Source organism: Rhodopseudomonas palustris HaA2, from assembly GCF_000013365.1.
Lineage (GTDB): Bacteria > Pseudomonadota > Alphaproteobacteria > Rhizobiales > Xanthobacteraceae > Rhodopseudomonas > Rhodopseudomonas palustris_J.
Genome location: NC_007778.1, coordinates 112,422 through 227,764, shown reverse-complemented (window position 1 = coordinate 227,764; position 115,343 = coordinate 112,422). Strand labels below are relative to the sequence as shown.

Annotated in this window: 101 protein-coding genes, 1 tRNA gene and 1 riboswitch (2 of these 103 cut by a window edge); of the genes, 59 read left to right on the top strand and 43 right to left on the bottom strand. The window is 66.2% G+C overall.

Annotated elements, in window-relative coordinates:
* On the bottom strand, positions 1-1,554 hold the 5' portion of the coding sequence (gene poxB / locus RPB_RS01015; protein WP_011439104.1) for a ubiquinone-dependent pyruvate dehydrogenase. The gene continues 177 nt to the left of window position 1, outside the view; the window shows 1,554 of its 1,731 coding nt (coding positions 1-1,554); the start codon lies at positions 1,552-1,554; its stop codon lies beyond the left edge, outside the window.
* 362 nt (positions 1,555-1,916) lie between these two features.
* Between poxB and crcB the strand changes: the two genes are divergently transcribed.
* The 6 genes from crcB to RPB_RS00990 all read left to right on the top strand — a co-directional run bounded on the left by crcB (position 1,917) and on the right by RPB_RS00990 (position 6,414).
* Positions 1,917-2,318 (top strand): fluoride efflux transporter CrcB, encoded by a 402-nt coding sequence (gene crcB, locus RPB_RS01010; protein WP_041798490.1) that lies wholly within the window; start codon positions 1,917-1,919, stop codon positions 2,316-2,318.
* Between the two features lie 7 nt (positions 2,319-2,325).
* Positions 2,326-2,769 carry a CrcB family protein gene (locus RPB_RS01005; protein ID WP_041797844.1) on the top strand — a complete coding sequence of 148 codons (444 nt, stop codon included), beginning with the start codon at positions 2,326-2,328 and terminating at the stop codon, positions 2,767-2,769.
* 234 nt (positions 2,770-3,003) lie between these two features.
* Complete coding sequence (locus RPB_RS01000; protein ID WP_011439101.1) at positions 3,004-4,140, top strand: oxalate decarboxylase family bicupin; 1,137 nt, start codon at positions 3,004-3,006, stop codon at positions 4,138-4,140.
* A gap of 153 nt (positions 4,141-4,293) precedes the next feature.
* Positions 4,294-5,019 (top strand): YoaK family protein, encoded by a 726-nt coding sequence (locus RPB_RS00995; protein WP_011439100.1) that lies wholly within the window; start codon positions 4,294-4,296, stop codon positions 5,017-5,019.
* A gap of 62 nt (positions 5,020-5,081) precedes the next feature.
* A complete protein-coding gene (locus tag RPB_RS24445) occupies positions 5,082-5,345 on the top strand; it encodes a hypothetical protein (RefSeq protein WP_157038761.1) in 264 nt (87 codons plus the stop codon).
* Between the two features lie 79 nt (positions 5,346-5,424).
* On the top strand, positions 5,425-6,414 hold the full coding sequence (locus RPB_RS00990) for an RNA polymerase factor sigma-32 (protein WP_011439098.1): 990 nt from the start codon (positions 5,425-5,427) through the stop codon (positions 6,412-6,414).
* Positions 6,415-6,781: 367 nt separating this feature from the next.
* Here RPB_RS00990 and RPB_RS25000 read toward each other — a convergent pair whose 3' ends face one another.
* Positions 6,782-7,291, bottom strand: coding sequence for a DUF3551 domain-containing protein (locus RPB_RS25000; protein WP_245258289.1), 510 nt, complete (start codon positions 7,289-7,291; stop codon positions 6,782-6,784).
* A 73-nt stretch (positions 7,292-7,364) separates the two neighbouring features.
* Between RPB_RS25000 and RPB_RS00980 the strand changes: the two genes are divergently transcribed.
* Together RPB_RS00980 and RPB_RS00975 are read left to right on the top strand one after the other, a co-directional pair.
* On the top strand, positions 7,365-7,886 hold the full coding sequence (locus RPB_RS00980) for a Dps family protein (RefSeq protein ID WP_011439096.1): 522 nt from the start codon (positions 7,365-7,367) through the stop codon (positions 7,884-7,886).
* Between the two features lie 106 nt (positions 7,887-7,992).
* Positions 7,993-8,835: an alpha/beta fold hydrolase gene (locus RPB_RS00975; protein WP_011439095.1), complete on the top strand. Its 843-nt coding sequence runs from the start codon at positions 7,993-7,995 to the stop codon at positions 8,833-8,835.
* A 536-nt stretch (positions 8,836-9,371) separates the two neighbouring features.
* Here RPB_RS00975 and RPB_RS23730 read toward each other — a convergent pair.
* Entirely contained in the window at positions 9,372-10,292 is a 921-nt protein-coding gene (locus RPB_RS23730) for a helix-turn-helix domain-containing protein (RefSeq protein ID WP_245258288.1), read from the bottom strand.
* Between the two features lie 792 nt (positions 10,293-11,084).
* Here RPB_RS23730 and RPB_RS00965 point away from each other — a divergent pair.
* Both RPB_RS00965 and RPB_RS00960 read left to right on the top strand, forming a co-directional pair.
* On the top strand, positions 11,085-13,151 hold the full coding sequence (locus RPB_RS00965; RefSeq protein ID WP_011439093.1) for a methyl-accepting chemotaxis protein: 2,067 nt from the start codon (positions 11,085-11,087) through the stop codon (positions 13,149-13,151).
* Positions 13,152-13,279: 128 nt separating this feature from the next.
* Positions 13,280-15,511, top strand: a complete 2,232-nt coding sequence (locus tag RPB_RS00960) for a putative bifunctional diguanylate cyclase/phosphodiesterase (RefSeq protein WP_011439092.1) — start codon at positions 13,280-13,282, stop codon at positions 15,509-15,511.
* Positions 15,512-15,877: 366 nt separating this feature from the next.
* Here RPB_RS00960 and RPB_RS00955 read toward each other — a convergent pair whose 3' ends face one another.
* Positions 15,878-17,569 (bottom strand): DUF6538 domain-containing protein, encoded by a 1,692-nt coding sequence (locus RPB_RS00955; RefSeq protein WP_157038760.1) that lies wholly within the window; start codon positions 17,567-17,569, stop codon positions 15,878-15,880.
* 569 nt (positions 17,570-18,138) lie between these two features.
* Positions 18,139-19,758, bottom strand: coding sequence for an MFS transporter (locus RPB_RS00950; protein WP_011439090.1), 1,620 nt, complete (start codon positions 19,756-19,758; stop codon positions 18,139-18,141).
* A 316-nt stretch (positions 19,759-20,074) separates the two neighbouring features.
* Here RPB_RS00950 and RPB_RS00945 point away from each other — a divergent pair, with 316 nt between their 5' ends.
* Genes RPB_RS00945 through RPB_RS00935 form a run of 3 tightly spaced genes read left to right on the top strand, consistent with a single transcriptional unit; the run spans position 20,075 to position 22,915 of the window.
* Entirely contained in the window at positions 20,075-20,725 is a 651-nt protein-coding gene (locus RPB_RS00945) for a hydrolase (RefSeq protein WP_011439089.1), read from the top strand.
* A 25-nt stretch (positions 20,726-20,750) separates the two neighbouring features.
* Entirely contained in the window at positions 20,751-21,038 is a 288-nt protein-coding gene (locus RPB_RS00940; protein WP_011439088.1) for a XapX domain-containing protein, read from the top strand.
* Complete coding sequence (locus RPB_RS00935; protein ID WP_011439087.1) at positions 21,038-22,915, top strand: amidohydrolase; 1,878 nt, start codon at positions 21,038-21,040, stop codon at positions 22,913-22,915. The genes RPB_RS00940 and RPB_RS00935 overlap by 1 nt, the downstream gene beginning before the upstream one ends.
* 81 nt (positions 22,916-22,996) lie before the next feature.
* Here RPB_RS00935 and RPB_RS00930 read toward each other — a convergent pair whose 3' ends face one another.
* The 4 genes from RPB_RS00930 to RPB_RS00910 form a co-directional block, all read right to left on the bottom strand.
* Positions 22,997-23,839, bottom strand: coding sequence for an alpha/beta fold hydrolase (locus RPB_RS00930; RefSeq protein WP_011439086.1), 843 nt, complete (start codon positions 23,837-23,839; stop codon positions 22,997-22,999).
* A gap of 462 nt (positions 23,840-24,301) precedes the next feature.
* Complete coding sequence (locus RPB_RS00920) at positions 24,302-29,395, bottom strand: trifunctional serine/threonine-protein kinase/ATP-binding protein/sensor histidine kinase (RefSeq protein WP_011439085.1); 5,094 nt, start codon at positions 29,393-29,395, stop codon at positions 24,302-24,304.
* Between the two features lie 31 nt (positions 29,396-29,426).
* Positions 29,427-29,816, bottom strand: a complete 390-nt coding sequence (locus RPB_RS00915; RefSeq protein WP_011439084.1) for a response regulator transcription factor — start codon at positions 29,814-29,816, stop codon at positions 29,427-29,429.
* An 88-nt stretch (positions 29,817-29,904) separates the two neighbouring features.
* Positions 29,905-30,537, bottom strand: coding sequence for a response regulator transcription factor (locus RPB_RS00910; protein ID WP_011439083.1), 633 nt, complete (start codon positions 30,535-30,537; stop codon positions 29,905-29,907).
* Positions 30,538-30,807: 270 nt separating this feature from the next.
* Between RPB_RS00910 and RPB_RS00905 the strand changes: the two genes are divergently transcribed.
* Both RPB_RS00905 and RPB_RS00900 read left to right on the top strand, forming a co-directional pair.
* Complete coding sequence (locus RPB_RS00905) at positions 30,808-31,479, top strand: helix-turn-helix domain-containing protein (protein ID WP_011439082.1); 672 nt, start codon at positions 30,808-30,810, stop codon at positions 31,477-31,479.
* Positions 31,480-31,813: 334 nt separating this feature from the next.
* On the top strand, positions 31,814-33,853 hold the full coding sequence (locus RPB_RS00900) for a DEAD/DEAH box helicase (protein ID WP_011439081.1): 2,040 nt from the start codon (positions 31,814-31,816) through the stop codon (positions 33,851-33,853).
* Positions 33,854-33,864: 11 nt separating this feature from the next.
* Here RPB_RS00900 and RPB_RS00895 read toward each other — a convergent pair whose 3' ends face one another.
* Positions 33,865-34,737, bottom strand: a complete 873-nt coding sequence (locus tag RPB_RS00895) for a LysR family transcriptional regulator (protein ID WP_011439080.1) — start codon at positions 34,735-34,737, stop codon at positions 33,865-33,867.
* Positions 34,738-34,904: 167 nt separating this feature from the next.
* Here RPB_RS00895 and RPB_RS00890 point away from each other — a divergent pair, with 167 nt between their 5' ends.
* The 9 genes from RPB_RS00890 to RPB_RS00850 all read left to right on the top strand — a co-directional run bounded on the left by RPB_RS00890 (position 34,905) and on the right by RPB_RS00850 (position 46,204).
* Positions 34,905-36,062, top strand: a complete 1,158-nt coding sequence (locus RPB_RS00890; RefSeq protein ID WP_011439079.1) for an ABC transporter ATP-binding protein — start codon at positions 34,905-34,907, stop codon at positions 36,060-36,062.
* The gene (locus RPB_RS00885; protein ID WP_011439078.1) at positions 36,055-36,999 is read left to right on the top strand and encodes a carbohydrate ABC transporter permease; all 945 of its coding nucleotides are present in this window, start codon (positions 36,055-36,057) and stop codon (positions 36,997-36,999) included. Before RPB_RS00890 ends, RPB_RS00885 begins: the two co-directional genes overlap by 8 nt.
* Positions 36,996-37,832, top strand: a complete 837-nt coding sequence (locus RPB_RS00880) for a carbohydrate ABC transporter permease (protein ID WP_011439077.1) — start codon at positions 36,996-36,998, stop codon at positions 37,830-37,832. Before RPB_RS00885 ends, RPB_RS00880 begins: the two co-directional genes overlap by 4 nt.
* Positions 37,833-37,862: 30 nt before the next feature.
* The gene (locus RPB_RS00875; protein ID WP_011439076.1) at positions 37,863-39,143 is read left to right on the top strand and encodes an ABC transporter substrate-binding protein; all 1,281 of its coding nucleotides are present in this window, start codon (positions 37,863-37,865) and stop codon (positions 39,141-39,143) included.
* Between the two features lie 59 nt (positions 39,144-39,202).
* Positions 39,203-40,024 (top strand): phosphodiesterase, encoded by an 822-nt coding sequence (locus tag RPB_RS00870; RefSeq protein ID WP_011439075.1) that lies wholly within the window; start codon positions 39,203-39,205, stop codon positions 40,022-40,024.
* Complete coding sequence (locus RPB_RS00865) at positions 40,021-40,845, top strand: phosphodiesterase (protein WP_011439074.1); 825 nt, start codon at positions 40,021-40,023, stop codon at positions 40,843-40,845. The genes RPB_RS00870 and RPB_RS00865 overlap by 4 nt, the downstream gene beginning before the upstream one ends.
* 399 nt (positions 40,846-41,244) lie before the next feature.
* A complete protein-coding gene (locus RPB_RS00860) occupies positions 41,245-42,315 on the top strand; it encodes an HlyD family secretion protein (protein ID WP_011439073.1) in 1,071 nt (356 codons plus the stop codon).
* Positions 42,312-45,089, top strand: a complete 2,778-nt coding sequence (gene rbbA / locus RPB_RS00855) for a ribosome-associated ATPase/putative transporter RbbA (protein ID WP_011439072.1) — start codon at positions 42,312-42,314, stop codon at positions 45,087-45,089. The genes RPB_RS00860 and rbbA overlap by 4 nt, the downstream gene beginning before the upstream one ends.
* Positions 45,089-46,204: an ABC transporter permease gene (locus RPB_RS00850; protein WP_011439071.1), complete on the top strand. Its 1,116-nt coding sequence runs from the start codon at positions 45,089-45,091 to the stop codon at positions 46,202-46,204. The genes rbbA and RPB_RS00850 overlap by 1 nt, the downstream gene beginning before the upstream one ends.
* Before the next feature lie 36 nt (positions 46,205-46,240).
* Here the strand turns inward: RPB_RS00850 and RPB_RS00845 are convergent, their stop codons facing one another.
* From RPB_RS00845 to hemP, 4 genes are read right to left on the bottom strand one after another with little or no spacing between them, the layout of a single operon-like run.
* Positions 46,241-47,029, bottom strand: a complete 789-nt coding sequence (locus RPB_RS00845) for a heme ABC transporter ATP-binding protein (RefSeq protein ID WP_011439070.1) — start codon at positions 47,027-47,029, stop codon at positions 46,241-46,243.
* Positions 47,026-48,111, bottom strand: coding sequence for a FecCD family ABC transporter permease (locus tag RPB_RS00840; protein WP_011439069.1), 1,086 nt, complete (start codon positions 48,109-48,111; stop codon positions 47,026-47,028). The genes RPB_RS00845 and RPB_RS00840 overlap by 4 nt, the downstream gene beginning before the upstream one ends.
* Positions 48,108-49,079 carry a heme/hemin ABC transporter substrate-binding protein gene (locus tag RPB_RS00835; protein ID WP_011439068.1) on the bottom strand — a complete coding sequence of 324 codons (972 nt, stop codon included), beginning with the start codon at positions 49,077-49,079 and terminating at the stop codon, positions 48,108-48,110. The genes RPB_RS00840 and RPB_RS00835 overlap by 4 nt, the downstream gene beginning before the upstream one ends.
* Complete coding sequence (gene hemP, locus RPB_RS00830) at positions 49,076-49,273, bottom strand: hemin uptake protein HemP (RefSeq protein WP_011439067.1); 198 nt, start codon at positions 49,271-49,273, stop codon at positions 49,076-49,078. Before hemP ends, RPB_RS00835 begins: the two co-directional genes overlap by 4 nt.
* 345 nt (positions 49,274-49,618) lie before the next feature.
* Between hemP and hutW the strand changes: the two genes are divergently transcribed.
* The 7 genes from hutW to RPB_RS00795 all read left to right on the top strand — a co-directional run bounded on the left by hutW (position 49,619) and on the right by RPB_RS00795 (position 56,975).
* Positions 49,619-51,043, top strand: a complete 1,425-nt coding sequence (hutW, locus tag RPB_RS00825; protein WP_011439066.1) for a heme anaerobic degradation radical SAM methyltransferase ChuW/HutW — start codon at positions 49,619-49,621, stop codon at positions 51,041-51,043.
* 60 nt (positions 51,044-51,103) lie between these two features.
* A complete protein-coding gene (locus RPB_RS00820) occupies positions 51,104-51,775 on the top strand; it encodes an NAD(P)H-binding protein (protein ID WP_011439065.1) in 672 nt (223 codons plus the stop codon).
* 190 nt (positions 51,776-51,965) lie between these two features.
* Complete coding sequence (locus RPB_RS00815; protein ID WP_011439064.1) at positions 51,966-54,302, top strand: TonB-dependent hemoglobin/transferrin/lactoferrin family receptor; 2,337 nt, start codon at positions 51,966-51,968, stop codon at positions 54,300-54,302.
* Positions 54,303-54,373: 71 nt separating this feature from the next.
* Complete coding sequence (locus tag RPB_RS00810; RefSeq protein ID WP_011439063.1) at positions 54,374-54,709, top strand: antibiotic biosynthesis monooxygenase family protein; 336 nt, start codon at positions 54,374-54,376, stop codon at positions 54,707-54,709.
* 18 nt (positions 54,710-54,727) lie between these two features.
* Entirely contained in the window at positions 54,728-55,255 is a 528-nt protein-coding gene (hutX, locus tag RPB_RS00805; protein WP_011439062.1) for a heme utilization cystosolic carrier protein HutX, read from the top strand.
* 461 nt (positions 55,256-55,716) lie between these two features.
* Entirely contained in the window at positions 55,717-56,484 is a 768-nt protein-coding gene (locus tag RPB_RS00800; RefSeq protein WP_011439061.1) for a cytochrome c oxidase assembly protein, read from the top strand.
* Positions 56,481-56,975 (top strand): CopD family protein, encoded by a 495-nt coding sequence (locus RPB_RS00795; RefSeq protein ID WP_011439060.1) that lies wholly within the window; start codon positions 56,481-56,483, stop codon positions 56,973-56,975. Before RPB_RS00800 ends, RPB_RS00795 begins: the two co-directional genes overlap by 4 nt.
* On the opposite strand, the gene RPB_RS00790 is transcribed toward RPB_RS00795, so the two are convergent.
* Positions 56,939-57,421 carry a DUF2231 domain-containing protein gene (locus RPB_RS00790; protein WP_011439059.1) on the bottom strand — a complete coding sequence of 161 codons (483 nt, stop codon included), beginning with the start codon at positions 57,419-57,421 and terminating at the stop codon, positions 56,939-56,941. The genes RPB_RS00795 and RPB_RS00790 overlap by 37 nt on opposite strands.
* Positions 57,422-57,442: 21 nt before the next feature.
* On the opposite strand from RPB_RS00790, the gene coxB reads away from it, so the two are divergent.
* Genes coxB through RPB_RS00775 form a run of 3 tightly spaced genes read left to right on the top strand, consistent with a single transcriptional unit; the run spans position 57,443 to position 61,021 of the window.
* Positions 57,443-58,141 carry a cytochrome c oxidase subunit II gene (gene coxB / locus RPB_RS00785; RefSeq protein ID WP_011439058.1) on the top strand — a complete coding sequence of 233 codons (699 nt, stop codon included), beginning with the start codon at positions 57,443-57,445 and terminating at the stop codon, positions 58,139-58,141.
* Complete coding sequence (gene ctaD / locus RPB_RS00780; RefSeq protein ID WP_011439057.1) at positions 58,138-60,663, top strand: cytochrome c oxidase subunit I; 2,526 nt, start codon at positions 58,138-58,140, stop codon at positions 60,661-60,663. The genes coxB and ctaD overlap by 4 nt, the downstream gene beginning before the upstream one ends.
* Before the next feature lie 4 nt (positions 60,664-60,667).
* Positions 60,668-61,021 carry a hypothetical protein gene (locus RPB_RS00775; protein WP_011439056.1) on the top strand — a complete coding sequence of 118 codons (354 nt, stop codon included), beginning with the start codon at positions 60,668-60,670 and terminating at the stop codon, positions 61,019-61,021.
* Between the two features lie 124 nt (positions 61,022-61,145).
* On the opposite strand, the gene RPB_RS00770 is transcribed toward RPB_RS00775, so the two are convergent.
* The 13 genes from RPB_RS00770 to RPB_RS00710 form a co-directional block, all read right to left on the bottom strand.
* A complete protein-coding gene (locus RPB_RS00770) occupies positions 61,146-61,559 on the bottom strand; it encodes a Na+/H+ antiporter subunit G (protein WP_049824723.1) in 414 nt (137 codons plus the stop codon).
* A gap of 7 nt (positions 61,560-61,566) precedes the next feature.
* A complete protein-coding gene (locus tag RPB_RS00765; protein ID WP_011439054.1) occupies positions 61,567-61,836 on the bottom strand; it encodes a K+/H+ antiporter subunit F in 270 nt (89 codons plus the stop codon).
* The gene (locus RPB_RS00760) at positions 61,833-62,321 is read right to left on the bottom strand and encodes a Na+/H+ antiporter subunit E (protein ID WP_011439053.1); all 489 of its coding nucleotides are present in this window, start codon (positions 62,319-62,321) and stop codon (positions 61,833-61,835) included. The genes RPB_RS00765 and RPB_RS00760 overlap by 4 nt, the downstream gene beginning before the upstream one ends.
* The gene (locus RPB_RS00755; protein WP_011439052.1) at positions 62,318-63,853 is read right to left on the bottom strand and encodes a monovalent cation/H+ antiporter subunit D; all 1,536 of its coding nucleotides are present in this window, start codon (positions 63,851-63,853) and stop codon (positions 62,318-62,320) included. The genes RPB_RS00760 and RPB_RS00755 overlap by 4 nt, the downstream gene beginning before the upstream one ends.
* Complete coding sequence (locus RPB_RS00750; protein ID WP_011439051.1) at positions 63,850-64,212, bottom strand: Na(+)/H(+) antiporter subunit C; 363 nt, start codon at positions 64,210-64,212, stop codon at positions 63,850-63,852. The genes RPB_RS00755 and RPB_RS00750 overlap by 4 nt, the downstream gene beginning before the upstream one ends.
* Positions 64,213-67,089, bottom strand: a complete 2,877-nt coding sequence (locus RPB_RS00745) for a monovalent cation/H+ antiporter subunit A (protein WP_041798480.1) — start codon at positions 67,087-67,089, stop codon at positions 64,213-64,215.
* Positions 67,090-67,376: 287 nt separating this feature from the next.
* Positions 67,377-68,195, bottom strand: a complete 819-nt coding sequence (locus RPB_RS00740) for an aspartate dehydrogenase (protein WP_011439049.1) — start codon at positions 68,193-68,195, stop codon at positions 67,377-67,379.
* On the bottom strand, positions 68,195-68,944 hold the full coding sequence (cnbZ, locus tag RPB_RS00735) for a 2-amino-5-chloromuconate deaminase CnbZ (RefSeq protein WP_011439048.1): 750 nt from the start codon (positions 68,942-68,944) through the stop codon (positions 68,195-68,197). Before cnbZ ends, RPB_RS00740 begins: the two co-directional genes overlap by 1 nt.
* A gap of 36 nt (positions 68,945-68,980) precedes the next feature.
* A complete protein-coding gene (locus RPB_RS00730; RefSeq protein ID WP_011439047.1) occupies positions 68,981-69,712 on the bottom strand; it encodes an ABC transporter ATP-binding protein in 732 nt (243 codons plus the stop codon).
* On the bottom strand, positions 69,705-70,454 hold the full coding sequence (locus RPB_RS00725; protein WP_011439046.1) for an ABC transporter ATP-binding protein: 750 nt from the start codon (positions 70,452-70,454) through the stop codon (positions 69,705-69,707). Before RPB_RS00725 ends, RPB_RS00730 begins: the two co-directional genes overlap by 8 nt.
* Entirely contained in the window at positions 70,447-71,382 is a 936-nt protein-coding gene (locus RPB_RS00720) for a branched-chain amino acid ABC transporter permease (RefSeq protein ID WP_011439045.1), read from the bottom strand. The genes RPB_RS00725 and RPB_RS00720 overlap by 8 nt, the downstream gene beginning before the upstream one ends.
* Entirely contained in the window at positions 71,379-72,245 is an 867-nt protein-coding gene (locus tag RPB_RS00715; RefSeq protein ID WP_011439044.1) for a branched-chain amino acid ABC transporter permease, read from the bottom strand. Before RPB_RS00715 ends, RPB_RS00720 begins: the two co-directional genes overlap by 4 nt.
* 235 nt (positions 72,246-72,480) lie before the next feature.
* Entirely contained in the window at positions 72,481-73,701 is a 1,221-nt protein-coding gene (locus RPB_RS00710) for an amino acid ABC transporter substrate-binding protein (RefSeq protein ID WP_011439043.1), read from the bottom strand.
* Positions 73,702-73,861: 160 nt separating this feature from the next.
* On the opposite strand from RPB_RS00710, the gene RPB_RS00705 reads away from it, so the two are divergent.
* Complete coding sequence (locus RPB_RS00705; protein ID WP_011439042.1) at positions 73,862-74,764, top strand: LysR family transcriptional regulator; 903 nt, start codon at positions 73,862-73,864, stop codon at positions 74,762-74,764.
* A 149-nt stretch (positions 74,765-74,913) separates the two neighbouring features.
* Here RPB_RS00705 and RPB_RS00700 read toward each other — a convergent pair whose 3' ends face one another.
* The gene (locus RPB_RS00700) at positions 74,914-76,308 is read right to left on the bottom strand and encodes an NAD(P)/FAD-dependent oxidoreductase (protein ID WP_011439041.1); all 1,395 of its coding nucleotides are present in this window, start codon (positions 76,306-76,308) and stop codon (positions 74,914-74,916) included.
* Positions 76,308-76,742, bottom strand: a complete 435-nt coding sequence (locus tag RPB_RS00695) for a nuclear transport factor 2 family protein (RefSeq protein WP_011439040.1) — start codon at positions 76,740-76,742, stop codon at positions 76,308-76,310. Before RPB_RS00695 ends, RPB_RS00700 begins: the two co-directional genes overlap by 1 nt.
* A 226-nt stretch (positions 76,743-76,968) precedes the next feature.
* Here RPB_RS00695 and RPB_RS00690 point away from each other — a divergent pair, with 226 nt between their 5' ends.
* Together RPB_RS00690 and RPB_RS00685 are read left to right on the top strand one after the other, a co-directional pair.
* The gene (locus RPB_RS00690; protein ID WP_011439039.1) at positions 76,969-78,480 is read left to right on the top strand and encodes an aldehyde dehydrogenase family protein; all 1,512 of its coding nucleotides are present in this window, start codon (positions 76,969-76,971) and stop codon (positions 78,478-78,480) included.
* Entirely contained in the window at positions 78,477-79,277 is an 801-nt protein-coding gene (locus tag RPB_RS00685) for a sulfite exporter TauE/SafE family protein (RefSeq protein ID WP_245258286.1), read from the top strand. The genes RPB_RS00690 and RPB_RS00685 overlap by 4 nt, the downstream gene beginning before the upstream one ends.
* A gap of 20 nt (positions 79,278-79,297) precedes the next feature.
* Here RPB_RS00685 and RPB_RS00680 read toward each other — a convergent pair whose 3' ends face one another.
* On the bottom strand, positions 79,298-80,881 hold the full coding sequence (locus RPB_RS00680) for a PLP-dependent aminotransferase family protein (RefSeq protein WP_011439037.1): 1,584 nt from the start codon (positions 80,879-80,881) through the stop codon (positions 79,298-79,300).
* Positions 80,882-81,101: 220 nt separating this feature from the next.
* Here RPB_RS00680 and RPB_RS00675 point away from each other — a divergent pair, with 220 nt between their 5' ends.
* The 7 genes from RPB_RS00675 to RPB_RS00645 all read left to right on the top strand — a co-directional run bounded on the left by RPB_RS00675 (position 81,102) and on the right by RPB_RS00645 (position 89,343).
* Positions 81,102-82,745 carry an amidohydrolase gene (locus RPB_RS00675; RefSeq protein ID WP_011439036.1) on the top strand — a complete coding sequence of 548 codons (1,644 nt, stop codon included), beginning with the start codon at positions 81,102-81,104 and terminating at the stop codon, positions 82,743-82,745.
* Positions 82,742-83,698, top strand: coding sequence for a CobW family GTP-binding protein (locus tag RPB_RS00670; RefSeq protein ID WP_011439035.1), 957 nt, complete (start codon positions 82,742-82,744; stop codon positions 83,696-83,698). Before RPB_RS00675 ends, RPB_RS00670 begins: the two co-directional genes overlap by 4 nt.
* An 84-nt stretch (positions 83,699-83,782) precedes the next feature.
* Positions 83,783-85,381 (top strand): ABC transporter substrate-binding protein, encoded by a 1,599-nt coding sequence (locus tag RPB_RS00665; protein ID WP_011439034.1) that lies wholly within the window; start codon positions 83,783-83,785, stop codon positions 85,379-85,381.
* A gap of 26 nt (positions 85,382-85,407) precedes the next feature.
* Entirely contained in the window at positions 85,408-86,388 is a 981-nt protein-coding gene (locus RPB_RS00660) for an ABC transporter permease (RefSeq protein WP_011439033.1), read from the top strand.
* Complete coding sequence (locus RPB_RS00655; protein ID WP_011439032.1) at positions 86,385-87,305, top strand: ABC transporter permease; 921 nt, start codon at positions 86,385-86,387, stop codon at positions 87,303-87,305. The genes RPB_RS00660 and RPB_RS00655 overlap by 4 nt, the downstream gene beginning before the upstream one ends.
* A 2-nt stretch (positions 87,306-87,307) precedes the next feature.
* On the top strand, positions 87,308-88,306 hold the full coding sequence (locus RPB_RS00650) for an ABC transporter ATP-binding protein (RefSeq protein WP_041797837.1): 999 nt from the start codon (positions 87,308-87,310) through the stop codon (positions 88,304-88,306).
* Positions 88,303-89,343, top strand: coding sequence for an ABC transporter ATP-binding protein (locus RPB_RS00645; RefSeq protein WP_011439030.1), 1,041 nt, complete (start codon positions 88,303-88,305; stop codon positions 89,341-89,343). Before RPB_RS00650 ends, RPB_RS00645 begins: the two co-directional genes overlap by 4 nt.
* Before the next feature lie 36 nt (positions 89,344-89,379).
* Here the strand turns inward: RPB_RS00645 and RPB_RS00640 are convergent, their stop codons facing one another.
* A complete protein-coding gene (locus RPB_RS00640; protein WP_041797836.1) occupies positions 89,380-90,432 on the bottom strand; it encodes an aromatic ring-hydroxylating dioxygenase subunit alpha in 1,053 nt (350 codons plus the stop codon).
* Between the two features lie 50 nt (positions 90,433-90,482).
* Positions 90,483-91,691: an ABC transporter substrate-binding protein gene (locus RPB_RS00635; RefSeq protein WP_011439028.1), complete on the bottom strand. Its 1,209-nt coding sequence runs from the start codon at positions 91,689-91,691 to the stop codon at positions 90,483-90,485.
* A 162-nt stretch (positions 91,692-91,853) separates the two neighbouring features.
* Between RPB_RS00635 and RPB_RS00630 the strand changes: the two genes are divergently transcribed.
* Positions 91,854-92,570: a TetR/AcrR family transcriptional regulator gene (locus tag RPB_RS00630; RefSeq protein WP_011439027.1), complete on the top strand. Its 717-nt coding sequence runs from the start codon at positions 91,854-91,856 to the stop codon at positions 92,568-92,570.
* A 62-nt stretch (positions 92,571-92,632) separates the two neighbouring features.
* Here RPB_RS00630 and RPB_RS00625 read toward each other — a convergent pair whose 3' ends face one another.
* Both RPB_RS00625 and RPB_RS00620 read right to left on the bottom strand, forming a co-directional pair.
* The gene (locus RPB_RS00625; protein ID WP_011439026.1) at positions 92,633-93,043 is read right to left on the bottom strand and encodes a flagellar basal body rod protein FlgC; all 411 of its coding nucleotides are present in this window, start codon (positions 93,041-93,043) and stop codon (positions 92,633-92,635) included.
* 124 nt (positions 93,044-93,167) lie between these two features.
* Entirely contained in the window at positions 93,168-94,091 is a 924-nt protein-coding gene (locus tag RPB_RS00620) for a PepSY-associated TM helix domain-containing protein (protein WP_041797834.1), read from the bottom strand.
* Positions 94,092-94,781: 690 nt separating this feature from the next.
* Between RPB_RS00620 and RPB_RS00615 the strand changes: the two genes are divergently transcribed.
* A complete protein-coding gene (locus RPB_RS00615; protein WP_041797833.1) occupies positions 94,782-95,126 on the top strand; it encodes a hypothetical protein in 345 nt (114 codons plus the stop codon).
* 80 nt (positions 95,127-95,206) lie between these two features.
* Positions 95,207-95,611 carry a hypothetical protein gene (locus tag RPB_RS00610; protein WP_011439023.1) on the top strand — a complete coding sequence of 135 codons (405 nt, stop codon included), beginning with the start codon at positions 95,207-95,209 and terminating at the stop codon, positions 95,609-95,611.
* 42 nt (positions 95,612-95,653) lie between these two features.
* Here the strand turns inward: RPB_RS00610 and RPB_RS24440 are convergent, their stop codons facing one another.
* Complete coding sequence (locus tag RPB_RS24440; RefSeq protein WP_157038758.1) at positions 95,654-95,830, bottom strand: hypothetical protein; 177 nt, start codon at positions 95,828-95,830, stop codon at positions 95,654-95,656.
* 98 nt (positions 95,831-95,928) lie between these two features.
* On the opposite strand from RPB_RS24440, the gene RPB_RS00605 reads away from it, so the two are divergent.
* Both RPB_RS00605 and RPB_RS00600 read left to right on the top strand, forming a co-directional pair.
* Complete coding sequence (locus RPB_RS00605) at positions 95,929-96,270, top strand: phasin family protein (RefSeq protein WP_011439022.1); 342 nt, start codon at positions 95,929-95,931, stop codon at positions 96,268-96,270.
* Between the two features lie 131 nt (positions 96,271-96,401).
* Positions 96,402-96,620: a hypothetical protein gene (locus tag RPB_RS00600; protein ID WP_041798475.1), complete on the top strand. Its 219-nt coding sequence runs from the start codon at positions 96,402-96,404 to the stop codon at positions 96,618-96,620.
* 51 nt (positions 96,621-96,671) lie between these two features.
* On the opposite strand, the gene RPB_RS00595 is transcribed toward RPB_RS00600, so the two are convergent.
* Complete coding sequence (locus tag RPB_RS00595) at positions 96,672-98,360, bottom strand: MFS transporter (RefSeq protein WP_011439020.1); 1,689 nt, start codon at positions 98,358-98,360, stop codon at positions 96,672-96,674.
* Positions 98,361-98,518: 158 nt separating this feature from the next.
* Between RPB_RS00595 and RPB_RS00590 the strand changes: the two genes are divergently transcribed.
* The 7 genes from RPB_RS00590 (at position 98,519) to RPB_RS00560 (ending at position 106,353) form a co-directional block, all read left to right on the top strand.
* Positions 98,519-99,892 carry a hypothetical protein gene (locus RPB_RS00590; protein WP_011439019.1) on the top strand — a complete coding sequence of 458 codons (1,374 nt, stop codon included), beginning with the start codon at positions 98,519-98,521 and terminating at the stop codon, positions 99,890-99,892.
* Between the two features lie 69 nt (positions 99,893-99,961).
* Positions 99,962-101,350: a cytochrome P450 gene (locus RPB_RS00585; RefSeq protein WP_011439018.1), complete on the top strand. Its 1,389-nt coding sequence runs from the start codon at positions 99,962-99,964 to the stop codon at positions 101,348-101,350.
* Between the two features lie 47 nt (positions 101,351-101,397).
* A complete protein-coding gene (locus RPB_RS00580; protein ID WP_041798473.1) occupies positions 101,398-102,807 on the top strand; it encodes an adenylate/guanylate cyclase domain-containing protein in 1,410 nt (469 codons plus the stop codon).
* Between the two features lie 122 nt (positions 102,808-102,929).
* Positions 102,930-103,409, top strand: a complete 480-nt coding sequence (locus RPB_RS00575; protein WP_011439016.1) for a TerB family tellurite resistance protein — start codon at positions 102,930-102,932, stop codon at positions 103,407-103,409.
* A gap of 262 nt (positions 103,410-103,671) precedes the next feature.
* On the top strand, positions 103,672-104,451 hold the full coding sequence (locus RPB_RS00570; RefSeq protein WP_011439015.1) for an SDR family NAD(P)-dependent oxidoreductase: 780 nt from the start codon (positions 103,672-103,674) through the stop codon (positions 104,449-104,451).
* Positions 104,452-104,583: 132 nt separating this feature from the next.
* On the top strand, positions 104,584-105,387 hold the full coding sequence (locus RPB_RS00565) for a glutamine amidotransferase (protein WP_011439014.1): 804 nt from the start codon (positions 104,584-104,586) through the stop codon (positions 105,385-105,387).
* A gap of 153 nt (positions 105,388-105,540) precedes the next feature.
* The gene (locus RPB_RS00560) at positions 105,541-106,353 is read left to right on the top strand and encodes an enoyl-CoA hydratase (RefSeq protein ID WP_041798472.1); all 813 of its coding nucleotides are present in this window, start codon (positions 105,541-105,543) and stop codon (positions 106,351-106,353) included.
* Between the two features lie 285 nt (positions 106,354-106,638).
* Here RPB_RS00560 and RPB_RS00555 read toward each other — a convergent pair.
* Positions 106,639-106,714: transfer RNA gene (locus RPB_RS00555), tRNA-Ala, on the bottom strand.
* Positions 106,715-106,909: 195 nt separating this feature from the next.
* Between RPB_RS00555 and RPB_RS00550 the strand changes: the two genes are divergently transcribed.
* From RPB_RS00550 to folD, 3 genes are all read left to right on the top strand, one after another.
* Entirely contained in the window at positions 106,910-107,200 is a 291-nt protein-coding gene (locus RPB_RS00550; RefSeq protein ID WP_041797830.1) for a YggT family protein, read from the top strand.
* Between the two features lie 28 nt (positions 107,201-107,228).
* Positions 107,229-107,555: a DUF167 domain-containing protein gene (locus tag RPB_RS00545; protein WP_011439011.1), complete on the top strand. Its 327-nt coding sequence runs from the start codon at positions 107,229-107,231 to the stop codon at positions 107,553-107,555.
* Between the two features lie 98 nt (positions 107,556-107,653).
* Entirely contained in the window at positions 107,654-108,541 is an 888-nt protein-coding gene (folD, locus tag RPB_RS00540) for a bifunctional methylenetetrahydrofolate dehydrogenase/methenyltetrahydrofolate cyclohydrolase FolD (protein ID WP_011439010.1), read from the top strand.
* Between the two features lie 174 nt (positions 108,542-108,715).
* On the opposite strand, the gene RPB_RS00535 is transcribed toward folD, so the two are convergent.
* The 5 genes from RPB_RS00535 to typA all read right to left on the bottom strand — a co-directional run bounded on the left by RPB_RS00535 (position 108,716) and on the right by typA (position 114,750).
* Positions 108,716-110,197, bottom strand: coding sequence for a M20 family peptidase (locus RPB_RS00535; protein WP_011439009.1), 1,482 nt, complete (start codon positions 110,195-110,197; stop codon positions 108,716-108,718).
* A 35-nt stretch (positions 110,198-110,232) separates the two neighbouring features.
* Entirely contained in the window at positions 110,233-110,769 is a 537-nt protein-coding gene (ppa, locus tag RPB_RS00530) for an inorganic diphosphatase (protein ID WP_011439008.1), read from the bottom strand.
* Between the two features lie 75 nt (positions 110,770-110,844).
* Entirely contained in the window at positions 110,845-111,354 is a 510-nt protein-coding gene (locus RPB_RS00525; protein ID WP_041797827.1) for a GNAT family N-acetyltransferase, read from the bottom strand.
* Positions 111,355-111,528: 174 nt separating this feature from the next.
* Complete coding sequence (locus RPB_RS00520) at positions 111,529-112,797, bottom strand: flavin monoamine oxidase family protein (RefSeq protein WP_011439006.1); 1,269 nt, start codon at positions 112,795-112,797, stop codon at positions 111,529-111,531.
* A 129-nt stretch (positions 112,798-112,926) separates the two neighbouring features.
* Positions 112,927-114,750 (bottom strand): translational GTPase TypA, encoded by a 1,824-nt coding sequence (gene typA / locus RPB_RS00515; RefSeq protein WP_011439005.1) that lies wholly within the window; start codon positions 114,748-114,750, stop codon positions 112,927-112,929.
* A 533-nt stretch (positions 114,751-115,283) separates the two neighbouring features.
* Positions 115,284-115,343, top strand: a riboswitch (cobalamin riboswitch) (it continues 138 nt past the right edge of the window).

The following is a 115,343-nucleotide window of genomic DNA, read 5'->3' as shown; positions in this document are numbered from 1 at the left end:
CAGCACGTCGGCCACCGCCGCCGGCAGATCGCCGGGATCCTCAACCCGCACGCCATGGATGCCCATCGCACGCGCCATGGCGGCGAAATCGGGATTCTGTAGATCGGTGCCCAACTCGACAAATCCCGCCGCCTTCATCTCGAGCGCCACGAAGCCGAGTACGCCATTGTTGAAAATGACGACCTTGACCGGCAATTTCATCTGCGTGAGCGTGATGAGGTCTCCCATCAGCATGGTGAAGCCACCATCCCCCGACAGCGAGATCACCTGCCGGCTCGGCTGGGCGGCCTGCACGCCGATGGCATGCGGCAGCGCGTTGGCCATCGAACCGTGCACCAGAGAGCCGACCAGACGCCGGCTTCCGTTCATTTTCAGATAGCGGGCGGCCCAGATCGTCGGTGTTCCGACGTCGAAGCTGAACACCGCATCGTCGGCGGCGCCGTCGCTGATCAGCTTGGCGAGATACTGCGGATGGATCGGCTTGCGGCCGGGCGTGCCCTTCGCCAGATCGTCGAGGCCCTGCCGGGATGCGACGTAGCGTGCCACGCTGTGATCGAGGTGCCCGCGGTCGGTCTTGGTCGTCAATTTCGGCAGCAAGGCCTCGATGGTTTCGTGGACACCGCCGACCAGGCCAAGCGCGAGCTTGCAACGGCGACCGAGATTCTCGGCGCGAATGTCGACCTGCGCGATTCGCGCGCCGGTCGGCAGGAACTGCTTGTAGGGAAAGTCGGTGCCGAGCATCAACAGCACATCGCAGGCATGCATCGCCTCGTAGCCCGACGCGTAGCCGATGAAGCCGGTCATCCCGACGTCGTAGGGATTGTCGTATTCGACGTGTTCCTTGCCGCCCAGCGCGTGGACGATCGGGCTCTTCAGAGCTTCGGCCAGCGCCATCAACGGCGCGTGGGCACCTGCACAGCCGCGGCCGCAGAACAGCGTGACCCGCCCGGCGCCGTTCAGCAGCGCCGCCAGCGCGTCGAGCTGCGGCTCGGCCGGCGTCACGATCGGCGTCGGCGGCAGCAGGCCGGCAACGGGCGTCACCCCACGTGTCGAAGCCTCGCGCAGCGCCACATCGCCAGGAATCACGACGACGGCGACACCCCGCTGACCGACCGCGGCCCGGATCGCGTTTTCGAGGACGTAGTCGAACTGATGCGGATCGGACACCAGCTCGCAATAGACGCTGCATTCGCGAAACAGATTCTGCGGGTGCGTTTCCTGGAAGTAGCCGCCGCCGATCTCCGCCGATGGAATCTGCGCCGCGATGGCCAGCACCGGAGTCCGGGTCCGCTGTGCATCATACAGGCCATTGATCAGATGCAGGTTTCCCGGACCGCAGGATCCGGCGCAAACCGCGAGCTTGCCGGTGATCTGCGATTCCCCGGCGGCCGCGAAAGCAGCGACTTCTTCGTGGCGAACGTGCACCCATTCGATGCTGCCGTGCTGGCGCAACGCTTCCGTCAGTCCGTTGAGGCTGTCTCCGACCACGCCGAAGATCCGCTCGACGCCGGCTTGATGCAGGGTTTCGACAATTCGATCAGCAACATTGGACATCCGCTCTGCTCCTTGTTGGCCGGCCAAGACGTGACGGCGATTCGACACGATCGACGCCTGCAGACCGACGGCATCGATATGTCGCGCAGATCGGACCGTTGCGATAGCGCTGCTTGCTGAACCGCACGCCGATCGAACATCGGGGAGGTGGAGAGCGCGCGTCGATTTCCCAAGTGGATTTTTTCGCGGCGCCCGCATTCAGCTCGACCCGCCCCGGCCGGACCGGCCAAGCCCCGCAGCCTCAGCCGCTCGCGTCCGGACGTGCGATTTCGCAAGACCGGCGCGGATCGGCGGTCCAATTGCGTCATCGACCCCCGATGAGACCGCGATTCCGCAATGACAGATATTTGGAGATACGGACCGTGATGCTCGATACCTGCCTTCTTGTCGGTCTGGGCGGAGCCGTCGGCGGCGCCTCTCGCTTCGTGGTCTCGGATATCGTGGGGCAGAGGTGGGGGACGACGTTCCCGTGGGGCACGCTCGTCGTCAATGTCACCGGCGCCCTGCTCATCGGCATCGTGGTCGGCCTGGCTCGCATCGACGCCGGCGCATTCAACAGCCCGAGACTGCACGATCTGATCATCACGGGATTGCTGGGCGGATACACTACGGTCTCTTCGTTCAGTCTTCAGACCGTCAATCTTGTTCTGGATCGGCGAGCCGGGCTTGCGACGCTGAATGTCGTCGCATCGACCACATTGTGTCTGACCGCGGTCGCGTTCGGCTATTTCGGCACCATCTGGGCCGCTCGCCATGGCGCTTGAGCAACCCATGCCGACGTCACGGATCGTCCTCTGCACCGCCGTGGCACTCGGAAGCGCGGTCGGCGCTCTGTCTCGCTTCGGCTCGGCGTCTATCATCGCGGATCTGTGGGGCGCTGGCGATCTGGTCGCAACCGCGTTCGTCAACATCGTCGGGTCATTCGTCATTGCATTGTATGCGACGCTCACGGCGACGCGCGGGGCTTTTCCGATGAGCGAGAGCTCTCGTCAGTTCGTGATGGCGGGCTTTTGCGGCGGGTACACGACGCGGTCACTGATGGGGTTGGATACATTCATGATCATTCTCGACCATCATGCATTCTACGGCGTCGCCTATGTGACCGGCGTCGTCGCCATGTCGCTGCTCGCCGCCGCCTCCGGATATGGACTCGGTCGAATGTTCGATCCGCGCAGCGACTCCAGAACCATGGAAGAATGCCGCGCGCTGTCATAGCGCTCGCTGGTGAAATGCGTGCTCGGCGACCGTCGTTTTCGCAAAGGACGCCGCCTCGACGCCGATCCGGTTCCGCCGATCGTTCGAAAGCAGAACGCGTTCGGATTCGGCGTGCGAACCGAGAAGCGCAGCCCCGTGCATCGATATCACTTGGACCACACGAAGGTTCAGACGACGGCAGCTCGAACGGGCGCGATGGCACCCTGGACCGATCAACTGCAACGGAGAGATACAATGCCGATCACCACCGATTTCCAGCCGGTTCGCGGCGCGTACGGCGCGAGCGATCCCGGGCCGCGCAATCTGGCGCTCGATCTGCAGAACCCCGACATTTTCATTCCGCCGCCCACCGACAATGGGTCGCTTCCCAACCTGAAATTCTCGTTCGGCATGGCGCATAACCGGCTCGAGGCCGGAGGCTGGGCGCGCGAGGTGACGGTCCGAGAACTGCCGGCCGCAAAGGGCATGGCCGGAGTCGACATGCGCCTTGGTCCCGGCGTGGTCCGCGAGTTGCACTGGCACAAGGAAGCCGAATGGGGCTACGTGCTCGACGGTCGCTGCCGCGTCACCGTCGTCGACCCCGACCGCGGGGTCTATGTCGACGACCTTCAGGCCGGCGATATCTGGCTGTTCCCCTCCGGCATACCGCATTCGATCCAGGCCCTGGAAGAGGGTTGCGAATTCCTGCTGGTGTTCGACGACGGCAATTTCTCCGAGAACGAGACCCTGCTGGTGACGGAGTTGATGGCGCATATGCCGATCGACGTGGTCGCCAAGAATTTCGGCATTCCGCAGCAGCATTTCGCCAATCTCCCGCCGAAGGAGAAGTACATCTTCCCGCTTCCCGTCCCGCCGCCGCTCGACGAGGTTCTCGCCAAACTGCCGCCGAAGCGGCCCGCGATGCCGTTCACGGTCCATCGTGGTGACTTCACGCCGACGCAATGGGATGGCGGCAAGACCACGATAATCGATGTCCGGAACTTTCCGGTAACCAACATGGCGGCGCTGATCATCGATCTGGAGCCGGGCGCATTGCGCGAAATCCACTGGCATCCCGACGCGGACGAATGGCAATACTACATTCAGGGCGAAGCGCGGATGACCGTGTTCGACGCCACCTCGAAGGCGCGGACGTTCAACTATCGCGCCGGCGACGTCGGCTACGTGCCGAAGACTCTCGCGCACTACATCGAGAATATCGGCACGACCCCGGTCCGGGTGCTGAACGTCTTCAACAAGCCGCTGTTCAAGGACGTCCCGCTGAATCAGTGGCTGGCTTTGACTCCGCCCGACCTGGTCCGGGGCCATCTCGGTCTCGATGACGTGGCCATGGCGGCGCTCGATCGGAATCCACGCTCAGTCGTGCGTTGATCGAGCCGGTGTCTTGCGCGCGGCAACGAATCGCGCGCAAGCCCCCTTTGCCGGCTTGTTGTCCGTCCATTCGAGAACCGCGAATGCACTGGGCAGCGAAAACCGCCTCGCTTCTTGACTTGCGTGACAGACGGAACGGAGCAAGTGATCGCCATGCGGGTCGACGACACCGACGGTCATGTCCCCGCGCTCGGGATCCGATCACAGTCGCGGTCGGAGCTGCACCTCGCCCTCGCGCTTCTGATGACCTCCGTGGCTGGATTCCTCGACGCCGTCGGGTTCACGCACCTGGCAGGTCTGTACGTTTCGTTCATGAGTGGAAATAGTACGCGTCTTGGAATTGCCATCGCTCAGGGCGATCGGCAGATCTTTCTCCCTGTCGCCCTGGTCATCTTCAGCTTTGTATTTGGCGCCTTCCTCGGCACCCTCATCAGCGAGATCGTCGAGCGGTTCAAATGCGCCGCGATCCTCGCTATCGAGATCGGACTGTTGGTATCGGCGATCGTGCTGACCCGCTATGTCGAGGGCTATCTCGGCCTTCTGCCGGTCTGTGCTGCGATGGGCATGCAGAACGCAGCCCACGAGACCGTCGCTGGCGTGGAGATCGGCAAGAGCTTCGTCACCGGGTTTCTGTTCGGTCTCGGAAAAGCGCTGGCGCAGCTCGTTCATGGCGGTGGGAGCCGGCCCCAAGCACTCGTCTATGGGGCCAGTTGGGTCAGCTTTCTGGGCGGTGTCACCTTGGGATGCCTGGCGCTCGCGCAGTTCGGGCTTTCGATCGCACTGTGCACCGCCTGCACAGTGCTGGCTGGGCTCGCGATTGGAGCTGTCCTCGATCAGCGACGACCACTTGAGCCAGCCCCCCGTTCGTTGCCCGGATAGACGGCGACTGCCGCTCACCGTTGCTCCGCAAACAGGACCGCGCAACGCGCGGGATCATCTCGGTGACATCGACCACAACCGACGCGTCGATATCCCGACGATCACCAGCCGTACTTCGGCTCCCCGAAACAGCCGCCCTGCTGCCCGCCGGGCTGCCGCGTTCGGTCATCGTGGTGTCGACCATAGTGCCCGTCTTGTCTGCTTCGTCGTTGATTTGGACGTTCGCCGCATGGCGTCCTGATCAGGTCACGTCGTCCGCCGCGATCGCCGACAAACGCTACGAGGTGGCCGCCTGCTACGGCATTTGTTCTCTGCCCTCGTCATAACACCTAGATTTAATGTTCAGCCGAAATTCATCTCTCTACATTTGTTCGCAGAGTTCAGCATCGGCATTGGAGCCCACCCATGACCTCGGCATTTTCTTCGTCGTCCCTCGCCCCGGCACACTCCGACGCTGCGGTTTTCGATGAGAAGAGCTACATGAGGGCGATCGGCCGCTATCCGGTCCTGGAGCCGGATGAAGAAGCTCGGTTGTGGCAGCGATGGCTGCAGCATCGCGACAAAGCGGCGGCTGACGCGCTGATCACCAGCCACCTCCGGCTCGCCGCGAAACTGGCTCGCGACTTCCGACGCTATGGCTTTCCGCTGGGGGATCTGATCGCCGAAGCGAATCTCGGACTGATGATGGCGCTCGACCGGTTCGACCCCGAACGCGGCGCGCGGTTCTCGACCTGCGCGGTGTGGTGGATCCGGTCAGCGATCTACGATCACATCATCCGATCGTGGTCGCTGGTGCGGATCGGCCGGACGCCTGCGCAGAAGAAGTTGTTCTTCCGGCTTCGCGGCGAGATCCGCCGGCTCCAGCCCGATCACCACGGCACGCTCACCAAGGAATTGGCCGAACAGATTTCAGCGACGCTCGACGTTCCGCTTCGCGAAGTCATCGAGATGGAGCAGCGCCTGTCCGGCGACCGGTCCTTGAACACGCCGTTGTCTGATCTCGACGAGAGCGGCGAGTGGCAGGATCTGATTGCCGACGACGCGCCGAACGCCGAGGCGGTCCTCGCCGGCCACGACGAACTCGACCATCAACGCCGCGCGTTGCAGGACGCGCTGGTTCAGCTCGATGCCCGCGAACGCTACATCTTTTCGGCCAGACATTTGGGCGAGCGTCCCGCCAGCTTCGAGACGATCGGTCAGTCGCTCTCGATCTCGGCGGAACGGGTGCGGCAGATCGAGGCCCGCGCATTCGCCAAGGTCGCGAACTCTGCCCGCCGAACGTGCGGGACGGCGCGGCCGGCCGCACGTGTCACCAGCAACCGAAAGACGACCGCTCTGACCGCTCCGCCCAACTGGATCGGCCACAACGCAGCCGCGGTCCACGCCTCGGTCTGAGCGTCCAGGCCGGTGCGACCCGGCCGGGCGATGCAGGCGCCGCCGCACACGCTTCCCTCTATTTTGATGTTCGTAACCTTCAGTATTCATCGCGGATGGTGCCACCCTGCGCTCCTGATCGCGCGATGGTCGCGACCGGGGAGCCTGACCCAGATTGCTGTCAAGGCCATTGGATGCTGCTGTTAGCAACCGCCATGCCGGCCTTGTGACCGGCATCCCCGGCTTGCAGCAACCCGCGCTTTCAGCCGGACTCTGTGGTCATGCGACCGCCACCGTCCGACGCGGCGCCGGAATTCACCGCACCAGCACGACACCGCCGGAGGCGGTCAATCGCCTCCGGCGGTGTCGTTGACGCCGAACGATTGGCTTACTGCGCCGCAGCCTTGTTGGCCTTGGCCTTGCCGAATTTCAGCTTGGGATTGATGGTGCACTCACCGCCGGTGCCCGACACGCTCGCCCGGCATTCCCGCAGCGTCGTGAATTCGCATTGCAGGGAATCGCTGATGCCGTCGTCGATGCACCATTTGTACGGCTTCGCCGATGCGGCACTCGCCGCCAACGTGCTGACGGCAAGGACCGTGACCAACCAGATTCTGTTCTTCATCTCTTCCTCACAGTGTTTGGCAACCATTTGCCGCGCAGCAGAGATTTGGGCCTGATCCGGCCTCACGCTTTTCCGAAATCCACTGCGGCATTCGAAATAGAACGACCGCGGCGGCCGGCGCGCGCTGCCGCTCGGGAGCGCGCGCCGTTCAGGGTCGACAGATTCAAGAACAGTGCAAATTCGGAAACCGTGTGCGGTCGCCCGTCCCAGTTTCACGGCTGTCAGGGCAACGCAACCGCCGTCTGACGACAGATCGACGACGATGTCTTCCACCAGCGCCGCTCCCAAACGCGGACGTCGCGCGGCAACCCGGCCCGACCTGACCGCAACACGAAGGATCCCCACAATGTCACTTCCTCTCGTCCGCCCCGAACTGGAGGGCCCGACTGATCTATCCAGCGACGCCACCCGAGATATCGCCCCGGCACTCCGCGCCATGCTGGCAGACGTGTTCGCGGTGTATCTGAAGACCAAGAATTTCCACTGGCACATGTCCGGCCCGCACTTCCGGGACTACCATCTGCTGCTGGACGAGCAGTCCGATCAGATCTTCGCGATGACCGATCAGATCGCCGAGCGCGCCCGCAAGATTGGCGGCACCAGCCTGCGCTCGATCGGGCACATCGCCCGCACCCAGCGGATTCTCGACAACGACGCCGACTACGTCGATCCGCAGGACATGCTGTCCGAACTGTGCAGCGACAACCAGCAGCTGACCAGGGAACTGCGACGTCTGCACGACCTCTGCGACGAATATGGTGACGTCGCCACCGCCAGCCTGATCGAGAACTGGATCGACGAGTCCGAGCGGCGCATCTGGTTTCTCTACGAAGCCGTGCGACGCGGGCACAATTCGCAAGGACGTTGAGACGCAGCGCCGGCGATCCGGGCGACCCGCCGGCATTGCCAGAGGCGCAGTCCTCCCGGTCGCGCAACCGACCCACCTCCCCCGAACATCACAAGGAGACTACCCAATGAGCAGCGGATTCGTCACGATCAAGGACGGCGTCGAGATCTTCTACAAGGACTGGGGCCCCCGGGAGGCCCAGCCGATCGTGTTTCACCACGGCTGGCCACTGTCGTCCGACGACTGGGATGCGCAGATGCTGTTCTTTCTGTCGCAAGGTTACCGCGTCGTCGCCCATGACCGGCGTGGCCACGGACGCTCGTCGCAGGTCGATGTCGGCCACGACATGGATCACTATGCGGCCGACGCTTTCGTTGTCATGGAACATCTCGATCTCAAGAACGCCGTCCATATCGGCCATTCGACCGGCGGCGGCGAAGTGGCGCGGTATGTCGCCAAATTCGGCCAGCCCAGCGGCCGGGTCGCGAAAGCCGTCCTCGTCAGCGCCGTGCCGCCGCTGATGCTGAAGACCGAGAACAACCCGGGCGGCCTGCCGATCGAAGTCTTCGACGGCTTCCGCAAGGCGCTCGCCGACAACCGCGCGCAATTTTATCTCGATGTCGCCGGCGGCCCGTTCTACGGCTACAATCGGGCGGGCGCTCAGTCGTCGCCCGGCGTGGTCAATAATTGGTGGCGTCAGGGCATGGTGGGCAGCGCGAAGGCGCACTACGACGGCATCAAAGCTTTCTCCGAGACCGACCAGACCGACGACCTCAAGGCGATCACGGTCCCGACCCTGGTGCTCCACGGCGAGGACGATCAGATCGTCCCGATCGACGACGCGGGGCGGCTTTCGGTCAAGCTGCTCAAGAACGGCAAGCTGAAAACCTATCCGGGCTATCCGCACGGCATGCTGACCACGCACCCCGACGTGCTCAATGCCGACCTGCTCGCTTTCATTAAATCGTAACGCAGGCAAGTTTCGAAGTGGCGGAGCCCTCGCCCCGCCACTTCTCTTGAATGAGGCATACGCGACGCTCGTGATCCTGCAATTGTTGCTTCGGTCAAGGCGCGCGCACGCACCCCGCCGCCGCGCCCCTGACGTCCGCTTCTGACCCATTGCGGACCTACTATGCGAGGTCCGCTCTATCGTAGCTACGAGGCACTCCTGTCTGAGAGTGACGACTCGGACGCGACCGCCAGCGGCACAACTGACTAGACCAGCGGCGTGCAGCGGGCGCTAACAAATAGTCGCGCATTGCGGTCGCGGCCGGTCCAACGGTCGTGAGGCCATCATGTTGGGGACGACGATATTCTTGCTGTCGGCGCCGACCTCCCCAATGGCCTTGGCCACGAAACGCTAGAAGTGGTCTCACCGTGGAAGCGAAATTCCGACTTCATCGCGATAGCCGCAATCGCAGTCACCAAAGTGACGGAATAGGCCCACTCCTCGAAGGAGTATCAAGAGGAGTGTATCCGAGCCATGAAACCGCAATGCGAGCGGGATCAGCTTCGAAACCGGCGATAAGCCAGTGGCGTGCAACCCGTCGTCTTCCGAAACGCTGAAACGAAATGACTCGGTTCACTGAAACCCAGCATGTTCGATATCTTGCCAACCGGGCACGCTGTCGTTGATAGCAGCGTCTTCGCCCACTCGATCCTCATCCCGCGATGATACCGAATTGGAGGCAAACCGTATTTCTTCTTGAAGGCGCGGACAAAGGAGAATGCCGACATGTCGACGGACGCCGCAAGCATCCCGAGATCGATGGAATCACCGATGTGATCCCGCATCAGCTGCAGCGCTCTGTCCAGATTGGGATCCAGACCGGGAGATCGAACCGCGATGCTGGTGCAGTAGCGTGCTGTCGAATAGTGGGAAACGACCCTTCCAGCCATCAAGATGGCCGCTTCTTCGGCGAAGGCGCGGTTGGTCGGCCTGGGATCATTCATGTTTTCGACGACTTCTCTGCCGAGCGCGACCAGGAGCGGGTCGTTCGTGCCCAGCATCGGATCTTCCAGTTCGATATCGATCGAATGAGAATGGATCGCCGAGCCGATCGCGCGCGCCGTCTCCTCCGCGAAGAATACTTTCAGGAATTTGACGGGACCACTCGCCGAAACGCTGGCCGATAGTGCGGCGTTGGCGGGCGCGACGCGAAATCGTCCGCTCTGAAGCGGGCCGGTTCTTATGGTTGTTTCACCGCGGAGTAGGGTCATGTCGTCCACAGGCGTCAACACCATCGATAGTTCGCAGAAGGCCCTGGTGGAGAGAGACATCTCCCTCTGAATGACGCCCGGCCAATCGATCGACCAGTATCCCGCCTCGATCTTCCTTTGACCCCATGACCTGATCGCGGAGCGGGGGGGCCTCCCGACCTCTTCGCTTGCACGGTCCACCGCAGACACCCTCTTCGGTTCGGCCAATGCAGTTCTCCAGCTTCGACACGAATCGGCGACTCGGACATTATTAGCTCCCGACGTCGTCATGGTGATTGCCCCTGATCAATCCGGATCAGGCCCGATTTCCCAGCGCGAACCGGGAACCGCCTCGCTTCTTCGGGCGCCGGACGACCTAATGTGCGAACTATAATCGTTCGCACCCCGACGGGATCCAAATTGTTCTCGCGGCGGCTGATGTACGGTGGTGATCGACACGCTTGCTGCAGAACTGCCAACCCGACATCGACGACATCATCCCAAGCGATGACTATCCTGGTGTTCCGGTCGGAACGAATAACTGCCGGATCAAGCCGCGGCTGGCGGCATGGAGATGGTAGCAAGTGCCGCGACCCCTGCCTTGCAATAGCGGCGTACCGCCACCGGGTTCAATCGTCGTCAGATCGAAAATGCTGAAAATATCGCAATAGATGCACCTGACGACGCAAATCGACCTGTGCCAGCAATGCACGGCAATTAGAATTAGGAAGAATACAAATAATACGCGCCAATCTCCCGATCGAACAGTTTGATTCGAAATGATTCTCTCACGATGGCGCTTGGCAGCCTGAGCAGGGCCCGATCGATAGTTCGACTACTCGGATGGACGACGAGCCCGATTCTCGATCTCCCCCAGTGCGAACTTCCCTTCGTCCCCATGCACGAGGTCCTCGGGCCATACTGCTCGATGAGGTGTTCCGCTTGTCGTCGTCGCGACGACCGGGATGGCGATCACCTCTGAATGAATAGACACCAAACGCTATCAACCGGAACCCTGAGATGACCAGCAGAACCACGCGCAACGGCGAGCCGCGATCGCCTGGATTGTTCGACGTCTTTACCAACAGGAGAATCGGCACCAAGGTCGCGATCGGATTTGTTCTGGTCCAGGTCCTGATGGTTGTTCTCGCCGTCCTGAATTACTCCTCCTTCGAACATGTCAGGCAGGCCTTCGTGGCGCTCGACCAGCGGGTTCAGGTCGTGGGCATTGTCCGCGACGTCGATCGCGGCTTCACCGCCTTTCGTCGGTTCGTGCGCGAATACAGCCTCACCGGTGACGAGGCGCTGATCAGCGAAGCAGAGAGCCGCCAGAACGCTCTGCGGCAGAGCATCGCGCAGGGCCTGAAGGAGATCCACGATCCGTCTCGCCTGGCCAAGATGAGGGAGATCAGTCAGGCGTTCGACGCCTACACCACGTCCTTCGCCGACGTGTTCCGAATGCGTCGCGACCAGAGCAAGCTGATCCGTGAGGTGCTGGATCCCACCGGTCAGCAGGCACGACTTAAGCTTGAGCAACTTCAAGCAGCGATTACTGCCAACGATGGCGGGGAGACCACTTCGCTCCTCGTCGCTGAGGCGGTGAAGCAACTGCTGCTGCTGAGGCTCGATGTGAATAAGGTGCTCGGTCGTCACGACCAAGCCGCCGCGGACGCCGCGGAGAAGGCCTTAGCCGACCTCAAGACAGCGATGTCGGCGCTAAAGACTGCGATCGGTTCATCGGCCGGCCGCAAGCAAATCGGCGAGATCGAGGTCGACATCAAGAACTACGCGAATGCTTATCAGAAGGCGTCGCGCGTTGCCCACGAGATCGAAGTGCTGGTCAATGGCACGATGCCGAAAGCCGCGACGGCGATCGCAGGCGATGCGGCGAACATCAAGCAGTCCGGAATTGCCGACCAGCAGAAGATCGCCAAGGACACCGAAGCATTGCTCGGCGACACCAAGAGTCAGATCCTGATCATCACGGCCGGCGTGCTGGTCGTGGGCATGTTGCTCGCATGGCTGATCGGCCGTGCGATCTCGCGGCCCATCGTTCAGATGTCGGGCGCGATGAAGGAACTGGCCGGCGGCAATCTGAATGTCGAGGTGGTCGGCTCCGGGCGGCTGGACGAGATCGGTCTTATGGCGTGCACCGTCGAGGTCTTCAAGAACAATGCACTCGAAGTGATCCGGCTGAGGGAAGAGCAAGAGGAAGCCGAGCGCCGTTCCGCGGCTCAACACAAGGCCGAGATGCAGCAGCTTGCCGACGAATTCGAAGGCGCCGTCGGTGAGATCATCCAGACCGTGACTTCGGCCTCTACGGAGCTCGAGGCTTCGGCCGGCACACTCACGACGACCGCCGATCGCTCCCAGGAGCTGGCCACGTCGGTGGCGGCGGCGTCGGAGCAGGCCTCGGCCAACGTGCAGTCGGTGGCGTCCGCGACCGAGGAGATGGCGTCGTCGATCTCCGAGATCAGCCGCCAGGTGCAGACTTCGGCGCGGATCGCGGGTGAGGCTGTCGATCAAGCCCGCAAAACCAACGACCGCATCGGTCATCTTGCCGACGCAGCGAACCGAATTGGCGACGTTGTCGAGTTGATCAATACGATCGCTGGCCAGACCAATCTGCTGGCGCTCAACGCCACGATCGAGGCGGCCCGCGCCGGCGACGCCGGTCGCGGCTTCGCGGTCGTGGCACAGGAGGTCAAGGCGCTCGCCGAGCAGACAGCCAAGGCAACCGGCGAAATCAGCCAGCAGATTTCCGGAATGCAGGCCGCGACCCAGGATTCGGTCGGGGCCATCCGTGAAATCGGCGGCACCATCGAACGGATGTCGGAGATCGCCTCGACGATTGCCTCCGCCGTGGAAGAACAAGGTGCGGCCACGCAGGAGATCTCCCGCAACGTGCAGCAGGCCGCGCAAGGTACCCAGCAAGTTTCGTCGAACATCTGCGATGTTCAGCGGGGCGCCACTGAGACCGGTTCGGCGTCGAGCCAAGTGCTGGCGGCGGCGCAATCGCTGTCGCGGGACAGCAACCGGCTCAAGGACGAGGTCACCCGTTTCGTGGAGACGGTGCGGGCGGCGTGAGGAGATTTCGGAGCGGCGTCGATGCGTTTGTCGACCGTCGTCGGATATTTGATAAGCCGAGGTGTCGAGATGTCGCTAGATAGCCGCTCAAACTGCCGCACTCTCATCGCGTGTACTGGAACGCGGCCATGATCTCAGCCCCGCTTCCGGACAACGAGCAGGCGCGGCTCACCGCGCTGCGCCGATATGATATTCTTGATACCCCGTCGGAGGATTGTTTCGACATATTCCCTCGGCTGGTCGTCCGGGCGATCGGCGTCCCCTCGGCCGTGATCAGCTTTGTCGACAGCGAGCGTCAATGGTTCAAGGCCCGGATCAACGTCACCGACCAACAGACACCGCGCGATATAGCGTTCTGCGCGCACGCGATCCTTCGTGATCGCCCGCTCGTGGTTGCGGATGCGACGATCGATCCGCGATTCCACGACAACCCGCTGGTAACCGCATCAGGCGGCGTGCGGTTCTACGCAGGTGCCCCGATACGAACCGCGGAGGGCTTTGCCATCGGCGTGCTCTGTGCGATCGACAAGGTCCCCCGCCTCCTTGGAAAAGCGCAACTGGAAACGCTCCGAGAGCTGGCATCGTTGGTCGCCGACCAACTCGATTTGCGACTGGCGAATCGACGTCTCGCCCGCGAAGTCGCCGAACGCGAACGCACCGAGAACCATCTGCGGTCGATGAGCCGAACGCTGGAGCTGTCGAACCTGCGCCTGGATGCGGCGCTCAACAACTTCCTCCATGGGCTGTGCATGTTCGATGGCGACCGCAAGGTGGTGGTGTCGAATGCACGCTTCGCCGGAATCTACTCTCTCAGACCCGACGAAATCCGGTGCGGCGTTTCTTTGAGCGCGATCCAGTCGGCGTGCCGAGAACGCGGGACGTTCGTGGAAAGCTGGTCGGAACGCAGGCTTGGTCGATGTTCGGACGACATCTCCGAAGTGAGTTCGCTGCAAGACGGGCGGACGATCCTGGTGCGCTGTCAACCGGTCGCAGGTGGCGGCTGGATGACCGTGCACGAGGACATCACAGAGCGCTATCGCAGCGAACAGCAAATCGCCCATATGGCCCGCCACGATCTGCTGACCGGCCTGCTCAATCGCGGAGCCTTCCACGAAAGGATGGATGAGGCCTGTGCACGCCTGCGCCGCTGGGGTGAGACCTTCTCGGTCATCATGCTGGACCTGGACCGCTTCAAGCTCGTCAACGATTCGCTCGGACATCCGGCGGGGGATGCCCTGCTACGCGCGGTGGTCTCGCGGCTGAAGGCGTGCATTCGCGAAACGGATGTTCTGGCGCGGCTCGGTGGGGACGAATTCGCCGTGCTGCAGACAAGGACGAAAGACTCGTACAACGAGGCGGTGGCCTTCGCGGACCGGATCGTCAATTGCCTGATCGATCCGATCGAGATCGACGGGCATCAGCTCGTCATCAGCACCAGCGCGGGAATCGCGCTGGCCCCCCAACACGGCACGGATTCCGACGAGTTGATCAAAAATGCCGACCTCGCGCTCTATCGAGCCAAGGCGGCTGGCCGCAACGGATACGTCACCTTCGAAACCGCGATGAAGGACCGTGCCAATGCGCGCCAGCAACTGGAAGGAGAATTGCGACAAGCCATTCTGAATCGAGAGTTCGATTTGTACTATCAGCCACAGGTCGAAGCCAGGTCCGGGAGAGTGATCGGCGCGGAGGCGCTGCTACGCTGGCGCCACCCGAGGCGAGGCTTCGTGCCGCCGTCCGAGTTCATTCCGGTCGCGGAGGAAACCGGCCTGATCGAAAAGCTCGGCGAATGGGTCCTAAAGGAGGCTGCCGCCGAGGCCATTCGCTGGCCGGCCCCCATCAAGCTCGCGATCAATCTCTCTCCGGTCCAGTTGAGTCGCGGCAACTTGACCGACACTGTGACGCAAGCTCTGCGACTTTCGGGGCTGCCTCCAGAGCGCTTGGAGGTGGAGATCACGGAAAACGTGTTTCTAGAGGACGAAGTCAACAACCTCGCCGTCATTAGACAGCTGCGGTCCCTCGGGGTATCCGTGGCCCTGGACGACTTTGGGACAGGATATTCGTCGCTCAGCTATTTAACGAGATTTCCGTTCGATCAAATCAAAATCGACAAATTTTTCAGCATGAATCTGATCGAGCGAAGCGACTGCGCCACAATCGTCTCCTCGGTGATAACTCTGGCGCGAGGCTTGGGGATCTCCACCGTCGCCGAAGGCGTCGAAACAGTGCGTCAGTTCGAACTGCTGCGGGAGGCGGGCGTCGACTACTTCCAGGGATATCTGTTCGGTCACCCAGTTCCGGCTTCGGCGCTCAATTTCGGTGCCGCTCACGACATCACGCGCATCACGGAGGTCGCCTGACAATGATTCGATGTTTGCCGTTGCATGGACTGAAGCGCCGAGTTGAGGACGATTATACGCCCATTGCGGCTCCCCCGGAAACCGCCGATGACTGCCATTGACTGATAGGGAACGAATTCTCGTCAACAAACTGTCTTCTAACCGGTGCTCTGGATCTGATCAGGAAGGAGGCGGACTTCGAAGCGCGGGTCACCGTTGTCGGGCGGAATGATATTGTATGCGATCGGGGCGGACGCTGCGTCGACCATCCCAATCGAGATCCAGTGTGGCGACTTCAAAATGGCTGTTCTCGACCGACGGTAACTTCTCGGAATGTAATGACATGAATAATCGAAGTAGGTCTCGATAAGGTGCGGCCGCATCGCATCACTCCGGGTCTCGATGACTTGCATGCCCCGTCGCTGTCGATGCTTGCCTTGTCCCGGGTGCCCCGATCTGGCGGGTACGCCGCGGTCGGCGATGCGGCTCCGGCCTCCTCTTTAGGCCTTCAATTTCGTAGCGGGGGTAGAGCTCGATCGTCTTCTTGAGCGTTTTCACCCAAGCGTCGCCGTACCGCATGCTCACGCGTTGGATGACGCCCGGATCGTCGGAGCCCCCATGGCCCGTAATGAAATTCTCGACTTCGGGATGCATATTCGCGTGACGGGCTACGCTTTTGAAGCGGTGGCGCCAACCGTGATTGGGCTTGACCCCCGTAACGCCAAGACTGTTGACGACCCACTCCGCGAGCCGCTGGGCGATCTTCTGCCATTGCGGATGAGCCACCGTATCGCCCTCTGCCCTTCGCGGATCATAAAACAGGGGTAGCGACAAGCCCTCGCGCTCTCCGACGTAATTCAGCAGTCCCTGTTCGATCAGATGAGAGTGGACCGGTATCACCCGCATGTAGTCCCCCTTGGTCATCTCGGGGCGTAGATAGAAGCACCAGATCGCCGTCTCTGGATCTTGTCTTACGTCGGAGGGGAGGAGCGAAGTGATCTCGTTGACGCGGGCGCTCGTGTAGGCGCAGATCCATGGCACCCACCGCCGCGCCGCGCGGGTCTCGGCGATGGTCAGATGCGAGGGGTTTGCGAGCGTGGCCGTTAGGATTAAGACAGCCTGGGAATCGGTAAATCCCTTTTGATTGGATTCCTTCGTTCCCGTATCGGCGCGTCGGACGCGAATGCCCAGAAACGGATTGCTGGCGAGTTTCCGGCGTTCAACTATGAAGCTTGCGACTGCCTTCAGGGAGGCGAGCCAAACGTCCCGCACGGATTTTCGGGCGATACCCTTGGCGTCGACCAGGTGATCGACCCAACGATAGCCGTCGTCCGCCGTCATGCGTGCCAGGTCGGCGTGATTGACGAACTCGCAGAACTCTATGATTTTCGATCGCCACCGTCTGGCGGTAGGACCCGTCGCCCCGCCCTTGATCCCGGCGGATGTACAATAGAATTCGAAAGCTTCGAGGAAGTCGACCGAAGGTAACGGAGTTGGCGCGTACTTTGCGAGCAGGGGAGAGTCCGAATAGTCCAAGCGGGTCGCCCGATGCAGATCCCGGTAGGCTTCCCGACGCGCCTGTAGGAATAGGGGCAGAAAACGCCGCTGGTCCGCCTCGCTCACCTCGAAGCCGTTCCGGGCGAGGAAAGAGGCCATCTTGGCCTCGTCGTATTCCAGTTCTTCGAGATGCTCGTCGTCGGTCCGATCTCCCGTGTCGAGCCCCCAGGCGTGCCGGGGCGGCGGATTGGCAAGCTGCGCGTCCCGCGTCTGTTCGTGGACGAGTCGCTGCAATCCGCTCAGTTCGCGGGAGGTGAGGGCGCGAGGCGAGGAGACCCGACCGGCGTCCTGCGCGGCGTGGAGGCGTGCGGCCCAGTCTCGCTCCAGTTCGGCGCTTAGCTTGACGCAGGCGACATTCGCGGCCTTGAGGTCGGTCGTCCCCAAAGACCGCCAGACCTCACCCCGGCCGACGATCGCCCGGTATCGGGCCGGCACCTTCTTGCGCAGCCACCATACGTCGGACTTGTCGGACCCGTCTGCGCTCCTTTTCCGGACCGGTGACGGCATTTTCGGATTTCCCATGGTGGAGCCCCTTGGTGTAGCCCCAAGTCATGGAAGAACGCCTTATTTCACGGATAAAATTCGAACCATCAGTGGCTTAGGCGAAGGGGGTGGGGAGAATCCCTCCCTCTCCGCCACGACTTGCTCAGCGGCTGACCGGGAGGCGTGATGTCACGCTGCCGGCGGGACTTCGCCCAGCCGCGTCAGAATCAGTGGCTGGTCGGGCCTCGCGCGCGGTTGCCGGCACGCGAAGCGAGACAACGAACATCGACCGGGCCGCCCACGACGGCCCCGGCCTGCTCGAGGCCGCTCCTCAATCCGTCTGCAAGGAAATACTCGTCCTCCACGACAAGCACCCGGCGCTTCCGAAGCGCATGATCAGACATTCGCCGCCTCCTCCATGGTCGCGTTCGCCGAGACCGAAGGTGAAATGGTGCAATGGACGCCCGCGGCAAAAGTTCAAAGATTGTCCCGGGTCCGAAGCCGTCCCCGCCCGGCCTCCACAAGCCGCTCGGGCTCGAGACGCGCCTCGATCGGCCGGCCGAGGTCGGGTTTGAGCGGCGGTCACGGCGCGCGCAGCTTGCCCGGAGTCATGCCGGGAACTTCGCAGCGAGCAAGTGCGTCACGCGAGGCTCTGCGCTCGCGTGGAAATGGCGGATCGCATTCTGATCGATCCGATCCGCATTGGTGACGCGATCATGTTGCCGAAGATGCTCGAGCCATGACGCAACTTTGAACACCTCGACGAATCGTCCGCGCTCCGAGGTATCTTCGAACACGTCCCACGCATATGCGCCGTCACGCCGTCGCTGTCGGCTCAATTTTCGCATAGCCAGCAGGAAGGCGTCGCGCCTGTCCGCTGCGACATGGTACTCGACCGTAATCAGCACCGGGCCTTGATCGGCATCGGCATCGATGGCCAGCACCGGCGCGGGCCAATGCATCGAGGGTGCGAGATCGTGCTCGGCGCTGCCGCGCAGTTTCCAGCGCCACGTCACGGCGATGCCGACGACGGCGCCGACGGCCGCGGCGAAATGCGCTGCCGGCAATCCGAACGACGACGCCAACTGACCCCAGAGCGCGCTGCCGGCCGTCATCGCGCCGAAGAACACCGTGACGAACATCGCCAGGCCGCGGCCGCGCACCCAGTCCGGTAGCGCGACCTGAACGGAAACGTTGAGGTTGGCGAGAACCGCGATCCACGAAACGCCCGCGATGAAACAGGCCGCGGTCGCGAGTTCGACGCGTTGGACGCTGCCGAGCAGAACGAGGCTGACCGCTGTCCCGAGCGTGCCGGCCGCGACCAAGCGATCCGGCCCCAGCGCCGATTTCAACCCCTGCAACAGGAACGCGCCGACAATCGCGCCGAGGCCGATTGCGCCGAGCAAAATGCCGTACAGTTCCGGTCCCCCGGCGATGCGCGAGCGGGCGACAAGCGGCAGCAGCGCCCAATACGCGCTGGCGAAAAAGAAGAACGCGACCGCGCGCACCAGTGTGGCGCGCAGATCGAGATTGTATCGCGCGTGGCGAAAGCCGATCACGATCGCGCTGAACAACCGTTCCGGAGGCAGCGTCGCCGCGCGCTTGGCGGCGGGGCGCCACCACAGCAGCGCGCCGATCACCGCGAAATTGCTCAGCGCGTTGATCCAGAACGGCGCCGCGATGCCCGCGACGCCGATCACCACGCCGCCCAGCGCCGGGCCGATCGCCCGGCTGACATTGATGCCGACGCCATTGCTCGCCACCGCCGATGCGAGGTGCTCCTTGGGCACGAGATCCGGCACGATCGATTGCCAGGCCGGCGCCGCGAACGCCGCACCCGCGCCGAGCAGAAACGTGAACAGCAACAGCTGGAACGGGTTCATCAGCCCGAGCCAGACCAGCACCGCGCTCGCGGCCGCAAACACGGTGAGCACGATCTCGATCAGGATCAGGAAGCGCCGCTTGTCGACGATGTCCGCCAGCGCGCCGGCCGGGATCGCGAACAGGAACATCGGAAGGCTGGACGCGACTTGAACGAGCGAAACGGTCAGTGGATCGGCTTCCAGGCTCGTCATCAGCCAGCCGGATGCCGCGTTGTACATCCAGGTGCCGACGTTGGCGACGACGGTTGCGGTCCAGACCACCGTAAAGGCGGTGTGGCGGAACGCGATCCAGGGGGACGCCCGTGTTTCGGCCGTCATCGGGGGATCGCGTTCGACATTCGTCATCTGGTCCTCGATCGGTTGGATGAGCGAGACGGGGTATCCGGCGCGACGGAGACGGATCCGAGACAGACTATCCGGGCGGGGGCGGCGGGGATTGCAGGGTTCGGCTGCCGTTTGGACGATTGTGTTCAGTGGTCCGCTCGCCGAGCCACCCGAGCGTTCGGGTCGCGCCCGGGCGTTCCCTGGTCGGCGTGACGCCCTCAAGGCAAAGCGCGTTCGTGCAATCGGCGATGGGTCCGTCCAAGCGCGGTTCGGCACGAGGGGGCATGATCGCGACCAGACGCTTTGCGGCGCTCGTTCACGAACTCGGAGAGACACGATGTCGAAACTGGATATGTTGACCCCGGACAACAGTGCGATCGCGCTGATCGACTATCAGCCGGCGATGTATCAGGGCGTGCAGTCCCACGACCGGCTCGTCGTGTTCAACAACATCCAGATTCTCGCCAAGGCGGCGAAGCTGTTCAAGATCCCGACCGTGCTGACCACGGTGGCCAAGGATTCGTTCTCCGGCCCGTTCATGCCCGAAGTCACCGATCTGTTTCCGAGCCACGACATCATCGACCGCACCTCGATGAATTCCTGGCTCGACCCGAATTTTCGCAAGGCGGTGGCAGCGACCGGTCGCAAGAAGTTCGTGATCGCGGGACTGTGGACCGAAGCCTGCGTGATGTTTCCGACCCTCGATATGCTGAAGGAAGGCTTCGAGATCTACATCCCGGCCGACGCCTGCGGCGACCTGTCGGTGGAAGCGCACAACCGCTCGATGGAGCGGGCGATCCAGGCCGGCGCGGTGCCGATCACCTCGTGCCAGTATGCGTTCGAGCTGCAGCAGGATTGGGCGCGCAGCGAAACCTACGAGGGCATGATGGACATTCTGCGCGCGCACTCGCCCTACGGCATCCAGATCCGCTTCTCGAAATGGGCGCTCGGCGAGCACGCCTCCGAGGGCGGCACCAAGGCCGCGTAGCAGCCGTGCGGCGCGGAAACGCGCGATGAAGCTCTATCTGCTGTCGCTCGGCGCCGGCCTTCTGGTCGGCGTCATCTACAGCCTGCTCGACGTCCGCTCGCCGGCGCCGCCACTGGTGGCGCTGGTCGGGCTGCTCGGCATCCTGGCCGGCGAACAGATCGTCCCGGTGGCGCGGCAGATCATCGCCGGCCACGGCCTGGCCGCCGCCTGGCATCAGGCGAAATGCGCGCCGCACATGTTCGGATCGCTGCCGGGGCGAAGCGACCAGGCGCCGATGCAGACGGCGCGCCGCAATCCACCGGAGAAGACCTGATGACCGACGCGCCGGACCTCATCCTGCATCGCGGGCTGTTCACCACGCTGGATCGCGCCAACCCCACGGCGAGCGCGGTGGCGATCAAGGGCGGCCGCTTCGCCGCGGTCGGTCACGACCGCGACATCCTGCCGACGGCCGGGCCGTCGACGCGGGTGATCGACCTGAAGGGCCGGCGCGTACTGCCCGGGCTGATCGACAACCATCTTCACATCATTCGCGGCGGGCTGAATTTCAACATGGAGCTGCGCTGGGACGGCGTGCGCTCGCTGGCCGACGCGATGAACATGCTCGAGCGCCAGGTCGCAATCACGCCGCCGCCGCAATGGGTGCGCGTCGTCGGCGGCTTCACCGAACATCAGTTCGTCGAGAAGCGGCTGCCGACCATCGAGGAGCTCAACGCGGTGGCGCCGGACACGCCGGTGTTCCTGCTGCATCTGTACGATCGTGCGCTACTCAACGGCGCGGCGCTGCGCGCCGTCGGCTACACCCGGGACACGCCGGAGCCGCCGGGCGGCGAGATCACCCGCGACGCCAACGGCAATCCGACTGGGCTGCTGCTGGCGAAGCCGAACGCCAACATCCTGTACGCCACGCTGGCCAAGGGCCCGAAGCTGCCGTTCGACTACCAGGTCAATTCGACCCGGCATTTCATGCGGGAGCTCAACCGGCTCGGCGTCACCGGCGCGATCGACGCCGGCGGCGGCTTCCAGAACTATCCCGACGATTACGCGGTGATCCAGAAGCTCGACGACGAGGGGCTGCTGACGATCCGGCTCGCCTACAACCTGTTCACGCAGAAGCCGAAGGGCGAGAAGGACGATTTCCTGAACTGGACCAGGACCTCCAAATACAAGCAGGGCAACGACTACTTCCGTCACAACGGCGCCGGCGAGATGCTGGTGTTCTCCGCAGCGGACTTCGAGGATTTTCGCGTGCCGCGACCGGACATGCCGGCGGAGATGGAAGGCGAGCTTGAGGAGGTCGTCCGCGTCCTGGTGCAGAACAAATGGCCGTGGCGGCTGCACGCGACCTATGACGAGACGATCTCGCGCGCGCTCGACGTGTTCGAAAAGGTGAATCAGGATACGCCGCTGGAGGGGCTGCACTGGTTCTTCGACCACGCCGAGACGATCTCTGACCGCTCGATCGACCGCATCGCGGCGCTCGGCGGTGGCATCGCCGTTCAGCATCGCATGGCCTATCAGGGCGAGTATTTCGTCGAGCGCTACGGCATCGGCGCGGCGGAGGCGACGCCGCCGGTGAAGAAGATCCTCGACAAGGGCGTCAAGGTCTCGGCCGGCACCGACGCGACGCGGGTGGCGTCGTACAATCCGTGGGTGTCGCTGTCGTGGCTGGTCACCGGTCGCACCGTCGGCGGAATGCGCCTCACGCCGCAGCGCAATTGCCTCGATCGCGAGACCGCGCTGCGGATGTGGACCGAGAACGTCACCTGGTTCTCCAACGAAGAAGGCAACAAGGGCCGGATCGCAGTCGGCCAGCTTGCCGATGTCGTGGTGCCGGACCGCGACTACTTCGCCTGCAGCGAAGCCGAGATCGCCGACACGACATCGTTGCTGACGATGGTCGGTGGCAAGGTGGTGTACGGCGCCGGCGACTTCGCCAAGCTCGATGACACCGCGCCGCCGCCGGCGATGCCGGACTGGTCGCCGGTGCGGCGGTTCGGCGGCTATGCGGCCTGGGCGGACGACGAGTCCGGCGCAAAGGTCGCTGCGACGGCGATGCGGATGTGCGGCTGCGCCAATTCCTGCAACGTCCACGGCCACGACCACGCCACGGCGTGGTCGAGCAAGCTGCCGATCGCCGATCTCAAGAGCTTCTGGGGAGCGCTCGGCTGCGCCTGCTGGGCGGTGTGACAGCCGGGGGGACGCGGCTCGCAGACGATGCAGACGAGAAGAAGCGGAGCCGGGCTCCGCTTCTTCGGCGTGGTGTCGGTGTTATTCCTTCACGAAAGCGAGCAGATCCGCGTTCAGAACGTCGGCATGGGTGGTGAGCATGCCGTGCGGAAAGCCCGGATAGGTCTTCAGCTTGCCGTTCTTCAGCAGCTTGACCGAGAGCTTCGCCGAATCGTCGATCGGCACGATCTGGTCGTCTTCGCCATGCAGGACGAGGGTCGGTACGGTGATCGCCTTGAGGTCGTCGGTCTGGTCGGTCTCGGAGAACGCCTTGATGCCGTCGTAATGCGCCAGCGCGCTGCCCATCATGCCCTGGCGCCACCAATTGTTGACGACGCCCGTCAGCGTCTTCGCGTCCGGGCGGTTGAATCCGTAGAACGGGCCGGCGGGAACGTCGAGGAAGAACTGGGCGCGATTGTCGGCGAGCGCCTTGCGGAAGCCGTCGAACACTTCGATCGGCAGGCCGCCGGGGTTGGTCTCGGTCTTGAGCATCAGCGGCGGCACGGCGCTGACCAGCACCGCCTTGGCGACGCGGCCGTGCGGCTCGCCGAACTTGGCGACATAGCGCGCGACTTCGCCGCCGCCGGTCGAATGGCCGATATGCACGGCGTTCTTGAGGTCGAGATGCTCGGCGACGGCGAAGGCGTCGGCGGCGTAGTGATCCATATCGTGGCCGAGTTCGACCTGCGACGAGCGGCCGTGACCGCGGCGATCATGCGCGACGACGCGGTAGCCTTGCGCGACGAAGAACAGCATCTGCGCGTCCCAATCGTCGGACGACAGCGGCCAGCCGTGATGGAACACGATCGGCTGAGCCTGCTTGGGGCCCCAATCCTTGTAGTAGATATCGACGCCGTCCTTTGTCTTGACGTATCCGCTGCTCATCGAGTGGTCTCCTTTGCGGGTGGGATGTGGATGTTGCGCCGGGGCGCTGCTGGACGACAACGCGACAGCGGTGGCTCCGATCATGATGTCTCTGCGGGAGAGGGCATGGAGGAGGCCTGCGTGATCACCGCGCCCCTCCAGCCGTGGCCGACCCGCACGACCGGTTCCTGAATCGCGACCGGTGCGATCCGTGTCGCCGCGAGGAGCGACGTCGTCGGATTCTGCGCGGCGACAACCGTAGTGCCCTTCTTCAGCAACAACGGAATGACGAGCCGGCAGCTCGGCCCCTCGGCCCGGGCGCCGCGGACGACGAGGGCAGGGACAGGGAGTCGATCATGGTTCAGGCTCCGCGTTGAGCGCTCTCGGAGAAAGGCTTACGTCATCGCCTCGAACCGGCTCTTGTCGGTTCATACCACGATTTGGACGATAGCGCCGTGACGCGTTGAATCGAAGGCCCCGCGGTCAATGCGAGCGGGGCAGCGAGAACTGGAAGCGGGCGCCGTGCGGCTTGATCGAGCTTGCCCACAGCCGGCCGCCATGCGCTTCCACGATCGACTTGCTGATCGACAGCCCCATGCCCATGCCTTGCGGCTTTGTGGTCACCAGCGCCTCGAACATCTGATCGATCCAGTTCTCGTCGAAGCCGAGCCCGTTGTCGGTGACGCTCACCACGACCTCGTCCGCGTCGCCGATCGCGCTGGCGACCGTCAAGGTGCGCCGTCCCTCGATCGCCGTCATCGACTCGATCGCGTTCATGCTCAGATTGAGCAACACCTGCTGGAGTTGCACCTTGCTGCCGACGACGACGGCGTCGCTCTCGGTCAGCCGCGTCTCGAGGTGGATGTTGTTCTGGCGCAATTCGCTCTGCAGGATCGTCAGGATCTCGCGCGCGACCGCGTTGATGTCGACCGGCGACATCGGCGGCGTCGATTTCACCGCGAGCCCCCGAATGGTCTGCACCACCTCGGCGGCCCGCCGTCCGTTCTCGATGACCCGGCGGGCGGCGCTCTGGGCCTCGGCGATCGACGGCTGTTCGTTGCCGAGCCAGCGCAGGCAGACGTCCGCATTGGTGATGATCGCCGTCAGTGGCTGATTGATCTCGTGCGCGATCGAGATCACCAGTTCGCCGATCGCCGTCAGCCGCGACATCCGCATCAGGTCCGACTGTGATTTCTGCAGCGCCTCGACCAGCGCGTCCTTCTCTTCCAGGAAGGCGTTCTTCAGCGAGATCGCGGCCTGCGACGACAGCAGCTTCAGCACCGACAGTTTCGCCGGGGTGAAAACGCCGGGGGCGAGATCGTTCTCGAGGAAGATGACGGCGATCAGCTTGTTGCGCTTCATCAGCGGGAGGCAGAGCACGGAGCGCGATGCCGCTTTGACGACGTAGGCGTCGTCGCTGAACGGGCTGTACTGCGCGTCGTCGATGGTGATCGGCTCGCCGGTGCGTGCGGCGAGATTCACCATCGAGGTCGGCAGTTCGTCCGCCGAGGCGATGTCGTCGCGCAGCAGGACCTGGATGCCCTGGTCGCCGGTGCGCGCTTCGGCGCGGATCGCCAAGGCGTCTCCCTGCGGAAGGATCAGCAGGCCGCGCTGGGCGCCGGCATGCTCCAGCACCAGGGTCATCAGCGTTTCCATCAGGCGGTGAACGCCGGGTTCACTGGAAACCGCCTCGGAGGTCTTCACCACCGCGGCCAGATCGAAGCTCTCGGCGATGCTGAGCGGCATCTGCGCGGTCGCCGGCAGCGTCGCGGCCAAGTCGGGATGGGCCCGATCGAGCTGCTCCACCTTGGCGGAGGCGCCCCATTGACGATAGCAGTCGCGGGCCCTGACGAGATGAGCTTGCGCGGCGGTGTCGAAGCCCTGCTGGTGGCAGAACCTCGCCGCAAGTTCGTGAGCGATGGCCTCGACCTGCGACACCCGGACCCGGCGCGACGACGCGACCGCCTGCTGATAGAGTTGCATCGCCTCGTAAGGTCGATTCTGCAGCCGTGCGATTTCGGCGGCGAGCAGCGCCGTCGCGCTCTTGTAGTTGCCCGGATTGTGCACTTCCCAGGCGGCCATCCGTCGATGCGCTTCCGCAAGCCGCTGCTCGAGTTCCGCGCGCGGTTCGGGCGGGCTCGGCGATTCGGCAAGGGCGGCGCTGATCACGCCCACATAGAAGTGGAAGATCGAATATTCGTGATGGCCGACCGTGGTCCACAGCAAGGGTTCGGCTTTGAGCAGCGCAACGAACGCCACAGAATAGTCTCCGGCGAAGTAGCAGGCCTGCATCTTGCGGATCCAGAACCAGCACAGAGCGATGTCGAGACTGCGGTTGGCGGCGAGTTGCCGCTCGAACGCCTCCTCGTCGAATCCCTCGCTGTTCAGCGAGCCGATGGCGACGGTCTCGTTGCGCAGCGATTTGACGAACTGCAGCTGCGTCGTGATGATGTGGACGATCAGGCCGAATTTCGCCCGATGCATCAGCGCTAGCCGGGCGCCGGCCTCGACCTCGACTTCATCGAGGGGATCGCCGGCCGATAGCCGATTGGTGATCAGCGTGCACGACGAGAAACCCGCATAGGTCAGATCGCCGGTCTCGATCGCTTCCTCGAAGGCGAGGCGCAGATAGGGCTGCGCCTCGTGCAGCGGCCGCGCCCAGGGCAGCACGTGCGCGCCGTAGGTCAGGTGGACGCGGGCCTTGTAGTGCCCGAGGCCGCGCGTCTCGACCAGCCGCAACCCGAGATCGCCGAAGCGGAACGCCGCGTCGTAGTCGCCGAAGCAGGGGCCGACCACCATTCCGAGATAGGCATAGGCCAGGGCCGAGGCGTCGCAATTGCCGTGCTGGACGCTGATATTGGCCATCCGGCACAGCAGCAGGCAGACCAGATTGAGATCGGTGAAGAACGCCGGCGCCAGCGCCGCGCTCATCACCGCCAGCGGCGCGGCGCGCGACTGGTCGGTGATGGTCGGCAGGTCGATCAGCGAATCGATGGGGCGGCTGCCGAGCCGCTGCACCAGCAGCTGATATTCGGCGCCCGCTTCCGCACGATCGGGGTGCCGCGGCCAGACGATGCCGGAATCGCGCAGATTGGCGAGGCAGGTCTCGATGGCGCGGTCGCTGCGGTCGGTCGCGGTGTAGAGCGTGATCTGCAGCGCGACCACGAACGCCTTGGTGTGGGCGTCCGGCGCCCGGCCGACCAGGTCGTGCAGCCGGGCCTCGGCCTCGACCATCGCGCCGGTCAGGAATTCGCATTCGGCGCGCTGGTACTCGACCTCGAAGACGAGGTCGGCGTGCCGCGTCCACCGCTGTTCGCCGAGCATCGCCAGCGCGGTGGTGAAATAGACATGCGCCGAGCTGTAGGCGATCGCCTTCATGGCGGCGCGACCCGCTTCGCGGTTGAGCCGCGCCACCGCGAGCCGCTCGGACTCCGTCTCGATCAGCGCGGCGCCGAGATTGTAGTGATTGACGATGCGAAACAGCGCGTCCGGCCAGGCCGGGATGCTGGTGGCGAAATGGCGGGCGATCTCCAGATGCGCCGCGGGCAGGTCGGCCGGGTCGATCAGTCGGTAGGCGGCTTCCCTGACCCGGTCGTGAACGAAGCGATAGTCGTCGTCGGCGCGCAGCACCAGTTCGTGCGCGACCAGCTCCTGCAGTCCGTCGTGAACCTCGTCGCTCGCCATGTCGCTGAGCCGCGCCAGCAGCGCGGCGTCCGCGCTCATGCCGAGGCAGGAGAAGATCCGCACGATCGCACGCGTCCGCGCCGGCAGCCGATCCAGCTTGCGGCTCATCAGGTCGAGCACGTTGTCGGTGAAGCCCTTGCCTTCGATCAGATCGACGTTCCAGGTCCAGCGTTGCCGGGACGCGTCGAAACCAACGAGCTGTTCATTTAGCAGCGAGGAGAAGAACTGGATGGCGAAGAACGGGTTGCCGCCGGTCTTGCGGTGGATCAGCGCCGCCAGCGGCGCGACCTCGTCGGGTTCGCAGCGCAGCGCGTCGGCCACCAGGGCCCGGATGTGGACCTGGTCGAGCGGCGCCAGATGGATCTCCTCGATGTGCGACTGGCTCGAGCGGATGCTCTCGAGTACCTTGCTCAGCGTATGTTCGGGATCGATCTCGTTGTCGCGATAGGCGCCGACCACCAGCAGATGATTGGCCTGGGGATCGTTGGCAAGCCGGATCAGGAATTCCGATGTCGCCTTGTCCATCCATTGCAGATCGTCGAGGAACAGCAGCAGCGGATGTTCGGGGCGGGCGATCGCGGCCACGAAGCGGCCGAGCACGGCCTGGAACAGGCTGCGTCTCTCCTGCTGCGGCATTTCGCGGAGCGCCGGCTGATCGCCGATCACCAGCGACAGATCCGGCACCAGATTGACCATCAGCTCGCCGTGGTCGCCGAGCGCCGCCTGCAGCGAGGTCCGCCACCGCGCCAGCGCCTCACTGTCCTGGCCGAGGATCTGGCGTACCAGCGAGTGGAACGCCTGCGCCAGCGTGGCGAACGGAATGTCGCGCTTGTACTGATCGAACTTGCCCGAGATGAAGCAGCCGTTGCTCGGCGTCAGGCTCTTGCGAAGTTCCTTGACGGTCGAGGATTTTCCGGCGCCGGAGTAGCCGGAAATCAGCACCCATTCGGTCACGCCGGTCGAGGCGGCGCGATGATAGGCGGCGAGGATCGCGTTGATCTCGGCATCCCGGCCGTACAGCTTCTCCGGCATGCGGACAACGCCAGAGGCGTCGTGCGTGGTCAGCCGGACGCCCGCGGTGTGGCCTCGGCTTTCCCAGGCCGCGAGGCAGGCGCGCAGATCCCGCTCGACACCGGCCGCGGTCTGGTAGCGGTCGTCGGCCGATTTCTCCAGCAGCAGAAAGATCAGGCGTTCGATCGCGGCGGTCGCCGCGCCGGCGGCCGGCAGCGGATTGGGGCGGCGCGCGATGTGATGGTGAATCCACTGGCCGGGATTGGACGCATGAAACGGCAGGCTGCCCGAGGCCAGCATCTGATACAGGATGATGCCGAGAACATAGAGGTCGCTGCGGCTGTCGACGGAGCGATTGACCCGTCCGGTCTGTTCCGGCGAAATGTAGATCGGTGAACCGGGTGGCGCGTCGTGGGGCGCGAGTTCGCGGCGCTCCCGGCGCGAACGCGATGCACCGCCGAGACCTGTGAGCCAGACGCGATCCGCTGCGTCGATCCAGATCGTATCGGGGCGCAGATTGCGATGCACCAGGCCGTGATCGTGGATGTGGCCCAGCGCCTGCGTCACTCCGATCGCGCGGCGCAGCAGACTCGGCACCGATGCCGGATGTCCGAACGATTCCGCCAGCGGCCGTGCGCCGTGATCGTCGACCACCAGCGCCGGGCGGCCCTGCGCCGACACCATCTCGTGCGGACGAACGACGAGGCCAGGATCGAGGCTGCGGGTCAGCTCGAACTCCCGCTCCAGTCGCTGCAGCGCGCACGGTTCGGAGGCCTCGGCGATCAGCAGCAGACGCGGCTGCGCCGCGCCGTTCCTGATCCGGTAGACGCCAAAATCCGCATTGCGCGTCACGAAGTCGAGCGGAGCGGTAATGGTCTTCACGACACTGCTCCGCGCGTGAGGAAGGGTCCGGTCATCGATGGGACGGGCCGGCGCCCGCTGACAATGCCTGCTGGATGCAATGTACCAGCGTCTGCGCATCGAACGGCTTGCTCAGGAATCCCAGCGCCCCGAGCGCGCGGGCGCGCGCCTCGATCCGCTCGTCGGGGAATGCGGTGATGAAGACCACCGGCGGCGCCCTGCAATCGGCGACCAGCTTGGCATAGAGGTCGAGGCCGTTGAGACCCGGCATCTGGACGTCGGTGATCAGACAGCCGGCGGACGCATCGACATCCGACTCGAGAAATTGTTGTGCGGACGCGAAGCCGCGGGCTCGATGCCCGAGCGAGCGAACCAGTCCCTCGATGGCGATCCGAACGTTCTCGTCGTCGTCGATCACCGCTACGATCTTGCCGATGGTCATTTCGGCCATCCTCAAGGGTGATGCAGCGCGATCCGACGTCACGGAACAGTGCGGCAGAGTCCGGGGCCTTATAAGTCATACGATGGTGTTACGTCGGATCTCGCGAGGGCGCGGCGATCAATTCGGCCATCCGCACCAGGTCGGCGAACGAGCGGGCGCCCATCTTCTTCATCACGCGCCCGCGATGAATCTTGACGGTGATCTCGCTCAAACCGAGATCGGCGGCGACGTTCTTGTTGAGCGACCCGGCGGACACCATGTCGAACACCTGCTTTTCGCGCGGCGTCAGCGCCGCGTAGCGCTTCAGGACGTCTTCGCGGCGGCCGTCACTCTCGCGCCGCCGTTGGTCCAGCGCGATCGCCGCCGACACGGCGTCCAGCATTTCCTGGTCGCGAAACGGCTTGGTCAGAAAGTCGACGGCGCCGGCCTTCATACCACGGACAGTCATGGGCACATCGCCGTAGCCGGTCATGAAAATCACCGGAATACGGATGTCGAGCTTGGTGAGCATGGCTTGCAGGTCGAGCCCGCTGGTGCCCGGCAATCGCACGTCGAGGATCATGCAATTGGCGTCGTTCGGAACGCCGGCCGTGAGCAGATGCTGTGCCGATTCGAACGAGATGACGTGGTTTCCGATAGACCTGAACAAGCCGTCCAGTGCGTCCCTGATGCCGGCGTCGTCATCGACGACGACGATCAATGGGCTGGATGATGCTGTCATGCGGGCCTTGTAGACGATCCTTGCGTCATTTCAGAACCTTATTCCAGCCGGCGTCTGATGCCAATCGGCCCCGCGGGCGGCTCGCACAAGGCCAGACAAGGTGCCGCATGCCGGCTCGACGATAAACCTTGGTTTGCTACGGCCGAAACCAATGCAGGCCGCGACGGCACGTTGGTCGGACTATCGGACGGCGACCGAGGCATAGTCTGGTGTCGCTCCATGGCAATGGTCCGCGTGTATACGATATTCGGGGATGAGGAGTTCAGGCCGATGCAGCGCCTCACGACGAGCGGAGATCGGCCGAGCACGGCGAGGGCGTTTGTGTACCTGACGCAAATCCTTCAGAAGGCCGCCGAAACGGTCGAGCGCGACCCGGCCCTCGCGCGGTGTTGCATCGAACGTGCCGTGGCGTTGCTTCGGGACGTGCAGGCGCGACACGAACTGATCGACGAAGTGCCTCCCGAGACGCTCGACCATCCCGGCCTGGCGCGCTGGCAATTGAACCGGGTGGTCGCGCATGTCGAGCAGAACATCGACCGCAGCCTGCGGATCAGGGATCTGGCCCAGCTCATCGATCTCAGTGCCAGCCACTTTGCGCGGGTATTCCGTCGGAGTGTCGGCGTTGCGCCTCGCAACTTCGTGCTGGAGCGCCGGGTCGCGCGGGCCAAGTTATTGATGCAGACCTCCGAATTGCCGCTGTCGGAAGTCGCGCTGGCCTGCGGGCTGAGCGACCAGGCTCATCTCTCCCGAATATTCCGGCGCTTCACCGGCATGCCGCCGAACGCCTGGCGGCGCCAGCGGCGAGATCGCGAGTCTCAAGACGATGGAGAGCTGGCTTCGAAGCCGATCAGCAGGGCGGTGGCCGACTCACAGCCGTCGCGGACGACCCGGTTCAACCGAAGTACCGGAGCCGAGCGCGCGGCCACCTCGAAACTCGCTTAAACGAGGTTAAGACTTGATGAATGCGAGCCGGTCGGTGTCGAGCACGTCGGTGTTGACCTTATCGGCGTGCGTGGCCGCTGCCTATCGCCCCCTCACGACCGGGTGTGTGGTCGACGGTGGGATCACGGCGTTCCGTCGCTAGCCCTGTGGCCGCACCAATGCCGCCGGCAGAGCACGATCGAATGATTGGCGCTTTGGCCGATATTGGCTTAAAGGAAGCCAACCTCCCGTCATCGCCGGCCGCTTGCGGCTGTGCATCGCCGCGGCATGCCGCGTGGATCCGCTGGGTCCCGGGACTTCCCATTCGGCGTCATCGCCCAGAAGGTCTCTATCCGTGCCATTCTCGACCACTCTCCCGCCGCTCGCCCGAGCCCTGGCGGAGCGCCATTATTCCGAAGCCACGCCGGTGCAAAGCGCGGTGCTGGCGCCCGATGCCGCGGGCCGCGATCTGCTGGTGTCGGCGCAGACCGGCTCCGGCAAGACCGTCGCCTATGGCCTGGCCATCGCGCCCGATCTGCTCGGCGAGGCCGAGCGCTTCGAGCCGGCCGCCGCGCCGCTGGCGCTGATCGTGGCGCCGACCCGCGAACTCGCGCTGCAGGTGCATCGCGAACTCGGCTGGTTGTACGGCGCCACCGGCGCACGGGTGGTGTCCTGCGTCGGCGGCATGGACCCGCGCCGCGAGCAGCGCGAACTGGCCGAGGGCGCGCATATCGTGGTCGGCACGCCGGGGCGGCTGTGCGACCATCTGCGCCGCAACCGGCTCGACGTCTCGCAATTGAAGGCCGTGGTGCTCGACGAGGCCGACGAGATGCTCGATCTCGGCTTTCGCGAGGACATGGAGTTCATCCTCAAGACCACGCCCGACAGCCGCCGCACGCTGCTGTTTTCGGCGACGCTGCCGCGCGGCATCATCGCGCTGGCCAAGACCTATCAGCACAACGCGTTCCGCGTCGAAGTCGCCGGCCGCGAAGGCGGCCACGCCGATATCGAATATCGCGCCATCCGGATCGCGCCGAACGATGTCGAACACGCGGTGGTCAACACCCTGCGCTACGTCGAATCGCCGACCGCGATCGTGTTCTGTGCCACCCGCAGCGGCGTGACCCATCTGCAGACCGCGCTGCTGGAGCGCGGCTTCTCGGTGGTGGCGCTATCGGGCGAGCTCACCCAGAACGAGCGCACCAACGCGCTCAACGCGCTGCGCGACGGCCGCGCCAGGGTCTGCGTCGCCACCGATGTCGCCGCCCGCGGCATCGATCTGCCCAATCTCGGCCTGGTCATCCACGCCGATCTGCCCAACGATCCGGAAGTGATGCAGCATCGCTCGGGCCGCACCGGGCGCGCCGGCAAGAAGGGCATCAGCGTTCTGTTGGTGCCGCCGGCGCGGCGGCGACGCGCCGAATCGCTGCTCGGCCTCGCCGGCATCGAAGCGATCTGGGGCACCGCGCCGCAGGCCGACGAGATCCGCGTGCTCGATCAGCAGCGCATGATGCAGGATGCGCTGTTCACCGAGGAGACCACGCCCGACGATCAGGCGTTGGCGCAAGCGCTGCTCGCCGAGCGCTCTGCCGAGGAGATCGCGGTCGCGTTGGCGCGGCTGTATCGCGCCCGGCTGCCGGCCCCGGAGGACATTCTCGATCCGGGCGAACGCCCGGCCCGCGGCCGCGACGATCGCGCCCCCGCCAAGGGTGCGCGGGCGCCACGCGAGGAGCGCGACTATGGTCCGCGCGACCCCGGTTCGCGGGCGCGCCCGGGCAAGGCCGGGCAGAAACATGCGATCACCGACGGGGTCTGGTTTCGCGCCGCGATCGGCAAGCGCAAGAACGCCGAGGCGCGCTGGCTGCTGCCGATGATCTGCCGCCGCGGCGGCATCGATCGTCAGGCGATCGGCGCCATCCGGATCCTCGACACCACCACCGAATTCGAGATCGCGGCCGCGGCCGCGGTGGACTTCGCCGCGCAGATCAAGCGTCCGGACAAGGACGACAACATCCGGATCGAGCCCTTGATCGGCGCCAAGCCGATCGAAGCGGGCGCCGAGCGAGCCTTGTCCAAGCCGCATGGCGGTCAATTGTCCGAACGCGAGACGCGCCGCAGCAAGCGGCCCGATTCGTGGTCGCCGCAGATCGAACCGCTGGCCGACCCGCGCCCGCCACGCGCCGGCAAGGATGCGGGGTTCAAGGACGCCGGATTCAAGAAGAAGCAAGTCTTCAAGAAGGATGGCTTCAAGCCGGAAGGTTTCAAGCAGGACGGCTTGAAGACGAAAAAGTCGCGTGACGACAAGCCGGCCTATGTCAGCAAGGCACGCCGTGCCGATCCGTCGGCGCCCAACCCGGGCTTCAAGAAAAAGCCCAAGAAGAAGTTTCGCGACTGACAGGACGCCAACTACGCGACGCCATGCGTGCCGCGGGCGAGGAAGAACAGTTCGACCAGCCGGCCCTTCTTGCCGGCGAGGGCGAAGATGCATTCCGGCACTTCGGCGTCGAGTTCCGGCACCGAGATCCGCGCGATGCCGTCGGTCCGGCTCGAGCCCTGCTCCCACATGAAACCGATGCCGAGCTGATTGGCGACGGCTTCGAGAATCCCTTCGCGGGTGTTGACGATCAGTGACGGCGCCGGGCGCAAGCCCTTGTCGCGGAAGGCGCGGTCGACCGTGCGTTGCGTCGAGGAGTCGCGCGACCGGAACACCAGGGGATATTGCGTCAGTTCGGCGATCCCGACCTGCTCGCGCCCCTGCAGCGGATGGTCCGGGTGGCACAGCGCGACGACGCGCTGCGCGAGACAGATTTCGCGGCGAAAGCGCTTGTCCGCCGGCACCTCGGGCAGCACGCCGATATCGACGCGCTGTTCGACCACGGCCGCGACGATCGCCGACCAGCTCCCGATCTCGATCGCCACCTGCACTTTCGGATACAGCCGCTTGAACGCGGCGATCAGCGCCATGCCGGGCATCGAATTGCCGAGGCCGACGCGCAGTTCGCCGCCGGCCAGTTCGCCGCGCTGCTGCAGGATCGACAGCGCGTCGGCTTCCACCGCCTGCATCTTGCTGGTCGCGCCGTAGAGCTGGCGGCACAGCGAGGTCGGGATCAGGCTCGAACCGTGGCGCTCGAACAGCGCCACGTCGAATTCGGCCTCCAGCTCGCGCACCGATTGGGCGACGGCCGATTGCGACACGCCGATGTGCCGCGCGGCCGCGGCAAAGCTGCCGGTCTCGAATACGGCGTTGATTGCGCGCATTCGCGCCGATGTCAGGGCCATGCCGGCAAGGTGCTCCCCGGCCGTGGCGGCCATCGTCTTCGTGACAAGGTCGCGCGCCTCGAAAGGAAATGTCGCGGAGAGCATAAGCAAAGCTGTTGACTGTTATGTGACTGTCAGGGGGCGCCCTTACCCACGTGCTTATCGATCGCAATCGAGGAGCAGGCGGTATGGCGAGAATCGAACTCAGTGCGATCCGCAAATCCTTCGACGCCACCGACGTGCTGAAGGGCGTCGATCTGACGATCGAGGACGGCGAATTCGTCTCGCTGGTCGGGCCGTCCGGCTGCGGCAAGTCGACCCTGTTGCGGATCATCGCCGGGCTCGAACCGCAGACCTCCGGTGCCGTGACGATCGGCGGACAGCCGGTCGATGGCGTGCGGCCGAGCCAGCGCAATCTCGCCATGGTGTTCCAGTCCTACGCGCTGTATCCGCATCTCAGCGTCTACGACAACATCGCGGTGCCGCTGCGGATGAAGCGGCTGTCGACGCTGGAGCGGCTGCCGGCGCTCGGCCGGCTGCTGCCGAACCGCCACCGCATCGAGCGCGAGATCCGCGGCGAGGTCGAGCGCGTCGCCGCCCAGCTCGAACTCTCGGCCTATCTCAAGCGCAAGCCCGGCCAGCTCTCCGGCGGCCAGCGCCAGCGCGTTGCGGTCGGCCGCGCCATCGTGCGGCAGCCGGTGGCGTTCCTGTTCGACGAGCCGCTGTCCAATCTCGACGCCAAGCTGCGCGTCCACATGCGCGCCGAAATCGCCCAGCTGCATCGCCGGCTCGGCACCACCTTCGTCTACGTCACCCACGACCAGGCCGAGGCGATGACGATGTCCGGCCGGATCGCGGTGATGATCGGCGGCGAACTGGTGCAGGTCGGCCGCCCCGCCGAGGTCTACGACAACCCGCGCGACATCCGCGTCGCCGAATTCGTCGGCAGTCCCAAGATCAACGTGTTTCCCGGTCACATCCGCACCGACGGCGCTGTCGAAATGCTCGGGCATTCGCTCGGCGTCGCAGTCCCGGGGATGGCGCGGCCCTGCCGGATCGGCATCCGCCCCGAACGGATCGAGCTCGGCGCCACGGGCGCGTTCGCCGGCGCCGTGGTGCATGTCGAAAACATGGGCGCCGAAGCCTTCGTGCATCTCGGTGTCGACGGCATGCCGACCCCGGTGCTGGCGCGGATCGGTGACGTTCGCGCGTTGCCGCCGCTCGGCAGCAGCACGCGGTTCGGCGTCCCGCCCGACGCCATTCGGCTGTTCGATGCCGCCGGCAAACGGATCGAGACCAAGCCGCCGGCAGCGACGCATCGCGCGCGGGAGGTGGCCAGTGTCTGACGCCGCCTCCACCCTCGGCACGCTTCCGCTGGCGCGGCCGGCTTCCGCCGTCGCCGCCCGACGCTCACCGCGGCTCGGCCATGCCGCCGCCTATGGGCTGGTCGGGCCCGCCTTCGTGCTGATGCTGCTGATGCTGCTCGGGCCGCTCCTCGGCGTCATCGCGCTGTCGTTCACCGACTACCAGCTCGGCGCGCCGTCGCTCGGCTGGATCGGGCTCGCCAATTATCAGGAGATGTTCGCCGACAAGGTGTTCTGGATCTCGCTGGCCAATACGCTGACCTATGTGGTGATCGTGGTGCCGGGCGCAGTCGCGCTCGGGCTCGGCGTGGCGCTGCTGATCCAGAGCGGCGCCGGGCTGCGCGGCTTCTATCGCATGGTGTATTTCCTGCCGGTGATGGCGACGCTGATCGCGATGGCGATCGTCTGGGAATTCATGCTGCATCCGCAATTCGGGCTGGTGAACGGGCTGCTGCGCAGCGTCGGGCTGCCCGCGCATGGCTGGCTGCAGGACCGCAACACGGCGCTGTTCTCGCTGTGTGTGATCGGCATCTGGCAGGCGCTCGGCTTCAACATGGTGCTGTTCCTCGCCGGCCTGGTCTCGATCCCGAAATCGCTCTACGACGCCGCCGAGATCGATGGCGCCGGCAGCGCCTGGTCGCGGTTCAGGCTGGTGACCTGGCCGCTGCTCGGGCCGGTCACGGTGTTCGTCGTGGTAATCACCGGCATTCGCTCCTTCCAGGTGTTCGACACCGTGCACGTCCTCACCAAAGGCGGGCCGTCCAAATCCACCGAAGTGCTGATCCACACCATGTACATGGAAGGCTTCGAGTTCTTCCGCTCCGGCTATGCCGCGGCGCTGACCGTGGTGTTCCTGGTGTTCGTGCTGGCGCTGACCCTGGTCAAGGCCCGCCTCGCCGCCCGACAGGTGCACACATGATCGACGCGCTGAAGCCGAACCCCTGGGCGGTGCTGCGCCATGTCGTGCTGCTGTGCGGGGCGCTGGTGGTGCTGACGCCGTTCATCTGGATGATCTCGACTGCGTCGAAGCCGCCGGCCGAGATCTACACCAGCGACGTGCATCTGATCCCGCATCACTTCGCCCTGTGGGACAATCTGCAGGAGGCCTTTGCCAAGTCCAATCTCGGGCGCTTCCTGCTCAACGGCCTGATCGTCACGGTGTCGATCTTCGCGCTGCAGGTGCTGGTCGCCTTGCCGGCGGCCTATGCGCTGGCGAAGCTGCGCTTCGTCGGGCGCAAGACGTTGTTCGCACTGGTGCTGTTCGGCATTCTGATTCCGCCGCAGGCGACCGCGATCCCGGTGTTCCTGCTGCTGCACCAGATCGGCGCGCTCGACAGCTACGCGGCGCTGGTGCTGCCCTTCACCATCTCGGTGTTCGGCATCTTCCTGATGCGGCAGTTCTTCATGACCGTGCCCGACGATCTGATCGACGCTGCGCGGATGGACGGCATCTCCGAATTCGGCATCGTCTGGCGGGTGATGCTGCCGACCGCGATCCCGGCGGTCACCGCCTTCGGCATCTTCTCGGTGGTCGCCCACTGGAACGACTACTTCTGGCCGCTGATCGTGCTCAACAGCGAGCAATTGCGGACGCCGCCGCTCGCGGTCGCGCATTTCCGCAACGCCGAGGCCGGCACCAATTACGGCCCGCTGATGGCCGCGGCGCTGGTGATCATCACGCCGCTGGTCGTGGCCTTCCTGCTCGCCCAGCGCCGGTTCATCGAAGGCATCACGATGACCGGCCTGAAATAACGACGTCCCTCACACACAAGGAGATCGATCATGTTGCGAACCTGGATGGCAGCGGCGGCTTTCACGCTCGCCGCCGGCTGCGCTCACGCGCAGACGCAGACCGAAGTCGTGCTGCAATATCCCTATCCGGAGCTGTTCACCGAGACCCACAAGCAGATCGCGGCCGAATTCGCCAAGGTGCATCCGGAAATCAAGGTGACGTTCCGCGCGCCTTACGAATCCTATGAAGAAGGCACCCAGAAGGTGCTGCGCGAGGCGGTCACCAATCAGGTCCCCGACGTCACCTTCCAGGGCCTGAACCGCGTCCGCGTGCTGGTCGACAAGAACATTCCGGCCGAACTCGACGGCTACATCGCCGCCGAAAAGGATTTCGACAAGCAGGGCTTCCACCAGGCGATGTACGACATCGGCACCGCCAGCGGAAAGGTCTACGCGCTGCCGTTCGCGATCTCGCTGCCGATCGTCTACGTCAATGTCGATCTGGTGAAACAGGTCGGCGGCGATCCGAACAATCTGCCGACCAGCTGGGACGGCCTGATCGACCTCGCCAAGAAGGTCAAGGCGCTCGGCCCGGACTATAACGGCATCACCTATGCGTGGGACATCACCGGCAACTGGCTGTGGCAGGCGCCGGTGTTCGCCCGCGGCGGCACCATGCTGAACGCGGACGAAACCAAGGTGGCGTTCGATGGTCCCGAAGGCCAGTTCGCCATGAAGCAGATCGCCCGCCTCGTCACCGAGGGCGGCATGCCGAATCTCGACCAGCCGTCGATGCGCGCCGCCTTCGCGGCGGGCAAGACCGGCATCCACATCACCTCGACCTCCGATCTCAACAAGACCACGCAGATGATCGGCGGCAAGTTCACGCTGAAGACCCACATCTTCCCGGACGTGGTCAAGCCGAACGGCCGTCTGCCGGCCGGCGGCAACGTGGTGCTGATCACCGCCAAGGACAAGGCCAAGCGTGACGCGGCCTGGGAAGTGGTGAAGTTCTGGACCGGCCCGAAGGGCGCCGCGATCATGGCGGAGACCACCGGCTACATGCCGCCCAACAAGGTCGCCAACGACGTCTATCTGAAGGACTTCTACGAGAAGAACCCGAACAACTACACCGCGGTGAGCCAGCTCGCGCTGCTGACCAAATGGTACGCGTTCCCGGGCGACAACGGCCTCAAGATCACCGACGTGATCAAGGATCATCTCAACTCGATCGTGACCGGAACCCGGGCCAAGGAGCCGGACGCGGTGCTCGCCGACATGACCAAGGACGTGCAGAAGCTGCTGCCGAAATCGGTCGGCGCGGCGCGCTGATACGCAACAACCTGCGCGGAGCGGGCTCGCCCGCTCCGCTTTCGTTCCGGGAGGACGTCATGAAACTGATCCAGCTCAGCGATATCCATCTGACGGCGCCAGGGGCGACGATCGGCGGCCGCGATCCGCGGCGCAATTTCGAACGCGCGCTGGCGCACGTGCTGCGCGATCACCACGATGCCGAGCTGATGGTGATCACCGGCGATCTGTCGGACTGGGGCGATCGTGACGACTATCTCTGGCTCAGGACGACGCTCGACGCGTTTCCGATTCCGACGCGGCTGTGCATCGGCAACCACGACCGCCGCGACGTCTTCCTCGGCGTGTTTCCCGAATATGACGACGGCGGCTTCGTCCAGGGCATGCACGACGTCTCGGCGGGGCGCTGCCTGTTCCTCGACACGGTCGAGCCGAACACCCATGCGGGCCGCTATTGCGACGCGCGGCAAGTCTGGCTGCAACGGCAATTGACCGGACACCCCGGCCCGTTCCTGCTGTTCATGCATCATCACCCGATGCCGACTCATCTCGGCCCGATGGACCGAATCGGGCTCAGCGACGGCGCAGCGTTCCGCAGCATCGTCGGGGCGCATCGGAACCGGATCCGCCACGTCTTCTTCGGCCACTGCCACCTGCCGCTCGCCGGTTCGATCGGCGGCGTGCCGACCTCGTCGCTGCGCGGCACCAATCACGCATCGTTTCCGCTGTTCTCCGAAACGGCGATGCTGAGCGCCTCCGACCTGCCGCAATCCTACGGCGTCTGCTTCGTCGGTGCGGACTACGTCACGGTCCACATGGTCGAGTTCGGCTACGACGGCCCGATCCGGGTGGAAGGCTCGCCCGAATACACGGCCTGGGACCGGGAGACCATGGTGCGATGAAATTCGTCGTTCTGACCGACACTCATTTCGTCGCCCGCGGCCGCCGCATCTACGGGCTCGATCCCGCCGAGCGGCTGCGGGCCGCAATCGGCTGCATCAATCGCGACCACCCGGAGATCGCCTTCGTGATCGTCACCGGCGATCTCGCGCATTGGGGCGAGGACGCCGCTTATGAAGCGTTGGCCGAAGTCCTCGGCGAACTGCGTGCGCTGACGATTCTGCTGATGGGCAATCACGACAAGCGCGACGGCTTCGCGCGCTATTTCCCGGGCGTGCCGCGCGACGCCGACGGCTTCGTCCAGACCATGCAGGTGTTCGACGCCGCCACTGTTGTGACGCTCGACACGCTGAACGAAGCCGCACCCAATCACGAGGGGCTGTTGTGCGACGCCCGGCTGGCGTTTCTCGAACACGCGCTGACTTCGGCGCCGACCGACCGGCCGTTGCTGCTGTTCCAGCATCACCCGCCGTTCGACACCGGGCTGCGCTACATGGATACGATCCGGCTTGCCAATCCCGAAGCCGAATGGGAGGTGATCGCGCGGACGCGGCGGCCCGATTATCTGTTCATGGGCCATCTGCACCGGCCGATCGCGGGTGTCTGGCGCGGCATTCCGTTCCACATCCAGCGCGCGCTGGCGCATCAGGTCGCGTTCGATCTCGTGACCGAAGGCCACATCCCCGGCTCGCATGAGGCGCCGGACTACGCGCATGTCAGCGTCGAGGGCGACCGCATCGTGATCCATCAGCGCTCGTTCCTGTACGACGGACCGCTGTTCTCGCTGCACGACAAGGCTGCGCTCGAACGCGCCGAGTTCTGAGCGCGCTCGTCGAGCCTCGGCGACGGCCCCTTCGGCGATCGGCATTACGGTGCGATCGTGACACGGGAGGCGACCATAGGGTCGGCCGCCTTGATTCCGCCTTCGATCGCGGCAGTGATATCGGTCACCAGCTTCTTCATTCGGATAGTCCTGTGAACCGCAGGACCGCGACCGCAGCATCGGGTGTAGGCCGATCGCGTCGACGAGAGCGCGTGGCGTACCACCGTCGAGGTGGCGATTGATGCACGAGGGACACAGTTGCCTCAATGTTTAGTCAACCGTAGTTGATCACTGTCAAGGTTCTCAAAGTCGGTCACTGCCAAGAGACTGTTAGTCGAGTCGTGAAGGCACTATTGGAGTGGTGTCGCCGCGCAGCGGCGTCAACCGGAGAAGTGGCCGATGGCAAGTAGCTGGATGCGTTGGGTCGTGATCGTCGCCGTGGTGGCGGTTGCGGGTGGAGGTTACTTCGCGTGGCGAACGTTCGGCGCCAAGGGGTTGCCGCCCGGCATCGCCAGCGGCAACGGCCGGATCGAGGCGACCGAGATCGACGTTTCCACGAAGTCGGCCGGCCGCATCCGCGACATTCTCGTGCGCGAGGGCGATTTCGTCACCGCGGGTCAGGTGCTGGCGCGGATGGATACGGATCAGCTCGAGGCGCAGCGCCGCCAGGCGGAGGCGCAGTTGCGGCGGGCCAGCATCGGCATCGAGACCGCGACCAGCCTGGTCACGCAGCGCGAAGCCGAGCGTGAGGCGGCTGTCGCGGTGATCGCGCAGCGCGACGCCCAGCTCGACGCGCTGGAGCGCAAGCTGGCGCGCGCCGAAGCGCTGATCAAGACCAGCGCGGTGTCGCAGCAGGTGCTGGACGACGACCGCGCCAACGAGCAGGGCGCGAAGGCCGCGGTCGCCGCCGCCAAGGCGCAGCTCGCGGCCAGCGAGGCGGCGATCAGCTCGGCGAAAGCGCAAGTGATCGACGCCGGCGCGGCGGTCGACGCCGCCAAGGCCGCGATCGACAGCATCACTGTCGAGATCAACGACAGCACGTTGAAATCGCCGCGCGACGGCCGCGTGCAATATCGCGTCGCCCAGCCCGGCGAAGTGATCGCCGCCGGCGGGCGCGTGCTGAATCTGGTCGATCTCAGCGACGTCTACATGACCTTCTTCCTGCCGACCGCGCAGGCCGGGCAGATCGCGATCGGCGCCGATGTGCGTCTGGTGCTCGACGCGCTGCCGCAGGTGGTGATTCCGGCGAAGGCGACCTTCGTCGCCGACACCGCGCAGTTCACGCCGAAGACGGTGGAGACCGAAGAGGAACGGCAGAAGCTGATGTTCCGGGTCAAGGCGCACATCCCCCAGGAGCTGCTGCGCAAGTACATCCAGCGCGTCAAGACCGGACTGCCGGGCGTGGCCTATATTCGGCTCGATCCGAAGGCCGAATGGCCGGCCAATCTCAGCGGCACGCTGGCGCAATGAGTGATCCCGCGGTCGGGACGGACGCGCGCGCGCCGGTGGTCCGGCTCGCCGCGGTGTCGCTGCGCTACGGCAAGACGCTGGCGCTCGACGACGTCACGCTCGATTTGCCGTCGGGCTGCATGATCGGCCTGATCGGTCCCGATGGCGTCGGCAAATCGAGCCTGCTGTCGCTGGTCTCGGGGGCGCGCGCGGTGCAGCAGGGTCGCGTCGAGGTGTTCGGCGGCGACATCGCCGATGCCGCACATCGCCGCGATACGTGTCCGCGGATCGCCTATATGCCGCAGGGGCTCGGCAAGAATCTGTATCCGACGCTGTCGGTGTTCGAGAATGTCGACTTCTTCGGCCGGCTGTTCGGCCAAGGCCGTCGCGAGCGCGCCGCGCGGATCGCCGAACTACTTGAAAGTACCGGGCTTTCGCCGTTCGCCGAGCGGCCTGCCGGAAAGCTGTCCGGCGGTATGAAGCAGAAGCTCGGGCTGTGCTGCGCGCTGATCCACGATCCGGATCTGCTGATCCTAGACGAGCCGACCACCGGCGTCGATCCGCTGTCGCGCGGGCAGTTCTGGGAATTGATCAACGACATCAGGGCGCAACGCCCCGGTATGAGCGTGATCGTGGCGACCGCCTACATGGAGGAGGCGGAGCGCTTCGACCATCTGGTGGCGATGAATGCCGGGCAGGTGCTGGCGACCGGAACGCCTGCGGATCTGTTGCGGCAAACTGGTGGCAAATCGTTGGATGCCGCCTTCATCGCGCTGTTGCCCGAAGACGAGCGCCGCGGCCATGCCGAGGTGGTGATTCCGCCGCGCACGACCGGCACGACCGGCATCGCGATCGAGGCTGAACATCTCACCATGCGGTTCGGCGACTTCACCGCGGTCGACGACGTCTCGTTCCGGATCGAGCAGGGCGAGATCTTCGGCTTCCTCGGCTCCAACGGCTGCGGCAAGACCACGACGATGAAGATGCTGACCGGTCTGCTCGCGGCCAGCGAGGGCACCGCGAAGCTGTTCGGCAACGAGGTCGATCCGAACGACATGGCGGTGCGCCGGCGCGTCGGTTACATGTCGCAGGCGTTCTCGCTCTACACCGAACTCACCGTGCGGCAGAATCTCGAACTGCACGCGCGGCTGTTCCAGATGGAGCCCGCCAAGATCGCGCCGCGGATCGCCGAGATGGAGCGCCGCTTCGATCTCGCCGAGGTGATCGACAAGCTGCCGGATGAGTTGCCGCTCGGCATCCGTCAGCGGCTGTCGCTGGCGGTGGCGATGATCCACTCGCCCGACATTCTGATCCTCGACGAGCCGACCTCCGGCGTCGATCCGATCGCGCGCGACGGCTTCTGGCAGATGTTGTCCGACCTGTCGCGCAACGACAACGTCACCATCTTCGTTTCCACCCACTTCATGAACGAGGCGGAGCGCTGCGACCGCATTTCGCTGATGCATGCCGGCCGCGTGCTGATCAGCGACACGCCGGGCGCGATCGTCGCGAGCCGATCGGCGGCGAGCCTGGAGGACGCCTTCATCGCCTATCTGGAGGAGGCGATCGGAACCGCGGCGACGCCATCGGCGCCGCAGACCACTGCCGCGCAAGTCACATCCGCAGCAGATGAGGACGCCCCGCATCCGCCCCGGGCATCGTCGTCCTGGTTCGATCTGCGGCGGATGCTGGCTTATACGCGGCGCGAGGCGCTCGAACTGCAGCGCGATCCGATCCGCGCCACGCTGGCGCTGATCGGCAGCGTGGTGCTGATGTTCGTGCTCGGTTACGGCATCAATCTCGACGTCGAAAAACTGACCTTCGCCGCGCTCGATCGCGACGACACTGCGATCAGCCGCGACTACATCCTCGACATCGCGGGCTCGCGCTATTTCGCCGAGCAGCGCCCGATCACCGATTACGCCGATCTCGACCGCAGGATGCGCAGCGGCGAGCTGACGATGGCGATCGAGATCCCGCCGGGATTCGGCCGCGACGTCTCGCGCGGCCGTTCGGTCGAGGTCGGCGCCTGGATCGACGGCGCGATGCCGTCGCGGGCGGAAACCGCGCGCGGCTACGCGCAGGCGATGCATCTCGGCTGGCTCAAGCGGAAGGCAAGCGAGCTCTACGGCGATGCCGCGACCGCCGGCAGCTTCCAGATCGCGATGCGCTATCGCTACAATCCGGACATCCGGAGCGTGGTGGCGATGGCGCCCGCGGTGATTCCGCTGCTGTTGCTGATGATTCCGGCGATGCTCGCAGCGCTCAGCGTGGTGCGCGAGAAGGAGCTCGGCTCGATCATCAATTTCTACGCGACGCCGACCACGCGGCTGGAATTCCTGATCGGCAAGCAACTGCCCTATGTGGTGCTGGCGATGCTGAATTTCGTGATGCTGACGGCGTTCGCGATTGTGGTGTTCCGGGTGCCGTTCACCGGCAGCTTCTTGGCCTTCGGCACGGGCGCGCTGCTCTACGTCGTGTTCGCCACCGCGCTCGGCCTGCTGCTGTCCACCTTCATGAACAGCCAGATCGCGGCGATCTTCGGCACCACGCTGCTGACGCTGATCCCGGCGATCCAGTTCTCCGGCCTGATCGATCCGGTTTCGTCGCTGCAGGGCGCCGGTGCGTTCATCGGCAAGATCTATCCGACCACCTATTTCGTCGACATCACGCGCGGCGCGTTCTCGAAGGGGCTGGGCTTCGAACAGATGTGGGGGTCCTTCGTCCCGCTGCTGATCGCGGTGCCGCTGCTGTTCGGCCTCGGCGCCGCGCTGCTCCAGAAACAGGCCAAGTGATGCGGATCGCCAACATCGTCGAACTCGGCGTCAAGGAATTGCGCGGCCTGCTGCGCGATCCGATGATGCTGGCGCTGATCGTCTATTCGTTCACCTTCTCGATCTACAGCGGCTCCACCGCGCTGCCGGAGACGCTCAATCACGCCGCGATCTCGATCGTCGACGAGGATCAGTCGCCGGTCTCGCAGCGCATCGTCACGGCGTTCAACCCGCCCTATTTCTCGATCCCGAAGCTGATCGACCAACGCGAGATGGATGCCCGGATGGACGCCGGGCTCGACACTTTCGCGCTCGACATTCCGCCGGAATTCCAGCGCGATCTGCTGGCGGGCAAGTCGCCCACCATCCAGCTCAACGTCGACGCGACGCGGATGACCCAGGCCTTTTCGGGTGGCGGCTACGTGCAGTCGATCGTCACCGGCGAGGTCGACGAATTCCTCGCCAAGCATCGCGCCGCCACCACCGTCCCGGTCGAACAGGCGCTCCGTGTGCGGTTCAACGCCGAGCTCAACAAAGGCTGGTTCGGCGCGATCAATCAGCTGGTTTCGTCGATCACCATGCTGTCGATCATCCTCACCGGCGCGGCGCTGATCCGCGAGCGCGAGCACGGCACCATCGAGCATCTGCTGGTGATGCCGGTCACCCCGTTCGAGATCATGGTGAGCAAGATCTGGTCGATGGGCGCGGTGGTGCTGCTGGCCTCGAGCTTCGCGCTGTTCGTGGTCGTGCAGGGAATCCTGGCGGTCCCGGTGTACGGCTCGGTGGCGCTGTTCCTGGTCGGCACCGCGCTGCAACTGTTCGCCACCACCTGCATGGGGATCTTTCTCGCGACCGCGGCCGGCACCATGCCGCAGTTCGGCCTGCTGCTGATGCTGATCCTGCTGCCGCTGCAGGCGCTCTCGGGCGGAATGACGCCGCGCGAAAGCATGCCGCAGATCATTCAGGACATCATGCTGATCGCGCCGAACACGCATTTCGTCTCGCTGGCGCAAGCGGTGCTGTTTCGCGGCGCCGGCCTCGACGTGGTCTGGCCGCAGCTCGCGGCGCTGTTCGCGATCGGCGCGGTGCTGTTCGCTCTGGCGCTGCGCCAGTTCCGGCGATTTCTGGCGGCGTGAGGCGGGGGTCGGGTCGGCAAGGAGGCGAGCCGCGTGCTACGCCCGCGTCAGCTCCGGCAGCACGAACGGGCTGCCTGACGCATCCATCTGCACCGTCAGTTCGACGTCGAACACGGCGCCGATCAGCTCCGGGCGCATCACCGTGGACGGTGGGCCGTCGGCGGCGACGGCGCCGCGATGCATCACGACGATGCGCTCCGCGAAGCGGGTCGCCAGGTTGAGATCGTGCAGAATCGCGATCACGGTGGCGCCGTTGCGGGCGCAGCGCCGCGCGGTGTGCGCGAGGTCGAGCTGATGGCGGATGTCGAGGCTCGAGGTCGGCTCGTCGAGCAGCAGGATGCCGGGGCCGCGCACGGCTTCGCTGCTCCAGAGCTGGACCAGCACGCGGGCAAAATGCGCGCGCTGCTGCTCGCCGCCGGACAGCGTGGTGATGTCGCGCGAGCGAAACTCGCCGAGCCCGACCTCGTGCAGCGCGGCGTCGATCAGCGCGCCGGCCTTGCGATGGCCGACATCGCCGGTGCCCATCCGCACGATCTCCTCGACCGTGAACGGGAAGCTGACATTGATATGCTGGGCCAGCACCGCGCGCCGGTCCGCCAGTTCGCGCGGCGAATAGGACGACAGCTCGCGGTCGCCGAGCCGGACCGAGCCCGAGGTCGGACGCAGATCGCCCGACAGCATCCGCAGCAAAGTGGATTTGCCGGCGCCGTTCGGCCCGACGATAGCGATCAGCTCGCCCTGTGCGACGGCGAGATCGACATTGTGGACCAGCGTCGCGCCGCCTGTCGCAAAGCCGGCCTTGCGGGCCTCGAGCGCGGTGCTCACAGCCCGACCAGCTTGCGCTGCCGCAGCAGGATGACGAGGAAGAACGGCGCGCCGATCGCCGCGGTGAGAATGCCGATCGGCATCTCGGCCGGCGCCACGATGGTGCGGGCCACGGTGTCGGCGGCGACCAGCATCACCGCGCCGAGGCAGGCAGAGGCGGGCAGCAGCAGCCGGTGCGACGGGCCGATCAACAGCCGCAGCAGATGCGGCACCACAATGCCGACGAAGCCGATCACGCCGCAGACCGAGACCGCGACGCCGGTCATCAGCGACACCAGCACGATCGACAGGCGCTTCAGCCGTTCGACGTCGACGCCGGTGTGAAACGCCTCCGACTCGCCGAGTACGAGCAGATCGAGATGGCGCGCGACCTTGACGAACACCGCAAGCGCGATCAGCAGCACCAGCGCGGTCGACGACGCCTTGGCCCAGTTGGCGCCGCTGAGCGATCCCATCATCCAGAAGGTGATGTCGCGCAACTGCCGGTCGTCGGCGAGATACACCAGAACGCCGATCCCCGCATTGGCGATGGCCGCGATGGCGAGGCCGGCGAGCAGGAACAGCGCGATCGAGGTGCGGCCGGCGCGGCTGGCGATCCGGTACAGCGCGATGGTGGTGACCAGCGAGCCGGCGAAAGCGGCGACAGGCAGCAGATGATCCTGCAGGAAGCGCAGATTGTCGCCGAGCGCATGATCGAGCAGCACGATCGACGACGCGGCCGCGAACGCGCCGCCGCTGGAGACGCCGACCAGCGCCGGATCGGCCAGCGGATTGCGGAACAGCCCCTGCATCAGCGCGCCCGATGCCGCCAGCAGGCTGCCGACGATCGCGGCGGTGAGGATGCGCGGCAGCCGGATCGACCACAACACCATTTGATCGCGCGCCGCCATCGGCCCGGCATCGGCGGCGGGCAGCAGCCCGAGCGCGGCGGGCAGGCGCGACAGCGGAATGCCGGCGGCGCCGACGGTCAGCGCCAGCGCCAGGCAGATCAGCAGCAACACGAGCAACACCGCCAGGGTGACGCCGGAGCGCGGCCGGAACGACCTCGCCACCCGCCGGCGTCCGATCTCCATCACCGTCATGGGCGGCAAACGGCCGACGCCGCCTTCGGCTTGAAGTCGCCGGCCTGGCTCGCGAGCTGCGGATACAGCGTCGCGGCGACGTCGCGCGCGGCGGCCGGAGTGCGCGGGCCGAAGCCGAGCAGATACAGCCCGTCCATCGCCACGAAGACGCGGTTCTTCGCGGCCGGCGTCAGCGCGAAGCCGGGATGGGCGTAGAACGCGTCGGCCTCGAAGGTGTCGCGGCTGCGCCTGATCGTCAGCACCGCGTCGGGCTTCGCCGCGACGATTGCCTCGTCGTTGATCGACTTGTAGCCGTCATAGCCGTCGATGGCATTGACGCCGCCGGACAGTTCGATGATCTCGTTGGCCGCGGTGTTGCGGCCGGCCGCCATCGCCTGGCCATTGACCAGCGACATCACGAACATCACCCGCAGCGGCCGGTCGATCTTCGCCCTGAGCTGGCGGAGCTGATCGAAATCCTCGGCGACCGCGGTCGCGAGACAGTTCGCGGACGCATCGGCGTTCATGGCATGGCCGATCAGCCGGATCTTGTCGAGCAGTCCCTGCTCGGTGAGTTTCTCCGGAATCAGCACCAGCGGAATCTTCGCCGATTCGATCGCCTGCATGGTCTGCTTCGGGCCGGCGCTGTCCATCGCCAGAATCAGCGTCGGGTTCAGCCCGATCACGCCTTCGGCGGACAGTTGCCGCAGATAGCCGACATTCGGTTTGTCCTTCACCGCCGTCGGCGGATAGGTGCTGGTCGAATCGATCCCGGTGATGCGCTGTTCGAGTCCGAGGGCGACGAGAACTTCGGTGATGGCGCCACCGATCGACAGCGTGCGCGAGGTGTCGGCGATCACGACCTCACGGCCGAGCGCGTCGCGCACCGCGATGTCGCCGGCGAGGCCGGGGCTCGCTGTGACGACGGTCGACGCCAGCAGCGAGACGATCGCGTAGCGCGCGGGCTTTGAAAGGATTGCGGCGATCATTTCGTCAGGATCAGCTTGTTCTGGGAGGTCAGGCGAAGCCGGTATCTGTCGCCGCCGTGAGCGATGACGATCTCGCGCCCCAGCGAAAACAGCTCGCGGCTCTCGAGCTGATTGCCGACGATGCTGACGGCGCGTTCGGCGGCCGGGTCAGCCGCGCTGGCGGTGGGATTCTTGTTATCAGTCTGTGCGGTCATGGAAGCCGTCTCGGTCGTCGAGCCTGGGTCCGATCCAATATAGGCGCTGCCGCCGGATTGTGTCTTACAATCACTTTAAACCGGCTCGGGTCCGCTTGACGCGCGACGGCGCCGCCGTCAAGTTTGGTTGACGACAATCCGCTCGGCGTGATTGTCGCGAGTTTGTTTGGCCAGCCAGCCCCCTGCAGTCGCAGCGCCCGCCAGCCCATCACCGATGATCTGATTGGAATTCAGGATGGTCGTGCTGGCCAGTTACCTGCGTGCGCATCTGCGCGCGCTCGTGCGCGGACCCGCATCGTGGCCGATCGCGATCGATGCGGTCGCTTCCGGTGCGAGGCGACGCCGATGACGATGGCGCGTGCGACGACGAGCGGCGGTGCGCCGCATGGCGGACACGGGCATCATCCGGCGGCGGCCGCGGCGTTGCAGATCAGCGATTACTTCGTGCGGATCGGCTGCGATGCCTTGACCGAGGCGTTCGCGAAGCGCTCATTCTCGCCGCCATGGCGCGGCAGCCGGCCGGTCGACGGCGACGATGTCGAGGCGGTGCTCGCGCGGATCTTCGCGACGCTCCGCAACGAGACCGCGGTCGCCTATGTGCACGTGCCGTTCTGCCAGACGCATTGCCTGTTCTGCGGCTTCTTCCAGAACGTCTGGCGCGCCGAGGCCGGTCCCGCTTATGTTGACGACGTGCTCGCCGAACTCGCGGCGCGGTCCTCCACCCCGCTGATCGCGTCGGCGCCGATCGACGCGGTGTATCTCGGCGGCGGCACGCCGTCGGCGCTCGCGGCCGACGATCTCGCGCGCCTGGTCGAGGGCCTGCGCCGCTATCTGCCGCTGACGAGCGACTGCGAGATCACGCTCGAAGGTCGCGGCTTCGGCTTCGATCTGGCGAAGGCCGAGAAGGTGGCGGACGCCGGCGTGACCCGGCTGTCGATTGGGGTGCAGACGTTCTCGACGCAGGTGCGGCGCCGGCTCGGCCGCAAGCTCGCGGGTCCCGAGGTGCAGTCGTTTCTCGCCGATCTGGTGGCGCTCGGCCGCACCGCGGTGGTGTGCGATCTGATCTACGGCCTGCCGGGACAGACCGACGACATTTGGGCGAACGATATCGAGATCGTCGATCGGCTCGGGCTCGACGGCGTCACGCTCTATGCGCTCAATATGTTTCCCGGCGGGCCGATGGCGCGCGCGATCGAGAACGGCAAGCTGGCGCCGCCGGCGGCGCCCGGCGTGCAGGCGCGCGTTTATGCGGAAGCGGTCGAGCGGCTGGCGGGGCGGGGCTGGCTGCAGGTGTCGCAGTCGCACCTCGTGCGCTCGGCGCGCGAGTTCAACCGCTACAATGCGGCGATCAAGCGCGGCGTCGCCTGCCTGCCGTTCGGGGCGGGTGCGGGCGGCCAGGCTCATGGCTATCGCTGGCGCAACGTCATCGACATCGCGCAACGCCGCGACATGATCGCGCAGCAGCGTGCGCCGGTCGAAGGGCTGGCGCAGGTGCCGGCCGATCACGCCGCCCACGCGATGATCGCGGCCGGCCTCGAAGCCGGACGTCTCGACCTCGCCGCGATCGAGGCGCTGCGGCCGGGTTTCCGCGCAGCGGTGGCGCCGCTGCTGGCGAATTGGGCGGCGGGCGGCCTCGGCGAACTCAGCCACGACGGTTTTAGGCCCAATCGCGCCGGTTCGTTCTGGATCAGCAATCTGACCAGCGGACTGTCCGCCGGACTGCAATCGGCGACGCAGGCTGCGACATCGGGCTGCTGCGCATCTGCGTGACGTCGGCTATGCTGCGAACACGCAAGCGGGTCGACCGCGTCTCTGACTGATCGGGTTGGTATGAAAGTTCTGATCTTCGGCGCGACCGGCAGGACCGGTCGGCAACTGGTGTCGCAGGCCGCCGCGATCGGCTGGAGCGTGCACGCCGCCGGCCGCAACGCCGATCGTTTGCAGGACCTCGGCGACGCCGCGGCGATCTCCGTGGTCGATCTCGCCGAGGCCGAAGAAGTCGCCGAAGTGGTGAAGCGCGTCGCGCCCGATGCGATCATCGCCACCGTCGGCGGTGCGCTGCCGGACGGGCGGCTGGTCGACGAGTTCGGCAACAACGCGATTTCCGATGCGGCCGTGAGCGGCGGCGTGCGCCGGCTGGTGCAGATCTCCTCGCTGGCCTGCGGCGACAGCCGGCCATTCGCGTCCGACCGGATCATCGCCGCGATCGGGCCGGTGCTCGAGGCCAAGACCCGCGCCGAGGATCATCTGCGCCGGCTCGATCTCGACTGGACGATCATCCGCCCCGGCGGGCTGACCGACGGCGCGCCGACCGGCAGCGGCGCGCTGTACGACGATCCCCGCGTGCATGGAATGATCGCCCGCGCCGATCTCGCCGCGGTCGTGCTGCCGATCGTCGCGGTGGCCGCGACGCACGGTCTGACGCTGTCGACGGTGGATCGGACGACGCTGGCGGCCGAACCGGCCGGTCTGCGCGAGTTCGTCGTTCCGGCGCCCGTGTAGTTCGTCACTACGCGGCGCGCATCGGCGCGTTCTTACAATCGTTTTAATCGGTTGTGCAGCGACGTTGACCGTCCGTCACGGCTCCGTTACCAAATTCAAAGCCGTCGGCATCTGCTGGCGGTTTCTCTGCCAGCCAGCCGCCTTCGGGCGAGCCCGCCAGCCGCAACCAACACACACGATCGGGGCTGTCATGGTGGGGCTGAACTCGCGCATCCGTGCGCTGTTGCTATCTGGATCCGTCGTCGCACTGGCGGTGGCGCCCGCTGCGGCGCAAACCGCGACGACCTCGTCGCCACCGAACCAGCAGAAGCAAGCCAAACGGCAGCAGGCGGCGAAGCCAGCGGCGCAACAGCAGGTGCAAACGCCTGCGCGCGATCCGCGCGACGCGCTGGCGCAGGCCGGGCAAGGCGTCCAGGCGCTCGACACCATCACCGTGTCGGCGACGAAGACTGAGGAGCGCGCGATCGACGCGCTGGCGCCGGCGAGCGCGATCACCCAGGGGCAGATCGAGCGGCTGCAGCCGAACCGGCTGCAGGACATTTTCGTCGCCACCCCGGGCGTGGCGTTCCAGGACCGCGGCGACGATCCGTCCACCGCCATCAACATCCGCGGCCTGCAGGATTTCGGCCGGGTCGCCGTGGTGGTCGACGGCGCGCGGCAGAACTACCAGCGCTCCGGCCACAATGCGCAGGGCTCGTTCTTTCTCGATCCCGAATTGATCGGCGGCGTCGACGTGGTGCGCGGCCCCAGCGCCAACGTCTACGGTTCGGGCGCGATCGGCGGCGTGGTGTCGTTCCGCACCAAGGACATCGACGACGTGCTGCGTGCCGGCGAGCGCTGGGGCGTCGACATGACGGGGTCCTACGGCAGCAACAATGCGCGCGGGCTCGGCTCGATATTCGGCGGCGTCCGGGTCGATCCCACCGTCGACGTGTTCGGCGGTGCGCTGTATCGCACGCAAGGCAACTACAAGGACGGCGCCGGCACCGAGATCGGCAACACCGGCAACGACATCGCCGGCGGGCTGCTGAAGCTGACGGTGCGGCCGGCCGACGGCCACGAGATCAAGTTCGGCGGCATCTTCCAGGACTACAATTACGATATCGGCCAGTTCAATCGCGGCCCGGTGCTGACCGCGGCGCAGCGCGCGCTGTATCAGGGTTCGTCGGTCTACGAATCCAACGTGAAGAACTACACCGGAACGATGAGCTGGAAGTATTCGCGGCCGGACGACATGCTGTTCGACTGGAACATCAGCCTGTACGGCAACCGCACCGACAACGATCAGACCAAGACCTATCACAACTCCACCAGCGGCGCGGCCTATTGCGGCACCGGCAATGTCGGCAACAACATCTCGGGTTGCGTCGGCGACCAGCGCGGCTACCGGCTGGATACGATCGGCATCGACGCCAACAACACCACGCGGTTCGATTACGGCGACTGGCGCACCGCCGTCACCTACGGCTTCGATGTCTTCAACGACAAGGTCACGACCTGGGATTCGCGCGGCAATTCCAACATCACCACCCCGAGCGGCGAGCGCACCGTGTCCGGCGGCTTCATCCAGCTCAAGAACAACTACGCGAGCTGGCTCGAGGTGATCGGCGCGGCGCGGTACGACCATTACGAGCTCAGTTCGGAGACCAGCTCGGCGAGCGGCAGCCGGCTGTCGCCTAAGATCACCGTCGGCGTCACACCGCTGGCGGGGCTGACGCCCTATGTCAGCTACGCCGAAGGCTATCGCGCGCCGTCGATCACCGAGACGCTGATCTCGGGCGCGCACGCCACCGGCGGCGGCCCCGCGCTGTTCACCTGCGCGGACGGCACCAGCGGCCTGTTCTGTCTGATCCCGAACACCGGGCTGCGGCCCGAAGTCGGCAAGAACAAGGAAGTCGGCATCAATCTGAAATACAACGACGTGTTCGTGTCGGGCGACAGCTTCCGCGGCAAGATCAACGCCTTCCGCAACGACGTCGACGACTATATCGAGCTCGTCGCCTCGACGCCGCAGGCGACGATCTACGGCATGTACAGCAAGTATTATCAGTATCAGAACATCCCGCACGCCCGCATCGAAGGCGTCGAGCTCGAGACCTCCTACGACGCCGGGCTGTGGTTCGTCGGCCTGTCGGCCTCGACGCTGCGCGGCGTCAACACCGACACCGGCCTCGGCCTCGCCTCGGTGCCGTCGCGCAAGGTCGTCACGTCGGGCGGCGTGCGCCTGCTCGACCGCAAGCTGACGATCGCTGCGCAATGGGCGTCGTACGCCGCCAACACCAATCTGCCCGCCGGCTATCTGCCGGCGACCTCCTACGATCTGGTCAATCTCAACGTCGCCTATCGGCCGACGGCGGACGTGACCTTGCACTTCTCGGTCGATAATATCCTCAACAACTACTATCGTCCGTATGCGATCCCCGGATCGTCGACCGATGGCACGTCGCAGAACGATGTTCTGTTCAGCAGTCCGGGAGCCGGCATCGTGTACAAGGGCGGGATCAAGGTGCACTTCGGAGGTGCATAGGAATTCGCTGCAGCCCGCGCGTCGGGCCGAACGCAGCGGGTGTGTGGCGAAGTCAACGGCAGGGAGATGACATGTTCATTGCGATGAATCGGTTCCAGGTGAAACGTGGCGCCGAGCAGGCGTTCGAGGCGGTCTGGAGCGCGCGCGAATCCTATCTCGGCGAGATGCAGGGGTTCATCGAGTTTCATCTCCTCAAGGGGCCGGTCAGCGACGACCACACGCTGTATTCGACCCACACCACCTGGGCCGACAAGGCCGCGTTCGAGGCCTGGACGACGTCCGAGCAGTTCCGCCGCTCGCATGCGCGGGCCGGCAACGAGACCGGGGAGAGCCTGTATCTCGGCCATCCCCGGTTCGAGGGATTCGAAGTGCTGCGCACCGAACGCAAATCGGCCGCGGCCGCCTGAACGGAAACGGAGAACACCATGGTCGCGTCCGTCGTGACGTCGGAGCCCGCCGATCTTCGGGCCTATATGGCCGACAATCCGGCCGCCGTGATCGAGGACGTGGCGCGGCAATGGAAGGTGTCGCCGCGCGACGTGATCGAGGCGCTGCCGCCCGGCATGGCGCGGCTCGGTCCGGGCGACGGCTTCGTCCCGGCGATGGCCGACATCGCCGGCTGGGGCGAGGTGACGCTGATCGTGCACACTGAGGATGCGATCTTCGAATTCACCGGCGAGGTGCCGGCCGGTGAAATCGGCCGCGGCTACTTCAACCTGATGCAGCCGAAAGGGCTGCACGGCCATTTGAAACACGACAATTGCGGCGGCGTCGCTTTCGTCGAGCGGCCGTTCATGGGCAAGTCCAGCGCCTTCGTGGCATTTCTCAACCAGGGCGGCGGCATCATGTTCAAGGTGTTCGTCGGCCGCGATTCCAGCCGCGAATTGCGCGCCGACCAGTTGGTGCGGTTCAGGGCGCTTGCCGACCGCTGCGGCGCCGGGCAGGGCGGCTAGTCCGCTTTATCGAGGGATTGAAGCGATAGGCCCCCACGACGCGGTGACTTCTGATCCCGCCAGTCGGACTCATGATGCGAGCTGCAAAGAGCGCATTCTGTAAACCGCTCAATCGCAACCAATTCCCGTCGTGGCCGGGCTTGGCCCGGCCATCCACGCCTTTCTCCCGCGGCTCCCGCTGCAAGACGTGGATGCCCGGCACAAGGCCGGGCATGACGAGTTGAATCGAAAACCCGCGCAGCGCTGCCGATCCGGACGGAGTGTCGTCCCGGTCCTGTGACCTTTTGCCACCATGTTGCGCTGCATCCCGGCGTGCGCTCGGGCGTTGGCCGTCCGGCGCTTCTCAGCTCTGCGTAGCGCCGCTCGTTCGCGCGGTAGCGCCAGGTGGTGGCGAGGCCGCGCCGTCGCCGCCGTCGTTCGCTTCGATACTCCATCGGGATCGTCGTTTTCGGAACAGTACCATGATCAATCCCTATTGCGGCGCAGCGCCGCTTCCCGCTGAACTTTTGAGCCGATGGAATGTCGATCCGGTGCTGCTGGTGGCGCTCGGCGGCGGTTGTGTGCTGCATCTCGGCCTGCTGTGGCGCGAGCGCGAAGGCGATCGGCGCAGCCGCATGGCGTCGGCGGCGACCGCCTGGGCGCTGTTGTTCGCGCTGTTCGTGTCGCCGCTGTGTGCGCTGACCTCGGCGCTGTTTTCCGCGCGGGTCGCGCATCATGCCGTGATGGTCGCAATTGCGGCGCCGTTGCTGGCGTGGTCGCTGCCGCGCCGGCTTGTGCCACAAAGACTCGGAGCCGCGTCCGGCAGCGCGGCGTTCGTGGTGCATCTGGTGCTGCTGTGGCTGTGGCACGCGCCGGCGCCCTACGTCGCGGCGCTGGCCGATCCGGCGATGTTCTGGGTGATGGAGCTGAGCCTGCTGGGCAGCGCGATGTGGCTGTGGAGCGCGGTGCTGTCGCCGGCGACGCGGCTCGGCACCACGCTGGCGCTCTTGCTCGGCTCGGTGGTGCAGATGGGGTTGCTCGGCGCCGTCATCACTTTCGCGCGGACGCCGCTGTACGAGGCGCATCTCGGCGTCACCGCGCCCTGGGGGCTGACCGCGCTGCAGGATCAGCAGCTCGCCGGGCTGATCATGTGGGTGCCGGCATCGATTCCCTATTTGGCGGCGGCGTTGGCGCTGCTGGCGAGCCGTCTCGACCAGCCTGTCGCGACAATCGATGAAGCGGTGCGATGATCGCGTGGCTGAAGGCCATCCACATTCTGGCGCTGATCGTGTGGTGCGCCGGGCTGCTGGTGCTGCCGGGCCTGTTTGCCCAGCGCAGCCGGCTCGGCCGCGGCCCTGCGGTCGAGCTGAACCGCTTCACCCGGACGCTGTTCATCGCCGTCACCTCGCCGGCGGCGTTCGTGGCGGTGGTGGCGGGGACGACGCTGCTGTTCATGCGCGAGGTCTTCACCACCTGGATGATGCTGAAGCTCCTCGCCGTCGGGCTGCTGGTGATCATCCACATGCGGGCCGGCTATTTGATCCTGAGCGTGTTCGAACCGGAGGGCTACTACGCGCCGTGGCGGCGCTGGGTGATGACCGTCGTGACGGTCGCGGTGATCGGCGTCATCCTGGTGCTGATCCTCGACAAGCCTGCGATCGAAACCGCGGCCTTTCCGCCATGGATGCGGCAGCCCGGGGGACTTCAGTCCTTCGTCGAGACCATCAGGCCGATGCCGTGATCGAACACCAGCTTGCCGCCGTGCCAGCCGGCGATGCCGACGAACACCGAGCCCAGCGCCGACACCATCAGGCCGACCGGCAGCACGTTCTCGTGGTCGACCAGCCGCAGACCCCAATTGGCGCCGGCGATCGACACCAGCATCACCCCGGCGATGGCGTGCATCCAGCTCGCCGCGCGCTTGCGTATGCCCTCGACCAGCAGCAGTTCCGCGGTGCCGGCGAGACTGGCGGCGACGCCGAGCCAGAACGCGAAGCCGCTGGCCCACAGCCCGGCGCGCGCCCAGAACGGATCGCCGCCCCACCAGTAGAAGATGTCGCAGCCGAGCGTCGCGATCACCAGCGCGATCGGAAACGAGACCATCATGGCGTGGATCGGATGGCCGGCGAGGGCCACGATCGAATTGGTGTCGTAAGCGCGGACTTCTTCGAGAATCGTCTTCGGCATCTTGCACCTCGCCCCGACCTAATGCGCCGATGCCGCGCTTGGTTCACCGCCGGCATCGTCGCGGCGTCGGGATTGCCGCTGGCCGGCTGCGGGGGGCCGCTGTCGACGCTCGATCCGGCCGGTCCCGCGGCCTCGGCGATCGCTGAGCTGTGGTGGGTGATGCTGATCGGCGCAACCGCGCTGTTCATGCTGGTGATGGGGTTGCTGTGGTGGGCCTTCGTGCGGCGCGGCGACGGCACGACCTCGCCGAAGCTCTGGCTCGTCGGCGGCGGGCTGTTGCTGCCGGCGCTGGTGCTGACGCCGCTGCTCGGCTACGGGCTGCTGACCGGCGAGCGGCTGCTCGCGCATCCCGCGGCCGACGCGCTGCGGGTCGATGTCGAGGCGAAGCAGTGGCAGTGGACGTTCCGCTATCCCGGGCAGGGCGGCGGGCGGTTCTCGGTCAATGAATTGCACATCCCGGCCGGCCGGCCGGTCGACCTGCGCGTCAGCAGCGCCGATGTGATCCACAGCTTCTGGATCCCGCGGCTCGGCGGCAAGATCGATGCGATTCCGGGCCACGTCAATCTGATCCGGCTCTCCGCCGCGCAGCCGGGGATGTATCGCGGCGTCTGCGCCGAATTCTGCGGCACCGGCCACACCATCATGGATTTCAGCGTCGAGGCGCTCGAGGCGGATGCCTTCGCCGATCGGCTGCGCGCGCTGCCACAGGACAAGCGATGACGAACCAGCGTCCGGACGCATCCGCAGCGGCGGCGAGCCCGATCCGCCTGCACAAGCAGCTCGAGGCGGTGTGGGGCACGCCGGGCGGCTGGGGCCGGCTCGCAGCGGTGAACCACACCATCGTCGGCCGCCGCTTCATCGCCACCGCCTTCGTGTTCTTCGGCATCGGCGGCATCCTGGCGATGCTGATCCGGGCGCAACTCGCGACGCCGCGCAGCGCGTTTCTCCAGCCCGAGATCTACAATCAGGTCTTCACCATGCACGGCACGGTGATGATGTTCCTGTTCGCGATCCCGATGTTCGAGGGCTTCGCGATCTATCTGCTGCCCAAGATCCTCGGCGCGCGCGACATGGCGTTTCCGCGGCTCGGCGCCTACGGCTATTGGTGCTATCTGTTCGGCGGCTCGATGCTGCTGATCGCGATGGCGGTCGGGCTGGCGCCGAACGGCGGCTGGTTCATGTACACGCCGCTGAGCTCGCGGGTCTATACGCCCGGCATCAATTCCGACATCTGGCTGATCGGCATCACCTTCGTGGAGATCTCGGCGCTGTCGGCCGCGGTCGAAATCATCGCGACGATCCTGAAGATGCGCGCGCCCGGGATGTCGCTCGACAAGATGCCGCTGTTGGCGTGGTACCTGCTGGTCACCGCCTTCATGATGCTGTTCGGCTTTCCGCCGCTGATCCTCGGCTCGATCCTGCTCGAGGTCGAGCGCGCGTTCGATCTGCCGTTCTTCGATCCGACCCGCGGCGGCGACGCGCTGCTTTGGCAGCATCTGTTCTGGCTGTTCGGCCATCCCGAGGTCTACATCATCTTCCTGCCGGCCGCCGGCATGGTCTCGACCATCCTGCCGGTGCTCGCGCGGCGCGAGATCCTCGGCTACAGCGCGATCGTGATCAGCATCGTGGCGCTGGCGTTCCTCAGCTTCGGGCTGTGGGTCCACCACATGTTCACGGTCGGCATTCCGCATCTCGCTTTGGCGTTCTTCTCCTCGGCGAGCACCGCGGTGGCGGTGCCGACCGCGGTGCAGATCTTCGCCTGGATCGGCACGCTGGCGGCGGGGCGGCCGCAGCTCAAGCTGCCGATGCTGTATCTGCTCGGCTTCTTCTCGGTGTTCGTGGTCGGCGGCCTCACCGGCGTGATGTTGGCGATCGTGCCGTTCAACTGGCAGGTCCACGACACCCATTTCGTCGTCGCGCATCTGCACTACGTGTTGGTCGGCGGCTTCGTGTTTCCGATGTTGGCGGCGGCGTATTACTGGTTGCCGCATATCACCGGGCGGGTGCCGCGCCACAGCCTCGGCGTGCCGGCGTTCTGGCTGATCATCATCGGTTTCAATGTGACGTTCCTGGTGATGCATCTGACCGGCCTGCTCGGCATGCCGCGGCGGATTCACGGCTACGGCGCCGAGACCGGATGGGAGTGGCCGAATCTGATTTCATCGGCCGGCAGCTTCGTGATGGCGATCGGGTTTGCGCTGTTCACCGTCGATGTGCTGATGCACTGGCTGCACGGCCAACGCAGTACGCGCAATCCATGGGGCGCCGGGACGCTGGAATGGTCCATCGCCGTGCCGCCGACGAACTACGCCTTCGCCTCATTGCCCGATGTCGCGACGCGCACGCCGCTGCAGCAGCGGCCGGATCTCGGCAACCATCTGGCACGCGGCGGCGGCTATCTCGGCTTCGTCCGCCACGGCTGGCTGGAGACGCTCGGCGTCGATGTGATGTCGGGGCGGGTCGAGCAGATCGTGCGGCTGCCGAACCGCACGCTGCTGCCGCTGTTCACCGCGCTGGTGACGGGCGTGTTCTTCGTCGCGGTGCTGTTCAAGCTGTACGTCGTGGCGCTGCTGGCGCTGCCGGCGATCGTCGCGATGCTGCTGGCCTGGACGCCGGTGTCCGGCGAGCGGCGCGATCGCGGCGCGCTGCCGATCGGCCACGGCGCCGCGGCGGTGCTGCACAGCGAGGCGTCGTCGCCGCCGTCATTGTGGGCGCTGGGGTTGACGCTCGCGGCTGACGCCACCGCCTTCGCGTCGCTCGCCTTCGGCATTCTGTTTCTGTGGGTGGTGGCGCCGAACTGGCCGCCGCCTGCGATGATCGCCTTCGCGCCCTGGGGAATCTCGTTGAGCACGGCCGGCCTCCTGCTCGGCTTCATCGCCGGCCGGCTCGCGACCGCCCGCAGGGTGATCGGCAGCGGGCGTCGGCGCGAGGCGGCGCTGGCGGTCGCGGTGCTCGGGCAGATCGTGGCGCTGTTCGGCATTGCCGACGTCATCCTCGCGGTGCCGCCGCCGACCCAGCACGCTTACGCCGCGGCGACCACGATCATCCTGATCTATGCCGGTCTGCACGCCGCGCTCGCCGCGGTGTTCGCCGGCTTCGGCATCTGGCGCAGCCGGACCGGCTACGTCTCGCAAACGCGGACCGTCGATCTGCGGATCGGCGCGCTGTGGAGCGACGCTACCGCCGCGATCGGGATCGCGACGCTGCTGATCGTCTACGGCCTGCCGCGCGTGATGGGGTGACGGCATGACGCGTTCGCCCGCCCGTTCCGCCTCGCTGCTGCTGATCGCCTCCGGCTTCGTGGTCTGGGCCTCGGCTTTTTCGTTGCTGTATGGCGGGCTGTCGTTCGGTTGTGCGTTCGGCTGGCAACAGACGATGATCGCCGGGATCAGCCTGCAGCGCTTCGTCCTGTTGCTGATCCTGGGCGTGCATCTGGTCGCCCTGATGGGCCTCTTGATCTATTGCCTGCGTTTGCCCCGGCGCACAGACGACGGCACCGCCGCCTTCACGCGCCGGGTCGCGATCGGGTCGAATGCCGCGGCGCTGGTCGCGACGGTGTGGACCGGGCTGGTGATTCCGGCTGTGTCGGCGTGCCTGTAGAGACATCGACCAACGCTTCGTCATGCCCGCGCTTGTCGCGGGCATCCACGTCTGAGGATCGTGCAAGAGGCAAGACGTGGATGGCCGGGACGAGCCCGGCCATGACGGGCTGAAACGGGTGTTTTCAATCTTTGGCGTTTGTCGACCGTGTCGGTTCCGGATCGAGGCGCGTCTCGTTCGCCCCATGCGGGTCGAGCGTCGCCCAGCCTTCGTCGCCGGGCGGCTGCGGCAATTCCTGCTGCAGCGCGCGGTTGCGCAGGATGTGGGCCTTGGAGATCATGTGCGCGGTGATCGGCGCGGTGAGGAACAGGAACACCGAGATGATCAGTTCGTGCAGCGACGGATCGTCCCGCAGCAGCGCTAAATACAGCATCGAGGCGATCAGCAGCGAGCCGATGCCGAGCGTGGTGGATTTGGTCGGCGCATGCAGCCGGCGCATCACGTCCGGCAGCTTCACCAGACCGAACGATCCGACGAACAGGAAGAACGCGCCGATCAGGATCAGCGCCGACACCAGCAATTCGCTCAGTCCGGCCATCGTCATGCTATTCGATCACGTTGCCGCGCAGCAGATATTTGCAGAACGCGACCGTCGACAGGAACCCGACCGACGCGAACAAAAGCGCGATTTCGAAATACAGGCTGGTGCCGAACCAGATTCCGATCACCACGACGAGGCCGATGGCGTTGATCGTCAGCGTATCGAGCGACAGGATCCGGTCGAGCACGTCGGGCCCGGTGGCGAGCCGGAAGAGGTTCATCAGCGCCGAGACGCTGATCACCCCGACGGCGATGAGGCACGCTGTTGCGATCATCCGAAGATCTCCTTCAGTCGTCGTTCGTAGCGAGTCTTGATCTGCTCGACCGTGTCGACGGGATCGGTGGTGTGCAGGCAATGCACCAGAATGGCGCTGCCGTCGGCGGCGAGATCGGCGCTGACCGTCCCCGGCGTCATCGTGATCGTCCCCGCCAGCAGCGCGATCGCCTCGGGTGAGGTCAGCTCCAGCGGCACCACGACGAATTGCGATTGCAGGCTCGCGCTGCGCCGGAACAGCACCCAGTAGGCGACCTGGACGTTGGACACGACGATGTCCCAGCCGACGATCGCCAGATAGGCGGCGAGCTTCAACGGGCTGCGGACCGTCGGCCGATTCGGCCAATACGGGCTGGTGAACCACGGGATCGCGATGCCGAGCAGCAGGCCCAGCACCACGCTCCCGAGCGACAGCGTGTTGATCAGGCCGACGAACACGCCGGCGATCACCAGGCTGAGGATCGGATGCGGAAACATCCTGGTCATTGCGGCGCCCCCCGCGACAGTGCCAGGTCGGCGGGGTTCACCGCGCGGACATAGGCCTTGATGTCGAGCGTCTGTTGCGCCGTCGCCGCCAGTTCGCGGCTGATCGGGCCGGCGAACACCGACAGCAGCGCGGTGGCGCCGAGCAGACCGGCGATCACCGTGACCGGCAGCGCGATCGACCGCGCCGGTTCGGCCGGCTCGGCCGGCCGGTCGGCGATCTTCCAGAACAGCGTGCTGCCGGCGCGGGCGAAGCCGACGATCACCAGAAGGCTGCTTCCGAGCAGGATCACCCAGCTCGTCACCGCGAGCGGGCTGCGCCAGGTCGCGTCGAGGATCAACAGCTTGCCGAGAAAACCCGACAGCGGCGGCATCCCGGTCATGGCGATCGCCGCGACGAAGAACAGCCCGGCGAGCAGATCGGCATGGGGCAGCCGCGGCGCCGGCACCAGCCGGTCGGCGAGGCGACCGCGCTGCGCGGCGACCAGATCGGCCAGCAGGAACAGCGCGGCGCCGCTCAGCGTTGAGTGCAGCAGATAATACAGCCCGGCGGACAGGCCGACCGGGTCGAACAGGCCGAGCGCCAGCAGCAGCGAGCCCATCGACCAGACGATCGAGAAGCAGACCATCCCCAGCAAGGTCGGGCTCGCCAGCACGCCGACCGCGCCGAGCGCCAGCGTCGCCAGCGCCGCGGGCACCACCCAGGGCGCGGCGATGTCCGCCAACGCGCCGGCGTCGGCGCCGAACACTACAGTGTAGACCCGCACGATCGAATAGGCACCGACCTTGGTCATCATCATGAACAGCGCCGCCACCGGCCCCGGCGCCGCCGCATAGGCCGAGGGCAGCCACCATTGCAGCGGCACCAACGCGGCCTTGAGCGCGAACACCAGCAGCAGCAGCAGCGCCCCGACGCGCAGGATGGCTTCGTCGCCGGGCGCGATCTGCGCCACCCGGGCGGCGAGGTCCGCCATGTTGAGCGTGCCGGTCACCGCGTAGATCAGGCCGACGGCGAACAGGAACAGCGTCGAGCCGACCAGATTGATCGCGATATAGTGGAAGCCCGTGCGCAGCCGCCGCGCGCCGCCGCCATGCAGCATCAGGCCGTAGGAGGCGATCAGCATGACCTCGAAGAACACGAACAAATTGAACACGTCGCCGGTCAGGAAAGCGCCGTTGAGGCCCATCAGCTGAAACTGGAACAGCGGATGGAAATGCTGGCCGCGATGGTCCCAGCCGGCGATCGCATAGATCAGCACCGCGACGGCCAGCAGCGCCGTCAGCAGCAGCATCGTCGCCGCGAGGCGGTCGAGCACCAGCACGATGCCGAACGGCGCGCGCCATTCGCCGAGCAGATAGGGCGTCGGCGCGCCCTCCGCCGCCGACACATAGAGCCAGATCGTGATCGCGAGCAGCACGAGCGTCGACGCCATCGAGACGATGCGCTGGCTGGTCAGATCGTGCCGCAGCACCAGCACCAGGAAGGCGGCGACGACGGCGGGCAGGATGATCGGGGCGACGATCAGGTGACTCATGGCTGCGCCGCCTTGCGCTTGCGCGCGTCGCGCTGCGGTTCGCCCTTCTCGACCCGCTCGGTGCCGGTCTCGAGGAAGCCGCGCAGCGCCAGCACCACCACCAGCGCGGTCATTCCGAACGAGATCACGATGGCGGTCAGCACCAGCGCCTGCGGCAGCGGATCGGCGTAGTCGGTAACGCCCTTGGTAATGATCGGCGCCTTGTCGATCTCGAGCCGCCCCATCACGAACAGGAACAGGTTCACCGCATAGGACAGGAACGTGGTGCCGATGATCACCGGAAAGGCGTGCCGGCTCAGCACCAGATACAGGCCGACCATCGTCAGCACGCCGATTCCGCTCGCGACCAGAATTTCCATTCAGCCCTCCTCGGCCGAGGGCGCTGCGGACCGCGGCCGCATCCGGGCGCGGGGCAGAATCGGGATGTCGGACGGGCCGGGCGGCACCGGGGACCGCTTGGCGCGGCGCTCGACGCGCGCGATCTGCGACAGCGACAGCACCACCGTGCCGACCACGGTGAGGAACACGCCGATGTCGAACAGGATCGCGGTCGCCAGTTCGACGTCGCCGATCAGCGGCACCGGCACATAGACGAAGGCGCTGGTGAGGAACGGCCGCCCGAACAGCAACGCGCCGATGCCGGTGGCGGCCGCGGCGAGCACTCCGGCGCCCAGCAGGCGATGGCCGTCGATCCGGCGCTGCTCGGCCGACCAAGTGTAGCCGCTCGCCATGAACTGCATGATGACCGCGGTGGCGACGACCAGCCCGGCGATGAAGCCGCCGCCCGGCTGATTGTGGCCGCGCAAGAAGATGTAGGCGCCGACCGTGATCGCCAGCGGCAACAGCGCGCGCGCCGCGACCACCAGCAGCAGCGGATGGGCGTCGGCGGAGTCGACGTGTTGCCGCATCGAATCCAGCCGCCGCGCCGCGGCCCCTTCGAGCGCATTGCTGAGCAGCGCGTAGATCACCAGCGCGGCGATGCACAGCACGATGATCTCGCCGAAGGTGTCGTAGCCGCGGAAGTCGACCAGGATGACGTTGACCACATTGGTGCCGCCGCCGCCGGGCTTGGATTCGGCGAGGTGGTACGCCGAGATCGAGCTGACGTCGCGGGTCATCACCGCATAGGCCAGCGCGCCGGCGGCGAGCCCGCCGCAGCCGGCGATCAGGCTGTTGCGCAGCTTGCGGCCGAACTGCGGATCCGGCGGCGTCAGCTTCGGCAGCAGGTTGAGCGCCAGCAGCAGCAGGATCACCGTCACGACTTCAACGGAGATCTGCGTCAGCGCCAGATCCGGCGCCGAGAACTGCATGAAGGTGAGCGACACGACCAGGCCGACCACGCTGCTCAGGATCAGGGTCAGCAGGCGGTGGATGTGGAACATCATCACCCCGAGACTGGCGGCGACGAGCAGGATCCACGCCGCCGCCGCCGGCAGGCTGGCCGGCAGCGTCGCGCGGAGGCCGGCGTCGTGCCGACCGCCGAAGAAGCCGACCGCGCCGACCGCGAGGATCGTCAGCGTGATCACCATGAGATAGCGCGGCAGCGAGCCGGTGTGCAGCCGGCGGATGGTCCAGCGCGCGCTGCGCACCGCCGCCGCCACGACCGCGTCGAACATCGTCTTGGCGTCGGGCCGCGGCAGCCAGCCGCGCAGCGTCTCGATCGGGGCGTGGACGATCAGCAGCAGCAGGCCGCCCGCCAGCGCGATCGCGCTCATCGCCAGCGGCCATGTCAGGCCGTGCCAGATCGCCAGCGGATGAAAGTCGAGCTCTGCTGCGCCGACGACGGCCTGCGCGGTGCGCTCGACCACCGCGCCGGCGAGGAGTTGCGGCGCCAGCCCGATCGCCACCACCGGGATCACCAGGGCGGCGACCGGCGCCCACATCCCGAACGGCGGATCGTGCGGCGTGACGTCGAGCACGGCGCGGGGCCGCCCGAGATAGGTCGAGACCGCGAACCGCACCGAATAGGCCACCGACAGCAGCGCGCCGAGCGTCGCCGCCGCCGGCACCAGCCAGACGCTGCCGAACACCTGGGTGTCGGCCGCGGCCTCCAGCATCATTTCCTTGGACAGGAAGCCGTTGAACAGCGGTACGCCGGCCATCGACGCCGCGGCGATCAACGCCAGCACGGCGCTGATCGGCATCCGTCGCGCCAGCCCGCCGAGCCGGCGCAGGCTGCGGGTGCCGGTCTCGTGGTCGACGATGCCGGCGCTCATGAACAGAGCCGCCTTGAAGGTCGCGTGGTTGAGGACGTGAAATATGCAGGCGATCACGGCGAAGCGGGTGCCGAAGCCGAGCAGCATCGTCATCAGGCCGAGATGGCTGACCGTCGAATGCGCCAGAATGCCCTTGAGATCGTCCTTGAACAGCGCGATCCAGGCGCCGATCAGCATCGTCACCAGACCGGTGGTGGCGACGATCCAGAACCACCATTCGGTGCCGGACAGCACCGGCCACAGCCGCGCCAGCAAGAAGATGCCGGCCTTCACCATGGTGGCGGAGTGCAGATAGGCCGACACCGGCGTCGGCGCCGCCATCGCGTGCGGCAGCCAGAAGTGGAACGGAAACTGCGCCGATTTGGTGAATGCCGCGCCCAGCACCAGCAGAAGGATCGGGACGTACAGAGGCGACGCCTTGATCGCGTCGCCGCGCTGCAGGATCTCGGTCAGCTCATAGGAGCCGGCGGCCTGGCCGAGCAGCAGCATCCCGGCCATCAGCAGCAGCCCGCCGCCGCCGGTGACGACCAGCGCCATCCGCGCGCCCTGCCGGCCTTCGGGCAGATGACTCCAATAGCCGATCAGCAGGAACGAGCTGAGGCTGGTCAGTTCCCAGAACACCACCAGCAGCAGCATATTGTCGCTGGTGACGATGCCCAGCATCGCGCCCTGGAACAGCAGCAGAAACGCGAAGAACCGGCCCATCGGATCGTTGCGCCCGAGATAGAACCGGGAATAGACGATGACCAGCAGGCCGATGACCAGGATCATCGCGGCGAAGAACAGGCCGAGGCCGTCGAGAAAGAACCGGAACGACAGCCCGAGCGCCGGCACCCATTCGGTGCCCGAGCGAATCGTCTCGCCGTCGAACACCGCAGGCGCATGCGCGAGCAGGACCACCAGCGCGACCAGGCTGATCGAGGCGGTCACGATGGTACAGGCGTTGCGTCCGGACCGGATCGCGACCAGGGGCAGGACGGCGCCGAACAGTGGTATCAAAGCAATCAGTGCGAGCGGCATCGACCCCATCCGTGCACGCCGTTCTCCGCGACGCCGGTTTGCGCATCCCCGACCGCCGAAATCTCAGCCCGCGGAGATGTTTGACAGGGTTTGCAGGATTGGCGGACGGATGCAAGGGCGGCAGATGGCGGCGCCAGGCCGGGACAGGCCGCGAAGCAGCGGGATGAAATCAATCGGGGCAACCATTTTTGTGCGGTTGCGGTATTTTCGCTTCCCGCAATTCGCAGGGGAAGGCGGCATTTCGGCGCGCCCGAACGCCCGTCGCCCCCCGGGAGGTCGTCGCCGCCTCAGGTCCCGACCCGCAGCGCGGCGGATTGCTTGCGCAGCAGCGCGATCACCGACAGCGGCGTGATCAGGCCGGTGCGGGGATTGTCGGACGGCACGTTCTCGATCGTCATCGCGAACCGCGCCGAATCCGCATCGACCTCGATGCGGTGGGTGTTGCGGGTGACGCCCGGATCGGCCCAGATCTCCACCATGGTGCGATCCGGCCCGATGCCGGCCAGCGACAGCGCCACCGCGACGTTGAGATTGGCCGGAAAGCCCTTGCCGGCTTCGCGCGCGGTGCCTTCGAACAGTTTCAGCGGTTCGCGCAATCCGTCGAGGTCGATGCCGTTGTCGACGATGAACGGCGCGCCGCGCAGGCCATCGACCGGCTTGCGGGTGATCATCCGCACCGAATGAATCGTGCCGACGGCGGCGGCAGTGACGGCGTCGAGCCCGATCAGCGCGCCGGTCGGCACGATGATCTGGCCGCCGTTCAGATTGGCCAGATCGATCAGGTCCTCGTTCTGCAGCAGCGCCGCGGCGCTGAGCACGATCGCGGTCCTGCCGCGGCTGACGAACGGCTCGACGATCGCGCGCAGCAGCCTGCTCGGCGCCGCCTCGATCACGAGGTCTGCGTGGGCGTGCAACTGATCCAGCGGGACCACCGGCGGCGTCGTCCGCAGGCCGTCGAGGAAGGCGCGATGCTTCTCCGGGTCGCCGCTGGCGACGGCGCCGAGCGTCAGCCCGTCGAGCCCGCGATCGAGTTCACGCGCGATCGCCTTGCCGATGGCGCCGAGCCCGGCAATGGCGACGCGCTGCGGGGCCCGGCCGCTGCGCATCAGACCACGCGCTCGCGATGCACGCAGCGGCAGTCCATCTCGTAGTCGAGCCCTTCCACCGGCGGGCGGTTGAAGTGCCAGGTCAGGCCGTGGCGGAACACGCCGCGGTTGCCGAGCTCGCTCTCCAGGAACGGATGGATGTCGTGCACGGTGTAGAGCTGCGCCCCGGTGATGTCGCGCCAGCTGCCGCCGAACGCGCTCATGCGGCGCTCCATCTCGCCGAGCACGAACTGCGCCTTCTTCTGCAGACCGGCCGGGCTGGTGTCGCCGAGCGCGACGGTGTGATCGCGATAATTGCCCTTGCCCTCGGGCGCCTCGCCGCTGCCGGCGATGACGAAGGATTTCGGCGCATTGTCGGCGGGCACCGTGTAGGAGAAGGCGTAGAAGCTCGGCTCGGCCGGCGGATCGATCTGCGGGCAGACATTGCTGCGGGCGATCGGGTTGATGCCGTCCTTCATGATGCCCCAGTCGACCAGCGTCTGGATGTAGATCTCGTTGAACGCCTTGAAGCCGTCCTCGGTGAACGGCGCGGGCGAGCGCAGTTCGCAGGCCCCGAAAGCGGTCAACGGCCGGCCGGCGGCTTTGAGGATTTCGGCGATCTTCGCGAAGCCCTGCTTCAGCGGCACCGGCTCGGCGAAGCGCACGCGCTCGATGGCGAAGCCAGGCAGCGCGGCGATGCCGCAGGAATATTGGAAGACGCCCGGCATGTAGCGATAGCCGCTGTTCGGGGCTTCGACGGTCTCGATCATGATTCCTCTTTCGATCAGGCAGTGAAACTTGGTGTGTCAGTCCTGCAGCACGCCCAGATAGGCGTCGCGCACGATCGGGTCGGCGAGCAGATCCTCGCCCGAGCCCTCGCGCACGATCCGGCCCATATCCATGACAAAGGCGCGGTGGCAGAGGTCGAGCGCGATGGTGACGTCCTGCTCGACCAGCAGGATCGAGGTGCCGCCGGCGTTCAGCACCCGCAGCGCATCGACCAGCTGCTCGACCAGCAGCGGCGACAGCCCGAGCGACAATTCGTCGATCATCAGCAGTTTCGGCGCGCTCATCAGGCCGCGGCCGATCGCGCACATCTGCTGCTCGCCGCCGGACAGCGTCGCGGCCTGCTGGTTGCCGCGCTCGCGCAGTTTCGGGAAGGTGGCGTAGACGCGGTCGAGGTCGCGTTTGATCTCGGCGCGGCTCGCTTTACGCAAATACGCGCCCATCATCAGATTTTCCTCGACGCTCATCGCGCCGAACAGCCGCCGGCCTTCCGGGACGTGGACGATGCCGTGGGTCAGGATCTGCGCGGCCGTGCTCCCGGTGATGTCCTCTGCTTCGGAGAGATATCGGCCGGCGCGGACCGGGATCAGCCCGGACAGTGCGCGCATCAGCGTGGTCTTGCCGGCGCCGTTGGAGCCGATCAGCGCGGTGATCTCGCCGCGGCGCACCGCGAGGTCGATGCCCCACAGCACCTGGATTTCGCCGTAGCCGGCGTCGAGGCCTTTGGCTTCGAGGATCAGTTCGCTAGCCATTGCGGGCGGTCCGTTTGGCGTATTGCTGGCCGAGATAGGCCTCGACCACGGCGGGATTGCTGATCACCTCGCGCGGCGCGCCGTCGGCGATGAGTTGGCCGTTGTGCAGCACGACGATGCGGGTGCAGACGTTCAGCACCACTTTCATCAGATGCTCGATCATCACGATGGTGATGCCGTTCGCCGCGAGCTGATGGATCAGGCTGGTGGCGCGTTCGACCTCGGCGCTGTTGAGCCCGGCATTGACCTCGTCGAGAAACAGCAGCTTCGGCTTCATCGCCAGCGCCTTGGCCAGCTCGAGCCGCTTGCGCATCGCCAGCGTCAGGGTGGCGGCGGATTGATCGGCCTGTGGTTCCAGCCCGACGAAAGCCAGATGCTCGCGCGCCGCCTCGCGGGCCGATCTCAGGCTGGCGCCCGGCTGCGAGAACAGCGCCGCGGCGGCGACGTTGTCGAGCGCGGAGAATTCGGCGAAGGGCTGCACGATCTGGAAGGTGCGTGCCAGCCCGAGCCGGGCGGCCTGATAGGTCTTGATCTTCGTGATGTCCCTGCCGTCGAAGCTGACGGTGCCGGAATTCGCCGGGGTGACGCCGCAGATGGTGTTGACCAGCGTGGTCTTGCCGGCGCCGTTCGGCCCGATAAGGCCGAGCACCTCGCCGCCCGACACCGACAGCGAGACGTCGCGCAGCGCCTGCAGGCCGGAGAAGTGCCGGGAGACGCCGGTGAGTTGCAGCAGCTCAGACATGCTTCGTCCTCCGCCGCAGCCGGTCGAACCGCAGCGAGCTCAGGCCGTGCGGCAGGAACAGCAGCAGCATCACGATCAGCACGCCGAGCACGCCGGTGTGGATGTGGGTGTAGTTGCGCCACACCACTTCCTCGAGGCCGAGATACATGAAGGCGCCACAGGCGACGCCGAGCGGCGAGCCGAGTCCGCCCATCAGCGCCATCACGATAGGCTTGACCGAATACAGGATGTCGAACACATCGGACGGATCGATGTAGTGCACCCAGGCGGCGTAGATGCCGCCGGCGACGCTGACGAAGCAGGCCGACAGGCCGAAGGCGATGCTCTTGGCCAGCGTGGTGTTGAGGCCGACCATGCTGGAGGCGGTCTCGTTCTGGCGGATGCAGTTCAGCGCGAAGCCGAGCTTGGAATTCGCCACCACGATCACCATCAGCGCGGTGATCAGCATCACGCCCCACATCGCGTAGAAGAAGAACGTCGCCTCCGCCATCACGCCGGCGCCGGAGGCGAGCGGGATGTTCAGCCCCATGCCGCCGCCGGTGAGGTCGGTGGCGTTGTTGACGACCTCGCGCAGCACCTCGGCGAGCGACAGGCTGGCGATCGCGAAATAATGCCCGCGCAGCCGCAGCAGCACCGCGCCGAGCGCCACCGCGGAGACCAGCGCCAGCAATCCGGCGACCGCCGCCGCCGCCCACAGCGGGAAGCCCTTGCCCATCAGCACGCCGCCGCAATAGGCGCCGAAGCCGAAGAACGCCGCGGTGGCGAAGGACGGATAGCCGGCGAAGCCGCCGACCACGTTCCACGACAGCGCCAGCACCGCATACATGCAGGCGATGGTGCCGAGCCGCAGCGCATAGGCGCCGCCGAACAGCGGCAGAGCCGCGACGCAGGCGATCAGGACCAGAAGGGCGATATTGCTGCGGCTCATTCGAAGCCCTTTCGGCCGACCAGGCCCTGCGGGCGCAGGATCAGGAAGATGATCAACAGCAGGAACGACAGCGTGGTGGCGTGCGCCGGGCCGAAGAACGCCGAGCCGACGCTTTCGACCAGCGCCAGCAACATTCCGCCGGCCAGCGCGCCGGACACGCTGCCGAGCCCGCCGAGCACGCAGACCACGAAGGCCTTGCCCAGATAGGCCGACGAGGTCAGCGGCGAGATCGGGAAGATCAGCGCCATCAGCACGCCGGCGCAGCCGGCCAGCGCCGCGCCGAGGCCGAACGCAACCGCGTAGATCGAGGGTACATGGACGCCCATCAGCACCGCGGCGTCACGATCGAGCCGCACCGCGACGATGGCGCGGCCGACTCTGGAGCGGCGCAGCAGCAGATACAGCAGGCCGGTCAGCGCCAGCGCGGTCGCGGTCGCGATCAGCCGGTCGACCGGAACCACCACGCCCTCGAACGACACCGAGCCGAGCGGCGGAATCAGCGTCAGGCGGCGATAATCGGCGGTGAAGACATAGATCATCGCATTGTTCAGGATCAGATCGAGCCCGAAGGTCAGCGTCAGCGTCACCAGCACCGGCGCGGTGATGACCCGGTTGAGGATCAGCCGCTGCACGATGTAGCCGAACACGAAGAACACGGGCGCCGCGACCACGATCGCGTACCACGGCGACAGATGCAGCGACTGGTACAGGCCGAAGGCGAGGTAGGCGCCGAGCACGATGAACGAGCCGTGGATCAGGTTGATGACGTTGAGCACGCCCCACACCAGCGAAAACCCGATCGCGATGCAGGCGTAGAGACTGCCCAGCACCAGCGCGTTGATCAGGATCTGGACGGCTTGCATGAGAGCGGCTTCGCTTGGTTGGAGGAGGCGAGGAATGTCGAGAGCCGGGATGAAGCGGCGCCGGGGCAGCGATTCAGATCGTGCAGCGAAGCCTTCGTCCCGTCATTGCGAGCGTTGCGAAGCAATCCAGAAAGGCTCCATGCGTGGCATGGATTGCTTCGTCGCTTCGCTCCTCGCAATGACGGACGTCGGAGTTTCGTTTGTTGCCCTGAACCGAACTGGATCCGAGCGATGCTTACTCGAGGCCGATCTTGAGGTCGCCTTGCTTGATCGCCTGCGGGAACAGCACCACCGGCTTGCCGCCCTGGATCTGGAAGACCGGCGGGTCGAGCGAGTTGATCTGGCCGTTGGCGCCGAACTTGACCGGGCCGAAGAAGGTGACGACGTCCATCTTGGCGAGTTCGTCGCGCACCTTGTCGCGATCGATCGAACCGGCCTTCTCGATCGCGATCTGGAACAGCGCGCCGCACAGCGCCGCCGAAGCATGCGCGTAGTCCGGTTCGGCGTTGTACTTGTCCTTGAACAGCTTCACGAAATTGGCGGTGGAGCCAAAGATGTCCTTGCCGTCATAGCGCGCGGCCGGATGCCACCAGGCGGCGCTCGAGACGTTCTCGGCCCCCTTGCCGAGCGCGTCGATGAACTCCTGATAGGCCGGGCCGGCGATCATCGAGACCACCGGGGCCTTCATCTGCTGGTCGATCATCTGCTTGCGCACCAGCAGCAGGTCGTTGGTGTAGCCGGTGACGAAGATCCACTGCGGCGACTGCGCCTTGATCGACGACAGCGTGGCGGAATGGTCGAGCGTGCCGATCGCGTATTTCTCGAAATACACCACCTCGAGGCCGTTGGCCTTGGCCGACTTCTCCATCTCCTGCGCGATCGCCAGCGGGAACAGATCGTTGCGGGCGAGGATCGCGACCTTCTTGACCTCGGGCACCTTGGCCTTGATCATTTCGGTCAGCGGCGTGGTCAGGGTGTCGTTCGGGGTGAAGGTGCCGAACAGATATTTGTAGCCCTGGTCGTAGACCTGGGACGACGAGGCGGTCGCCGCCAGCGTCGGCACCTTGTGCTTTTCCGACACCGTGCTGGCCGCCTTCGCCGCACCGGAGCCGAACGGCGAGAACACGAAGTTGACGTTGTTCTGGGTGATCAGCTGCTCGGTCGCCTGCACCGCGCGCGGCGTGTTCGACTGGTAGTCGGTGTAGACGATCTCGACCTTGTACTTCTTGCCGCCGACCGAAATGCCGCCGGCCTTGTTGGCCTGTTCGGCCCACAGATTGTAGCCCTGCTGCTGCTTGATGGCTTCCGGCGCCAGCGGCCCGGTGATCGGCAGCGGCGCGCCGATCTTGATGACGTCGTCGGCCGACGCTGCGGATATCTGGATTCCGGATGCCAGCGCGGCAATGCCGAGCGGGATCGAGAGGCGAACGCAGCGAGCAACCCACGCGTGAAGCATCTGTAGTTCTCCTTGGCGGCCTTTGGTTGAGTCGACTCTGCCAAACCGGCCATTCGAATTAAAGCATTGAAATTAGAGGTCTCAGATCGAATAATTAGACCATTAGCCAGCTGCTGCCGGAATCTTCGGCAGCCGGAACAACCCGAAGGACACGGCTGCGATGATCGAATCGGCGGCGATCCGCTATTTCCGCGAGGTGACGGAATCCGGATCGATCAAGCAGGCCGCCGCGACGCTGCGGATCGCGCCGTCGGCGATCAGCCGGCAGATTCAGGCGATCGAGGAGGAAATGTCGGTCAAGCTGTTCGAGCGCAATGCCCGCGGCATGGCGCTGACCGACGCCGGCCGGCTGCTGTATCGCTACGCGGTCGAGAACCGCAGCCAGCTCGACGGCATCCGCGCCAAGGTGCAGGAATTCGAAACCATGCGCCGCGGCCAGATCCGGTTCGCCACCGTGGAAGGCATGCTGGCGAATTTCCTGTCCAACTTCCTGGTCGAGCTGTCGGTGGATTATCCCGGCATTTTCGTCTCCACGACGGTGGTGGGGTCCCGCGCGGTCGCCGAACTGGTCGGACGCAACGAGGTCGATCTCGGGCTGGTGTTCGGGCGGGCGCCGCGGCGCGACCTGATCGAGCTGGCGCGGATGCGGCAGTCGCTGTGCCTGATCGTCGCGCCCGATCATCCGATGGCCGATCGCGAAGCCTGCGCGGTCAAGGATCTCGCGGGGCTGCGGGTGATCGTCCCCGATCCGTCGTTCGGCATCCGTCAGGAAGTCGATCGCGCCTGCGCCAACGCCAAGGTACGGCTGGAGATCTGCAGCGAGACCAATTCGCTGGCGTTCGCGCAGATGCTGGCGTCGCGCACCGATCTCGCCACCTTCCTGCCGCGCGACACCGCGATGCCGGCGATCGCGGCGGGGCGGCTGGTGGCTGTTCCGCTGCGCGACAAGCGGTTGGAGGCGACGCAGGTGACGCTGGTGCAACTCGCCACCCGCAATATCTCGCCGTCGTGCCGGATGGTGGCGGACCTGCTGATCGCGCGGATGAAGCGCGCGCGGGAGTAATGCTCCCCCAACCGTCATGGTCGGGCTCGTCCCGGCCATCCACGTCCTGCTTGCGGCGTGAGCCCAGTTCGTGGATGGCCGGCACAAGGCCGGCCAAGACGGGTTGTTAGGACGGCGCGAAACTCGACTTTCAGCGAGGAAGCGAACGGCTACGCCGCCTCGTCGCGCATGTGGTACCAGCGATACAGCATGCGCTGGCCGAGCCGACGGAACGGCTCGAAAGTGTGGGTCGGCAGCGGCGAGGTGAAGATCGGCAGGTCCTGGCCCTTGAAGTGCTGGCCGGCGATCATCTGCGCCATGCGGCGGCCGGCCTGGGCCGAATAGGACACGCCGTTGCCGCCATAGCCGAGCGCGTAGAACATCTTGGTCTGCTGATCGGGCTGGAAGATGCGCGGCATCATGTCGTGGCTGACGTCGACCCAGCCCCACCACGAATAGTCGATCTCGATGCCCTGCAGCGCCGGAAATTTGCGATGCAGCCCGTCGATCAGGAGCTGGAGATGCTTCGGATGATCGGCGTCGGCGCCGGTGATCGAGGAGCGGCTGCCGATCTGGATGCGGTTGTCGGGCAGCAGGCGGTAGTAGTAGCGCAGCGTCCTTGTGTCGGTCAGCACCAGCTTGGTCCTGAAGCCGGTGGCGTCGAGTTCGGCCGCGGTCAGCGGCCGGGTCACGATCGAGTTCGACAGGATCGGCATGCAGCGGCCGCGCAGCGCCGGGGTCAGGCCGGGCGCCGTGTAGGCGCCGGTGGCGATGCCGACCGCGCGCGCCCGCACCGTGCCGCCCGGCGTGCGCAGATACAGCGCGCCGTCGCGGGACTGGATTTCGGCGACGGGGCTCGCCGGATGAATCCTGACGCCGAGATCGCGGGCCATCTGCTGATAGCCGAAAGCGAGCTTGGCGGGGTGCACGCCGGTGCCGAGCGGCTCCAGCACGGCGCCGACCGCTTCGGCTTCATTGAGATAGTCGCTCCGCAGTTGCTCGGCGCTCACCACGCTGGTCTTTTCGCCGAACACGTCGCGCAGCACCTTAGCTTCGGCGGCGATCTTGTCGAGGTTGCGCTGGCGGTGCGCAATGTAGAGATGCCCGCCGCGCTGCGGCTCGCAATCGATCGGGCTTTGCCGGATCAACTCCTCGAAGGTGTCGAAGCCGTCGCGGATTTCGGCGTGAAGCTGCTTTGCGACGTCGATGCCCCAGCGCGCGATCCATTGCGACCGTGTCAGTCGGCCGGCGGCGTTCTGGCCCTGGCCGCCATTGCGGGTGCTGCAGCCCCAGGCGACGCGATTGGCCTCCAGCACGATGGGCTTGATACCATGTTCGCGAGCCAGATAGATCGCGCAGGCGAGTCCGGTGTAGCCGGACCCGACGATCGCGACGTCGGCGTCGATGTCGGATGTCACCGGGCCGTCGTCGGCGGGCAGCGGACCGGCGGTGGCGTGCCAGTAGGTTGGCGCGTAGTCGCGATTGTGGCCCGGGCCGTCGCTGACCAGCGGATCGTAATGCGGATCGTAGGCCGCGACCGGCGGCGTCTTCAGCGGCCGGTTCATCACGCGGCTCCCTGGGCGGGCAGCGCCGGCCGGTCCTTGCGGAATGCGCTCTTGCTGCAGATCAGCTCGCCGCGGAATCCGAACAGGTCGACGCCCTCGGCCTCGATCCGCGATCCATCCTTTGCGGTCGCGCGAAAAACCCATTCGGAGATGCCGCGGTCGCCGAACACGGCGTGGCGGGTGCATTCCCAGCTCACATCGGGGAAGGTCGCGAAGGTGCCTTCGAAGGCGGCGCGGACAGCGGCGGTGCCGACGATGCGGCGGCCGCAGGCCTCGGGACCGGCGGCGGCATCGAACACGACGTCGTCGGTCATCGCCGACATCACCCCGGCGCCGTCGTGGCGATTGAAGGCCTCGAACACGAGTTCCAGCTTGCGCAGTCGCAGGGCATCGAGATCGGACACAGCAGGATCAGACACAGCAGGATCAGACATGGAGCTTCCATCATGGTGGGCGCGCGAGCGTCTCCGTGATGATGGCGCGGATCGGCCGGCAGCTTCGATCGGACGGTGCCATGACGGCCGAGGGCGGTTTAGAACCAGATGGCCGTGACGTCTGCGGCCAGAATCGCCGCGCCGCCGAACCGGTCCGGCCAACTGGCCCAATGGCTTGGCTGCGGCTGGACCTTCGCGCGCGAACCGCAATCGCCAAGGTGGCGGCATGATCAACATCGCCACCCGCATCGATCCCGCCATCGCCTCCGCTGTTTCCGAGACGATCACTCAACTGCACGGCCGTCACCTGATCGGCAATGCGCTGGTTCCGGCCGTGGCCGGCGCGACGCTCGAGGTTCTCGACCCCGCGACCGGTGCGGTGCTGGGCGAAGCGCCGGCCGCGACCACGGACGACGTCGCGCGGGCCGTCGACGCCGCGTCGGCGGCGTTTCCGGGCTGGGCGGCGACGCCGTCGCGGCAGCGCGGCAAGCTGCTCGCTGAAGCCGCGCGCGCCATCGCGGCGAAGTCGGGCGCGCTGGCCGCGGTGCTGGCGCTGGAAACCGGCAAGGCAATCCGCACCGAATGCCGCGGCGAGATTGCCACCGCGATCGATATCGTCACGATGTATGCGGGCCTCGCCTCGGAACTGAAGGGCGAGACGCTGCCGTTCGATCCGCAGATCCTGACTTACACCAGCCGCGAGCCGCTCGGCGTCGTCGCCGCGATCCTGCCGTGGAACGTGCCGCTGGTGCTGATGATGCTGAAGATCGCGCCGGCGCTGGTGGCCGGCAACACGGTGGTGGTCAAGGCGTCGGAAGAAGCCCCGTTCGCCACCATCGAGATGGCGCGGCTGATGGCCGAACTGCTGCCGGCCGGCGTGCTCAACGTGATCTGCGGCACCGGCCGCGATTGCGGCTCGGCGCTGGTCGAGCATCCGGCGGTCGCCAAGGTGACCTTCACCGGCTCGCAGGCGGTCGGCGAACTGATCTACCAGACCGCGGCGCGCAAAATCATTCCGGTCAGCCTCGAGCTCGGCGGCAAGAGCCCGATGATCGTCTATCCGGACGCCGACATGGCGCGGGTCGTCGCCGGCGCGATCGCCGGGATGCGCTTCACCCGGCAGGGCCAGAGCTGCACCGCGGCGAGCCGCATCTACGTGCACAACACCCTGATCGACGCCTTCGTCGCGGCGCTGCGCGATGCGGTGGCGAAGCTCGTGATCGGCGATCCGCTCGACGAGGCGACCGACATCGGCACCGTGATCTCGCAGCGGCAGAAGGCGAAGATCGAATCCTATCTGGCGCTCGGCGAACGCACCGCCGGCGCTCAGGTCGCGCGTTGCGGCGAGCTTCCGCGCGCCGGTCATCTGAAAGACGGCCTGTTCCTGCAGCCGACCATCGTCACCGGCCTGCCGGAAGACAGCCCGCTGATGCGCGAGGAAATCTTCGGCCCGGTGGTCTGCGTGCAGCCGTGGGACGACGAGGACGACGTCATCGCGCGCGCCAATGACAGCGATTTCGGCCTCGCCGCCACGGTCTGGACCCACGACCTGCGCACCGCGTTGCGCGCGGTGCAGCGGCTCGACGCCGGCTACGTGCAGGTCAATCAGAACCTGACGATCCAGCCGAATCTGTCCTACGGTGGTTTCCGCAAATCCGGTCTCGGCAAGGAGGCGTCGCTGGAGGCGATGCTCGAACACTTCACCAAGAAGAAGACCGTCGTGATCGACATGCGGTGAACGCCACCATGCAGAACCTGATCGCCGCGGCGCAGGCAAGCTTTCTCGGCGCGCTGCCGACGCCGGGCGCGATCGCGGCGACGCTCGCGGCGGTGATGGCGGCCGCGCTGTTGCGCGGCTTCACCGGCTTCGGCTTCGCGCTCGCCGCGGTGCCGCTGATGGGGCTGGTCATGGCCCCGGCCAAGGCGGTGCCGATCGCTGTGCTGCTGCAATTGCTCGGCGGCCTGGCCGATCTGCGCCGCAATCGCCGCGACTGCCACTGGCCGTCGCTGCGATGGCTGATCGTCGGCGCGGTGATCGGCTCGCCGCTCGGGGTGCTGGCGCTCAGCGTCGCGCCGGCGCCGGTGGCGCGGATCGTGATCTCGGTGATCATCGCGCTGGCGGTGCTGATGCTCGGACGCGGTTTCGCGCTCGCGGCGGTGCCGTCGCGCTTCGCCACCGTGCTGGTGGGCGCGACCTCGGGTCTGTTCAACGGGTTGGCGGCGATGCCGAGTCCGCCGGCGATCGTCTACTACATGTCGGGTCCGTTCCGCGCCGCCACGGCGCGAGCCTCGCTGCTGGTGTTCTTCCTCGCCACCTCGATCGCGGCCTTCACCAGCATCGTGGCGGTCGGCTTGGCCTCCTCGGCGGTGGTGTGGCTGGCGGTGCTGGCGCTGCCGGTGATGCTGCTCGGCACCTGGATCGGCGAACTCGGCTTCCGCCGCGGCACCGAGCGATTGCACCGCCACGTGTCGATCGTCAGCCTCGGCGTGATCGCGCTGATCAGCGCCGCCAAGGGCTTCAGCGAACTGATGTGACGCGCTGCCTCTCGCAGCAACTACTTCTTCAAATACTCCGCAATCACTTCGCCGAGGCGCTGGATGCCTGTTTCGATCCGGTCGGTGCGGATCGAGGAGAAGCCGAGCCGGAAGCAATGCCGGCTGGCGGTCTCGTCCATCGAGAACACCGCGCCCGGCTCGATTACCACGCCCTGCGCCAGCGCTTCCCGCGCCAGTGCCGTGGTGTCGGTACCGGGCGGGCAGGCGATCCAGTAGTTGGTGCTGCCCGGTCCGCGCGAGAAGCTGCAGTCCGGCAGATGTTTCGGCAGCAGGCGGTCGAGCATCTTGGCGCGCTCCAGCAGCACGCGGCCGACCTGGGCCAGATGCGAGCGATAGTGCCCGAGCCCGATGAACAATGCGGCGACGCGCTGGTTGTTGAGCGGGGGGTGGCGCAGCATCAGCCGCCGCAGCGCCCGCAGCTCGCGGATCACCGGCGCGGGCGCCACCACGTAGCCGAGCCGCAGCCCGGGTGCCAGCGCCTTCGACAGGCTGCCGACATAGAGCACGTTGCTGGCGTGATCGAGGCTCTTCAGCGGCGGCAGCGTCGCCGCCTCCGGCATCAGTTCGCCCTCGTAGTCGTCCTCCACCAGCACGACGTCGCCGGTCTCGGCGGCCTTGAGCAACTCCAGTCGCCGCTGCAGTGGCATCACCGTCGCGGTCGGGCATTGATGGCTGGCGGTGACATAGGCCAGCGCGCAACTCTGCAAGCGCTCGTCCGGCAACAGGCCCTGCGCGTCGGAGGCGAGCGGGACGACGTCGGGCGTCAGCATCCGGAAGATGTTTCGCGCGTCGGGATAGCCGGGCTCCTCGATGCCGACGCGGGTGCGGTCGTTGATGAACAGCGTCGCGATCAGATACAGCGCGTGCTGCGCGCCGATCGTCATCATGATTTCGTCGGAGCGCGCATGAATGCCGCGGCGCGGCAGCACCTGAAGCTGCAACTGCTCGATCAGCGCCGGGTCGTCGCCGTCGATCAGGTCACGCGCCCAGTTGTTGATCTCGGGGACGCTCAGCGCGGCCCGCGCGGATTCGCGCCAGTCGTTGGTCGGAAACAGGCTGGGGTCGAACTGCCCGAAGATGAAAGGGTAGGGCTGCGCCTGCCAGTCGGCGGGCTTGACGATGTTGCGATGCGCCGACGGCTGCACCGCGTAGCGCGCGGCCCAATGCGCATCGTCGCGGCTCGCCGCCTCGGCAGGCTTGCCGGCGCCGGAGGCGACCTTCTTCGACAGGCCGGCGACAAAGTAGCCGCTGCGCTGCCGCGACACCAGGAAGTTCTGGTCGACCAGCTGCTCGTAGGCGATCACAACGGTGTTGCGCGACACCTTGAGCACCGCGGCGAGATCGCGGCTCGACGGCATCCGCATCCCGAGCGGCAGCCGGCCGTCTTCGATCGCGGTGACGATGATCTGGCGGATCTGCAGTTGCAGAAACGACCCGCCGCGATCCATTCCGCGGAATAAGGCGCCCCAGAACAGCGCATCGCTGTTGCCTAACGATGCGGCATTCGCGGAGGCATTTGCCGAACGATCGAGCGAACCGTTGCGACCGGCTTCCTGATAAGCGAGCTGTGCGAGCTTTCCCAAGACGCTATAACTTTCCTTGACGATCTACCATGCCGGCACAGCGGACCCGGTGGAGTGCTGTATCCGAGTATGTCTGTTTGCAACTGAGAAGCAAGAAGTCTGCCATCGAGCCCGGCGCTGGGCGGATGGCACTGGCTCCATTCGTGCGGGGCATCTGGCGCTAGTGCGGTCCGGTGGATCGCTTCACGTTCGCAACTGAAATCCGGAGAGGCTCAGCAGCGTGAACCACGACACCGTCGTCTACTCGGCCCGCAACATCATCACGATGAACCCGTCGCGTCCCGCTGCTACGCATGTTGCGGTGCGAGACGGGCGGATCGTCGCAACCGGCACGGCGGGCGAGTTGTGCGTCGGCGGCGCGCGGCTCGACAATCGTTTCGCCGACAAGGTGTTGATGCCGGGCTTCGTCGAGGGCCACAGCCACATCATGGAAGGCCTGATGTGGAAGCTTCCCTATATCGGCGCGTTCGACCGCCGCTCGCCGGAAGGCCGCATTGTCGCCGGTGTCCCCGACATCGATGCGATCGTCGCGCGGCTGCAGCAGGCCGAAGCGCTGCTGCAGGAGCCCAACACGCCGCTGTTCGCCTGGGGCTTCGATCCGCTGCATATCGGCGGCAAGATGCTGACGCGCCAGGACCTCGACCGGGTGTCGACGACGCGCCCGGTGGTCGTCGTCCACGCCTCGTTCCACATCAACAACGTCAACACCACGACGCTGGAGCGCGCCGAGCTGTTGCACGCCACCAATATCTCCGGCGTCGTCGCCGGCGCCGACGGCCTCGCCAGCGGCGAACTGCAGGGCATCCCGGCGCGGATGCGGCTGTTTCGGTCGCTCGGCAACAATCCGCAGACCGGCAACATCACCGCCGCCGATGTCGCGCGCTATGCCGCTTCGTGCTGCGTCCAGGGCGTCACCACGGTCACCGATCTGCACAACGACATGTCCGACCAGACCGTCGAGGTGTATCGCGCCGCGACCGAGGCCGCCGATTTCGGCGTGCGATTAGTTCCGGCGCTGGCCGCGGTGTCGCACACGCCGGAGCAGGGCGTCGCCAAGATCGAGGCGCTGCGCCAAGGCGGCAACGACCGGCTGCATTACGGCATCGTCAAGCTGGTGGTCGACGGTTCGATCCAGGGTTTCACCGCGCGGCTGCGCTGGCCCGGTTATCACAACGGCGTCGCCAACGGGCTGTGGTACATCGCGCCGGAGGAACTGCCGCGGCTGGTCGGCGCGTATCACCGCGCCGGCATCCAGCTCCACATCCACACCAATGGCGACGAAGCCACCGAACTCGCGCTCGATGCCATCGAGGCGGCGCAGATCGATACCCCTCGGCCTGATCACCGTCATACGCTGCAGCACTGCCAGATGGCCGACGCCGCGCAATTCCGGCGGATGAAGGCGCTCGGCGTCTGCGCCAATTTGTTCGCCAATCACGTCTACTACTGGGGCGACTCGCACTACGAACTGACGATGGGCCCGGAGCGCGCCGCAAGGCTCGACGCCACCGGCACGGCGCAGCGCATCGGCGTGCCGTTCGCGATCCATTCGGACGCGCCGGTAACGCCGCTGGCGCCGCTGTTCACGGCGTGGTGCGCCGTCAACCGGGTCACTTCGGGCGGTCGGGTGCTCGGCCGCGACACCGAGGCTCTGACAGTGCCGCAGGCGCTCGCGGCGATCACCATCGGGGCGGCCTATACGCTGAAGATGGATCATCTGGTCGGCAGCATCGAGACCGGCAAATTCGCCGATTTCGTCGTGCTGGAGGATGATCCGCTCACGGTGGCGCCGGAGCGGCTGAAGGACATCGCGATCTGGGGCACCGTGGTCGGCGGCGTCGTCCGGGAGGCGCCCCGGGCATGACGGGATCGTCCGCGACCATTCCCGTCACGGTGATCGGCGGCTTTCTCGGCGCCGGCAAAACCACTTTCGTCAATCATCTGCTCGCCACCGGCAGCCCGCGCACCGCGGTGCTGGTCAATGATTTCGGCGAGATCAATGTCGATGCGACGCTGATCGCCAGCCACGATGGCAGCACGATGACGCTGACCAACGGCTGCATCTGCTGCAGCATCGGCACCGGCTTCATCGACACGATGTGCAAGGTGCTCGACGCCGAGGTGCCGTTCGAGCGCATCGTCATCGAAGCCTCGGGCGTCGGCGATCCGTGGAAGATCGCCGAGATCGCGCTGATCGAGCCGAGCTTGCGGCTCGAGCGCGTCGTCGTCTTGGCCGATGCCAGCCGGATCGTACAACTGATCGACGACGCTCGCGTCGGCGACACCGTGTGCGGGCAGTTCGCGCAGTGCGACGTCGTACTGCTGAACAAGAGTGATCTGGTCGATGTGGCCGGGCTCGCTGCCGCACGCGCCGCGTTGCTGGCGCTGCGCCCCGGTCTGCGTATCATCGAGACGTCGCGAGCGGCGCTGCCGACATTGGCGTCGCTCGACGTGGGCGCTGCAATGTCGGCTTTTCGCGCCGACTCGCCCGACGCTGTGCCGCGCGATCACGGCGCCGCGTTCCGGAGCTGGGCCTATCGCCGCGACGGCGCGTTCGATCGCGCCCGGATCGCCGGCGCATTGGCGGCGCTGCCGCCGGAGCTGCTGCGGCTGAAGGGGTCGTGCCGGCTCGCCGGCGAGGCCGGCGCCCACGTTTTCCAGTTGGTCGACCGGGCATGGTCGCTGACGCCGCCGGCGCCTGATCAGCCTGTGTCCCCGGGCATCGTGCTGGTCGGCGTCGGCACCTGCGATTTGCCGCCGCCGGCGGTGCTCGACGCGATCCTCGATCGCGCGCTGGCGGCCGGAGCCTCGTCATGAGCGCCGGTCTCGTCGTTTTGCCGATACGCACGCCGTGCGCATCGATCATCCTCGCCCTCGAACCTTCACAGCGGAGTTGAATCCATGAAGTTGACGAAGCGGTCCTTTGTTATCGGCTCCCTCGGAGGCCTGGCGATGCTCGGCCTGCCGGCCGATCTGCGCGCGCAGCAGGCCGGCGGCGGCACGTTGGTGATCGGCTCGACGCAGGTGCCGCGGCACTTCAACGGCGCGGTGCAGTCGGGCATCGCCACCGCGCTGCCGAGCACGCAGATTTTCGCCAGCCCGCTGCGCTTCGACGAGAACTGGAATCCGCAGCCGTATCTCGCCAAATCCTGGGAGGTCGCGCCCGACGGTCTGTCGATTACCCTGAAGCTGGTCGACGACGCGGTGTTTCACGACGGCAAGCCGGTGACCTCCGAGGACGTCGCGTTCTCGATCATGACGATCAAGGCCAACCACCCGTTCAAGACCATGCTGGCCGCGGTCGACAAGGTGGAGACGCCCGATCCGAAGACCGCGGTGATCAAGCTGGCGCATCCGCATCCGGCGCTGCTGCTGGCGATGTCGCCGGCGCTGATGCCGATCCTGCCGAAGCACGTCTACGGCGACGGCCAGGACGTCAAGGCGCATCCGGCCAACCTCAAGCCGATCGGTTCCGGCCCGTACAAGCTCGCCGAATACAAGCAGGGCGAGTACTACACGCTGGAGAAGTTCGACAAATTCTTCATCCCGGGCCGTCCGAAGCTCGACAAGATCGTGGTGCGGCTGATCTCGGATCCGAACGCGCTGATGGTCTCGGCCGAGCGCGGCGAGGTCCACGCCGTGCCGTTCGTCACCGGCGTGCGCGACATCGACCGGCTGGAGAAGTCGAAGAACCTCAAGGTCGTCGACAAGGGCTTCGCCGGTCTCGGCGCGCTGAACTGGCTCGCCTTCAACACCAAGAAGAAGCCGCTCGACGACGTCCGCGTCCGCCAGGCGATCGCCTACGCGGCCAATCGCGACTTCATCGTCAACAAGCTGATGGGCGGCAAGGCGATGCCGTCGACTGGGCCGATCGCGCCGGGCTCGCCGTTCGAGGAGAAGAACGTCCAGCTCTACAAGTTCGACGTCGCCAAGGCCAAAAAGCTGCTCGACGAGGCCGGCCTCAAGCCGGACGGCAACGGCGTCCGCGCCACGCTGACGATCGACTACCTCCCGGGCAGCGACGAGCAGCAGCGCAACGTCGCCGAATACATGCGCTCGGCGCTGAAGCGTGTCGGCCTGAACCTCGAAGTCCGCGCCGCGCCCGACTTCCCGACCTGGGCGCAGCGGGTCTCGAACTTCGACTTCGATCTGACCATGGACTCGGTCTACAATTGGGCCGATCCGGTGATCGGCGTCGACCGGACCTATCTGACCTCGAATATCCGCAAGGGCATCATCTGGTCGAACACGCAGCAATATTCCAACCCGAAGGTCGACGAGATCCTCGGCAAGGCCGCTGTGGAGACCTCGGCGGAGAAGCGCAAGGCGCTTTATTCGGAGTTCCAGAAGATCGTCGTCGACGAGGTGCCGGTGTTCTTCATCAACGCCGTGCCGTTCCACAACGCCTTCGCCAACGGCCTCGGCGGGCTGCCGACCACGATCTGGGGCGTCGTCTCGCCGCTCGACGAAGTGCACTGGGTCACGCCGCCGAAGACCTGAACCCAACCGGGTAGACAGACAGCACCATGACGCTCCTCACCCATCTGTTCGGAAAACTCGCCAACGCCGCGGCGCTGCTGCTCGCGGTGCTGGTGCTGAATTTCTGCTTGATCCATCTTGCACCGGGCGATCCGGTGCAAGTGATCGCCGGAGAGATGGGTGGGGCGTCGGCGGAAGTGATCGCCGAGTTGCGCGCCAAATACGGCCTCGATCAGAGTCTGCTGCAGCAGCTCTTCACCTATCTCGGAAACGTCGTTCAGGGCGATTTCGGCTATTCTTACTACTTCAACCAGCCGGTGCTGAACCTGATCGCGCAGCGGCTGCCGGCGTCGCTGTATCTGGCGCTGTCGTCGCTGTTCACCGCGGTGGTGATCGGCACGCTGCTCGGCGTGGTCAGCGCGCGCCGCCCGAACGGGGCGCTCAGCCACGTCGTCACGGTGCTGTCGCTGACCGGCTATGCGGCGCCGATCTTCTGGACCGGACTGATGTTGCTGTTGCTGTTCGGCTCGGTGTGGCCGGTGCTGCCGGTCAGCGGCATGGCCGACGTCGTCAACCCCAAGGCCGGCTTCGCCTATGCGCTCGACGTCGCGACCCATCTGGTGCTGCCGTCGCTGACGCTGGCGCTGGTGTTCATCGCGCAATATTCGCGGCTGGCGCGCGTCAACATGATCGACGTGCTGTCGGCGGATTACGTCCGAACCGCCCGCGCCAAGGGCCTGCCGGAACGCGTGGTGATCTTCAAGCACGCGCTGCGCAACGCCCTGATCCCGATCGTCACGGTCGTCGGGCATCAGTTCGGCAATCTGTTCGCCGGCGCGGTGCTGGTCGAGACGGTGTTCAGCTGGCCGGGCATGGGGCGGCTGGTGTTCGATTCGATCCTGCGCCGCGACTATCCGACGCTGATGGCGGTGCTGTTCTTCTCCGCGGTGATGGTGATCGCCGCCAATATCATCACCGACCTGGTGTATCGCCTGGTCGATCCACGTATCCGCGCGGGGGCCCGATGAGCACGCTCGACCAGACGCTGATCGTGGCGCAGACCGCGCCGCCGCCCGCGGCGCCGGGCGCACTGCCGGCCGCCAAGGCGGTGTCGCCGGCCAGCGCCGCGTTTCGTCAATTTCTGAAGAGCCCGTCCGGCGTCGCCGGCGCGGTGCTGCTGATCGTGCTGGTGTCGGGGACGTTGTTCGGGCCGTGGATCTATTCGCTCGACCCGCTGGAAATCGTCGGCCTGCCGTTCACGCCGCCGTCCGCCGATGCCTGGCTCGGCACCGACTATCTCGGCCGCGACGTGCTCGCGGGGCTGGTGCATGGCGGCCGCGCGACGCTCACGGTCGGCGCCGTCGCGGCGCTGCTCACCATCGCCATCGGCGTGACGGTCGGCTCGCTGGCGGGTTTCTTCGGCGGATGGATCGACAGCCTGCTGGTGAAGATCGCCGAATTCTTCCAGGTGCTGCCGCCGCTGTTGTTCGCGATGGTGCTGGTGACGCTGTTCGGGCCGAAACTCATGACCATCACGCTGGCGATCGGCGCGGTGAGCTGGACTTCGGCGGCGCGGCTGACGCGCGCGGAATTCATGCGGCTGCGCGATCTCGATTTCATCAAGGCCTCGCGCGCCGCCGGCGCCGGCAATCTGCATCTGATCCTGCGGGTGGTGCTGCCCAATGCGCTGCCGCCGATCATCGTGTCGGCGACGCTGGCGATCGGCGTCGCCATCCTGTTCGAGGGCGGGCTGAGCTTCCTCGGCCTCGGCGATCCCAACACCATGAGCTGGGGCCTGATGATCGGCCAGAACCGCAACTACGTGCTCGACGCCTGGTGGGCGGTGACCTTCCCCGGCGCCGCGATCTTCCTGTCGGTGCTGGCGATCAGCCTGGTCGGCGACGGCATCAACGATGCGGTCAATCCGCGGCTGCGACGGAGGTGACGATGGCGCCGGTACTCGAGGTCGACAAGCTCAGCGTCAGCATGACCGATCGCCATGGCGACCTGGTCCCGGTGCTCGAGAATCTGTCGTTCACCATCGACAAGGGCAAGACCATCGCGCTGGTCGGCGAGTCGGGCTGCGGCAAGAGCATGACGGCGCTGGCGATCATGCGGCTGCTGCCGGAGGGCTTCGTCATCACCGGCGGGCGGGTCCTGCTCGAGGGCGAGGACGTGCTGGCGGTGCACAACCGGCGGATGCGGGCGCTGCGCGGCGACGCCGTGTCGATGGTGTTCCAGGAGCCGATGACCGCGCTCAACCCGCTCTATACCGTCGGCGACCAGATCGCCGAGGTGCTGTATTATCACCGCCGGATGAGCCGCAAGGACGCCGCCGAGCAAGCCGTGCAGTTCCTGAAGGCGGTGCAGATCCCGGCCGCCGAGCAGCGCGCCAAAGCCTATCCACACCAATTGTCCGGCGGGATGCGGCAGCGGGTGATGATTGCGATGGCGCTGGCCTGCAAGCCGAAGCTCTTGATCGCCGACGAGCCCACCACCGCGCTCGACGTCACCGTGCAGGCGCAGATCTTCGATCTGCTGGCCAAGCTGCAGGACGAGACCGAGACCGCGATCGTGCTGATCACCCACGATCTCGGCGCGGTCGCCGAACTCGCCGACGACATCGCCGTGCTGTATGCCGGCCGCTGCATCGAGACCGGGCCGTCGCACGAGATCGCCGCCGCGCCGCGCCATCCCTACACCCGCGGGCTGCTGGCCTGCGTGCCGCATCTCGCCGTCGGCGTGGCCAAGCCGCCGCAATGGATCGATCTCGGCGAGATCCCCGGCATGGTGCCGTCGCTCGGGCAGCGCGGGCCGGACTGCGCATTCCTGCCGCGGTGCGCAAATGCCCGCGACGTCTGCCGGTCGCGGCCGCAGCCGCCGCTCGACGCGGTCTCGACCGGGCACGCGGTGTCGTGCTGGCGCGCCGAGGAGATCGCGGCATGATGATTCACGAAGACCTGCGGCCCGACGACGCCAGCCCCTATCTGCTCGACGTCAACGACCTCGTGGTGCATTTCCGCACCGGGCGGAAGCGCCCCTGGGGCAAGCCGTCCTTCGTGCACGCCGTCGACGGCGTCAGTTTCCGGGTCCGGCGCGGCACCACCTTCGGCATCGTCGGCGAAAGCGGCTCGGGCAAGTCGACCACCGCGCAGGCGATCATGCGGCTGGTGCCGTCGACCTCCGGCCAGATCGTGTTCCGCGGCGAGGACATCATGCCGCTCAGCGGCGAGCCGCTGCGGCAGGTGCGCCGCCATGTGCAGATCGTGTTTCAGGATCCGTTCTCGGCGCTCGATCCGCGCCGCCGCGCCGGCGACCAGATCCGAGAGCCGCTCGATCTGCTGCAGATCGGCACCAGCCGCGAACGCGACGAGCGGGTGCGGCAATTGCTGGCCGAGGTCGGGCTGCCGCCGGAGGCCGCCGACCTGTTTCCGCATCAGTTCTCCGGCGGCCAGCGCCAGCGGCTGTGCATCGCCCGGGCGCTGGCGCCCGAACCCGAACTGATCGTCTGCGACGAGGCGGTCTCGGCGCTCGACGTCGCGATCCAGGCGCAGATTCTGAACCTGCTGAAGAAGCTGCAGCGCGAGCGCGGGCTGACCTACATCTTCATCTCGCACGACCTCGGCGTGATCCAGCAATTCTGCGACGAGATCGCCGTAATGTATCTCGGCAAGATCGCCGAGCAGGCGCCGGCCTCGGCGCTGTTCACCGGGCCGCGGCATCCCTATACGTGGTCGCTGGTCTCGGCCGCGGTGCCGCCCGGGCCGCTGCGCGACGAATTGAAGGCGAAGTATCTGGTCAAGGGCGAGCCGCCGTCGCCGGTCGATCCGCCGCCCGGCTGCCGCTTCGCGCAGCGCTGCCCGTTCACGATCGAGCGTTGCCGCGAGGAATTGCCGTTCCTCGACGCGACCGGGCCGGAGCACTACGTCGCGTGCCATCGCAAGGACGAACTCGGCGTGCCGGACTTTGCGCCGAAGAGCTGAGCCTCAGGAGCGCCGTCGCCCCAGTCTGCGCGGCGCTCACTCCGCCGGAATCGCGGCCCTCGGTTCGGCTTCCTCCGCGACCATGCGCTCGACGATCCGGCGCATGCGTTGCGGGGCGACGTCGATGCCGAGCCGGATCCGCTTGAAGCCCGGCCGGGCCCGATCGACCTGCTCGATGCGCTCCAGGATCTCCTTGTCCTCGTTGAAGGCGATGCGGAAATCCGCATGCAGCCGCTGATCGACGTCGGGATCGTTCAGGGCGAAATTGCGCACATGCAGCCAATGGTCGATGCAGCTGTGATCGTCGACCGGGGTGATGAAGTGGCAGGCGAAGATCCGAAGCCCGGCGTCGCGCTGCTCCGGATCGGCAATCGCGCCCGCCTCGGCGCTGCCGAAGTCGATCACCGCAATGCTCGGCGCGCGGTAGTCGTAATAGTGCCAGCGATCGACGTGGCCCGTGAAGCTGCCGTACTTTGCGAACAGCGGGATCGGCGGCGCGTCGTTGATCCAGCGCCAGACCAGCACGCCGCGCGCGTTGACCGTGTGTTCGACCGGAATCTCCTCGCTCGCCGCATTGCCGAGCGTCGACAAATGCACGAAGCTGACATGGGCGGGGTCGCACAAATTGTCGGCGAGGTTGAGATAGTTGGTGCCGATCCGAAGCGCGTCGCCATGGGCCGCGTGCCAGTCCGGCTGGCCGTATTGCGGCAGATCGTAGATCAGCGCGGGGTCCGCCAGCGCGGGATCGCCGGGCCAGATCCACACCAGGCCCATCTTCTCGTGCAGCGGATAGGACGGCACGCGGGCGTTGGGCGGGATGATCGGCTGGCCGGGAATCCGGATGCAGCGGCCGTCGCGTGCGAAGGTCATGCCGTGATAACCGCACTCGATCGCATCGCCCTTGAGCTTGCCGATCGACAGCGGCGCCAGCCGATGCGGGCAGACGTCGTCGAGCGCGATCGGTTCGCCGGCCTCGCTGCGGTAGACCACGAGATCGATGCCGAGGATGCGATGGCAGCCGAGCGCGCGCGTCACGTCGCGTGACCATGTCAGCGGATACCAGTTGTTGCGGGGGGCGATCAGTTTCATTCCGGAGTCTTTCACGGCGTGTGGCGTTGTGATGAGGGCGATGGCCGGCGCTACTCTTTGATTTTGGCCAGAACGTCGGCGTCCGACGGCTGGTGAGTGGCGCCGTCGACATAACGCCAGTCGGTCATCACCCCCTGGCCATCCCTCACCGCCAGCTTGCCGATGTAGATGCCCAGCGTGGACTGATGGTCGACGGCACGGAACGAGATCGGCCCGCACGGCGTGTCGATTTTCAAGTGCTCCATCGCCGCGAGAAGCGCTTCGGTCTCGGTCGAGCCGGCGGTTTCGATCGCTTTGGCGAGCACCAGCGTGTTGATGTAGCCGATCAGCGCACCGATGTTCGGCGCATCCTTGAAGCGCGCCCGATAGGCCTCGACGAAGGCGCGGTGCTCTGGCGTCGCGATCTCGTTCCACGGATAGCCGGTCACGATCCATCCCTCGGGCGCCTCGTCCTTCAGCGGCGCCAGATATTCCGGCTCGCCGGTCAGGAGGCTGACGACGGTGCGGTTCGCAAACGTCTTGCGCGTGGTTCCCTCCCGCACCAGCCGGGCGAGATCGGACCCGAAGGTGACGTTGAAGATCGCCTCCGGGTTATCGGCGGCCATCGCCTGCACGACCGAGCCCGCATCGATCTTGCCGAGCGGCGGCCATTGCTCGGAAATGAACTCGACATCAGGTCGGAGTCGCCGCAATTCCTGCTTGAAGTTGGAGACGGCCGCCTGCCCGAACTCGTAGTTGGGTGCGATCGTGGCCCAGCGCCGCGCCGGCAGCTTGGCGGCTTCCTGGGCCAGGATGGTGGTCTGGGTGTAGGTCGAAGGCCGCAGCCGGTAAGTGTAGCGGCTGCGCTTGTCCCAGATCAGCGCGTCGGTCAGGGGCTGCGAGGCCAGGAAGAAGATCTTCCGCCGTTTGGCGAAATCGGAGACGGCGAGGCCGACATTGGAGAGGATCGTCCCGGTCAGCAGATCCACGTTCTCCGCGTCGACCAGTTGCGCGGCCTGCGTGATGGCCGCGTCGGGCTTGCCGGCGTCGTCGCGGGAGATGATCTGGAGCTGCCGGCCCAGCACGCCGCCTTTGCCGTTGATCTCGTCGCGCGCGAGCTCCCAGCCCTGCCGATAGCCACGGGCGCCGATCGGCAGAGCCGAATAGCTGGAGACGTCGCCGATCCGGATCGGTGGTTGATCGGCGGCGTCGGCCCGCCAACCGCTCGCCATCAATGCCACCGCGACCGAGACCAGTTTCACCGCGAAGCGCCCAGCCATCCCGAACCTCCATGACCCCGTTGCAATTGAATGTAGTACTTACTACATAACAGAATGCGTTCTGGAGGTATTGTCAACGCCCAAGAAGTGGCAAGGCTTGCCAAAAGAACGGGCAAACCTATGATCCCGGCGCCGACTCAGGCGGGCTCGAGGTGGGGACGGATGGCCAGCGAAACGGACGTCGCGGCGCGGGAACTCGCGGCTCCTCGCCGCAAGGCTGCGGCGAAGCGAAACACCTCGGCAAAGCCGCGCCGCCGGACCCGGACGCCGGATCAGACGCGCGAGGCATTGTTGCGCGCCGCGATCGCCGAATTCGCGCGGGAAGGCTACGGCGGCGCGCGGGTCGACCGCATCAGCAAGGCGGCGAAGAGCAACGATCGCATGCTGTATTATTACTTCGTCAGCAAGGAGAAGCTGTTCCACCACGTCATCGAGCACTGCTATGCTCAGCTCGTCGCAAGCGAGGAGGCGCTCGACCTCGATCTGACGCGGCCGCGCGAAGCGCTCGCCGCGCTGGTCGCGTTCAACTGGCAGTACTATTGGGAAAATCCGGAGCTGCTCAGCATCCTCGCGTCGGAAAATCTGTTCAAGGGGCGCCACGTCAAGAACAAGATCCGCGACGTGTTCGCCAATGCCCAGTTCGGCCTGCTCGAACGGATCTTGAACGCCGGCATCGACCGGCGGGACTTCCGGCCGGACTGCGACCGCACCTTCATCTATCTCTCGATCCTGTCGCTGACCTATTTCTATCGGTCGAACCTCTACACGCTGTCGAACTACATGCAGATCGACCTCGCCGATCAGGAGCGGCGCAAGGCCTGGCTGGCCCACGTCCAGGCGATGATCGAGGATCTGGTTCGGCGCCGGGACGATCGCTGATGTGCTGCCGGGAGTTCGGCGATGCGCGCTCCGGCGGTGCCGGATGAGCCCGTCGGCCGGTGCTACGCCGTGGTGTCGAGCAACGCCTTGGTCATGTCGCGGTCGGCCTTCAGCGTCGCGAGGTTTGCGGTGTAGCTGTATTTGGCGACCATCTGGCCGATCAGTTCCTGCGCCAGATCGACATTCGGTGCCGCGACCATGCCGCTCTCATCAGCGAACGGCGCCTGGGGATCGGCGATCGCGATCGTGCCCGGTGTCGTCGGGGTGACGCTGGTCTGCGTACCGCTGCCCGGGACGGCGGTCTGTGTTACTTGCAGCGGCGTGTAGGCCTGCGGCGCGCCGGCGGGCACCGCGCCGTTCGCCGTCGGCAGCGCGCCGGTGGACTGCTGATTGGCGACGTTGCTGGCGGAGACTTCGAGCCGCCTGGTCGCGGCCTTCAGCCCGGAGACGGCAATCGCGGAAATGCTGGACATGAGGCGCTCGCAGCGGTGGAGATCGGCCCCAACCTAATGCCCGCACCGCGGAACGATCCGTTCACCGCACCCCGACAATGCGAGCAATCCCGTTAAGCCGCCGTCAGCCATCGCGCCTCGGCGATCAGGCCGCGCCGGTGGCGGCCGTCCCGCTCGCCGTCCTCGTCCCCTGCGGGCGTCGGCGCAGCCTGCGGCGCGACCACAGCAGCACGCCGGTGATCAGCAGGCCGAACAGCACCACCGAGACGGTCACATTGAGCGCCCCCGAGATCAGCGCGGACCAATTGCCCTCGTGCAGCAGCCGCGGCCAGTTGCGCGGCAGCGGCGTGACGCCGTCGGCGGTGAAGCTGTAGGCGCGCAGTTCGCCGCCTTCGTAGATACGCGCCATCATCCGCCCGCCGCGATTGGCGATCATCGCCAGATGCGCGACGTCGTGCGATTGCGCGACCGCGCGGACGGCGTCGGCGAGCGGCAGCGGCGCCCTGGCCGCAGCCGGCGGCGGTGCGCTCTGCAGCGTCAGCCCGAACGCCAGAAACAGGCCGGTGATTGGGCTCAGCAGCAGCAGCGGCAGCGTGAACCACGCCGCGCCCTTGTGCCAGCCGGCGAGGCTGTTGCGCAGCCGCGGCAGGCCCATCAGGATTCCGATGCCCATGATCACCACCAGCGCGATGGTGGAGGATATCACCAGCCACTCGTAGCCGAGCAGACGCTCGTGGGTGCGCCGCGCCCACAGCAGCACGTCGCCGACCGGATCGGACGCCGCCGCGGCTTCGCCGGTGGCGAGGTCGATCGTCGGCGCATTGACGCCCATCAGGCGCATCTGCTGTCCGCCGGCGTTGATCGCGAGACCGCGCGCCTTGCCGGCGGGATCGTAGCGCTGCAGCAGGCCGGTGATGCGCTCGGCGTCGACCATGCCGGCGGGCAGGCCACGGCTCTGGATGATCGGTTCGACCGACAGGATCAGCCCGGTGAAGATGATCGCGATCAGCGGCAGAGCGAATACGAAGGTGGTCCAGCGGTGCAGCTTGAGAAGCAAGGCGTTGTTCATCGGATGTCCAATCTTCAGCGATGGTGCGAGCGATGGCGGTTCCGACACGGGGGCTCCGATCTGCCCGCGGCGTCGCCACACTCGGCAGAGGCTGTCTAGCGCCTTCAACCTATCGGGCCGCTGACAAACGCGACATCGCGTGCCAGGGATCCGAAATCATCATGGCTCACGATGCCGACAATGGCGGCGCCTGATATCGACCGATCGGTCGCGACGCGGATCGGGCCGTGCGAATCACTTGGCCGCGCTGATGTGCGTTGCGGCGAATCATCTGCGTGCATTGCGGCGCGTTGTCCGGAATGTCCCGGACGAAGGATGCCCAACTAACTGACAACGACGCCGTGGCGATCGCGGCGCGTTGCAACGTCGCCATTCGTGCGAGTCCACTGCCGAGTTCCCGCTGGTGGTGGCAAGCACGCCGTCTGCCGGTTTGGTGACATCCCGGCAGTCACCGAAATACGCTCGGTTTGCCAGACCGATAGACATCGGTATCGTGCTTCGTGCAGGGCCTGCGCGGCGGATCGTCTGCGCCCGCCGCGGAACTTGGTCGGCGTTTTTGCGGGCTGCCGCCCGGCTTCGCGGGTCCGGCATTTAGTCTGATTGAACTTGTCACTGTTGAAATTCGCGAGTGTTGCTACGATGCTGCAGTTAAGACCGGTATCGTGCAAACCCAACTGGTATGGAGGTAGTATGCGCTCCTCAACGATGATCCTGCTCGGCTCCTTCGCCCTTGTTGCTGCGCTCGCGGTCAGCGACCGCATCGGCGGCCCGAGTGGCGTGCTGATCGAACCCGCCGTCGCCGCGACGCCAGTGGCTCCGCCGCCGCCGCCCGCGTTTCGCACCGTGACGTCGTCGTCGTGCTCGTCGAATGGCTGCCCGACCACCTGCGAGGCCGACGAGGCGCTGATCTCGGCGATCTGCGTCGGCTCCACGGGTGCGAAATTCAGCGACAATCTTCTGATCGAGAACGGACAGATCACCGCGAGCTGCGGCCCGTCCTCGACGGCCATCGTGGTGTCCTGCGCCCGCAAATAAGCGCCGCCGGCACTTCTCAAAGAGGGCTGCGCGGTCGGGCGTCCGACGCGGAGCCCTCTGCAGTATCAAGGGTCAAACCGATGCAAAACTGGTTCGTCGCACTCGCCGTTGCGGTGCTGATCGTCGTCGGCTTCGCTGCCGGACCGATGTCCGTCGTCGTCGCTTTCTTGTCGTTCTGGGTCACGCTGTATCTGGTCTGGGCCTATGAGCTCGGCTTCAAGGACACCTGGGCGCGCTACGGCCTCAACCGCGTCAAGCCGCCGTTCTGGGCCGAAGAGAACAAGGTCTGGTTCTATCCGATCTTCGGCGATCGCGTGAAAGTGGTGAAGGCGGCCGCGGTGGCGCTGCTGATCGTCGCCTTCAGCCTGATGCTGCCGGTGTCGGTGGTGCGGATCGCGACGCTGGTCGTGCTGGCCTGGTACGTCACCGAGATCTATCGCGCGCAGAAGAGCACCGATCAGCTCGATCGGGCGCGGTTCAACTGACGCCGGGCGCGACGGTCCGCGCAAGCGATCGTCCGGCCGGGTTCACGCGCTGCAACGAACGATGCGGATGTCGTCCCGAGGCTCGCCTGCACCGGCGAGCCGTCGCAGGATGGTGTCACGGGCGCATGGCTCGACCCGATCGCGGCTCGTGGCTTGCTCGAGGAGGACGTCGTGCGCGCGCGATTCGTCGCGCGCGTCCGCCTGTTGCCGGCCGGCCATTTTTCAAACGGTCTCCGCCGGCACTGGACGGCGCGAACGATTTGTAGATCAATAGAGCGATACGATAGCAACGACGTTTGCGGCCCGAGGAGATTGCGATGGCAGACAAGAACTCATCCGACGTCATCCTGAACATGATGTCGAAGAACCTCGATCAGGCGCGCGGCGCGATGAACAACTATCTGCAGTTCATCGAAAAGAGCATGTCGGTGTCGCCGGTCGGGGCGAGCAGTCAGGCCAACACGCTCAAGGACTATGTCGAAAAGAACATCCAGGCGACCTTCGATTTTTCGCAGCAATTGCTGCACGCCAAGGATTTCCAGGACGTCGTCCGGATCCAGACCGAGTTTCTGCAGACCCAGTTCCGGGTGCTGACCGATCAGGCCAAGGACGTGGTCGAGATGACCAAGCCGACGGTGATCGTTCCCCGCGACGGTTAGTTCGTCCCGGCCCGGCGCCGCCAATTCGCTTGCCCCAATTCGCTTGCCCGGCGGCGCGGTGGGAACTAAACCAGCCGCGCCCGACTTGCCGCATGCTTCGTGCAAGTCGTTCACGCATTTGGATGGCCGCCATGTTGAAATCGGTTGTTACGGTCGCTTCGCTCTTGCTGCTGGTGTCCGCGGCGCAGGCTCAGTCCGGCCGCCCCGACCCCGGCTGCGGCCGCGACGTCTCGCGGTTCTGTCGCGCGGTGATGGACCAGGGCGACGGCGTGATCCTCGCCTGCCTGCAGAAGAACCGCGCGCGGCTCAGCAAGACCTGCGCCAAGGTGCTGACCGACAACGGCCAATAGTCGCGGGCCAGTAGCCGCGGGCGAGTAGCCGCGTGTCGGTCGCGGCGTCCTTCAGGTCGAGCCGCCGCTGACGCCGGCGACCGGCAGCACTTCGGTGCCGGTGGCGCGATCGGGCGAATCGTCCTTCCAGCGCACCGATCCGAACGGCCGCTCCAGCATCCGGCGGACCCGGATCGGGTCTGCGCCGCGGTGGAACGCCATCGCGCGCTGATGCAGATTGCGATCGTCCTGGGTCGAGCGGTTGCGCTGCCGCAAGTAGTCGAGCCAGGTCGGGCAGTGATAGCGCTCGGTCCACAATTCCGGATCGGCGATGTCGCGGGCGATCGACCAGCCATAGGCGCCGTTGCGCTGGCGGCTGAGCTGCACCTGCTGCATCACCCCGTGAAACGCGCGGGCGTCGTCGGGATCGACGCGGTACTCGATCTCGACCACCAGCGGTCCGCTGCGCGGCGTCAGCGCCAGCCGCACTTCCGGGTCGGCCAGGAGGTCGGCGTCCTCGATCTGGGTACCGACCGCCGGCATCCGCAGCCACAGCCCGAGCAGCGGCGAGACGACCATGGCGCCCGCCGAGATCAGCATCGACGGCGCGACGCCCGAGAGATCGGCGACGTGGCCCCAGCCCCAGCTCCCGATCGCGATGCCGCCGGCGATCGAGGCCTGGAACGCCGCCAGCGAGCGGCCGGCGACCCAGCGCGGCGCCGACAGCTGCACGCCGATGTTGAACAGCGCGATCGCCAGCATCCACACCGCGCCCGCAATCACCAGCGCCGCGGCGGTGAGTATCGACCAGCGGCTCATCGCCACCGCCGCCATCGCCACGCCCATGATCAGCGCGCAGCTGCGGATCGCGGCCTCGCTGCTCATCCGCTCGCGCACCATCCCGACATAGAGCGCGCCGATCACCGCGCCGACCCCGAACGCGCCGAGCAGGATGCCGTAGGTCTCGGCGCCGCTCTTCAGCAGGTCGCGCGCCACCAGCGGCATCAGCGCCAGCACCGACGAGCCGGCGATGCCGGTGATCAGCGTTCGCGCCAGCACGATCCGGATCGACGGCGAGTTGGCGATGTAGCGCACGCCGGTCACGATCGCGCGGTTGAGCCGCTCCGGCGGCAACCGCGGCGGCTCGCTGACCCGCCGCCACAGCAACAGCACCGCCAGCAGCGGCAGATACAGCACCGCATTCGCCGCGAATGCCGCGACCGCGCCGGCGCTTGCCACCACGATGCCGCCGACCGCGGGGCCGAAGCTGCGGGCGATGTTGTAGCTGATACCGTTCAGCGCCACCGCGGCCGGCAACGCCTCGCCCGGCACCTGCTCGCTGACCGAGGCCTGCCAGGCGGGGCCGAACAGCGCCATGCCGGTGCCGATCACGAAGCAGAAGGCGAGCAGGATCTCCGGCGTCACCAGGCCGAGATGCGCCAGCACCGCGAGCGCCGTGGCGCCGCCGAGGCCGAGCGTCAGCGACGCCAGCCCGACCAGCCGGCGGTCATACATGTCGGCGATCGCGCCGGCCGGCATCGCCACCAGCATGATCGGCAGCATCAGGGCGGTCTGCACCAAGGCCACCTTGTCGGCCGAGGACGTCATCTGGGTCATCGCCCAGGCGGCGCCGACGCCGTTGATCATCAGGCCGAGATTGGACAGCAGGCTGGCCAGCCAGATCCGCCGGAACAGCGCATAGCGCAGCGGCGCCGCGACGCCGCCGGCGGAAAATGCGCCACGCTTCGGCCTGCCCGTCATCAAAGCCGTTCCATTCGACGCTATCCTCGCCGCTTGCGCCGATTCCCGGCGCTTGATTGCAGTGATGCCTGCGAACCTCCGGGCCTGTCCAGTGCCAACCGCCCCTTGAACGGGCCCAAGCGCCTGCTAGGGTTTGAAAAAATCAGGGAGAAACCAACGTGCACAGCTCCAGGCGCAGCATCTTGAAGGGACTCGGGGCGCTGCCCTTGGTGTTCGGCGGGCCGAGTTTGCGCGCCTTTGCGCAGGGGCCGGTCGCCGCGTCGCCCGAGACCCCGGTTCCGCCGATCCTGTTCGTGCACGGCAATGGCGATCATGCGGCGCTGTGGATCACGCAGATCTGGCGGATGGAATCCAACGGCATCGCAAGGCTACGGCTGGCGGCACTGAACTTCACCGATCCGCTGGCGCGCACCGACGACGGCGTGGCGCAGCCCGACCGGTCCTCGACCGAGGACCAACGCCGCGAGCTCGGCGTCGCGATCGCCGAGCTGAAGCGTCGCACCGGCGCCGCCAAGGTCGCCCTGGTGGCGAGTTCGCGTGGCGGCAACGCGGTGCGCAACTACATCAAGGTCGGCGGCGCCGCCGATGTCTCGCACGCGGTGCTGTGCGGCACGCCCAATCACGGCGTCTATGCCTGGGATGCGGGCCTCGGCAACGAGTTCAACGGCAAGGGGCCGTTCCTGCGTGGACTCAACGAGGGCGAGTCGGAAGTGACGCCGGGCGTGGCGTTCCTGACGCTGCGCAGCGACGGTCTGGACAAATACGCGCAGGCCGACGGCCGCTTCCTCGGCAAGCCGGGCACGCCGACCGGCGTGACGGCCGAAGGTCCCGAACTGCGTGGCGCGACCAATCTGGCGCTCAGCGCGCTCGACCATCGCGAAGTCGCTTTTCATCCGCGCGCCTTCCGCGAGATCTACAAATTCATCGCCGGCCGCGAGCCGGATCTGATCGCGATCGCGCCGGAACGGACGGTGCAGCTCAGCGGGCTGGTCACCGCTACGCCGGGCGGCGTGCCGACCAATCGCCCGGTTGCGGGCGCCGGCGTCGAAGTGTTTCGCGTCGCGCCCGATAGCGGCGAGCGCATCGGCGCGGCGCTGTACAGCGGCAAGACCGGCCCCGACGGCCGCTGGGGCCCCGTCGATACGCAGCCGCCCTGGCCGCTGGAATTCGTGCTCAGCCAGCCCGGCGAGATGATCACCCATATCTATCGCTCGCCGTTTCCGCGCTCCTCCGATGTCGTGCATCTGCGCGCGGCGCGGCCCGCCGCCAAGCCGGAGGCCGAGACCGGCGCGGTGGTGATGCTGTCGAGGCCGCGCGGCTATTTCGGCCTGCCGCGCGACATCGTGCTGCTCGACGGCCAACAGCCAGCCGACGTCAAGCCGGGCGTGCCGACCGATGCGCTGACCACGGCGAAGCTGCCGGCGTCCGAGGTCGGACGCGCGGTGGCTGGCCATTTCAACGAGGAACGCATCGTGGCGCGGGCGTGGCCGCTGGCGGAGAACCGCGTCATCGTGGCGGAACTGACCTCTTAGGCAGGCCTTCCCGGCGCCCGGTTTGCTTCCTAGCTTGAGAGGTGAGGAAACCGAGACGAGGAGAGCCCTGTGAGCATCGCCGAAGTCTACGCTGTCGCTGATCGTCCTGCGCCGCTGGTGCCGCCGACGCCGCCACGCGCGCCGGAAAATATCTCGGCGCTCGGCCGGCTCGCGGCGATCCGCCGCAATGCGATCGCGAGCTGGGGCGCGCGAGCCTATCAGGACGACATCGTCAAGGGCAGGTTCTTCACTCACGCCAGCTACATCCTCAATACGCCCGATGCGATCCGGCATGTGCTGGTCGACAACGACGAGAACTACACCCGCACCGCGACGGGCATCCGCGTGCTGCAGCCGATGCTCGGCGAAGGCCTGCTGCTGGCGCAGGGCCGCGTCTGGAAGCATCAGCGCCGCACGCTGGCGCCGGCGTTCACGCCGCGCGCCGTCGGCACGCTGGTGCCGCATATGATCTCGGCCACCGAGGAGACCGTCGCCGAACTGCGCGACAGCGCCGGCGCGCCGGTCGACCTGCGCGAGAAGATGCAGCATCTGGCGCTGGAGATCGCCGGGCGGACGATGTTCTCGTTCGAGATGGGCAGCCACGGCAAGGCGCTGCGTGATTTCGTCATCGAGTACGGCACCAGACTCGCGAGCCCGCGATTTCTCGATCTGCTGCTGCCGCTCGGTTGGCCGACGCCGCAGGATATTTCCCGCGCGTTCTTTCGCCGGCGCTGGACCAAATTCGTCGGCGAACTGATCGCCGCCCGCCGCGCCGCCGGCAAGGGCGAAGGCGCGCCGCCGCGCGATCTGTTCGACCTGATGGTCGCGGCGCGCGATCCCGAGACCGGCGAGGCGTTCTCCGATGATCAGCTCGGCGATCAGGTCGCGACGATGATTCTCGCCGGCCACGAGACCACCGCGACCGCGTTGTTTTGGGCTTTGTATCTGCTGGCGCTCGATCCGCGCACCCAGGACGACCTCGCGGACGAAGTCCGCGCCGCCGGCAGCGGCGAAACGCCTGCGCTCGACCGGCTGCCCTTCACCCGCGCGGTGCTCGACGAAACGTTGCGGCTGTATCCGCCGGCGTTCCTGATCGCGCGCGAGGCCGCCGGCCCCGACACCGTCGCCGGCCACGCCATCCACCGCCACGACGTGTTGCTGATCGCGCCGTGGCTGCTGCACCGGCACGAGAAGCTGTGGGACAATCCCTCCGCCTTCATGCCGTCGCGCTTCCTGCCGGGCGCGCCGCCGCCGGATCGCTTCGCCTATCTGCCGTTCGGCGTCGGCCCGCGGATCTGCATCGGTGCGCATTTTGCGCTGGTCGAGGCGACGCTGGCGCTGGCCCGGGTCGTCGGCGCGTTCCGGATCGAACTGATCGACGCCGCGCCGGTGATGCCGATCGGCATCGTCACCACCCAGCCGGACCGCTCGCCGATGTTCAGGCTCACGCGCCGGTGATCAAGGCTTCATTTGGCTGAAATCGAGACGTGACCTAAATGAAGGCCATGACCGACGTTCGACCTCTCTACACCGTGCTGCGGCAGACCACCGAGGCCCCCGTCGTCGACGCCATCGCGCATCTGATCGCCGATGGCGCCGACAGCGAGCTCAACCGCATCAACGTGCTGGAATTCGCGACGCGCACCGGCCTCGACGAGGAGAAGGTGATCTCCGGCTTTCTGCATGCGGCCCAGCTCGGTCTGTTCGACATGAGCTGGAACGTGTTGTGCCCGGGCTGCAGCGGCGTGCTCGACAGCCATCCGTCGCTGAAGGCGCTGAGGCACGACGAATACACCTGCGCGCTGTGTGCGAAAGCCTATGAGGCGTCGGTCGACGATCAGGTCGAGGCCGCCTTCACCGTCAGTCCGGGCATCCGCCGGATCGGCGCGCACGATCCCGACAGCCTGCCGCTATGGGACTACACCCGGCAGATGTTCTGGAGCTCCGGCATCGAGCTCGACGAGGATGTGCTGGCGCGGCTGTCCGATCAGGACACGCTGGGCGCCGCGGCGCTGCAGCCCGGCGAGACCGCCGAGCTGTCGATCGCTCTGCCGAGCGAGTTCATCATCGTCTTCGAGCCGGTGACGCATTCGGCGCAGTTCATCGACGTCGCCGGGGAGCCGACCGACGAAGTGCAATCGCTGGCGCTGAGCTTCGAGCGCCAGCACCCGCTGACGCCGACATTGTCGCTGCGGCCGGGGCCGCTGAAACTGTCGCTGACCAACCATGCGGACAAGCGGGTGATACCCGCGGTCTGGGTCGCCGCAGACGCGCTGCATACGCTGCTCGGCAAGCGCAAGCCGATCCTCACCGCGAAGCGGATGCTGACCAATCAGACCTTCCGCGACGTCTTCAAGGCCGACAACCTCAGTCCCGACCAGCGGCTGAAGATCACCTCGCTGACCTTCCTGTTCACCGATCTCAAGGGCTCCACGGCGCTGTATCAGCGCGTCGGCGACCTCAAAGCGTTCGATCTGGTGCGGGCGCATTTCCGCGCGCTGCTCGAGATCATCGCCGCCGAAAAGGGCGCGGTGGTGAAGACCATCGGCGACGCGGTGATGGCGACCTTCAACCGCCCCGAGGACGCGCTCGCCGCCGCGCTGCGGATGCGCGAGGCGATGGATGCGCTCAACGAGGAACGCGGCACCCGGGATCTGGTGGTGAAGATCGGCATTCACGAAGGCCCGTGCCTTGCGGTGATGCTGAACGAGCGGCAGGATTATTTCGGCCAGACCGTCAACATCGCGGCGCGCGTTCTCGGCCTCGCCACCACCCAGGCGATTCATCTCACCGGGGCGGTAATCGATACGCCGGCGGTCACCGCGATGCTCGATCGCGAGGCGATCGCGCCGATCGAAAAGCACGCCGCGCTGCGCGGCATTGCCGACAAGGTGCTGGTCTATGAAATTCCTTAACGCATTGGCGACATTGCCGAACCGTCATGAAGCCCGCCGGAACCCGGCCGGATTGCCAACGTTACGATTTCGCCTCATCAAGCGAGCCTGAGTTCGCCCCCTTCGCGAGAGTCCGAACGCCGATGCTGGATAAACTGCGCCAATTCATTTCCGACGTCGTCGCGCCGACCGCGCCGGACGAACTCACCCTCGACGACGGCGGCTACCGGCTGGCCGCCACGGCGTTGCTGATTCACGTCATCTCGCTCGACGGCGATCCCTCCGAGGTCGAACGCCGCAAATTGCAGGATCTGCTGGAGACCCGCTTCGAGCTCGATGCGGCGACCGCGAGCCGGCTGATCGCCTCGGCGACGCTGGTCGAGGGAGAGGCGGTCGATCTGTATAATTTCACCAGCGTCATCATGCGCTCGGTCAACGAGCAGGGCCGGCTGCGGATCATCGAGATGATGTGGGAGCTGGTGTTCGCCGACGGCCAGGTCACCGAGTTCGAGGAGAACGTGGTGTGGCGCGCGGCCGACCTGCTCGCGGTGTCGTCGCGCGACCGTATCAATCTCAAGCGCCAGGTCGCCGCACAGCAATCGGAAACCGACCCCGCGAACTAACCTGCGAAGCTCTGGCGAGAGGTGCGGGACATCGAACGGAGACCGCCGACCGCATGTCCGATCGGGACACCTCACGCGGCGGCAGCTGCGGCGTGACTGGGATGCGTCTGTTTTATGAAGCGCTTGGCGGCGGCCGTTGCGCGGTCGGAACCGGAGCCGCCAATGGCCTTGCACGCTGCTTGCATCTTGCATAAGGCCTAGTGATGATCCGCGGGCCATCCGGCCTCTCGATTCAAGTCTTTCAATTCATGAGTCTCTCATCGTGACTGAACGCGTGACGTTGATAACGGGGGCATCGGCTGGCATCGGCACGGAGCTGGCGCGCATTTTCGCGGCAAATGCTCACAGAGTGGCCTTGGTGGCGCGACGCGCCGACCGGCTCGAGGCGCTGGCTGCGGAAATCACGGCCAAGGGCGGCAAGGAACCGATCATCATCGTCTGCGATCTGGCGAAGCCCGAGGCGGTCGACGAGATCGTGGCCCGGCTGACTGCGGCCGGGGTCGAGGTCGAGTACCTCGTCAACAATGCCGGCTATGGCCTGTTCGGCCGCGCCGCGGAGATCGACCGCGAGGATCAGCTCGGCATCATCGACGTCAATATCCGCGCGCTGACCGACCTGTCGCTGCGCTTCGCCGACAGCGTCGCGAAACTGCGCGGCGGCATCCTCAACGTCGCGTCGATCGCCAGCTTCCTGCCGGGGCCCGGCATGGCGGTGTACTATGCCTCCAAGGCCTATGTGCTGTCGCTGAGCGAGGCGCTGCATCAGGAACTGGGCAAGAAGGGCGTCAGGGTCACGGCGATCTGTCCTGGGCCGGTGTCGACCGAATTCCAGTCGCGCGCGGGCTTCGAGCCCGGCTTCGATTCGGCGGTGCTCAACGTCTCGCCCGCCGAGGTCGCCCGCCAAGGTTATCAGGGGCTGATGAACAACAGGCGGCTGGTGTTGCCGGGCCTCGGCGTCAAGATCGTGCCGTTCCTGCTGCGATTCTTCCCGCGCGGCTTCATTCTGGCCGCGGTCGGCGGCTATCAGCAGCGGCAGCGCTGAAGCGCCCGCCGCGCACGGCCATCATTTGGCCCGGAGCTTGCTTTAGTAGCTGGCGACTGAGAAAACTCAATCCGTCGAGGCAATTGCACGACGGTGCGACGATCCTGATCGATTCGCCAGCTCCGAGACGCCATGCTCCTGCGACCGATTGACGATTTTTCCCGGGTGGCCTCGCCCGCGCTGCAGCCCGCCGGCCAGGCGGCGGACACGCGGCCGGTGCTGATGATCCTGCATCAGGAGACCTCGACGCCCGGCCGGGTCGGCAACGCGCTGCGCGCTTTGGGCCATCCGCTCGATATCCGCCGGCCGCGATTCGGCGCCGCCCTTCCGGAGACGCTCGATGGCCACGCCGGCGTGGTGGTGTTCGGCGGCCCGATGAGCGCCAATGATCCCGACGACTATATCCGCCGCGAGATCGACTGGATCGCCGTGCCGCTGCGGGAGAGGCGGCCGTTTCTCGGAATCTGCCTCGGCGCGCAGATGCTGGCGGCGCAGCTCGGCGCCCGCGTTTCGCCGCATCCGGAGGGCCGCGCCGAGATCGGCTATTACGACATTCGCCCGACCGCGGCCGGTCTGGCGATGTGCGCGCAATGGCCGCGGCAGGTGTATCACTGGCACTGCGAGGGCTTCGCTCTGCCGACCGGCGCCGAGTTGTTGGCCGAGGGCGGCGACTTCCCGGTGCAGGCGATCCGCGCCGGCAGTGCTTACGGGTTGCAGTTCCACCCCGATGTCACCTGCGCGATGCTGCATCGCTGGACCACCCGGGGCCATGAGCGACTGGAGCTGCCGGGCGCCCGGCCGCGCCGCGATCACTTCGCCGACCGCGCGCTGCACGACGCGGCCGAACGCGCCTGGCTGGCGGACTTCCTCGATCACTGGCTGACGCGAATGCCGGCCGCATTGCCGGCGCTGCCGCTGCGCGAAGCGGCCGAATAACGTCCCCGCGATTCACGGACTGGTTTCCATCCACCGGATGCGCTTGCTACTCTGCGGCGCAGGCGGCGCGGAAGCGCACTGCCGCAGCGAGAATGCCCGGGAAGGGCGTAACAAAAAGCAAAAAAGGGAGACACGCCGATGAGCACCCGGGACATCCTCTATCAGGACATCCTCTATGAGGTCGCCGACAGGATCGCGACGATCACGCTGAACCGGCCGGACCGGATGAATGCGTGGACGCCGGTGATGGAGCGCGAGGTGCGCGAGGCGATGGAAACAGCCGCAGAAGACGCCGAGGTCCGCGTCATCGTGCTGACCGGCGCCGGCCGCGGCTTCTGCGCCGGCGCCGACATGCAGGTGCTGCAGACCATCGATCCGTCCGATGTCCGCCGCGCCTCGAGCCTGCCGCCGTTCGACATGAACCGCCGGGCCGACTGGCAAACCCGCTACGCGTTCTATCCGGCGATTCCCAAGCCGATCATCGGCATGCTGAACGGCGCCACCGCCGGAATCGGGCTGGTGCACGCGCTGTATTGCGACGTCCGCTTTGCCGCCGACAGCGCGGTGTTCACCACCGCGTTCGCGCGGCGCGGGCTGATCGCCGAGCACGGCATTTCCTGGATGCTGCCGCGGATCGTCGGCCACGCCAATGCGCTCGACCTGTTGCTGTCGGCGCGGCGGGTCTCGGCCGAGGAGGCGCTGCGGATTGGTCTCGTCAACCGGCTGGTTCCGTCCGAGCAGCTCCGCGAGCAGACCTACGCCTACGCCCGCGATCTCGCCGACAATGTTTCGCCGGCGTCGATGCGGGTGATCAAGCGGCAGCTCTACGAGGTGCCGTTCCAGACGCTCGCCGAGGCGACCATCGAGGCCAATCGCGAGATGGTCGTCTCGCTCGGCAGCGACGATTTCAAGGAAGGCGTCGCCAGCTTCGTCGAGAAGCGCCCGCCGCAGTTCCGCAGCGTGTGAGGGCGATACGGCTACCACGCGTCATGCCCGGCCTTGTTGCCGGGCATCCACGCCTTGCGGCGGTCGCCTCGAACAAGACGTGGATGGCCGGGACAAGCCCGGCCATGACGGATTTGGGCGATCTTGTCGCCTCGCGAAGCAGTTTATCGAAGGTACTGATGCTGGGATTGTGTCGCGTCGCGGTGGCCGGTCTGCGGGCTGTCCGTCTTCGCCCTTCGGGCTACGCCGGACACGCTTCGCCTGCGGCTTGACGTGGCTGCGCCACGCGAAGCCGCAGGCGAAGCGTGGTGGAGCCAGGCGGGATCGAACCGCCGACCTCGTCATTGCGAACGACGCGCTCTCCCAGCTGAGCTATGGCCCCTCCGCGGCCGGCAGGCATTGTCATGCGCCGGTCAGCGAACGCCGCCATTTACAGTGCCTGATCCGGCCAAGTCAAGGACGTGCCGCGCCGACGGCATCGGGCTTTATTTGCCGGGAGTTCCCTTGTTTGCACGGGCCCGAACCGATATTTACGGGCCAGCCCTTCCGCGTTCGAACCCGCGAGATTTCCACCGCCATGCGCGCCATTCTCGACATCGTTCTCATCATTCTCGATCTGTACATCTGGCTGTTGATCGCCTCGGCGATCCTGTCCTGGCTGATCGCCTTCAACGTCGTGAACACGCGCAACCAGTTCGTCTCCGCAGTGTCGGAATTCCTGTACCGGATCACCGAGCCGCTGCTGGGCCCGATCCGCCGGATGCTGCCGTCGCTCGGCGGGCTGGATATTTCTCCGATCATCCTGATCCTGCTGATCATGTTCCTGCAGCGGGTGATCACCTATTACATCTACCCGTCGGTGTTCTGAGCCACAGATCGCCAGACCCGGAGTTTCCATGGCCGAGGCCTGGCGGTATTCTGCCCAGGGTGTCGCCGTCGCGGTGCGGGTCACGCCACGCGGCGATCGCGACGAGATTGATGGGCTGGAAACGTTGTCGGACGGCCGGCCCGTGGTGAAGCTGCGGGTTCGCGCCATCGCCGATGGCGGCGAGGCCAACCGGGCGGTGATCGAGCTGTTGGCCAAGGCGCTCGGCGTGCCGAAACGCAACGTCCGGCTGTTATCGGGGGCGACGTCGCGGCAGAAGCAGATAGCCATCGACGGCGATCCCAAGAGCCTCGGCGAGACGCTTCGTCAGCTCACGGCGGCGAAGCCGGCCGGGTAACGAACAGGGAGGCCCCGAGGGCTGCTCCGATCGCCTCTCCGTCCGGAGAGGCTTTTTGTTTTGCGATGCGCACGCATCATCCCAGGCGAGGGGACGACATGACTGCCACGATCATCGACGGAAAAATCATCTCGGCCGAGCTGCGCGCGCGGGTGGCCGCGGAGGTGACGCGAATCAAGGCCGATCACGGCATCACGCCGGGGCTCGCGGTGGTGCTGGTCGGCAGCGATCCGGCCTCCGAGGTCTATGTCCGCAGCAAGCACAAGCAGACCCAGGAGGCCGGCATGGCCTCGTTCGAGCACCGGCTGCCGGCCGATGTGCCGCAGGCCGAGCTGCTGGCGCTGATCGGCCAGCTCAATGCCGATCCGGCGGTGCACGGAATCCTGGTGCAGTTGCCGTTGCCGAAGGGGCTGGACAGCAATGCGGTGATCGATGCGATCGATCCTGCCAAGGACGTCGACGGCCTCAATCCGGTCAATGCCGGCCGGCTGGCCTCCGGGCTGTTCGCGCTGACGCCGTGCACGCCGCTCGGCTGCATCATCATGGCCAAGCAGGTGCATGCCTCGCTGGAAGGCATGAATGCCATCGTGATCGGCCGCTCCAATCTGGTCGGCAAGCCGCTGGTGCAATTGCTGCTCAACGAGAACGCCACCGTGACGATCGCGCATTCGCGCTCGCGCGATCTGCCGGCGCTGTGCCGGCAGGCCGATCTCGTGTTCGCCGCGGTCGGCAGGCCCGAGATGGTGAAAGGCGACTGGATCAAGCCGGGCGCGACCGTGATCGATGTCGGCATCAACCGCACGCCGTCGCCGGACGGCGGCAAGGACAAGCTCGTTGGTGACGTCGCCTTTGCCGAAGCCAAGGACATCGCCGGCGCCATCACCCCGGTGCCGGGCGGCGTCGGCCTGATGACGGTGGCGTGCCTCCTGGTCAACACCGTCCGCGCCGCCAGCGCGATTCACGGCTTGCCGAAGCCGGCCGTCTAACCCATCCAGCGTCGTCATGCTGAGGTGCGCGCCGGCTTCGGCGCGCCTCGAAGCATGCGGACACGAGTGCCAGCTGCCGGTACGCGTGCCCCATCCTTCGAGGCCGCCGCTTTGCGGCGACACCTCAGGATGACGGCGTATTCGTCGAGAGGTTTCTGCGGGAACCAGACCGCCTCAGCCGGCGGTGTTCTGGATCAGCCGCACATAGAACCGGATCATGTCGGCGTAGTTGGCGATGCTGATGCGCTCGTTGGTGCCGTGGAAGCGCTTGAGGTCCTCGGACGTGGCGCGGACCGGCGAGAACCGGAAGATATTGTCGGCGACGCCGGCATAGTGCCGCGAGTCGGTGGCGGCGATCATCAGGCCGGGCGCCACAACCACGTCCGGAAAGATTTCGCGGATGGTGCGGTTGAGGGCCTCGTAGGAAGCGCTCGCGGTGCCGGTCACCGGCGGCGGATCGAAATTGCCCTCCGATCCGGCGATCGCGATCCGGTCGTTGGCGACGGTCTTGCGGACATGGTCGGTGATGCCGGCCTGGGTGTCGCCCGGCAGCAGCCGGAAATTGACGCTGGCCTCCGCAATGCCGGGCAGCACGTTGTCCTTGTCGCCGGCGTTGAACACGGTCAGCGCGGTGGTGGTGCGGACCATCGCCTCGGTGGTGCCGCTCTTGGCGAATTCGCGTAGCAACAGCGGCTTGAACAGCCACAGGTTCGACAGCACGACGCGATTGAAGCCGCGCATTTCCGGCGCCAGCGTGTCGAACATGTCGGCGACCGAGCCGCGCACCCGCATCGGCAGGCGGTTGTCTTCGAGATGCGTCAGCGCCGCCGCGAGCATTCCGATCGCGGTGTCGCGCGGCGGCATCGAGGAATGGCCTGGCGTGCCGCGTGCGGTCAGCACCAGCGTGGCGTAGCCCTTTTCCGAGACGCCGATCAGCGCTGCCGGCCGGTCGAGGCCCTTCATGATGCCGTCGGTGATCAGCAGGCCCTCGTCGAGCACGAAGTCGAGCCGGACTTTTCGCGCGGCGAGCAGGTCGGCGATCTGCCTGGCGCCGCGCAGGCCGGAGACTTCTTCGTCGTGGCCGAAGGCGAAATAGATCGTGCGTTTCGGCCGGAAGCCCTGCTTCGCCATCGCCTCGACGGCTTCCAGCATGGCGTAGAGATTGCCCTTGTCGTCCCACGAGCCGCGGCCCCAGACGAAGCCGTCGGCGATCACGCCATCGAATGGCTTGTGCTGCCAGTCCTGTTCGGTCTTCGGCGCGATCGGCACCACGTCCTGATGGGCCAGCAGCGCGATCGGCCGGGCCTGGGGGTCGGTGCCCTGCCACGTGTAGAGCAGGCTCTTGCCGTTGACGACTTCGCGGGTCGCGGCGGCATGAAACGCCGGGAAGCTCGCCACGATATGCGCCTGCAGGCCGCGCAGCGCCTCGGCGTCCTGCTCCGGGTTGAGGAAGTTGGAGATGGTCGGGAAGCGGATCGCTTCGGCGAGCCGCCGCGCGGCGCCGTCCTCGTCCACCGCCACCGGCGCAACGGCAGCGACGTCGATCTGCCGCGAGGGCTGACGAAACGTATTGTAGGTCAGCGCTACGGCCAGGCCGGCGATCGCGATCACCGCGACCACCACGATATTGCGGATCCATCTCAGCAGCCGGCGCATCGCAGTCCCCTTTGAGGCCGCGGGCCAGCCGCGGCTTATTTCTTTGCGGCCTTGGCCCGCTCGATGCCTTCGACGATCAGCTTGTGCGCATCCTCGGCGCCCCCCCAGCGCAGGATCTTCACCCATTTGCCGGGTTCGAGATCCTTGTAGTGCTCGAAGAAGTGCTGGATCTGCTGCAGCGTGATTTCGGGCAGGTCGGAATAGGTCTTGATGCGGTCGTAGCGCTGAGTCAGCTTCGACGACGGCACCGCGATGATCTTCTCGTCGTGGCCGGCCTCGTCGCTCATGAACAGCACGCCGACCGGCCGCACGCTCATCATCGCGCCCGGCACGATGCCGCGGGTGTTGGCGACCAGCACGTCGCAGGGGTCGCCGTCGTCGGACAGCGTATGCGGAATGAAGCCGTAATTCCCGGGATAGCGCATGGCGGTATAAAGAAACCGATCGACCACCAGCGTGCCGGCGTCCTTGTCCATCTCGTATTTGATCGGCTCGCCGCCGACCGGAACCTCGATGATCACGTTGACATCGTGGGGTGGGTTGATGCCGACGGGAATTGCGTCAATGCGCATCGAGAACTCCGGGGTAAAGAATGACGGGGACGTCCCGAATAGCCCGAGCCTGCGCCGTTCGCCAGCGCAAAAACGTCAGTTGCTCCAGGCGAAGGCGACCTTGTCGAGCGACTTCGGGCCGAACCGTTCCGAGGACCGCGCCACCATCCGGCCGCCGAGCGCACGATAGAACTCGGTCGCCGCCTCGTTGTCCGACAGCGCCCAGATCACCATGCTTTTCAGGCCGCTTTGCGCCAGATCACGACGCGCCGCAGCGAACAGCCGCCGGCCGAAGCCGAGCCCCTGGAACTCGGGGCGCAGATACAGCTCGTAGATTTCGCCGTCGAAATGCAGGCTGCGGGCGCGGTTGCGGCCGTAATTGGCGTAGCCGGCGACCTTGTCACCGAAGCACAGAACGCTGACCCGGCTGCCTTTGCGGATCGCCGAGTCCCACCAGTTCGGGCCGCGACGGTTGATCAGCTTTTCCAGCTCGGCACCGGGGATGATGCCCTGATAGGCAGACCGCCAGGCTTCGTCATGGGTGCCGGCGACCGCGGAAGCATCCGCAGCCCTGGCCGGCCGAACCTCGATCAGCGTTGTGCTCATGCGACTGATCAAAGCAAGTCGCGGGCGCGGCATCAAGGTCCAACGTTAATTATCGGTTAACATGTGGATTTTCTGCATCACCGCGGACAGGATTGTGCCGGAATCGGACAGGGTGGGCGGAAGCGGCGATGGCGATCCCTTCTGCACCGCAGCGCTGAACGGATCCCCGGGCGATCACACAAGCTTCGCCACCGCTACTACGCGTCGCGCCATCACCTCTCTGGCGGCCCGCTCGCCACTATCTCTTGCGCCGTGGGCGGTGGAGAAGAAGTGCGGGGAGGTGGCTTCACCGGCGAAGAACAGGCGGTCGTCGACCGGCGCGGCCAGGATGGCGCGGGCGCCGGCGTGGCCGGGCAAGGCGTGCGAGTAGGAGCCGCGCGTGAACGGGTCGCGCGACCAGCGCGATTCCGCCAGCGGCGTGAGCTTGCGGCGAATGTCGTTGCCGAGCAGGTCGGCGATCTCGTCGATGCTCTGTGCCGCGAACGCGCCGTCGCCGGCGTCTTCCAGCTCACGCGCGAAGCGACCGCCGAAGAATCCTTCGATGCAGTCCAGGCCGAACGGCCGCAGATGATAGCTCCCCATCGCCGCCCGCATCGTGGCGCCGCGCAGATTGCCGTCTGCGGGAAAGCCGTTCGGGTCGGACAGCTTCAGCATCACCTTGTCGTCGGCGCCGAGCGGCAATCCGCGCGCGGCTTCGACCTTGTCGGGAAGCTCGGGCACAAACCGGATCGCCCCGTCGGCGATCAGGTTGGTCGGCACGGTGATAATCACTTTGTCCGCGGTGAGCGGGCCTTGCGATGTTTCGATCTTCAGTTGCAGGCCGGAGTGATCGACCACGCTGACCGGGCAATTCAGCGCCACCGGACACGGCGCGCCATAGGCGGCGATCAGCGCGCCGTAGCCGGCGCGAATCCGCCAGTTGACCCCGGTGTCGCGATAGGCCTCGACGTCGTGGATCGAGATGCGGTCGAGTTCGGCGCCGTTGACGTAGGTCGACACCGCGTCGATCATCGGATTCCAGCGGTTGCCGGGCTCGAGCAGGGTTGCGGCGGCCGCATCGGTCTTGCGCTTGGCGGCGCGCCAGACGCGCTCGTAGAAGGCGTCGAGCGCCTTGCCGAAGGCGGCGCGCTGGCGTGGCGGAAACACGTCGCCGAAGCTTCGCTCGCTCCACGGCGGGTGGGTAGTGTCGATCGCGATGCCGAGTTGCCCGGCGATGCCGACGAAGCAGTTCTCGTCGGCCGAATGCAGCCAGCCGCAGCCGACGTCGAAGGCGATCTCGGGCGTCACCATCCTTGTAAAGGCGCGGCCGCCCACCCGGTCGCGCGCCTCCAGCACGATCACCGACAGGCCGGAATTCTCCAGCGTTCGGGCGGCGCCGAGGCCGGCCGCGCCCGCGCCGATGATGGCGATATCGACGGAGGAGGGGAAGCGTTGCTGAGACATGGTTCAGCGCTCTTACCACGCCGATGACGGCGCTACGATGTCACGATTGGATGTGACAGAGCGTGCCCGAAACGACAATGCCCGGCGCGAGGCTGGGCATTGTGCAATTCAGGACGATCCAGTGGTGGATCAGGCGACCGCCTGCTTCGACTTCTCGGCGCGCTTGCGCTCGTTGGCGTCGAGATGGCGCTTGCGCAGGCGGATCGATTTCGGCGTGATCTCGACCAGCTCGTCTTCCTCGATATAGGCCAGCGCCTTTTCCAGCGTCATCCGGATCGGCGGGGTGAGGCGGACCGCCTCGTCCTTCGAGGTGGTGCGGATGTTGGTGAGCTGCTTGCCCTTGAGCACGTTGATCTCGAGATCGTTGTCGCGGGTGTGCTCGCCGACGATCATGCCCTTGTAGACCTTCCAGCCGGGCTCGATCATCATCGGGCCGCGGTCTTCCAGCTTGAACATCGCGTAGGCGACCGCCTCGCCCTGATCGTTGGAGATCAGCACGCCGTTGCGGCGGCCCTGGATCTCGCCGCGATACGGCAGGTAGTTGTGGAACAGCCGGTTCATGATCGCCGTGCCCTTGGTGTCGGTCATCAGTTCGCCCTGATAGCCGATCAGGCCGCGGGTCGGCGCGTAGAACACCAGCCGCAGACGATTGCCGCCGGACGGGCGCATCTCGATCATCTCGGCCTTGCGCTCGCTCATCTTCTGCACGACGACGCCGGAGAATTCCTCGTCGACGTCGACCACGACTTCCTCGATCGGCTCTAGCAATTGGCCGTCTTCGTCGCGGGTCAGGACGACGCGCGGACGCGACACGCTGAGTTCGAAACCCTCGCGGCGCATGTTCTCGATCAGGATCGCGAGCTGCAATTCGCCGCGGCCCGACACTTCCATCGCGTCCTTGTCGGCGGCCTCGACGACGCGCAGCGCGACGTTGCCTTCGGCTTCGCGCAGCAGGCGGTCGCGGATCAGGCGGCTGGTGACCTTGTCGCCTTCGGTGCCGGCGAGCGGCGAGTTGTTGACGATGAACGACATCGACACGGTCGGCGGATCGATCGGCTGGGCCTGGATCGGGGTGTCGACCGACGGGTCGCAGAAGGTGTCGGCGACGGTGCCCTTGGTGAGGCCCGCGATGGCGACGATGTCGCCGGCTTCGGCGATGTCGAGCGGCACGCGCTCGAGGCCGCGGAAAGCGAGGATCTTGGTGATGCGGCCGGTCTCGACCAGCTTGCCGTCACGCGACAGCACCTTGACGCTCTGGTTCGGCTTGACCGAGCCCGACGCGATCCGGCCGGTGATGATGCGGCCGAGATAGGGGTTGGCTTCGAGGATGGTGCCGAGCAGACGGAACGGGCCTTCTTCCACCGCCGGCGGCGGGACGTGCTTGAGCACGAGTTCGAACAGCGGCCGCATGCCGTCCTCGTGGCTGCCGTCGGGCTTGTCCGACATCCAGCCGTTCTTGCCCGAGCCGTACAGGATCGGGAAGTCGAGCTGATCGTCGGTGGCGTCCAGTGCGGCGAACAGGTCGAAGACTTCGTTGACGACTTCGGTGACGCGGGCGTCGGAGCGGTCGACCTTGTTGATCGCGACGATCGGCTTGAGGCCGAGCTTCAGCGCCTTGCCGACCACGAATTTGGTCTGCGGCATCGGGCCTTCGGCGGCGTCGACCAGCACGATCACGCCGTCGACCATCGACAGGATGCGTTCGACCTCGCCGCCGAAATCGGCGTGGCCGGGGGTGTCGACGATATTGATGTGCGTGTCGTCCCACACCACCGAGGTGCACTTGGCCAGAATGGTGATGCCGCGCTCGCGCTCGAGATCGTTGGAGTCCATCGCCCGTTCGACCTGGCGCTGGTTGTCGCGATAGGTGCCGGACTGCTGCAGCAGCTTGTCGACGAGGGTGGTCTTGCCGTGGTCGACGTGTGCGATAATGGCGATGTTACGAAGGGTCATGGGTTCTCTGTCGGGTCCTGCGGGCCGGGTGCCGGTTCAGCGCGATCGCAGACAAGCCACGGAGGGCGCCTTCATGGCGCGCCGCAATCTGCCTGTGCCTGAAACGCGCGGGGCAATTCCAAAAAACAGGCCCGGCCGAATGAGGGCCGGGCACTTGCACGCGTTGCGACGCAATATAACCAAAAATCGCGAAAAAACAATGACGATCGGGGATTTGTTGTTTTCATCAGCTGCGTCCGGGGGTTGCGCGGACTGAGGCCGGCGCGCCGTTTCGCATGGCGGGCCCGGACGGTCAGCAGTCTCGTATTACCGTCCACGTGTCCGAAGCTTGGCGGTCGAAACGAACCGGCCAATCTCAGACGGGAAGGCTTGCGGACAGTATATGTAATGTTATAACGTTGCGTATACGGAACTTCTCGTCTCGCAGTCAGGGTCCCGCCATCCCGCGACGCGGTCGGCGGACCTCCGAGCCCGGTCGGACTAGCGGACGGGAAAACAACGGGCGGGTTCGTTGACAGCATTCGGAGAGCTCCAGTACGGTCGCGCCCGACGGTTCCCGCAAGGGATCAATAGGGAATGCGGTGAGGGTCGCG

Coding starts and splice junctions, on each gene's coding strand:
- RPB_RS01005 (WP_041797844.1), top strand. CDS start 2,326: ATGCCGACGTCACGGATCGTCCTCTGCACCGCCGTGGCACTCGGAAGC.
- RPB_RS01000 (WP_011439101.1), top strand. CDS start 3,004: ATGCCGATCACCACCGATTTCCAGCCGGTTCGCGGCGCGTACGGCGCG.
- RPB_RS00995 (WP_011439100.1), top strand. CDS start 4,294: ATGCGGGTCGACGACACCGACGGTCATGTCCCCGCGCTCGGGATCCGA.
- RPB_RS00990 (WP_011439098.1), top strand. CDS start 5,425: ATGACCTCGGCATTTTCTTCGTCGTCCCTCGCCCCGGCACACTCCGAC.
- RPB_RS00980 (WP_011439096.1), top strand. CDS start 7,365: ATGTCACTTCCTCTCGTCCGCCCCGAACTGGAGGGCCCGACTGATCTA.
- RPB_RS00975 (WP_011439095.1), top strand. CDS start 7,993: ATGAGCAGCGGATTCGTCACGATCAAGGACGGCGTCGAGATCTTCTAC.
- RPB_RS00965 (WP_011439093.1), top strand. CDS start 11,085: ATGACCAGCAGAACCACGCGCAACGGCGAGCCGCGATCGCCTGGATTG.
- RPB_RS00960 (WP_011439092.1), top strand. CDS start 13,280: ATGATCTCAGCCCCGCTTCCGGACAACGAGCAGGCGCGGCTCACCGCG.
- RPB_RS00955 (WP_157038760.1), bottom strand. CDS start 17,569: ATGGGAAATCCGAAAATGCCGTCACCGGTCCGGAAAAGGAGCGCAGAC.
- RPB_RS00950 (WP_011439090.1), bottom strand. CDS start 19,758: ATGACGAATGTCGAACGCGATCCCCCGATGACGGCCGAAACACGGGCG.
- RPB_RS00945 (WP_011439089.1), top strand. CDS start 20,075: ATGTCGAAACTGGATATGTTGACCCCGGACAACAGTGCGATCGCGCTG.
- RPB_RS00940 (WP_011439088.1), top strand. CDS start 20,751: ATGAAGCTCTATCTGCTGTCGCTCGGCGCCGGCCTTCTGGTCGGCGTC.
- RPB_RS00935 (WP_011439087.1), top strand. CDS start 21,038: ATGACCGACGCGCCGGACCTCATCCTGCATCGCGGGCTGTTCACCACG.
- RPB_RS00930 (WP_011439086.1), bottom strand. CDS start 23,839: ATGAGCAGCGGATACGTCAAGACAAAGGACGGCGTCGATATCTACTAC.
- RPB_RS00915 (WP_011439084.1), bottom strand. CDS start 29,816: ATGACCATCGGCAAGATCGTAGCGGTGATCGACGACGACGAGAACGTT.
- RPB_RS00910 (WP_011439083.1), bottom strand. CDS start 30,537: ATGACAGCATCATCCAGCCCATTGATCGTCGTCGTCGATGACGACGCC.
- RPB_RS00905 (WP_011439082.1), top strand. CDS start 30,808: ATGCAGCGCCTCACGACGAGCGGAGATCGGCCGAGCACGGCGAGGGCG.
- RPB_RS00895 (WP_011439080.1), bottom strand. CDS start 34,737: ATGGCCCTGACATCGGCGCGAATGCGCGCAATCAACGCCGTATTCGAG.
- RPB_RS00890 (WP_011439079.1), top strand. CDS start 34,905: ATGGCGAGAATCGAACTCAGTGCGATCCGCAAATCCTTCGACGCCACC.
- RPB_RS00880 (WP_011439077.1), top strand. CDS start 36,996: ATGATCGACGCGCTGAAGCCGAACCCCTGGGCGGTGCTGCGCCATGTC.
- RPB_RS00875 (WP_011439076.1), top strand. CDS start 37,863: ATGTTGCGAACCTGGATGGCAGCGGCGGCTTTCACGCTCGCCGCCGGC.
- RPB_RS00870 (WP_011439075.1), top strand. CDS start 39,203: ATGAAACTGATCCAGCTCAGCGATATCCATCTGACGGCGCCAGGGGCG.
- RPB_RS00865 (WP_011439074.1), top strand. CDS start 40,021: ATGAAATTCGTCGTTCTGACCGACACTCATTTCGTCGCCCGCGGCCGC.
- RPB_RS00860 (WP_011439073.1), top strand. CDS start 41,245: ATGGCAAGTAGCTGGATGCGTTGGGTCGTGATCGTCGCCGTGGTGGCG.
- rbbA (WP_011439072.1), top strand. CDS start 42,312: ATGAGTGATCCCGCGGTCGGGACGGACGCGCGCGCGCCGGTGGTCCGG.
- RPB_RS00850 (WP_011439071.1), top strand. CDS start 45,089: ATGCGGATCGCCAACATCGTCGAACTCGGCGTCAAGGAATTGCGCGGC.
- RPB_RS00840 (WP_011439069.1), bottom strand. CDS start 48,111: ATGACGGTGATGGAGATCGGACGCCGGCGGGTGGCGAGGTCGTTCCGG.
- RPB_RS00835 (WP_011439068.1), bottom strand. CDS start 49,079: ATGATCGCCGCAATCCTTTCAAAGCCCGCGCGCTACGCGATCGTCTCG.
- hemP (WP_011439067.1), bottom strand. CDS start 49,273: ATGACCGCACAGACTGATAACAAGAATCCCACCGCCAGCGCGGCTGAC.
- hutW (WP_011439066.1), top strand. CDS start 49,619: ATGACGATGGCGCGTGCGACGACGAGCGGCGGTGCGCCGCATGGCGGA.
- RPB_RS00820 (WP_011439065.1), top strand. CDS start 51,104: ATGAAAGTTCTGATCTTCGGCGCGACCGGCAGGACCGGTCGGCAACTG.
- RPB_RS00815 (WP_011439064.1), top strand. CDS start 51,966: ATGGTGGGGCTGAACTCGCGCATCCGTGCGCTGTTGCTATCTGGATCC.
- RPB_RS00810 (WP_011439063.1), top strand. CDS start 54,374: ATGTTCATTGCGATGAATCGGTTCCAGGTGAAACGTGGCGCCGAGCAG.
- hutX (WP_011439062.1), top strand. CDS start 54,728: ATGGTCGCGTCCGTCGTGACGTCGGAGCCCGCCGATCTTCGGGCCTAT.
- RPB_RS00800 (WP_011439061.1), top strand. CDS start 55,717: ATGATCAATCCCTATTGCGGCGCAGCGCCGCTTCCCGCTGAACTTTTG.
- RPB_RS00795 (WP_011439060.1), top strand. CDS start 56,481: ATGATCGCGTGGCTGAAGGCCATCCACATTCTGGCGCTGATCGTGTGG.
- RPB_RS00790 (WP_011439059.1), bottom strand. CDS start 57,421: ATGCCGAAGACGATTCTCGAAGAAGTCCGCGCTTACGACACCAATTCG.
- coxB (WP_011439058.1), top strand. CDS start 57,443: ATGCGCCGATGCCGCGCTTGGTTCACCGCCGGCATCGTCGCGGCGTCG.
- ctaD (WP_011439057.1), top strand. CDS start 58,138: ATGACGAACCAGCGTCCGGACGCATCCGCAGCGGCGGCGAGCCCGATC.
- RPB_RS00775 (WP_011439056.1), top strand. CDS start 60,668: ATGACGCGTTCGCCCGCCCGTTCCGCCTCGCTGCTGCTGATCGCCTCC.
- RPB_RS00770 (WP_049824723.1), bottom strand. CDS start 61,559: ATGGCCGGACTGAGCGAATTGCTGGTGTCGGCGCTGATCCTGATCGGC.
- RPB_RS00765 (WP_011439054.1), bottom strand. CDS start 61,836: ATGATCGCAACAGCGTGCCTCATCGCCGTCGGGGTGATCAGCGTCTCG.
- RPB_RS00760 (WP_011439053.1), bottom strand. CDS start 62,321: ATGACCAGGATGTTTCCGCATCCGATCCTCAGCCTGGTGATCGCCGGC.
- RPB_RS00755 (WP_011439052.1), bottom strand. CDS start 63,853: ATGAGTCACCTGATCGTCGCCCCGATCATCCTGCCCGCCGTCGTCGCC.
- RPB_RS00750 (WP_011439051.1), bottom strand. CDS start 64,212: ATGGAAATTCTGGTCGCGAGCGGAATCGGCGTGCTGACGATGGTCGGC.
- RPB_RS00745 (WP_041798480.1), bottom strand. CDS start 67,089: ATGCCGCTCGCACTGATTGCTTTGATACCACTGTTCGGCGCCGTCCTG.
- RPB_RS00740 (WP_011439049.1), bottom strand. CDS start 68,195: ATGCGCAGCGGCCGGGCCCCGCAGCGCGTCGCCATTGCCGGGCTCGGC.
- cnbZ (WP_011439048.1), bottom strand. CDS start 68,944: ATGATCGAGACCGTCGAAGCCCCGAACAGCGGCTATCGCTACATGCCG.
- RPB_RS00730 (WP_011439047.1), bottom strand. CDS start 69,712: ATGGCTAGCGAACTGATCCTCGAAGCCAAAGGCCTCGACGCCGGCTAC.
- RPB_RS00725 (WP_011439046.1), bottom strand. CDS start 70,454: ATGTCTGAGCTGCTGCAACTCACCGGCGTCTCCCGGCACTTCTCCGGC.
- RPB_RS00720 (WP_011439045.1), bottom strand. CDS start 71,382: ATGAGCCGCAGCAATATCGCCCTTCTGGTCCTGATCGCCTGCGTCGCG.
- RPB_RS00715 (WP_011439044.1), bottom strand. CDS start 72,245: ATGCAAGCCGTCCAGATCCTGATCAACGCGCTGGTGCTGGGCAGTCTC.
- RPB_RS00710 (WP_011439043.1), bottom strand. CDS start 73,701: ATGCTTCACGCGTGGGTTGCTCGCTGCGTTCGCCTCTCGATCCCGCTC.
- RPB_RS00705 (WP_011439042.1), top strand. CDS start 73,862: ATGATCGAATCGGCGGCGATCCGCTATTTCCGCGAGGTGACGGAATCC.
- RPB_RS00700 (WP_011439041.1), bottom strand. CDS start 76,308: ATGAACCGGCCGCTGAAGACGCCGCCGGTCGCGGCCTACGATCCGCAT.
- RPB_RS00695 (WP_011439040.1), bottom strand. CDS start 76,742: ATGTCTGATCCTGCTGTGTCTGATCCTGCTGTGTCCGATCTCGATGCC.
- RPB_RS00690 (WP_011439039.1), top strand. CDS start 76,969: ATGATCAACATCGCCACCCGCATCGATCCCGCCATCGCCTCCGCTGTT.
- RPB_RS00670 (WP_011439035.1), top strand. CDS start 82,742: ATGACGGGATCGTCCGCGACCATTCCCGTCACGGTGATCGGCGGCTTT.
- RPB_RS00665 (WP_011439034.1), top strand. CDS start 83,783: ATGAAGTTGACGAAGCGGTCCTTTGTTATCGGCTCCCTCGGAGGCCTG.
- RPB_RS00660 (WP_011439033.1), top strand. CDS start 85,408: ATGACGCTCCTCACCCATCTGTTCGGAAAACTCGCCAACGCCGCGGCG.
- RPB_RS00655 (WP_011439032.1), top strand. CDS start 86,385: ATGAGCACGCTCGACCAGACGCTGATCGTGGCGCAGACCGCGCCGCCG.
- RPB_RS00650 (WP_041797837.1), top strand. CDS start 87,308: ATGGCGCCGGTACTCGAGGTCGACAAGCTCAGCGTCAGCATGACCGAT.
- RPB_RS00645 (WP_011439030.1), top strand. CDS start 88,303: ATGATGATTCACGAAGACCTGCGGCCCGACGACGCCAGCCCCTATCTG.
- RPB_RS00640 (WP_041797836.1), bottom strand. CDS start 90,432: ATGAAACTGATCGCCCCCCGCAACAACTGGTATCCGCTGACATGGTCA.
- RPB_RS00635 (WP_011439028.1), bottom strand. CDS start 91,691: ATGGCTGGGCGCTTCGCGGTGAAACTGGTCTCGGTCGCGGTGGCATTG.
- RPB_RS00630 (WP_011439027.1), top strand. CDS start 91,854: ATGGCCAGCGAAACGGACGTCGCGGCGCGGGAACTCGCGGCTCCTCGC.
- RPB_RS00625 (WP_011439026.1), bottom strand. CDS start 93,043: ATGTCCAGCATTTCCGCGATTGCCGTCTCCGGGCTGAAGGCCGCGACC.
- RPB_RS00620 (WP_041797834.1), bottom strand. CDS start 94,091: ATGAACAACGCCTTGCTTCTCAAGCTGCACCGCTGGACCACCTTCGTA.
- RPB_RS00615 (WP_041797833.1), top strand. CDS start 94,782: ATGCGCTCCTCAACGATGATCCTGCTCGGCTCCTTCGCCCTTGTTGCT.
- RPB_RS00610 (WP_011439023.1), top strand. CDS start 95,207: ATGCAAAACTGGTTCGTCGCACTCGCCGTTGCGGTGCTGATCGTCGTC.
- RPB_RS24440 (WP_157038758.1), bottom strand. CDS start 95,830: ATGGCCGGCCGGCAACAGGCGGACGCGCGCGACGAATCGCGCGCGCAC.
- RPB_RS00605 (WP_011439022.1), top strand. CDS start 95,929: ATGGCAGACAAGAACTCATCCGACGTCATCCTGAACATGATGTCGAAG.
- RPB_RS00600 (WP_041798475.1), top strand. CDS start 96,402: ATGTTGAAATCGGTTGTTACGGTCGCTTCGCTCTTGCTGCTGGTGTCC.
- RPB_RS00595 (WP_011439020.1), bottom strand. CDS start 98,360: ATGACGGGCAGGCCGAAGCGTGGCGCATTTTCCGCCGGCGGCGTCGCG.
- RPB_RS00580 (WP_041798473.1), top strand. CDS start 101,398: ATGACCGACGTTCGACCTCTCTACACCGTGCTGCGGCAGACCACCGAG.
- RPB_RS00575 (WP_011439016.1), top strand. CDS start 102,930: ATGCTGGATAAACTGCGCCAATTCATTTCCGACGTCGTCGCGCCGACC.
- RPB_RS00565 (WP_011439014.1), top strand. CDS start 104,584: ATGCTCCTGCGACCGATTGACGATTTTTCCCGGGTGGCCTCGCCCGCG.
- RPB_RS00550 (WP_041797830.1), top strand. CDS start 106,910: ATGCGCGCCATTCTCGACATCGTTCTCATCATTCTCGATCTGTACATC.
- RPB_RS00545 (WP_011439011.1), top strand. CDS start 107,229: ATGGCCGAGGCCTGGCGGTATTCTGCCCAGGGTGTCGCCGTCGCGGTG.
- folD (WP_011439010.1), top strand. CDS start 107,654: ATGACTGCCACGATCATCGACGGAAAAATCATCTCGGCCGAGCTGCGC.
- RPB_RS00535 (WP_011439009.1), bottom strand. CDS start 110,197: ATGCGCCGGCTGCTGAGATGGATCCGCAATATCGTGGTGGTCGCGGTG.
- ppa (WP_011439008.1), bottom strand. CDS start 110,769: ATGCGCATTGACGCAATTCCCGTCGGCATCAACCCACCCCACGATGTC.
- RPB_RS00525 (WP_041797827.1), bottom strand. CDS start 111,354: ATGAGCACAACGCTGATCGAGGTTCGGCCGGCCAGGGCTGCGGATGCT.
- RPB_RS00520 (WP_011439006.1), bottom strand. CDS start 112,797: ATGTCTCAGCAACGCTTCCCCTCCTCCGTCGATATCGCCATCATCGGC.
- typA (WP_011439005.1), bottom strand. CDS start 114,750: ATGACCCTTCGTAACATCGCCATTATCGCACACGTCGACCACGGCAAG.